This is a genomic window from Pedobacter sp. Leaf194, from assembly GCF_001423945.1.
Lineage (GTDB): Bacteria > Bacteroidota > Bacteroidia > Sphingobacteriales > Sphingobacteriaceae > Pedobacter.
This window is the reverse complement of the sequence record NZ_LMPU01000009.1, coordinates 692,058-807,400: the sequence shown is the minus strand read 5'-3', so window position 1 is coordinate 807,400 and position 115,343 is coordinate 692,058. Positions and strand designations below refer to the sequence as shown.

The window sequence follows — 115,343 nt, the reverse complement described above, 5'->3', positions numbered from 1 at the left end:
AGGACGCCCCTCGCATCAGAGCTGGCATTTTTTATAGTCATAATGGCTGTTTATCTGGCATGACCTGTCTGGCAGAGAAAAACCAAAGAGTTGAAGCTGTTTTAGAAGGTAGAGTAATTTATAATATAGAAGATGAATGTTTACCCTATCTAAAACAAGGCGATGCGAACTTTGGTAAGACGAATTTTTTGTAGAAATGAACGTACAAAACATTGAACATGTCGGCCAGGTCCGCACAGCTGTTGTGGAGTCGAATAGCTTAGGTGAGCTTCCTTTTCTATACTGTAGACGAAAGAAGGAAAGGGATGCGCATATTACAAACGCCTTCCCGGAAAGGTTCTCAAAGCATAGCGGTAGGCGGAGATTATGCCTGTACCCATTTCGCCAATGCTGTAAAACTTTGGGCATCGGCCAAATGTATACGGTGCGGATGAGAAGTATGGGTGTTCTCAATTGACACAGTTCGCAGAACCTAATGGTGCATGCCCTTTAATATACTGCCTACTAGGTTAGGGCGTTTAGTAAAATTAGGAGTGCTTTAATTACTCTTTCAAGAAGTAAATTTCTTGAATAATTACTAATTTTGTTCGAATTTTAAATGTAAAAGGTGTTTTAAGCTAATAATATTAGTATGCAAAAATGTTTTAGATTATCGACGCTAATTACAATAGTTCTTTGTTTCCGCGTGTTAAATCCTATTTATGAATAAAAAGCTACCCTTACTATTTACTTTATTATTTTTCATTTCCCACGCCTTGATTGCACAGGTTGTTTCAGGAACGGTTACTGATGCTCAGACAAAATCTGTGCTTCCCGGAGTGACTGTTAACATTGAGGGAACATCTGCCGCCACAGTTACTGACCGGGATGGCCATTACCGGATTTCCAGTCCCGGACCTACCGCAACGATTGTGTTTTCTGCAGTAGGCATGCTTGAATTTAAACAGGTTATAGGTAATCTGGCAATACTCGATGTTACGCTGAAAGCGGATGCAAAACAGCTTTCAGAGGTGATTATCAACGCGATTGGTGTGGAAACTATGCGTGATAAATTTGGTTCATCCATCTCAATCGTAAAGGGCAGCGCGCTCGCCAGTTCAGGAGAAACGACATTACTAACAGGGATGAGCAGTAAAGTTTCCGGCGTCTTAATCACCAGAAATGGCGGCGACCCGGGGTCCGGTGGCTATATTCAGATTAGAGGCCAGAATACCATCAACGGAAATGCCCAGCCACTTTTTATCCTAGATGGAATGCCAGTGAGCAATTCCAGCGATAACGGCGGTACTGCTGCAGGAAACGGTATCATTCAGCAATCCCGGATTAATGATCTGAACCCCGAAGATATTGAAAGCATGGAAGTACTCAAAGGCGCATCGGCTGCTGCACTTTGGGGAACTAGGGCTGCAAACGGTGTTGTTATCATCACCACTAAAAAGGGAAAAAATTCAGACGGCAAAGTTGATATTGCTTTCAAGTCAACGCTATCGCTGGATAGGGTAAATAAACTTCCCGGCCTTCAAAATACCTACGGACAGGGGTCTTTAGGCTTTTATAATCAGGGAGACAAACTCAGTTTTGGGGATCTTATATCAGGCAGGACGGGCGGGATTGACGCTTTCATTACCGAACCCACGGCTAAAGGATATCAAGGCTATACCTTGCTTGGAGATGGGAGTCTTAGGTATGCTGTTCAGGCTGGTAATGCAGCCAACCCTCACGGGGGTAAAAATGACCGTCACGTATTTGATAGATATGGCGATATTTTCAAGACCGGCCACTTTATTGATAATTCACTAACGCTTAGCAGCGGCGATGCTAAATCCAACATATTTTTTAGTTATGCCAATTTGAGCCAGGACGGAATTATAAGGTCTTTCAGTGAGTATGATCGGAATTCTGCTCGCATAAATGCTGCCAGCAAGTTAAATTCATGGATGAAAGCATCAGTAAACGTCGGTTATACAAAGGTTAAATCGCTCCGCGTCCAGGAGGGTGATAACGTTGACGGTTTATTACTGGGCGCTACCAGAACGCCTGCAGATTTTAATAATGCCTTATATCAGGGGACTTACACAAATGTTTCCAATGAAGTCTTGCAGAAAGCGCACATTTCTTACCGTAATCCCTTAGGGAAGGATTTATCGACGATTTATTCAAACCCGGTTTGGAATATAAATAACAATAGGAATAGCAGTAACGTCGACCGTTTGACAGGAGTCGTTGAACTTGACATTATGCCTGCTTCCTGGCTTAATATAACCGGCCGCTCAGGAATCGATAATTATGTGGATGATAGAACCGAAAGATTTGCCAGGAATGCTGCATTGTTTTTAAACGGCTATCTATCTAAGAATCAAATTTCAGAAAAGCAGTTTAATACTGACTTATTTGCTTCAGCGAAGAAAACTTTTGGCGATGACCTGGCCGGAACTTTACTTGTTGGCGTAAATTACAACAGCAGGCGACGAACAACACAGTCTGATGCGATTTCTAACTTAATCGTTCCTACCGCCCCTGACATCCTTACCAATGCCCTTAACTCAAACTTGTCGGCGAGTAATTACAATGCGCTAATCCGCACTTATGCCTATTACGCGCAAGCAGATCTCGAGGCTTATAATATGCTGTATCTGACGCTATCGGGTAGATCTGAGAGTGCTTCCAGTTTCGGCAAAAATGCCGAGAGTAGTTTCTTCTTTCCCTCTGCGGCACTGGCCTGGCAGCTCACTAAAATTAAAGGCCTTGATGACCTCCCTTTTTTGAATTTTGCCAAGCTTCGGCTGACCTGGGGTCAGGTCGGAATTCAACCTCAACCTTATCTGAATTTTACCTCCTTTAATCCGGCGGTATATGGAGATACTTTCACACGGGGCCTGTCTTCTGTAAGTTCACTTTATGGGGGAGGTTATGTCAGAAGCTTAACTGAAGGCAATGATAATTTGCGTCCGGAGCGAAAGACCGAACGTGAGATTGGGTTGGATTTGCGTCTTTTTAACAGTAGATTAAGCATTTCAGCAACAGCCTACACAAACCGCACAAAGGACGTAATCTTGCCTTTGAATGTTCCAAGTGAGACGGGTTTCACCATTCGGAACACAAACGCTGCTGAGCTTTCAAATAAAGGTTTGGAGCTTGATGTCAATGGCGACGCAATCCGGGTGGGTGGATTCAAGTGGAATCTTTACGCAACCTTTGCCTTAAATAGAAATATTGTCAAATCGCTTGCAGGTGCAACTGTATACACTTTGCCGGACAGTTACATGCAGAATGCCTCCCTGCTACCGGGCCAACCATTTGGCGTATTTTATTCAACAGATTTTCTCAAAGATAATAACGGCAAATATGTTCTTGATGGAAACGGCTTTCCGCAAGCTGGGATCAGCAATGAAATTATTGGCAATCCTAATCCTAAATGGCAGGGTGGCATAGGCAGTACCTTTTCTTATAGAAAGCTCTCCTTATTTCTCTTGTTTGACCGTGTTGCCGGCAACGATTTCTTCAACGGAACAAGAGGCTCACTTTACAGTATTGGTACCCATGCCGACCAGGGCGGAACTGTTATCGCGCCGCTGGGTGGACTTAAGGATGTAAACGGTAACCTGATAGCTGCAGGCACGTCTTTTCAGGGACAGATCCGCGATTTTGGCGCTGGGCCAGTCGCAATAAACCAAGCGTGGTGGCAAGGTAGAGGCTCTGCATCGAATTCAGCGTCTTATAAACAGTTTGTTGAGGACGCGAGTACCTCGAGGCTTCGTGAGGTAACCTTAAGGTATTCGATTGATGCTAAATCAATTAAATTCATTTCTGCGCTTTCCAGTATTGACCTGAGCATTTCTGGAAGAAACCTCATTTTGTGGACCGATTACACTGGCACAGACCCAGAAGTTAACATCTCAGGCGCAGGATTAGCCCGTGGGCAAGACTGGTTTACCAATCCAAATACAAAATCTGTTTTGTTTTCTATCCAGGTAAAATATTAATACAGCTGTAAATATTATGAAAAACATAAAAGCAATATTCGTCCTCATTTTTCTCAGCTCACTGCTCCTTTCAGGGTGCAAGAAGTTATTTGACCAGCCTGAGATAAACAATAACCCAAATGCGGTTACAAATATCGACTTGCCAACCCTTTTTGGCGGAACGTTGTTGGGCATTTCATTATTACATGAGGATACCGATGTGCGCATAGCATGTATGTGGTCAGGACAGCTTAACGGACTTAACAGGGCACATTTAGGTTATGCACAGTATATTGTATCGTCACAGAATTTTTCCTGGAACAACATCTACTCCGTAGCAGGGCAGGCCAGGCTGATTCAGGATAAGGCCGATTCTGTCGGTAACAAGTGGGGCAAGGGACTGGGCCAGATTCTGGAAGTACTTGCCGTCCAAAAGGTAACTGATTTGTACGGTGATGTGCCCTATAGTCAGGCCTTTGACGGGAAAAAGTATCCTACGCCGATTTTTGATACGCAGCAGAGCGTTTATAAAGCGCTTCTATCGCTTTTGGATGATGCCGTTAAAAATCTTTCTGCACCGAGCGGCTCCGCTTTTCCGACAAAGGATTTTATCTACAAAGGTGATGTCGGTAAATGGAAGGCAGCGGCAAATACCTTGAAAGCCAGGTTAAATCTTCATCTAGGCAATTTCCCTGCCGCAGTGGAAAGCGCTAAACTGGGGATAGGCACAGCTGGTGATGCACTTGTCCCACATGGAAACAGTATTGGTGTGGATATGAATCAGAACTATGATTTCTTCGCTGTATCAAGACCTGGAGATACCGGGTTTGATGGGGCTTATCTTCCGAGATTAATGAATAGCAGAATCAGTTCTGCAAATTCCAAAACAGATGAAACAGCCCTGTTCAGCTATTTTTTCAAAACCGGTATTACCGCTACCGGGAGCCTCGATCCCAACACGGTCGATGGTGCTTTCGTCTCTAATGCCTCACATCCTATACTGACTTTTTTTGAAAATCAGTTAATCCTTGCTGAAGCACAAGCAAGACTGGGGTTTCTAGACGAGTCTCTGGTTGCTTTGAATAGCGTCCGCCTCAAATTATCAAGCGGTTCATTTAATGGCAGGAACTTGCCTTCCGCAGGAAGAAAATATGAGCCTTATACGCTGGCTGATTTCAATACATCCGGATTGGCCAATCCGACTAAGGCCGGAAATCTTCAGACCGCTTTGCTTTATGAGATTATCACTCAGCGGTATATCGTATTATTAATGCAGTATGAAGTATTTAACGACTATCGCAGACTTTCATCTGTGTCGCCCATAGTAGAATTACCCATTCCCTTAAATACCGGCTCGAAAAAACCTGAGCGCTTTATCTATCCCCAAACCGAAATTAACACCAACCCGAATGTTCCAAAGCCCCTACCAGATCAGTTCACTAAAGTTGCTATTTACAATTAAATGGGACTGATTCGCAAACAACGATTACCGGCACTGGCCGATAGCGCTTTGCTGAGGTATTTCAACTTTATTGCGCTCTATTTCGCTGAAGGATTACCGATGGGGACGCTATTCATCGGCATTCCCGCATGGATGGCCATGAATGACAAGACTATTGTTGAGATTGGTAGTTTCGATGTAGCATGCGCACTGCCCTGGACCTTTAAATTTTTTGTTGCGCCATTAATGGACCGTTATACCTATTTGCCAATGGGTCGTAAGAGGCCTTGGGTTATTATATGCCAGACAGGGCTGTTTCTGAGTATGGCTGGATTTGCATTTATCCCAGATCCACTGAGCAATGTACATTTGCTCGTTATCGGTGGCTTCATCGTGTCTGTTTTCGGTGCGTCACAGGATGCCGCCACAGATGGTTTGGCAGTAGACACTGTCCCGGCTGAAGAACAGGCCAAAACAAATGCCTACATGAATGGCTCCCGGATGATCGGGAGCTCTTTCGCGCTGACAGTTGGCACCTGGCTGCTGACAGCCTATAACTTTAGAATTTCTGTGCTTGCCATTGCGTTTCTTATTGGCGTTGTAGTGCTTGTCCCTCTACTGCTTCGCGAAAGACGCATGGAAAGGCTCTTTCCATGGAGCTCAGGTGAGCCGGATAACAGTAATGAGAAACTTCAGATCAACAGCTGGCGGGCCATGGTAAAATCACTTTATCTCGCTTTTAGCCTGAAAAATTCATTTTTACTCGGACTTTTGCTGTTTACCTCTCAGGGCGCTTATAATTATTTCGAAAAATTGCTGCCAATTTTTGCAGTTAAGGTGAGTGGCTGGACAAATGTTTACTATGCCCATGTTTTCTCGATAGCAGACCTTACCGGCGGCATACTCGGGATATTGGCGGGAGGATGGCTGATTGACAGGTTTGGGAAAAAGAAAATGATATATTCCTATTTCTTTTTTATTTGTCTGGAAACGTTGCTACTGGTTTTTTTGAATAATTTCTGGACCAGGGTTCCTTTTCTCTACAGCTTCATCGTCATCTATAGGTGGGTAAACGCTTTCGCAAAAATCGGGGTATTTGCGATTGCAATGCAATGCTGCTCAAAAAAGGTCTCTGCCAGTCAGTTCACATTTTATATGACAATAGGTGCACTGGGGTCTATGGTTGGCGCCGCACTCATTGCCCCGGTAAAGTCTTATTTCAGCTGGGAAGCTTCCTTTGCAATATTTGCTTTGCTGATGCTGGCAAGTGCATTTCTTTTACGAATTTTAGACTTCAATAAGCTCGAACGTCAAATCTCAGAAATGGCAGGGGCTGAAGTGGAATGATCCAATTGGATAAGGCTTGAAAATTAATTGCTTATATTCAAATTTTTGCCGGGCCTATTCATGGGATTACTAAAGAAACTTCAGGTTAGCAAATACTGTAATACTATTAACCCTTAAGGGTTATGGTGAATTCATCGCTTAATAAGGTTCAGAAGAAAGGCAGTTTTCTATTTGAATTTGGGTAGGTTGCTTCAGGATAGTAATGACCCCTGCTGGGTCGATTTGTATCAAGTCCATCTTCTCGAACCCTTTTAGCCATCGTAGCATGGGCAGCGCATTCCACTTTAGCCGATAACGTCTCGCGTTTTCAATAATGGAATCAAAGTGGTTTAAGGGTGGGTCGTACTTATCATGGTATTGATGTAATACGTAATCCCTTACGAATATTAATTTAGCCCCTGCCTGATGAAATTTCATTGCGAAATCGGTATCCTCAGCGCCGTATCCTTTAAAGGTATCGTCGAAGCCGCCAATGCTTTTGAAACCCTGTTTTTGTATTGCAAATATTAAAGACCAGAATTGAAGATGGTCAGTTGGCTGGAGAGCCGGAATGTTTTCCCGGGAGGGATGCGGGACGGCAAGATGCTTTATTTCTTCATAATTTCCCGAATCCGGCACTATTGGCAAGTATAAAGGGTAGGCCGAAATTATCCTTTTTGCCTCCAGGACCTTCAGCATGTTTTCAAACAGGCTTGGGGAAATGATGCAGTCTACATCTATGAAAATAATATTCTGAGTTTTGGCGGCATAAAATCCGAGATTCCGGCCTGCAGCCAGCGGTAATCCGACACCGTTTTCGAGGATTTGAATATGAACATTTAATCCCTCAGGAGCTACCCAATCATCCTGCGGTTCCATAAAGACAATCTGAACATCGAATGGAAGAACTGTAGAGGCTCTTACAGAAATTAGGAGATTGTTCAGCTGCTTCATTCTTCCTTTAACAATCGTAACTATACTAAAATCAGGCATACCATTTTCGCATTTTTTTTGCTATCAATTCGGGAGCATTAAAATTAAATAAGTTACTGCTTTCAGGGGTAAAGGTTTTTGCCCTTTCAATAATATTTCGCCATTGGTCACTGCTAAATGCTTCATTTGCTAACAAAACTACGTTGTTTCTAGCCAATACTGCTGCATGTATAGCCTGCTCATCATAAGGCCTGGGTTCAGGAAGCAGAATTAATCGCTTGCCAAGTGACAAGAGTTCTGCTATGGTATTTTGACCTGCTGCACAGATTACGATTTTTCCGTGAACGAAACCGGCTATGTCTTTAACCTGCCCATAAAGCCTGCAGTTTTTGCCCAGGTTATATGCCCGCTTATCACCAATAATGGTATATGTTAAGTTTTTATCCCTGGTAATGTTTTGCAACACTGATTCATCGTAATTTTCGTAACCTAAAACTATTGTAACATTATTATTGTCAGTCAGCGTGCTATGCTCAGCGTGCGAAACAGCATACTTTGAAATGTAACCGCTATAAAAGGTTTTAGCACCAAACCGGTAGTCCGACTGCTCCATTCCAACAGGGAAGTGCGCTATGATTCGGTCCGAGAGTTGATGGGCAAAAACCTGAGTCGGATCGCTCATGCAGTTTCCATGCAGGTGCACCAGAACCACAGGAACTCCCATACCCCGAACCATTATTGCCAGCTCGGGCGATCCATCGCAATAAAAAGCTTTGGGTTGGTATCGAGCGAGTGCTTCGGCTAGTGACTTTGCCCTTAGTGCAGGTTCGAGGGCATATGGTGTAACTTCGAAAGGCTTCGAGAATGTATGTTCGGGAATGGTAAAGTCTGCCGGATACTTTTTTGGCAGTTCAACTACCTTTGCACCAAAATGATGTTGTATATATTTTGTAATTTCACTGTTTGTCGTCACTGCGACTACTTCAAAAAATGCCGATAATTCGGCATATAGAATGCTAAACGTTGCGCGGTGACCCTTCCCATGGGCATGGACATAATAGAATAGTACAGGTTTCATTCCTCAATAAGTTTGTTGGTGATGTGTTTGTAAAGCTCGACATAAGAGCGTGTGGTTATTTTCACATCAAACTGGGCTGCGAAGTTTCGGCACGCCTGGGGTTTTGATTTTTCTGCGGCTATTAAGGGATTCCTAAGCTCGCGCCAATCCTGCGAATCAACGGCGATGCAGACTTCTTCATGACGGAGCTCCGGAGGTATTGCGGTCTGGAACCCGACAACTGCTAAGCCACTAGCAAGCATTTCCACAGTACTTAAGCCAAAAGGCTCTTCCCAGCTGGCGGTCGCCAGGTATACCGATGCACCTGCTATCAGCCCGCGCAATTGCTGCTGAGTTGCATGCGAAATGTATTCGATATGACCATTTAATTGTGGACGAATGCAGTCATTAAAATATCGTTCATCAAAGATAGACCCGACGATTTTAAGGGGGCGTTTCAGATCATTGGCTAGGGCGATTGCGGCCTGCAAGTTTTTTTCTCTTGTGATACGGCCACTCCATAATAGGTATCCATTCGCATTCCGTTTATGTAACTTCCATTTTTGCAAGGGTACACCATTTAAAATGACTTTTACATCCTTCCCCAGGGTTACCTTCCATTGCTCCGCCATCCGTTCAGAGATGCCAATGGGAATCACAGGTGCGTGGTTGAGAAAAAACTTATACATTAAGGCAAATTTTTCGCTCACCGGGAGATGAAATGTTAATACGCCAGGTATTTTAAGTAGTGCTCCAACTGCATAAATCTCAGGTATAAAAGAATTATAATGTATCACATCATAACTACTGACATCCATCACCCCTAATTGGAAGCTCTGGTATTGTTGCTGCCCGAGCCATTCAGGGCAGGGTCTATATGATTCATCTTTCATGCTTAGGGGACTTTCGCGAAATTCTATTATCTGAAAAAGATTAATTTCATCCGCGTCTTTTGCTATCACATCCACTGTATGGCCCATGCGCACCAATTCGTTTCCATGCTCAACGATAAATGCTTCGGTACCTCCGTTATAGGGCTCACGAAGAGATATAAACGGTCCGGCAACAAGGAGAATTTTCATAGCAGTTCCTCAAAATATTTTATATAGCCCAGCGCCATTTTGTTCAATGAAAATGTTTCTGCCCGGTGCCTTACTTTTTTGCTTTCCAGAGGAATAGCATCTTTAATTGCCAGAGCCAGCGAGTGAACAGTATTTTGTTTGGCAACAGTTCCGCTATCGGCATTAATTAACTCAGAAAAAGCGCCCCTGTTGAACCCGGCTATTGGAACGCCGGAAGACATTGCCTCGATATTTGTCAGACCAAATGGCTCCTCCCACCTGACTCCAGATACTACCGCGGCGGCGCCCTTCATGTTTTTTTGTAAACCTGCCTGGTCAAGGTGCCCCAGGTATGTCGCGTGCTCACCAATTCGCGGGTTAATCTGCTCGTGAAAATATTTTTTATCATCCTGAGGGCCGGCAAATTTTAGGGGTATCTCCAGCTCGCGGGCAGCATCCATTACAATGTCTAAACCCTTATCATGAACTATTCTTCCAAACCAAAATAAATAGTCTCTGCTTATTCTGGCTAGAGGCCATTTTAACAAATCCACGCCATTATGTATCACTGAAGAATTATCGCCCGTATACGGTAACCAGATGGACTGAAAAGATTTTGAGGGCAGAATGAAATGCATATTCGCACCATCAGAGCAAATTTTTACTGCGGCCTTCAATTTACTTATTGGCGGCGTATGTATCGTCGTTACTACCGGAATAGTAGCGGACTTTGCCCATAAAACAGGCAGTTCATGAGTTGAATTGTTGTGCACAATGTCAAAGTCGCTTTGTTCAATAGTTTTAAGAATCGACAGGTATTCATCATGCTCATAAATGTCGTAGTACCTGTCCTCGCGATGTTCATTGCCATAAAATCCCTTAACGTTTAGTTCCGGATCACTGTCCGAGTGGGCAAATAAATTGATCTGATGCCCGAGCTTCAGGTATTCTTCACACAGGGAATGGGTGAACGCTTCAAGCCCGCCCCGGAAGGGCTCAGCTATCGGGAGTCTTGTTTTGGCTATAACTGCAATTTTCATTCCCCGGACTCAATATCGTTGCCGTCTTCTTGGACAGTTAGTTTACTTACGCACTTTAATTTGCTTTCTTTATTTGTACCATCTTTCATTAGTGTTTCTTGATAAATCTTAGTGTAGGATGAGGTCATAAGTTCAATAGTCATATCCGATGCAAATGCTCTGCAAAGTTCAGGCGCTACAGTATCACTCTTCTCAACGAGCTCAATTAAATCCTGCCAGCGGGTTGACTCAGTTGTCATAACGCTTGGATGTTTCCAATTCGGAGGAACAGCAGTACTGAAGCCAATGACTGGTATGCCTGTCGCCAACATTTCCAGCGCTGCTAAGCCAAATGGTTCCGGCCAGGTCGCAGTTGCAAGATAAGCCCGCGCTCCTCTTGCAAGCTCGCTTAGTTCAAGCTGGGTAAGGTGACCGATATATTGAACCTCGCTATTGAGTTGGGGCCTTACCTCCATTTCAAAATATTTTTTATCAACAATTCTGCCCGCAATTTTCAGCGGCAATCGCAGGTGCTGGGCGAGCGCAATTGCAGCAGCGACATTTTTTTCGGTGTTTATTCGTGCCGACCACAACAAATAGCTGCGGTCTTGCGCATTGGTTATTGGCCAGCGATTCATGTCAATGCCATTGTAAACCAGCGCAACATCTTTATCAAGTGCTTGGTCCCACTGCTGCTTGACTCTGTCCGATATGGCTATGAATATCAAATTGCTAGATTGTGATATTTTTCTGTACGCAGCTATCCGTTTTTCGTCAGCCGGAGAGTGTAAGGTAAGAAATGACGGTATTTTAAACTTCATTCCGGATTCCAGCAGATGCGGATAGAACATGTTATAGTGTATTATATCATACCTTGTTAAATCAAGATTTTCGAATTGCCGTTGTTCAATAAGCTCTTGTTTTGCATGTACACTTTCTTTATCTATTTCATCAAAGGGGTTTACCAGTGTGAATTTAGCGTGAGCTCCCGCTTTTGCAGCAAGAACCTCGACAATGTGACCATTTTCAATAAGCTGATTTGCAAAGGAAACTATAAAAGCTTCGATGCCGCTGTCATATGGCTCTTTGAGTGAGATGCCAGGGCCGCACACAAGTAAAATTTTCATCATAAATCTTCCGTAACCAAGATACCCGAATGCGTTTTTACTGATAGGCAATAAATAAAATGATTAACCCTTTTATAGCTGGCCATCTGACCTGCCTTAATCTCAGAGGGAAAAAGATATTTACTGGTTTTTAACATCGGTACTTTATTATACGTTTTATTTCCGAGATAGTTTTTCTAAGTTCAGATTTCTTGCGATTTCTGCTTTAGTGAATAATGACTATCAAAGTGCAAATCATCAGTTCTTATGCGGCTTTTAATCGGGCATTATCGTCGACATAGTTAAGGTTTTCCATTGGGTGGTTTGAGAGGGAGACTTCTGAAGTACAGAATCCGGTGGTAAAGTATGAATTTTTGATTCGCTAACAGCAGTTTGTTTCTATTGGGAATCTGAGGGTTGCACAAAAGAAATTTCTTAATCAAGCTTTGTCATTTTAGTCGACAATTTGTTTTTTCTAGTTAACCGATGTTTTTTCTTTGCTCAACCTGTCAACCCAGATTGCTCTGGCCTTATAGTCTTTACAGAATTTTTAGTTGGGTTGATTTCTTTAACCCGCTTGATTTCTTACCCGGCGTTTTTTGAAATGCATACGCGCAAACGGACCCGGGTTACCCATTTTTAATACTTGCATGCTTCAAAAAAACCGTTAAATTATAGCCTCTTTCACCTTCATTTACTAATCATCTTCATTTCTGTCAACCAAGCCAAACATTGCTCCATCCATTTATCTTTGGGCGAGGGGTTATTCATTCCAAATCCATGCCCTCCAGTTGCATAAATATGCATTTCAGCTTTTACACCATTCCTCTTCAGTGCCTGATAATAATTTATTGAATTGGCAACGGGCACAACTTTATCATCCGTGCAGTGAATCAGGAAAGTGGGTGGTGTGGTTTTGTTAACCCAAAGCTCATTGGAGAACGCCATGGATTTTTCACGACTTGCCTGATCTCCAATTAATGCTTTTTTTGATCCTTTATGTAAAATGCTGTCCTGAAAGGTAACTACCGGATAAATTAGAAGCGAAAAGTCAGGACGCAAGTTCGTTTTTGCTGGATTGTCAATCACGACATCCGTATAATGCGTTGATGCGGTTGAAGCTACATGCCCCCCTGCGGAAAAGCCCATGATCCCAACTTTTGCGGTATCAATATTCCATGCTGTTGCATTTTCCCTAACCATTTTTATCGCTTGTTCTGCATCCTGAAGTGGTCCAATAGAACGGTCTTTCATAATCATATCATTCGGAAGGCGGTATTTTAGAACAAAAGCTGCCACTCCATTTTTATTAAATTCTTTGGCAACTTCAGTTCCTTCATTATTCATCACTAAATAAGAATATCCTCCACCCGGACAAATAACCACGGCCGCACCGCTGGCAATATTTTTATCAGGCAGGAAAACGGTAAGCGTAGGTTCAGTTACATTTTTAGTTGTTATCCTTCCGTTTTTGGAGGTATCTGTTTTTTCAACTAAATCAGAAGAAATCGAATTTGGAACTTTCTTGTAAAGCTTTACTACAGTTTGTGCGGAAAGACCATGACTCATAATTATCATTAGCATGAATGCAGGAAATAATTTTCTCATATACTTGGTTTTCACAAAAATAAAAATTATTTTGTAAATATGTAGTACATATTAATTATGCTTATACTTTACACTCAAGTATTTTTGGACTACATTATTTATTCTTGTACTACATAAAATCGACTATATTTGAAGGTTTCTAATATTTATTTTTATGGCGATAATAGGTGATCTAAGTTTGGATCTCGACAAAATTTCATCAGATACAATGGCTGATGTGGTAGAAATGCGGTTAAGAGATTATTTTAAAAAGAAATCATTTAAGCCTGGTGATGCGCTACCAAAGGAACAAGAACTTGCTGATGCATTGGGCGTCAGCAGGAACGTGTTAAGGGAAGCATTGAGCCGCCTGCGAATGCTAGGTATGGTGGAAACGAAGAAAAAACGGGGAATGATTTTATCCAGCCCGGATGTTTTAGGTGGTTTTGAGCGTGTTCTGGATCCATTAATTATCAGTGCTGATGCACTTCAAGATCTCTTTGAACTTCGTTTAATTTTAGAAATGGGCCTTGCCGATGTTTTATACCTAAACCTTAATGATCAAAGCATTCACGAACTTGAGATGATTGCAAATAATGAAAAGAAAAAAAATAAAGAAATTTTCAGAATTGCTAATGAAATAGCCTTTCACGGCAAACTTTATGAAATGGCAGGAAACGATACCGTAAAGCGTTTTCAACACATGCTTTTACCAGTATTCGGTTTTGTACTTCAACTCGAAAACGAATTCGTTTCTGGCAAAGTAACCCACCTGGATTTGGTCGAAATATTAAAGTCAGGAACTAAAGATGATTTTAGAAATGGAATGTATGATCACTTGAAACCGCATTTTGACCGTTTAGAGGCCATAAAAAAATAAATTTGTTTTTTATGTACTACATAACTATTTATTATTACATTTGTTTTATGCAATACAAATAAGATTGCACTAACCAAATTACCATTAAGCTATGTATACCTCTAACGAAAGTCTTAAGAAGATTCGCCGAGTGCTTTGCTTTCTTTTGCTTATCTTATTTTGCAAATCTATTAGCGCATCTGCGTCCAATTATTCTGAATCTGACAGTCTTAATTTTATATTTAAAGCTGGAGAGGATGGTTACTCCTGTTTTCGGATTCCGGCCTTAATTTACACCAGAAGTGGTAGTTTACTTGCGTTTGCTGAAGCTAGGCGAGTAAATTGTGGCGATTCAGGTGATATTGATTTGGTGGTAAAGCGATCATCAGACAAGGGTAAAACCTGGAGCAAAATGAACCTGGTTTGGAGCGATTCAACAAATACCTGCGGCAATCCCGTGCCCCTGCAAGATCAAAGTACCGGTAAAATCTGGCTAATCTCTACCTGGAATCTGGGTACAGATCATGAGAAGCAGATTGTAGATGGTTCTGCGAAAGATGGCCGTCATGTTTATACACTTTCCTCTTCTGATGATGGCAAAAGCTGGTCGAAACCAACAGAAATTACAGCTCAGGTAAAAAAGCCTGGATGGACCTGGTATGCGACCGGTCCCTGCCATGGCGTGCAAATTGTAAAAGGAAAGTATGCTGGTAGGCTGGTAGTTCCAATTAACCATATTGAGTCTGCAACCAATCAGAATTTTGCGCATATCATGTATTCTGACGATCACGGCAAGAGCTGGAAATTGGGGAACAATACACTACAGGATAAAATGAATGAGACAACTGTTGCAGAGATTTCAGGCGGACGTCTAATGCTAAATATGAGAAATGGGGACCGTGCGATTAAAACAAGACATACTGCTACAAGTATCGACGGTGGAGATACCTGGAGCAATGTAGACGTGGATACCACATTGATAGAGCCCATCTGCCAGGGTAGTTTGTTAAGCTATTTTTTCGGTAAAGATAAACCAACACTTTTCTTTAGCAATCCTGCCAGTAACAAAAACAGGATAAACATCACCTTGAGGATGAGTGTAAATGACGGGAAAACCTGGAATCACAGTCTGGTCTTACATCGGGGGCCTTCAGCCTATTCAGACCTTTCCATTATTGATAAAAATACGATTGGTTGCTTTTTCGAAGCTGGTTATGCAAAACCTTACGAGGGAATTGTGTTCAAAGCCATTAAATATTCCGATTTAAAAAACAATTAAAAACTTTAGCAGCCTGTTAAACATATCACTAATCAATATGTAGTACATAAATACAATAAAAACTATGAGAAAAATTTTATTTTTGTTCCTTACCGCTGCAATTAACCTCTGTGGCTTTCAGGGAATGGCGCAAACAAACGACCTTCAGGTATCGGGGGTCGTTTCGGATGCATTGAAAAAAGAAACCCTGCCGGGTGTTAGTGTCAAATTGAAGGGTACGACCATTGGTGCGGTAACGGATGTTGATGGAAAATATACGCTAAGAGTTCCCGCAAACTCAATCCTCATTTTTAGTTATGTTGGTTATATCGAGCAAGAACTAAAGGTTACGGAATCTGGTACAAAAAACGTACAGCTTAACTCAGATGCACAATCACTGACGGATGTTGTAATTGTTGGCTATGTACAACAATCGAGGGAAAAAACGACAGCGGCGGTTTCTAAATTAGATGCGAAGCAACTCATCAATACGGCTAACGCAAGTCCAATAGCAGCCATTCAAGGCAAGATTGCTGGCGTATCCATCCCGCTTTCAAATGGACAGCCCGGTTCTGCAGGAACAAACATTATTATCCGCGGTGGCTCGAAACTCAATGTTTATGGAACCGGAACTGGAAATTCTGGTGGTGATCCGGTGCAGAGCTCAGATGCTTCCAGTCCCCTTGTTATTGTTGACGGGGTTTTTAGAACCATGAAAGATATAAATCCTGATGACATTGAATCTTTACAAGTAATGAAAGATGCCGCTTCGACTGCAATCTATGGCGCCCGTGGGGCAAATGGTGTGATTGTAATTAAAACCAAAAGTGGCAAATTTGGCTCAAAAGCAAATATTACGTTTAATTACAGAACAAACTGGGAAACGCCTGCTCGCTTGTATGACTATCTGAGCGCGAAGGATTACCTGACCTTGGCGAGAACAACTGCAAAGAATACCAGTGATTTGATAGATAAAAATACCCTTTTGAATAATGGAGGCTTTTCTGCCGGTACCAAGGTATACACTGCAAAAGGCCAGTATGGAATCGCAACAAACCTGACTGCTTTATATGATAATATTGTTGCCGTTGAAGGTCAGGATTATGTTAACAATCTTTTATCTAAAGGATGGCAGGTAATGGACGACCCGATTAATCCTGGTACAAAGCTTTTATTTGCCGATAATAATTATCAGGATCAGCTATGGAATACAGGCATGACTAACAATTATAATTTCGCAATTGACGGCGGAAGCCAGGTTGCAACATATAACGTATCCTTAAACTACATTAACCAGGCCGGCACTTTCGTGGGAACGAACTATAAACGTTACAGTGCATTAGGTAACTTTGGTTTTAAGGCAAGCGATAATTTACAGATTAACGCAATGTTAAATTATCAAAATATATTGCCGAATTATGTAGAGGCATATACCAATGATTTGGTTCGTGCAACACGAATTACACCTTTAATCAGAATTTTTAAAGATGATGGGTCACCAACTACCGGTGAGAATCTGACAACAAGGAACCGTTTCCACACTTTAGCGTACGATAATACAAAAGCTTCAACTGAAAGAATAGTTTCAAGATTAGACGCCGATTGGACAATTATCAAAGGTCTTCATTTCAGACCTGCTGTTTCTTATCTGGTCAGTGATGATAAGTCCATTTTCTCGAGAAAGGCTTTTCCGGATCCAATTCAGTTTGCGACAACACGGTTAAAAACCGAAAGCGTAAACATGACCCGCCAGCTAATGATCGATCAAATCATTCAGTATGACTATACTTTGAAAGAAGATCATCATTTTACTGCATTAGCCGGTTTCAACTACACCAGAAATGATGGTAACTCAATTGATATTGGTTCGCAAAGAGGAACGAATGACTACATTACGACCATTAATGAGCCGTCTGTGACAACAGTTAACGGTATTACAGTTACTAATGTTACCAACTTTGGAACGCGCCTAAATCAGACAAAATCAGCTAGTTTTTTTGGTCAGTTAAGTTATGATTATCAAAGCAAGTATCTATTTAGTGGCGTATTGAGGAATGATGGTTTCTCAAACTTTGCACCTGAAAACAAATTTGCATTATTTCCATCAGCATCCGTTGGCTGGAATATTCATAGGGAAAAATTCTGGAATCCAAATGTTGTCAGTACATTAAAACTGCGTGGAAGCTGGGGCCAGGCCGGCTCGAGTGATCTTGATTTGACCGACACTTATGGCAGTTATACAGCAGCAGTTTATGCGCAGAATTCAGGTATTCAACGTGCTAATCTATCAAATCCTAATCTGCGTTGGGAAACCACTCAAACGACTGATGTGGCGGTTGAAGCTGGGTTTTTTAAAAACAGAGTCAATTTAACCGTAGACCTTTATGATAAATTAACAAAAGATCGAATCGATTCCAAGCCGCTTCCAGCAGAAGCTCCTTTCTCGAGTATAACATTTAACAACGGGACCATTCAAAACAAAGGAATTGAGATTGAACTACAGGCAAAAGTTTTAAGTATTGGCGCCTTTAGCTGGAATGCAAATTTCTCATTTGCTTACAATGCTCAAAAGGTAATCAGCTTACCAAATAATGGCCGGGTCAATAACAGACAGGGTGGTGGGGTAGTCGTGGACCCAAACACCGGAAAAGAAATTGAGGTTGGAGGTTATGCAGAGGGTGAGAGACCTTTTGGATATTATGCATGGAAAGTTGAAAAAGTATTTTCTACAGATGCTGAAGCTGCTGCATGGGGTAAAGTAGATCAAATTGCAACAGCCTCGGGTCTGACCGTAGGTAAAAAAGCAGGCGATTATAAGTTTGCAGATTTAAATAATGATAACATTATCGATAACCGCGATATGGTCTTTGTAGGTTACAAAACACCTAACAAAACAGGTGGCATGCAAAATACATTTACATATAAAAGCTTTTCGTTGAGGGTAAACATGGATTTTGCTTTAGGGCATGTAATTTCTGATGGCGCACTCGCCCGGTCTTTAGGCCAGGGTAGGGCCTATAATGAAGGAGCGCCGGTAGAGGCTTTAGGTGCTGATATTTGGCAAAAACCGGGAGATGTAGATAAAAAGTATGCGCGTTTTTCTTTTGGCGATGCTGATTTTGGCCAGAAAAATTATATCCGTCAGGGTGCTGCGACAGTGGGTACAGGTAGCGCATATGCTTCTGATGTAACTTCAATGATTACCAAAGGCGATTTTCTCGCCCTGCGTGAAATTTATTTGAGTTACGATTTGCCTAAAAACTTAATGTCGAAAATTGGTGCTACAGGTTTAAGTGTTTTTGCCAGCGCTACGAACGTCGGTTATCTAACCAGGTACAAAGGTTTAAATCCTGAATCATATACCGGCTTTGATCCGGGGGGGTATCCTCGACCAAGGCAATTTACTTTAGGTGCATCACTAAGATTTTAATTAAACAGTTATGAAAACGACAAAAAAATATACGCTGTTATCCATTATCCTTTTAATGGCTACCGGCTTCTCATCTTGCAAGAAATTACTGGAAGTTAATCCCCAATCTCAAATAACAGAACAGGTCTATTTCAAAAGCGAGGGTGATTTTCAGCCTTATGTGACCGGAAATTACACCTCAATTCGAGCCTTTGCAAATTCAATCACCTATGGTACGGAAAGAAGTGAAGAATTAATTAACGGAACAAATAGTCGGCTTACGACGGTTTGGTCTCAGATTCTGAGCCCTACAGTAGGTGCATTGAATTACAATGGTCAATACAGGGCGATTGGTAATTGCAATTTATTACTTAACAAAATTGATCAATTTTCTTTTTCAAGTGAGGCGCTAAAAAACCGTTTAAAGGCTGAAACACTTTGCCAAAGAGCGTATACATATTTCTATCTGGTGCGGATAATTGGTGATACTCCTTTAATGCTTGAAGCCATTACAGATGATACTGTTCCACTTTTACCAAGAGCGAAAGCAACTGAGGTGATGAAACAGGTTTTTGCGGATTTAGACCTTGCGATCAGCTTGTTTCCGGAAAAAACATATCTATCGAAATATAGATTTTCTTTTGGTGCGGCGCAAGCTTTAAAGGCTGAGGCAAAACTATGGAGTGCAAAAGTTTTGGCTGGGGGAGCAACAGATTTTAATGATGCACTAACTGCAGCTGCTGCCGTAGAAGCTTCTGGTGTATCCTTATTGCCAAATTTTAAAGATGTAACTACCACAAGGGCAAATGCTGAGGTAATCATGTCAGCGTATTACAATCGTGATGAAAATGGCGCAAACTATGGTTTAAATGCTTTACCGTTTTTGACTGCCATTTCAAATGCATCGAACCTGGATAGCATCGCATACGCGCTTACCTCTGTAAATGGCCAAGGCGGTTATCAGATCAGCAAAGAAAGTCGTTCGCTTTTTAGTGGCTTGGTTAATGATAAGCGGGTGCCATCAACTTTTATAATTGAAAGACAAGGTACAACTCAAAAAAGTGCCTGGATTACGAAATTACCGGGTACTAAGTATGCAGACGACCGGATTTCGGATAACGATGTAATTATGTTTCGACTTGCAGACATATTTATGATTGAGGCAGAGGCTTACGCCGGATTAAATAATTCAGCTCAAGCCATTACTTACCTAAACAAAGTTAGAAACAGGGCTGGAATTGGTAATTATGCAGGTGGGACAGATAAAACAGCATTAGAGCGGGCAATTTTCGATGAGCGTGGTCGTGAGTTCTTTTTCGAAAATAAGCGCTGGTACGATATTGTTCGTTTCCACTTCGGCGGCACTATAAATGCCTACACCTATGTTCCAAATTTAAGGGGTAAAACGGTTCCGCTTTTCTGGCCGCTTTCTACAACTGTTTTGGCTGCCAATGCAAATTTGGTTCAAACTCCTGGCTATTAATTTAAAGTTTATGCAAAGCGAAGATTTATTTAATTTCCAAAAACTAACCCCAGATCAGTTAAGCTTTTTCGAGGAAAATGGCTATCTGATAATTAAAGGTGTTTTAAAGCATGAGGGCTTAAAACAAATCCAGACCGAGTGCATGGAGGCATGGAGGAAGGAAAAGGAATCTTTTGATCCAAATAAAAGCTGGCTTCAAAATGCTTTACTGGTGAATATCCACCATCAGGCCCCTACAGTTAGAAAATATTATTTTGAAGGACCTTTAGTCGAAATTGCCTCAGCAATCATTGGGCCGAATGTAAAAGGCGCCACCTCTCAACTCACCTTTAAAATGAAAGGCAATACCAAACCATTTGGTTGGCATCAGGATAATGGTTATGGCGAGCTCGAACCCTATAATGCTTTAACGACTCTTACTGCCTTAGATGATACCGATCGGGGTAATGGTTGTTTGTGGTTAATTCCGGGAAGCCACAAAGCCGGACAAATCCGCGTGGAACAAAATGTGGACCAAAAGCAGAGCCAATCTGAAATCATTGTGAATGCAGATGATAAGCTAGCCATTCCGATGGAAATTAAAGCGGGCGATGGCTTAATATTTAACTGTTGGATGCTTCATAAATCAGATGGAAACATGTCGGAAAATCGAGATAGACGCATTTTATTTCTTCGTTATGCGGATGCAGACGCTGTTGAAGTTTATAATGATAGAAAGCCACGACTGGGAAAGCTGGTTAAAGGCAAAACGAAATTTGCAGAGGTTGAGGCTTTTGAGGCAGATCTTTAATCCAAGACTAATGAACAAATTGACTGCTGAAACCTTAAAGGGAAATTGGGCGACATTATTGTTGCCGATTAAGCCAGACGAATCGATAGATTTTGCTTTACTGGAAGATGAAATAGACAGCTTGATTGATGCAGGCGTTGATGGAATATATTCAAATGGAACGGCAGGTGAGTTTCATAATCAAACAGAGGCAGAATTTGATCAGATCAGTTTGCTTTTGGCAGAAAAATGCAACCAAACTTCTACACCTTTTCAAATTGGATGCAGTCACCCCGCTCCAATTATCTCTTTAGAAAGGTTGACAAGAATTGCCCATTTAAATCCTGACGCAGTACAATTGATTTTACCGGACTGGGTGATAACCAATGATGAGGAACAGATCAGTTTTTTAAAAAAAATGGAAAGTTATGCTCAGGGAATCCCTTTGGTGCTTTACAACCCACCCCATGCAAAATTAGAATTGAAGCCTAGGGATTACTTTAAGCTTAAAAATGAAGTTCCATCCCTAATTGGAATTAAAGTTTTAAGTAAAGATGAGCAGTGGGTAATGGAGATGAAAGCGTTTGCCAGTCACCTTGCCATTTTTGTCCCAGGTCACTTTCTTGCAAAAGGTGTTGAGTCCGGTGTAGCTTCCGGTGCATATTCCAATGTAGCCTGTATAAATCCGGTTGCTGCTCAAAAATGTTGGGAACTGACGCAGGGTAATCTCGAGGAAGCCCTGAGGATCGAAAATAACATCCTGAAATTTTTTGACCGCTGTATCGCTCCTTATCAAAAACGTGGGTATTCAAATCCGGCTTTAGATAAATTTCTAGCCGCGGTTGGGGGCTACATTAAAATCCCGACTAAATTAAGATGGCCATACAAATGGATTTCTGAGGATGAAGTTTTATCCGCCAGAAAAACGGCAAAACAATTAATACCCGAATTTTTTTAACTCAAAAAAAACACAGAAAATATGAAAATTAATGGCATAGTTGCTGCAACTTTCGCGGCTTATCACGCAGATGGATCGTTAAATTTGACTATAATCCCTCGATTGGTTGATAAGCTTATTGCCGACGGAGTTGCCGGGGTTTACATTTGCGGCACCAATGGTGAGGGACCAAATATGACTGTGGAAGAGCGGATGGCTATAGCTGAGGCTTACGTTAAAGCAGTAAAAAAAAGAATTTTAGTGCTTGTGCATGTTGGCCATACTTCCATTAAAGAATGCCAGAAATTAGCGGCGCATGCAGCTAGAATTGGCGCCGATGCATTTTCATCGGTAGCCGCTTTTTATTTTAAACCCACATCAGTGGAAAATCTTGTTGATTGTATGGCACAAATTGCTTCGGCAGCGCCAGAATTACCATTTTATTATTACCACATGCCAGCTTTAACTGGTGTAGGGATGGATATGGTAGATTTTTTAGCCAAAGGCGGGAAACGCATTCCAAACCTGGCTGGAATAAAGTATACGGCGAGTACACTTCACGAGCTTCAAGCTTGCCTGAATTATGAGAACGGAAGATTTGAAGTACTCTCTGGTTACGATGAAATGCTATTGAGTGCACTTGCTGTTGGCGCGGTTGGTGCAATCGGGAGCACATATACCTTTGCGGCACCCGTTTATCTGGAGATTATAAAATTGTTTAGAAATAGAGAAATTGATGCGGCTGCGGATTTACAGTCGAGGGTAGTCGATTTTATCAGGTGTATCATCAAACATCCATCTATTGCTGCACAAAGGGCAATTATGAAGATGCTTGGTTATGATCTTGGTGAAGCCCGTTTACCACTGGTGTCTTTGTCTTCAGATAAATTTATTGAACTTGAACGTGATTTAAAAACGGTTGGCTTTTTTGAGCTGCTTAAGCAATATAAGTAAAGCTCCTTCGAGTTCACAATGGCGCTTAAAATGTACCTATGAAATATTTTATTTACCTATTTTCTTTAACTCTTATGTTGAGCACTACTCCAGGGCACACTCAAATCAAGCCTAGACCGGCTCGTTTTAAATGGGATCAACTGCCCGCCTTGCCCGATCAATTTGGTTTCGCCGGTTCTTTTAGCGGTGTATCCGGTGGTGCATTAATCGTAGCTGGCGGTGCAAATTTCCCGGATGGTGGCGCACCGTGGACCGGATCAAAAAAGGTTTGGAGCGATAAAATTTTTGTTTTGGATCAGCCTAATGGCCGATGGAAGATTGTTGGCAGGCTGCCAAGTGCTTTAGGCTATGGGGTATCTATCAGTTCCAACAACCGATTAATTTGTATTGGAGGGAGTAATGAAAAGGGTCACTCTGCTGCGGTATTTTCTATTAATTACGATGGAGTATCAATAAGGTTAGAAAAGTTGCCAGATTTGCCAAAGCCGCTGGCAAATGCTACCGGAGCGATATCAGGCAAAATTATTTACCTGGCCGGTGGTTTATTTACTCCCGATGCAGAACAGACAGCGAATGTATTTTGGTCTTATGATGTATCTGGAAAAGGTGGTAAATGGAATAAGCTGGAAGCCTGGCCCGGCGCATCCAGAATGTTATCCGTTTCAGGCGTTGCAGGACAATCATTTTACCTCTTTAGCGGTACTGACCTTGTCAAAAATACTTCTGGCCAGTTGGAAAGGAAATACTTAAATGATGCGTTTTGCTTTACACCTGGAAAAGGCTGGAAAAAATTAGCTGATTTGCCGCACGCAGTTGTGGCAGGGCCAAGTCCAGCTTACACTTCAGAAGATAATACCTTATTGGTTTTTGGAGGTGATGATGGGAAACTAGCCCCAACTTCCTCGTCCTTAAAGGCCAAACATCCCGGTTTTTCTGATGAGATTTTGTCCTATAATCCTAATCATGATCAATGGATACAATGCGGTAAAATGCTGAAAAAAATCAATCCTGATGCGGACATTAATCCTAACGCCAGCATTTGGCCTGCGGTAACCAATTCTATGGTCATCTGGAAGGGTAATTTGGTTTTTCCTGGAGGCGAAGTAAGACCGGCAGTACGGACGCCAAGGGTAATTATAGCTTATCCTATCAAATATTAAACGACAAAATTTGTATCATGGTAAATGTAAAATCAGCAAAATCATATTATTCCTGGACTCTGGTTGCAATACTTTGGGTAGTTGCATTTTTAAACTATTTTGATCGGATAATGATCACTTCAATGAGAGATCCTATCGTAAAGGAGTTTGCATTATCTGATGCTCAGTTTGGTTTGTTAACATCCGTCTTTCTCTGGTCTTACGGTATTCTAAGCCCCTTTGGGGGATTTTTCGCTGATAAATACAGCCGTAGAAAAGTGATCATTTTCAGTGTGTCAATTTGGTCGGCCGTTACGCTTTGGACAGGCTTCACTTCATCTTTTAATGAAATGTTGGTTGCCCGCGTTTTTATGGGCTTAAGCGAAGCTTGCTATATTCCCGCGGCACTGGCGCTCATAACAGACTATCATAAAGGAAAAACCAGGTCGCTGGCTACGGGTTTACACATGAGCGGCCTTTACGCGGGCTTGGCCTTAGGGGGTTTGGGCGGCTATATTGCCGAATTGTGGGGCTGGAGATCAGGTTTCCATGTATTTGGCGTTTTTGGTATTCTATACTCGTTTCTACTCTTATATTATCTGAAGGATTTAAAGACAGCTGTGGTCGAAAAGTCAGTGAAAGAGCTACCGCCATTAAGTTTATCAGGGTCAGTGAAAGTTTTATTTAAAGAAAGATCGTTTCTTATCCTGATGTTTTATTTTAGTGTTTTAGGTACCGCGAACTGGTTAGTCTATGGCTGGTTACCAACTTTTTTGAAAGAACATTTTAATTTGAAACTCGGGGAAGCGGGGATTTCTGCAACAGGCTACATTCAAATCGGATCTTTCATCGGGGTAATTTTAGGGGGTTTTTTAGCCGATAAGTGGTTCCTTAAAAACAAAAAAAGCCGAGTTTATATGATTATCATAGGTTTTACGTTGGGTGCTCCGTTTTTGTTTCTCATGTCATCAACCAGCATCTTTGCAATAGCGATTATTGCTATGTTTATTTTCGGCATCGCCAGAGGGTTTAACGATGCCAACTTAATGCCTATACTGCGCCAAATTGCCGATAGCAGATACATTGCGACAGGTTATGGTTTTCTTAATTTTTTAAGCACCATAATCGGAGGTTTGATGGTTTACGTAGGTGGCGCTTTAAAGGATGCAAATATTGATTTATCGGTTATTTACCAGGTGTCAGCAGTTTTAATGTTAATTGCTACATGGTCGTTATTCGCTATTAAAATTAAAAGAGACACTTAGTTATGGGTATCATCCTTGGGCACAACGGCTATCAATATAAAGTAAATGAGCATTGGTTGCAAAATAACCGGGCTAATTATCCGGTAAATGACTGTCACGAAATGGTACAGGCTAGAAGCGGTCTGCTTTATCTGCTAACTAATGAAACCAAAAATAATATACTCATTTATAATCGAGATGGCGAAATTAAAGGCAGCTGGGGAAATGAGTTTCCGGGTGGACATGGGTTGAGTATTCACAACGAGAATGGGACGGAATTTTTGTACATTACAGATACCCTTAGGCATAAGGTTTTTAAAACCTCCCTGACAGGCAGAGTTATTTTTGAAATTGATTTTCCCAAGGAAATTGGTTTATACCAATCTGCTGATGAATTTAAGCCAACAGAAACATTAATTGCTACAAATGGGGATATTTATGTTACAGATGGATACGGACATCAGTTCGTAGTTCAATATAACGCGAAAGGCGAATATTTAAGGCATTGGGGCGGAAAAGGCCCAGGAAAAGAGCATTTTGATTGCGTGCATGGCATTGCTCTTGATAACCGCAAGAAGGGGCTATCTTCATTATTGATCACATCAAGAAATGAGAATTGCATTAAGCGGTTCAGTTTAGAAGGAGAGTATATCAATAAAATTAGTTTGCCTGGATCTTTTGTTTGCAGGCCCGTAGTATATCATAACAATATTTACGCGGCGGTTTTTCGTTCTGGAGACAATCAGAATTATGGCTCAGGATTTATTACCATCCTTGATGAGTATGACAAGGTTATTTCGTCTCCAGGGGCCAGTGAGCCGATTTACCACAATCATAGACTGTTGCCTCAAAAGCAACTTTCGAAAATCTTTATTCATCCGCATGATGTTTGCATCGACCAGGATGAAAATATTTACGTTCCGCAATGGAACTCTAATAGAACACATCCGATGATGCTATCCAGAATTAGCTGATTATAACTTTCGCCAAAGGAAAATTAGGATAATTCTGCCTGATGGAAAACTAGCCTGTGTTTTTAGGTCATGGTCCACAACGCAGATTTGTCCGTTTAAAGGGACTCATCCTTAGTATCTGGCTTTGTGCTTCTCACATGATATGATTCGAAATAAAACTGACTGACATAAATGCTCCTCGCTTAGTTAACGCTCGGTCTGAATAAACGGTCGTTGCCGAGATGCTCGGCAGCTGATTTATGCTCGACGACCTATGAGCCTCGGTACTGTCTGTGTCGCATTCGTTCTAAAGAATGTAAAAATGTCTGCACGCGGGTTCTTGTGTTGGCTGGACAATAACCTTAATTCAATACCCCCCCCACGGACATACCATTATCTGGATTGCGATGAACAGGAATAAGACAGTGCTCCAGGAGCAGCGTTTTGTCTGTTTGAACTGTCGAAATAAACATACTGTTCACCTTTCAAACTCATTTCGCTCATTAACGAATCAAAAGCGCTGGTTTTTGAACGAAAATCTGCATTGAGTTTTTTAAGCTTTACAGGGCCAGAAAATAAAACAAGCGTTCGCCTTCATATTCACTTTACGTATTTCTTTTTTTATGTAGATTACAGGTCGATAAAATCTATTTATCACAATTTAAATATGAGCTCAGAACTGATGCAAAATGATTATGTTGACACTCGTCTTGTATCAGCGCTGCTTAATAGCCAACAAGGTCCCGCCTGCATTATAAAAATTCAAGATGAACTGATTGGTATCCGTTACGCAAACGATGATTTCCTGAAACTTATTGGCATCGATTCAATCGGCCCTGGGGGGCTGTTGCCTGCAGACATTTATGACCCTGGTGTTCTGTCAGTGCTGATTGCAGATCTATTGCAGGCAGTCCAAACAAAAACACATAGAGAATCTTCAGTTATCTTGTGTTTGCAGGGACTATCATCGCAAACGATGCGCTTCGGGGCTAAATATAGTTACCTCTTTGGCAGCGAGGGTGTCTTTTACGTGCTACAATTGCTAATCCGCCCCAAAGCGCCCTCTGGCCTTGTAAATGACCACATACCATTCGCGGACGCTACCAGGAATGCATTTGCTGTAAAGCATTTATTCGAGAACGGAAAGCTTTTCAAGGCAATGGTGCATGATGGCTCGGACATTATAGCCATACTAGATGAAACGGCTAATTACCTTTATGTAAGCCCTTCATCCAAGTCCATTCTGGATTTAGAGCCAAATAGCTTCGTCGGAAGGAATGCTTTCGAATTCATCCATCCCCAGGACATTGAAAAAGCCAATCTAGAGTTTGCTGATGCCGCCGGGCAAAAGAAAGTATCGTTAACCCCGTTTCGTTTCCGGCATAATAACGGAACCTGGCGGTGGATTCAGACCATTATTACCGATCTACGGGGAACGCCTTCCATAGGCGGATTCGTCGCCAACTCCCGAGATGTCAGCGATATTTTACAGGCACAAAAAGCTTTAGAGGTTACTAACGAACGATACCGCTACGTCAGCAGGGCAACATCTGATGCAATATGGGATTACGACGTCGCCTCAAGTACACTGTTGTGGGGAGAGGGTTTCAAAAAAATGTTCGGCTATTCGGATGATACATTGCAGTCAGATATCATGAGCTGGCACAGCAGGATACACCCAGCTGATGCTCAGCGGGTGGAAGCCAAGCTGGAATCATTTCTGGCATCAGAGGAAACGAATTGGAGAGATGATTATAGATTTTTAAAAGCCGACGGAAATTATGCCCATGTCGTTGACAAGGGCTTTGTGATTCGTGATAACCAGGGCAGGCCGCAAAGGATGATTGGCGCCATGCAGGACATCACCCTGAGAAAAAAAGAGGAGGCACGTTTGAGGGTGCTGGAATCGGTTGTGACGAATACCATTGATGCTGTTATTATCGCCCAGATTCTGCCTCCAGGCGAGCAAAATATTGGAATTGTTTTTGTAAACAAAGCTTTTGAGCGCATGACGGGATACCGGTCCGGAGAAGTGGAAGGCCGAAATCCCTGGTTTCTTCAGGGCTCCGGTTCTGACCACTTGGAACTCGAAAAGTTGCTTGCGTGCATTGAAAGCAGTCAACCCTATCAGGGCACCAACATCAATTATAAAAAAAACGGTGACGAAATCTGGGTAAGTTATTCGGTTGCCCCGGTCGCGGACCCACAGGGGATTCACACCCACTGGGTGGCCATTCTTCGTGATGTGACTGAAAACAAGAACCGTGAAATCAAACAGCAACTACTATCCGATATCAACACCATATTCAATAAAGAGCAAGGTTTGCGTGACACCGTTGTGGCCATGTTGTCGAAAGTCTGTGAGTTCGGGAAGTTTGCATGTGCGGCCCTTTTTACCAACGATGATTTGAGTGATTCGCTCGAACTTTCTGCATGCCGTTTCCACAATGACGCCGAAGCGGGTAGCGGGCTTCACCGCGATGATGTTTTTATTAATAAACATTATGCGCAACAGATCAAAAACAACGGGAAACCCGGTCACTGGAAATTAGGCAATACCGGTGAAGAACTATTCAAGAAAGATATCAGGGGACTTTGTGGAATACCCCTTTACCGCCATGAAACGCTTATCGGCGTACTCTTACTGGGGACAACAAAAACCGCACCTTTAGACCTATCCGGCCTGCCTGAGGATTTAGGAAGTCATTTGGCTACAGAGCTTCATCGAAAAAAACTCGAACAAGATTTAGAACATATCTTCAAGCTGGCCCCCGATATTATAGCCATTACAGATTTTTCGGGTAACTTCAAGAAGCTAAACCCCGCTGCATCAGAGCTGCTTGGATATAGCATGGAAACCTTGCTTTCAAAGCCTTTCAGCGATTTTTTGCATCCAAACGAGAAACAGTTAAACATCAGCGAGCTTGAAAGCCTTCGACAAAGCGGTAAAAACTATTACATTGAGGAGCAGTATCTTACCCTCGACGGTAGGAGCAAGTGGCTAGCCTGGACATCTCACCCGATTCAGCGCGAAGGACTTATCTATTCTGTCGCCAAGGATATCACCGATAAAAAAGAGCTCGAGCAGCTTTTGCTGAATTCAAACAGCCTTGCCCGGATTGGAAGCTGGGAGCAGACTTTCCCAGAAAAAAAAGTGAGTTGGTCAATCATAACACGTGAGATTATGGATGCGGATTCGGGGTATCTTCCGACTGAAGATATGCCTCTTGGGGCATTCTATCCGCAGGAGACAATGGAGATGATGCAGAAACGCATCCTCGCTGCGAGAAATCAAGGTGTTCCCTGGGACGAAGTACTTCAGATAAAAACCAATTCCGGTCAACTCAAGTGGGTGAGAAGTATTGGAAGCAGCGAAATGGTCGAGGGTAAATGTTTGAGAATTTTTGGTAGCTTACAGGATATTGACCAGCAAATGCACGCGGAGTTTTCTGCAAGAGCAGCCAGAGCCGAGCTTGAAGAGTCGGAAAAAAGATACAGTGAACTCTTCCATTTGAGCCCGCTGCCAATGTGGGTATACGACTTTGAAACCCTCGATTTTGTTGATGTTAACCAAACCGCGATTGCCAGCTATGGTTACAGCAAAAAGGAATTTTTATCCATGAACATCAGAGCGATAAGACCTCCTGAGGAAATCCGCAAACTTGAAAAAGCAATGATTAAGACCCGCAAAAACGAAGCTTCCATATTCAGGGGAACCTTTAACCATACCAAAAAGAATGGCGAAATTATTCAGGTAGACATTAAAAGTAACACCATAATATACAAGGGAAGGAAGGCAAAAGTTATTATCGCAACCGACATTACGGAACGGCTCAGACAGTTCCAGGCAATAGAGTTGAGAAATAAGAGGCTTAGGGAAGTTGCCTGGATACAGTCACATAAAGTTAGGGCCCCGCTTGCCAAACTGATGGGGCTGGTGCAGCTCTTGTCAAGCAGAATGCCGCAAGCTCCTGCAACTGAAAAAATCCTTGATTATCTCAACACCTCGGCGCAAGAGCTTGATGCGGTCATCAGAGAAGTTGTAGTTAAATCCGAAGAGTTAGCTGAACCCGATTTATGAACAGAAAAATACTTATCATAGACGATGACCCAATTGTTCTGTTCCTTCATGAGACAATCTTGGACGACAGTGCAAAAGGTGCAGCTGTCCTAACCTTTGAAAGCGGAACCCTGGCGCAGGAATATATTATAAAACACAAAAGTGAAGAGCTGTTGTTGTTGCTTGATATTAATATGCCGGTGGTGAACGGCTGGCAACTTTTAGACTTTCTCTCTACTGTTAGCTTCCAATCAGAGATAGCCGTATTAATGGTTACTTCCTCCGTAAATGATTCAGATAAAGAAAAGGCGCTAAGCTATCCAATGGTTAATGGATTTCTGATCAAACCATTGACTCCGGAAGCATTACTTGCTTTGCTCGACAGTGACCGCCTAAGAAAATTTCTTGAATAATGATTTTCGCTTATCAATCTAAAACTGCGAACACCTGATCAGTATGGCGTTGATTAGGGGTTGGTAAATCATTAAGTACAATAAATGACCTTATCGTGGAGTAGAAGTAATTGGTTTGGGTAAGGTTGAAGCCAGGGCAAACTGACCGATATTTTAAGTAGCGTTCGTTCTACTTTATTTCCTCAGGATATTTTTTGCTTGTCTATTTGTTACCTAAACATGAGATTTGTAAACGCACCATTTGGATTACGTATGTTATCTAAACCGCAAATGTTTTCACCCATTCCCGATAAGTCGTTTGCAAGAATCTCCGATAATAATAATGGCTTGCAGAAGTGATTCAGAAGCCTGTTCCTGAATTTTTCTAATCGGGCGTCTGTCTTCTTACTTTTTTTGCTTTTGGCACTGGTGTTTTGGTTTGCTTCAATTTGCGCTTAGCTGGAGTTGATTTTACTGGTGTAGGCAGCTTCTGTTTTTTGTTTTTTACTGACGCTTTTTTCTTCCTTGCATTTTTAATGCGGTATTCAAGTAGATATAGCCTGGTCTGCCACTTGTCTATGGTCTGATCGTAACTTTTTGGTAGTCCGGTTGGTTCAAGCATGCCGAGGACCTGGGCGAGTTCGCGACTGCTGTCGGCCTTGGTTTGGTTGGTTTTCAGCCAATCCTGTTGTTTGGCTTCGGTCGCTTTTTGAAATTCAGATGTTGCTGTTTTTATGAGCTGTGCTTCCTGATCTTTTGTTTTGGTCTTTCGGTAAAGGATCATCTGCCTGTTCCATGCATGGGTGTTGGTGGGGTCGATGGCAACCGCTTTCTGATAAAGTTTAATGGCGTTTGGGGTATCGCCAGCGCGTTCGAGCATGATTGCTTCCTCGAAATGTTTTTTGGACTTTATCTTTTTTGCTTCGGACATTGATTTCTTTGGAACAATCCGGGCTGGGGATTGTTTGCCGGAATTGCCGGTCTATAATGACCCGGGAGTGACCGGCGGAGTTCTGCGGTATCCTAACTTTGATTGTAAATATTTGATAAATGAAGAAAATTGGATTTTTATCTTTCGGGCATTGGGCCGATCATCCTTCCTATCTTGCCAGAACGGCTAAAGATACTTTGTTACAGTCCATCGATCTGGCTGTTGCTGCAGAGGAGATTGGTTTGAATGGTGCCTACTTCAGGGTTCATCATTTTGCCAAGCAACTCGCTTCGCCGTTTCCACTGCTTGCAGCAATTGGGGCTAAGACCTCTAGCATCGAGATTGGAACCGGAATCATTGATATGCGATATGAAAACCCTTTGTATATGGTAGAAGATGCAGGGTCTGCTGACCTTATTTCCGGTGGCAGGTTGCAACTCGGTATCAGCCGCGGTTCTCCCGAGCAGGTGATTGAAGGGTGGAGACATTTTGGCTTTGCACCTGGTGAGGGAGAAAGTGATGCGGATATGGGAAGGCTTCACGCGATGGAGTTTTTGAAAAGGCTTGAGGGCAAGGGTTTTGCACAGCCCAATCCAAATCCAATGTTTCCAAATCCTCCGGGACTGCTTCGATTGGAACCTTATTCCGAAGGTCTCCGGGAGCGGATCTGGTGGGGGGCAGCCTCCAATGCTACGGCAATATGGGCCGCAGAGCAGGGCATGTATTTGCAGAGCTCAACTTTGAAGTTTGATGAAAACGGTAAGCCCTTCCATATCCAACAGGCCGAGCAAATCAGAATGTATAAGGATGCCTGGAAAAAATCGGGGCATTCGCGCGAGCCAAGGGTATCTGTCAGCCGTTCCATTTTTGCGCTGATGAACGATCAGGACAGGATGTATTTTGGAGGGCAGGGTAAAGGCTCGGACAGCTTTGGCTATATCGAACCTACCCAAAGAGCGGTATTTGGCAGGGGCTATGCGGCAGAACCTGATCAGCTGATTAAACAGTTGGCAGAAGACCAGGCTATACAGGAGGCGGATACAGTGCTGTTGACCATTCCAAATACCTTGGGGGTGGATTACAATATGCATGTGCTCTCGTCAATCCTCGAGCATGTAGCCCCGGGACTGGGATGGAGGTAGATGAATTCGGTTTTTTGAACTGGATAAAATATTTGATTCGTCCCAGCGCTGATGTAGCGCTATAGATATTTATGATTTATAATATCTGATTTCGTGTGGGTTGATAAATTAGTCCCATTGCACCGCACCATGTTGGTTTCATTATTTTACATTTTGAGATTTCGACTCGTCACTTTATTATCCGTTTACTGGCTGAGCACATCATGTTAGTTATCAACAGAAAGTGTAATGCAAGCTGAATTGACAAATTGAATTGCTCCCGGATTTTTGAGCCGGGAGCAATTAATACAGTCTTTTAGCCTGCCTGATTTATAAAAGTCCTGAGGTAATCAGCTGCTGAAGACCATTCTATTAGCTTGAAGGTTTGGTTATCCAGGGATGGGTGTTGAGTGGTAAACATCGAATACATGTACTGCGCCTGTTGCCATTTGGCATACAGTTCCATTTCTCCGGAGGGATTATCTTCCCGCTGTTTCCATATGAACTTCGCAAACTGGTCAAGCTCACTGATTTTATGAACAGTGAAATGTTCGTTTGTTATGGATTCGATAATTTGCGCTAAGCTGTTTGGGCTAACCTGAAAGCTTGCGATATGCAGATTCCGCGGCGTTTTTTCTTGAAGAGCGGTTTCTGCAGTGAAAGCTGCCGTGTTCTCCATCGTCGTGAAATCCAGCTTCCAATCAGCCTGTTCTCCCCAATAACCTATTGTCTTATTTTTTAAATCAAGAATAGGGGTATTGTATTTAAGAATATCGGCAAATGCACCATTAAAAACTGATGTTGCCGCTATGGTCTTTCCATCAATGTAAGCTTTAAACTTTCTCCGTAGATCGAAATTTCTATTTTCGCCAGGAACCAAGGGGTTATAATCCGTACAGAAATCAGATGGGATAAACCTTTTTACCCCACTCATAATGGCAGCATCCAGTAAGGCGCTTTGATGCTCAACGATTACTTCACCCAGGCCGGCCAGTGCGGATATAATGCAATCAGCGCCCCTGCAGGCCTCCGCAAGACTTTTGAGGTCACTGTATTGGGCGCTAACCGGCGCAATACCATTTCGGGTGAGAAAAGCAATCTTTTCAGGATCACTTTCAGGACGAACCAGTGCTTTTACAGCTGCGCCGCGTTCAGCCAGGGCCAGGCATATCATCGATCCCAAATGGCCTGTTGCCCCGGCAACCAAAATTGTTTTTTTCATTTCTTTTTAAGATAGCTTTATTTTTTTAAAAATTCGTTTACCGCCTCGATAACTGCCTTCGGATGCTCTTCAAACAAATAGTGTCCGCTTTCGGTCATTTCAGCCATAGCGAGGTTTTTACATACATAAGGCAAAGCCATTTTCATATAATTATAGCTTACATAACTTCCAATACCAAGTACTGGCATTAGCAAGGGCTCGTATGATTTAGCATCTTCGATATCAGTAGTAAAGCTTTGATACCAAGCATTGGAAGCCCTGATGCTTTCTTTGTCATTGTAGGCGGCGGCATAGATTTCTCGCTCAGTCTCGCTCATCAGGGATTCATCAATCATCACGTAATGGAAGAGCCAGTCAATCAGGAACCTGAAGCGACCTTCAAGAATCAGTTCAGGGAGGCCCTTTACCTGATTAAAACCCATCCACCAAGCATAGGGAAGGTTTGCATCCATTTTTTCTCCAAAAGTGCCGGCAGCAGGTAATAAAGACATATGCATCATGCCTTCACTGGGATGCATTCCATCTGCTATGATTAGTTTTTTTACGTACCGGGGAAAGTTAAACGCCAGACTCATTGCAACCATGCCACCAATGTCATGTCCGATTAGGTTAACCTGCTCAAGATTGAGCGTTTTTATGAGTTCTATGATGTCTGTTGCCATATTCTTCTTGTCGAAGCCAGATTCAGGTTTTTCTGAAGTCCCCATGCCCCTGATATCAACGATGAATACCGTGTGTGTTTTGGAAAGTTCCAGTGCCACATTGCGGTAGGAATACCAGGTTTGTGGCCAGCCGGGAAGGCATAGGAGGGGATCTCCTAAACCTCCCCTTACATAGTGAAGTCTGACTCCATTTACTTTTTCATAGTGGTTCGTAAAACCTGGAAAGTCTTCAATTAACTTTTCGTCGGAAAAGCAATGGTTAATAGCTGTTGAATTTTCTAGCATCTGGTCATGTTTTTTTTATGATCAAAGTTAACAGGAGCAGAGGCTGGTAAAACTACCAGTTGGTAGTAAATCTAGCTATCTTAATTTTGCCCGGATCCTGCTTAAGGCGTTGGGGGTAATTCCTAGAATAGAAGCGAGGTCTTTAACAGGGATTTTCATTAACAACTCGGGCACTTCTAAAAATCCGGCATAACGTTCTTCGGCAGACATCGTTTGGAAATTTAAAAGTTGGTCTACCATCCTTGCCGCTGTGGCTTCCCACACTTTACGCCCGAATTCTTCCCAGCCGGGAATGTGCGCATATAGAAAGTCCATGTCTTTTTTGTCGATAATCAGCAGTTGTGTTTCTTCTATCGCCTGAATGTTAAACCGGGTTGGCTTTTGCGGATTTAAACTGGAAATTTCAGTAAAGAATTCATTTTGAAAACATACCCAGGTTGTATTTTCCTTATTATTTAATTCATAATAGAACCGCAGACCACCGCTTATAATGAAAAAGTATTGGTTGGCAATCTGGCCGGTTTTCAGTACGAGCCTGCCTTTGCGTATTGATTTGAACCTGCACCGGGAGCGTATAAGATCGAGCTCATGCTGTTCTATGGAAACAATTCTTTTTATGAAAGAGACGAATTCATGGGTCTGCATTTATTTCAAAAGGTTTACAGCAATGAATGGTTTGCTAAGGAAAGTGTACATGTTCAGGAATATGATGGCAAAAATATGAAACAAAATGTTTAACAGGAGAAATACTTTTAAGTCATAGTTGCATCATCCTTATTTTTTTTGGGTAAATTGCAAGATGCTTATCTTAAGATGATCCCTGGGAGAGCGAAATTATGCTTTAACGCTGGTAGATAACAATGCGTATGTTTAATTTGAACTGCTGTTAAATATTTACCTTATCTCTCTAATATTTCGTTTTGGAGTAGATTCCAATGCGGTATTTTTCAGTTGATTTTCAGCGCTCGGTAATGAAGCAGATTTCAGCTCAACAAATCTCTATTTCATCTTACGGCCCGGGCTTTAAGCATCCGCAGTCCTTTAGCAGGGTTATTCAGGACTAAAACAGGAAGCGCTCCGTTAAAATTCGGAGCTTCGTTTAATTAGGATAATCCTGACGCAACTTCCTAATTATCTTTATTTCATAGTTGATAATAATCGAATACATAAGATTATAGTTTATCAGACTGATATTGTTGCTAACGTTTTCAAAAAAAAGAATCGCTCCATTCGATATATGATGATTGTCATTTCAAACAAAAGCAACGTTAATGACTTGCATAACAATCATTTTGCGGGTAATTGTTTGTCCAAAAAATCAATAGATGCCGCAGATGCCAGGCGTATAATTTCAAGTTTTCCTTTACTCATCTTCGCTTGCTCTGCGACTGCCGACCATTTCCCAACTACTCTGGAAATCTGGGCTGCGATTTCGCTTGCATGTTTTGCGCCTATACCGTCCGGGGGTAACTAAAGGGATTTCCTGTAACGCTTCTTGATATACATTTAGCATAACGGCTCATAAACGCCAACAGCCGGCCGATGCTGTCCAGCTGATAAGAAGCTTCAGGTGTCTTTCCATCATACTTGCCGAATCGAATCGCTGGGATTTATGAACTGAATTTTCAGGCTTTTTGAGTAAAAACCAGTAAAATACTTGAGCGATATTTACCTTTCTTTCAAATTCGTCAACATTGTACTTGATGCCGGATAATCTGAGAAGATTTCATGTTATTGGCTCATTGGGTTAAAGTAGGTTCTTCTGCCGAAGTTCCCTATTCTGTTTTTTAAAGGCGCTGTAAGCCTTATAATAAAGATGACTGCTATCGCCCTCTCTGCTAAAGCTTTCGAAAAATTTCATCGCTCTTAGAAGGGTTAGCTTATATCTGGGTAGTTCTGGTCCGGGGACTTTGAGCATGTCTGCAACTTCGTTACCCAGTAGATGCCGCATTAAACCAAGGATATCATTGCTACTCACTTTGCGTCTGTTTACTTTTAAAATGTGCTCTATAAGTGATTTTGTAAGTTCCTGCCCATGGGTAGAACTCCGAAACTGGCGCTTTTTAATTGCCAGATCGAGTTGTATAGCCATCTTCCCGTTTTCGGGCAACAAGTCTTCGTCCAATCCACTCAAATAGCCCACCACCTTCCAGAGGTGCAGAAATGCTATCTGTTGTGGGTTACTTATCTGGACACCCAGTTTACGCAGACCTCGAACTACGATTAAGGAAAAGGAAAGGTTTGTGCCGGCCATATCTTCCTGGTTAATTGGGATGCCGAGCTTTTCATCCCAGGTTCCACTTTGGAGCGTATAAAAGCGGACAGCCGCATGGACCAGGCGTATACGCAGAATATCGCTAAAAGCGCTCCCCCCTTTAAAGAAAGCCTCAGGCGCCATCACATCCCAAACAAAAACCGCAGTATCATATAGGCGTTTTGTGGTTTGATTTCTTATCTTTTCTGATAGATACAAAACCATCGCTCCATCGGCAGCGGTGTAACAGTAGGGGAGCGATAATAAACCGAGTAAGGTCATAATATCCTGCGCGTGCTGAGCAAAAAAGGCCTGACCTGCGCTGATTAATTTTTTATCGGCCCATACCGGTAAATCTCCAGCACCGGCGAGAAAACCACAGCCTGGGAACATGGCATCTAAATCGGCTGCATTTGCCTTTCCTTCGAGCCAATGCCTTAACTGGTGTTTTCTCTCCTGGTCGGCGAAGACATATTTTATGAATGCATCAGCCGCGGGGTCGCCAGTTTGCCGTTTTAAATTTAAAAAATCGTCGTTATAGATTCCCACTGCCATTATTTAATCAATTCAGACTTCTGTTTGTGCCGATAATTTCATCATCGTCTGCCAAGAGAAAAGAAACTGAGTCGATGAGGTCAAAGCTTTCAATCCTCCGCAATTTTAGAAGCCTCTCGGGGCCTTGAACAATTCTGCAGAAGTTGCTTTTTGAATCGCCGCTCAGTTTAACGTTGTATAAGTATTTATTTTTCTAAAATTTACTTGATAGAATTTTAGTTAAATTAATACAAAATTGTATCAAAATAGTTTTACCGGTGGGAACAGATACTTTTGGTAGCTGTGTTCTATAATTTTTAGTAGAGGAAAGTTTGGTGCGATATTACTCTTGGAAAAGGGGATACATCGAAAACGTAAATATTGCTTTGCTTTTTGAAGTAATCCAATGCAGACAACAACGAGTTAAGATATCTGCCGTTTTGGATTAAATTGCATTTGCAAAACCAGAGGACTAAAGAACTCACGTCCTAAATATTCAAAATTTTTGTTGCTGCGCTCGTAGGCGAGCGCTGAGATTTACGAACTGAGTTTTTCTAACACATTAAACTCACCTTGAGTTCACTCAGATAGAATAGTAAGAAAGTTAAAAGGGATTTACTCAAGCCATTAGCAACAACAACGGAAAGATTTACCCTAATTCTATTACAACCACCAGCATTACTTACCCTAATTCTGTGACAAAACAGCAATTAATTTACCCTAATTTTGTGACAAAATTTAGTTTAAAATTAAATTTTGTCAATGATTATGTAGGATGAACTCAAAATGATATTCCCTAAACCCTATTTTATTAACGTGCCATCATCAAAAAGAGGTCAAAGCGCGGAGTATTTAAATTACTTTTATTTTAGATATTTGCCGCGATTTGACAACTTTTGAAACATACGGGTCAAGTAGTATCCAGCAATGAGGTGTGAGTATTACCGAAATATGTTTGCCAGTGGTTGCGGCACAAAAAAAAGGGAATAGATTTATTTACATTTTTTTGATCGCTAGGTTTGGATTGGATATAAATATTGTTGAAGAAAAGGCGCAGTTTTACTTTCCTTCACCTTGGTTAGCCCTTTTGCCGGTCCTGAATAGAGGATCTTACCCCCAAGATCACCCGCTTCAGGACCGATATCAATGATCCAGTCGCTTTGGGCAATAACCTGCATATCGTGTTCAACTACAATGACTGTATTTCCCGCATCGACAAGACGGTTGAGCTGGATGAGCAACTTTTCAACATCACAGGGGTGTAAGCCTGTGGTGGGTTCGTCTAAAATATATAAGGCGGAACCATTTTGACTTTTTTGGAGTTCAGTCGCCAGTTTCACCCGTTGCGCCTCACCACCGGATAAAGCGGTCGCGGACTGCCCGAGCTTGAGATAACCTAAACCAACTTCCCGCAGTAGCTCAAGCGAACGGTAAACAGCGGGATCCTGAGCAAAAAAAGTATAGCCTTCATCGACAGTCATCTCCAGTACCTGGGCAATATTTTTCTCCTGATAAATCACCTGTAGTGTCTCAGGATTGTATCTTGTGCCCCCACAGGTTGGGCATGGGGTATAGACGCTGGGTAGAAAAAGGAGTTCGACCATGATGTAGCCTTCTCCCAGGCAGTGCGGGCAACGGCCTTTAGCGACATTGAATGAAAATCTTCCGGCATCATACTTTCTCTTTTTTGCAAGTGTTGTACTGGCAAAACGTTTTCTGACCAAGTCAAATAAACCGGTGTACGTTGCAAGATTGGATCTGGGGGTTCTTCCAATTGGTTTCTGATCGACCACGATTAGTCTGGAAATCCTTTCCAGTCCTGAAGTAATTTTTCCCTGAACAGGTGCGGTTTTTTCGTTTGGTTGCAGGTCTTCTGCGGGCTCAGAGTCTCCTTGAATCTGCTGGCCCAGGCCAGTGGCCACCAGGTCAACCAAAATCTGACTGACCAAGCTGCTCTTTCCCGATCCTGAAATGCCGGTGACGCAGGTCATTACCCCAAGGGGAAAGTCTATGTCAAGGTTTTTGATGTTATGGCGTGTCGCCCCACTAAGACTAAGCATGGACAGCGGTTCGCGGGGGTTAGCCAAGGGGCGAGGTGCTTTGTCAAAAAGAAAGTTACCTGTCATGGACTTGCTGACTTTCTTTAGCCCTTCAGGCGGACCGCTGTAGATAATCTCTCCGCCCTGCAAACCCGCGCCCGGTCCAACATCAATGATCCAGTCTGCATTTCTGATCACTTCAATTTCATGCTCGACGACGAAAATGCTATTGCCTGCCTTTTTCAGTTTGTAGAGTATCTTTAGCAATGCCTGCGTATCGGCCGGATGCAACCCCGCCGAGGGCTCATCGAGTACATATACAACCCCAAAAAGGTTGGAATGCACCTGGGTGGCGAGCCGGAGTCGCTGCAGTTCCCCCGGGGATAGCGTTGGCGTACTGCGATCGAGGGTAAGGTACCCTAATCCAAGTTCAAGCATCACAGAAAGGCGTGAACTGATGTCTGCGGAAATACGTTGGGTGACAATTTGCTTTTCGTCCTTTGCTTCTTGGCTGGCGTAATAACTAAAGATTTGTAAAAGGACAGAAAGCGGCAAACGGGAAAGTTCAGCGATATCTTTACCTTCGAACTTAACCGAAAGGGATTCTTTGTTGAGCCGCTTACCCTCACAAACCGGACATGCGGCACTGATCATATACTGCCTGACCCTGTTTCTCATCAGCTCGGACTGGCTGGAAGAAAAGGTTTTAAGGATGTACGGCTTGGCACCTATAAAGGTGCCCATATAATCCGGCGTTCTTTTATCGCGGACTGCCTTGGCGGTTTCTTTTGGTGTGAAGCCGGGATATACCGGGACTGTGGGCGTTTCCTGGGTAAAGAGTATCCAGTCACGATCTTTTTTAGCTAACGCTTTCCATGGCACATCTACATTGTAACCCATTGATACCAGGATATCCCGCTGATTCTGGCCCTGCCATGCTTTGGGCCAGGAAGCAATTGCACCTTCACGGATGGTAAGGTTGTCATCAGGAACCATAGTTCGCTCGTTTATCTCAAAGACACTTCCAAGTCCGTGACACTCCGGGCATGCCCCTTGCGGGGTGTTGGGTGAGAACCCTTCCGCATATATAATGGATTGACCTTTTGGATAGTCTCCTGCCCGGGAATAAAGCATGCGCAAAAGATTGGATAAGGTGGTGACGCTTCCTACAGAGGAGCGCGTGCTGGATCCGCCGCGCTGTTGTTGAAGCGCTACCGCGGGTGGCAGACCTTCAATAGAATCTACCTCAGGCACACTCATCTGGTTAAAAAGCCGGCGGGCATACGGGGAAACCGATTCTAGGTAACGTCTTTGGGCTTCAGCATATAGCGTTCCAAACGCCAGTGAGGATTTTCCTGATCCGGATACGCCAGTAAAAACCACCAGTTTATCCCGGGGGATTTCCAGACTGACATTTTTTAGGTTGTGCTCTCTTGCGCCGCGGACCAGGATCATCTCTTTACTGCTTTTTTCTCTCATTGGGCTTCGCTTTGATCTAACTAAGGTAATTCAGTTTTTTATCGTACTCACTTTGCGCAACGATGCAGCTCCCCATCATCAAGATTAGCTAAGAGCAAGCGTAGAATTTTAAAGCGCATGCGCACGATGAATTAAACTACGGCAAAGCTGAAAAGTTTGGTTTGGGAAAATCAATTCGCAGTGAAAACCAAAATGGACTCAACGCCCGCCGTCCAGCCATAGTTAAATTTTATCCAACCAGAAAATCCAGACGATATTTCCATTAAAGCTCTTTTGGGACCGAAATTGTGATACGTATGAATAACGATGGCTACAATTCCAACATGCTTTTTTCTTACTGCTAAAAAACATTCAAGGTTTCTCTTTCAAAATTATTCAATTACCATATGCAGGCTATGGTTAAATCCTATTGTAGCGCTTCCTGTTTGCCGTATAAGAGCATACTGCTAGCCTGTTGCAAATAAGATTTTAGCGAAGGTATCAACTAAGATCAATGAGTACCTAATAAAAATTGAACCTTCTCCCTATAATAAAGGCTAGCTAAACACCCCGCGTGCTTTATCTAATATTTATTTTGCGAACCCAATTTGAGCCGCACAAGCAAATTAATTGAGCTTTCCAGACAATTTTATTTTCCTTGCAGGCTGGATATTTGTGTTATGAAAAACATCAATCAAATTCAGTTGGGCGTAAATGGTCCCTTTGTATCCAGTCTTGGGCTGGGTTGTATGCGCATGTCCTCCATATGGGGAGGAGTTACTCCAGATGAATCAGAAAGTATGGCTACGATTAACCAAGCTTTGGATCTTGGCATAAACTTTTTAAACACCGGTGATTTTTATGGCGCCGGCCACAACGAAATGCTCATCGGAAAAGCGATAAAAGGGAGACGGAACGATGCTTTTATTAGTGTCAAGTTTGGGGCGATTTTCCATAACGGTCAATGGTTGGGCCTTGATCTTAAGCCAAATTCAATCAAAAACTTTGTAAATTACTCCCTTACCCGCCTTGGTATTGATACCATAGATCTCTATCAGCCTAGCCGGATGGATGATAGCGTACCGGTGGAAGATATTATCGGAACCGTGGCTGAGCTGGTGAAGGAGGGTAAGGTCCGTTACATCGGCGTATCAGAAATTACCGCTGAGCAGCTGCGTAAGGCCAATGATGTTCATCCGATAAGTGCACTTGAAATCGGGTATTCTCTAGCGGACAGGCAAATAGAAAATGAATTGCTGCCAGCAGCCAGAGATTTGGGTGTTGCTGTAGTTGCTTTTGCAAACACAGCGGAAGGTTTACTAAGCGGAGAACTAAGCGCACCGCTTAGTGATCAGGATTACCGTCAGCATTTCTCCAGATTTCAGGAAGCAAACCTGCTGCATAATCTCCAAAAAGTCGAAGTGCTGAAAGATTTGGCATCCGCAAAAGGATTCACACCTACACAGCTTGCGATCGCCTGGGTAAAACAGCAGAGCAAACAAATCATGCCTTTGGTAAGCATGAGCAAAAGATCGCGCCTGGCTGAAAATCTTGCAGCAATGGAAATTGAATTCAGCGAGGAAGAAATGAATACTTTAAATACTACTTTTGCAACAGGCGCCATCAAAGGAGGCACCTATTTAGCGCGATAAATGGAAAGTCCAGCAGAAATTCTTCCAGGTGTAATCTTTTACTCGTATCTCTCTACCCAGCGGAGGCAGAAAGCATGTTTTTGGAACCACCATACCTTGATACTTCAGGTTTCCGGTGAATTCACACTGGAAACCTCTGAGCAAAGTATTTCGATGGGGGCGGGAGAAATGCTGCTGATTGGCAAAAACCAGTTGGGTACCCTCACCAAGACGCCCGGCGAGAAGGGAAGTTATGAGACCATTGTAATCTCACTCCAGGAAGACTTAATGCGTAAAATCGCGTTGGAAGAGAAAATTACTACTGTCGGCAAATATATCGGAAGGCCAAACCTACTGATTCCTGCTAACGAATTTTTGCAGGGCTATTTTCAATCTATCGTTCCTTATGCAAGAAGTTCAGGAGCCAGTATGACTGATGAGATGGGTATATTAAAAGTAAAAGAAGGCATTAAATTATTACTCCTGGCGCTTCCTTCATTGCGAAATTTTCTGTTTGATTACGCCGAACCATATAAAATTGATCTGGAAAAGTTCATGCTGAACAACTTTCATTTTAATGTGCCTATAGAAAAATTCGCTCAGCTAACTGGCCGGAGCCTGGCGGGATTCAAGCGGGATTTTCAAAAAGCTTTTGATCTTCCACCTCGCCAATGGCTGCTATCCAAACGCTTAGATGCAGCAAAATTTTTAATTGAAAATAAACATCAAAGACCCTCAGCTATCTATTTGGAGTTGGGCTTCGAAAGCCTTTCGCATTTCTCTCATTCCTTTAAAAAGAAGTTTGGATTAATTCCAAGCCACTTAAATAAGCGTATTGTCCCATCAGGGTAGACGATTGAAGGAAAGAGTCAATCGTTTCCTTAATAGCTTTTGATTGTTATAGAATTTAATTTTCTAGTAGAATCCCTGATCGCGCCACACTCCTTCAGGTTAAACAAAGACATGGTTCGAAAAAAACCTCATCCAGAGGTAAGAGATTTTTAAACTTGGATAGATAGCATAAACGCTGTTTTAATATTGGTCATAATCTCTGGCGTTAAAAATTCAAAGAGTCATCTAAGGGCTTATACAGTTTGAAGCGGTAAGGGAGCCACTTTTCGGTATATAGACAGGAATGCTATAAAAAGTACTTAACTCTTGGTATGCGGTTTGTTACCATTCTCCATTCACTCGGACCAGTCTAAAGAGAATAAACAATGAAAGCAGTTCAAATCACTGGCCAGGAAGGTCAACAGGTATTACAGTTGATAGATTATCCTGACCCATCTCCATCCGATCACCAGGTCAAGATAGCCGTTAAAGCCGCCGGGGTGAATAGAGCAGACCTAGCGCAGCGAAAAGGGAAATATCCGCCTCCAGCGGGAGTGCCGGAAGATGTTCCGGGACTTGAGGTATCAGGCATCGTGATGGAATGCGGAAGGCAGGTCACCAGGTGGAAAAAAGGAGATCAGGTATGTGCACTCCTCGCTGGCGGGGGATACGCCGAGCAGGTAGTGGTAGAGGAAGGCCAATGTCTTCCAATCCCAAAACGGCTATCCTTTGCCGAGGCGGCCAGCTTGCCTGAGGCTATATTTACCGTCTGGTCAAATGTTTTTCAAAGGGGAGCATTAAAAAAGGGCGAACACATTTTAATTCACGGTGGTAGTAGTGGGATTGGCATTACCGCTATTCAGCTGGCAAAAGCATTTGGCGCAAAGGTTTTCGTAACGGTTGGTTCTGCAGAAAAAGCAAAATCATGTATCGAGCTGGGCGCCGATGTTGCGGTCAACTATAAAACCGAAAATTTTGAAGACTTGCTCTCCCATCAAGGTGTAGATGTCGTGCTGGATATGATTGGCGGGAGTTATTTACAACGCAATATCTCAATCATGCGTCCCGAGGGCCGCATTGTTTATATAAATGCGATGGAGGGCAATGTTGCTGAAATAAACATTGCCCAGGTTATGCAGAAGCGGTTAACCATAACAGGCAGTACGCTCAGAGCTAGAGAATATGCTTTCAAAAAACAGCTTGCTTCAGATATTCGGGATCAGGTGTGGCCATTGCTGGAAAGTGGTAGCTTTAAGTCCCAGGTTTTTAAAACTTTCTCATTTGATCAGGCTATGCTGGCGCATGAGTTAATGGAATCCAGTGAACATATCGGGAAAATTGTTTTAGTGCGTTAGTGTGTCAGGATGCATTAAACAATAATGGTCAGTTTTTATTATCAGAAATTCAAAACAGCCTTGTTGATAAAAGCTGTTTTGAATTACAAATAAGACGCTTGGCAAAGGACTCATTTATAAAGCCAGCCATGAAGTACTTTTGAATTAGTATTCAATTACGATTTTACCGATGGTTTTACCACTTTCCAATAATGCATGTGCCTGTTTTAGGTTTTCGGTGCTAAAACCGGTGAGGTGCTCGTTGATTGTGGAATTGATTGTTCCATTTTCGAACAACGCTGCAGCCTCAGTTAAGATGTGGTGCTGACGGATAATATCTTGTGTTTGAAACATGGACCTGGTAAACATCAGCTCCCAGTGAAAACTTACGCTTTTGCCTTTTAATTGCCTCAGGTTCACGTTTTCCACTGGATCACTAATCGAGCCGATATGACCTTGCGGTTTGATTAGTGTAACCATCGCATCCCAGTACTGGTTGACATCCACAAAATCAACAATGAAGTCAACCTGATTAAATCCCGCCTGTTGCACCTCCTGCACGAGGTTTTGATGGTTTACTACAAAATCTGCACCTTGCCGCCTGCACCATTCTACGCTTTCCGGCCGGGATGCGGTAGCGAGCACCGTTAATCCGGCAACCTTTTTTGCAATTTGAATTGCGATAGATCCCACTCCACCTGCGCCGCCGATAATGAGCAGTGATTTTCCTTTGTCGCGCTCATTAATCCGGATTCGGTCAAACAAAATCTCCCAGGCGGTCAGTAGCGTCAGAGGCATAGCGGCAGCTTGTGCGGGAGTAAGGTTCTCGGGTTTCCTCCCAACGATGCGTTCATCTACCAACTGGTATTCTGCATTACTGCCGCTTCTATTAAGGTCTCCTGCGTAATAAACCACATCTCCTTTTTGAAATAAGCTTACCTCAGGGCCTGTCTCTTCAACCTCACCCACAGCATCCCAGCCAATTACTTTTGGCTGCTCCAGCACCTTGTCTTTCGCGCTATTTTGGCGAACTTTATAATCTACCGGGTTTACGCTGATTGCGGTAATTCTTACCAAAAGATCTCTCCCCTTCGCCGTTGGCTTCTCAGTCTGGAAAGTGATAAAGCTTTCTTCTTCGATAACTGGTAAAGATTTCTTAAATCCTATTGCTTTCATTCAATATATTTTTGTTTTTATACTAATGATGTTTGTAAAGCAGCCCTTCCCTTAAATTTTTAAGTTCAGAAATATCCTACTAAGTTAACGCTCCTAAGAAAGAATTTTCATAACAAGACCGTCATTTTAAACTAGGAGTTAGCTACCTGGCAGGGTTTTGCGCTTGTAGATTTCTAATTATTGGGCCTTTCCATTAGTTCCGAAAAGATAATGGAAACATTGACATTTCACAGATGAGCAGAAAGCACGACGAGTAGCCCAACTCTGCGATAAAATCAATTCATCAACGACTGGGAAAAAACAGCAAAGGCACCACCTGAGCAATGCCTTTACAAATTAACATACGTCAATCCTTAATCCAGCAACTCAATCATTGTCCTCGCCGTAGGTCCAGCCGATAGCGGGTTTTGCCCGGTTACCAGCAAACCATCTACTTCCACATGGGAAAGAAAAGGTACCAGTGCGGTTTTCATCTCCGCACCAAGCTTTCCCAGTGTCTCTTCCAGCAGATAGGGCACATTGCCTGCTCTGCCCACGAGCTTTTCTTCCATATCGCTAAAGGCTGCGATACGTTTGCCTTTTAGAAATCCCGGCCGTTGGCCTTCCACACTGATCAGCGCCGCAGGTCCATGGCACACCATTGCAACGGGTTTACCCGCATCGAGAAAATCCAGAATCAATAATCCACTGTCATTATTTCTGGCCAGGTCCCATATCGGCCCATGGCCGCCCGGATAAAATACCCCATCGAAATCTGTTGCCGAAAGTTGGTTTAGCGGCGCGGTATGCGAAAAGGCTTGCTTGGCGACCTCATCATCCAAAAAACGCCGGTTCGATCCTGTAATATGCTCAGTTAGCTCGCTCATCGGATCAACCGGCGGGCGACCACCCTTTGGACTGGTCAGGGAAACTGAATAGCCAGCATCAATAAATTCATAATAGGGGTCAGTGAACTCACCCAGCCATACGCCCGTCTTGCTATCTGTATTTTCCATCTCACTGTGAGAGGAAAGCACCATAAGTATCTTTTTCATTTTCCTTTATTTAACATCCTCCAGACTGATATCATTACCTAGCTCATTGAGCTGCTGATCGGCATCTCAGTGGCTGTAACTAGATGAGCACTGAGGATTGGTAGTTTCTTTTTTACGTCTTTAAGCTTCAGCAGGTCTTTATATATTGGATCTGTCGTCATCCTTTTTTAAACTTAACAACAAACCAGCTCCCCAATAGTTCGGGAAAAATAATCCGTAGTACAGGAAGAAACATCAGGAACGGCAACATCGAATATTCTCCTTTGTAGTTTACCACTGTTCTACTAAAATATTATCGACTATTTATCCGGTGTTTTATAGTCATACCGAAAAATGATGCCGAGGCCTTTGCAGCCAAGTGCCAAAGGCCTAAATCATTTACATCCCAACAAATTAATCCAGAGAATTTTGTTGTCTGCTCATGGAACTATAGAGTCATCAAAGCCGCCATACCGAAATGGCCGTTTTCCGAATACCAAGAAAAGTACCCGCCCATCAGAACTAAGTAAATTAATTTCTGGAGAATGGATGGAACACATGCCAGCGATAAGGGAAGAAACTTAGGCCTGCAAAAACCGGAGGGTCCTCATCACCATAAAAGGAAAGCCCTTAGACAGGTGAGAAATCAAAAGACCTATCCGAATTAAAAGCAATGGTAAAGAGGCTACGAAATGCTTATAATCTATTGTCCTGTGACTTCTTCTTGTACTGAAGCCACCGGTTGGAAATCATGATTCAGTCAGCTAAGTATTAATGTTTTGCTAAAGAAGATAATTAATGGACTGTTTTCTCAAAAAGTAGAAAATGCTGCAGCGGCAAAAATGTGCCGTTTTTGATTAGTTTAAAACCGTTGGCCGCTAGTTCTTTTTTCGCTTGTTTTACACTCATCTTATGTTCAGCTTTGATGGCCACTGCCGGATCCTCCTCCTTATACTCTAGTAGCAGCAGCCTGCCACCTGGTTTAAGTGCCTTGCTCAATGCAGCCAAATAGGCTACAGGGTGTGATAACTCGTGGTAAACATCCACCATAAATGCCAAGTCGATGGAAGCAGGTGGTAAGTTAGGAGATATTTCTGAGCCCTTCATTACTTCAACATTCGTCAATTTATCCTCAAGAGCTTTTTTCTTAAGATAGGCAATGGCGTCATCTTGAATCTCAACAGCATAGACTTTGCCTTTTGGGATTCGACGGGCTACTCGGAACGTGTAAAACCCTGAGCCTGCACCGATATCGGCCACTACACTATTGCTTTTTATCGGCAGTGAAGCTACGGCCAAAATGGTGTTTTCTTCCTGCGTTCTGCTGTTGCGCTCCAGCCAATCTACGCCCTCAAAGCTCATGACGTGGGCGATTTCTCTACCCAGATAAACCTTGCCAGTACCATTGTTGGATGGCTTTTTAAAAGTGTAGGATGATTCATCCTGGGCAAATGCACTTTGGCACGAGATGAAAAAGCAAAAGAGAAGTATAAGCTGAGATATTTTCATACGTGATTTTTAGGAGAAACGAAAAGCAAGCAGCAAAAGTTTCGATTCTCAGTAAAACGTATATTCTTTCAGTAAATTTAATAAAATACCAACATGATTCAGTAAAACAAATACAAAATCAATAAAAATGTTATGAAAAAGTTTCTATGGAGTAAACAAATCTACTCTTTGTAAAACGAATAAAACCAATTAGCTATTGAGTAAAACTGATTACACACAAGTAAAACAGATATATTTAAGATTTGCATAGCAATACGATAGCCGCATTTTAAACTAAATCTCTATGATCAAATCTTTCTCATAGCCATTATACTTCTCATTCAAATAGCCATGTGGATTACAGATAATTTCAGTGTTACCAATAGTATATCTGGTAGGCGTATGGATATGGCCATGAATCCAATACAAAGGCTGATGCTCCAAAATCACATCTTCCAGGTTTGAAGCATAGGCAGCTGACAAGGCATGACCTCTATAAAGCTCGGGTATCGACTTCACACCAGGTGCATGGTGGGTAATTACCACGTTCTTAAAGCCGTTTGATTCTTTGAGACTTTTTTGTAGCCAGATTTTGATTTTTGGTGAATCCGGTAAGTATCTATTGATCTTAATTTTGAATATGCTGGATCAACGCGTATCTGTGCATAATCGTTCATTCTAGTCTGGCAAATAATGCCAGATTCCACAGGATTTCCATATTAGGAAAAATCAGTCCATAAAGTTGCACCGTGAAATCTTATCCCCTCGAATTCAACCATATTATTCTCAAGAACATTTATATTTGAGTTTTTGGATGCCTCAATTATCTTGTTAAGTGTCTTCGGATATGATCCTTTATAATATTCATGGTTTCCCAATATGTATATACTGGTTTAGAGGGAATATTTTTCTTAACCCATTCTATCCCTTTTGTCCCCAGGTTTGTATCACCAGCCAGGATAACGATCAGTATTGCTAAAGTCCAAATCTGAAAACCCAAATTCTTGATGCAAATCACTAATTTTCTTTATTCTCATTTCTTTAGGGGATATGTAGCATATTGGCAAGGTTTACTATCCTATAAATACCCGTATTTTCTTCTAATTTGGTCAACGTATTTATAATGATTCCTTTCCTTTCACTATTCAGTAATTATTGTAAATGCAGGAGACATTTCTTCTTGTTCCGCCCGGGATATTCCCAATTTAGTAGCTATCGTTCGCCAATCCTTTACAGCTATTGAAACCTCTTTAATGATTTGTTGCATTTGATTTTCTTTTAGCTGAAACAATTCGCCAACACTTAAAGCCAAATCAAAATCCAACGCATTATTGTCCATATCAATATTAAGAGCCAATCCATTTTTATCTATTGAGGGGTTGATATCATATGCAGGCGATAACCTCCATCCATTTTCTGTCAATAAAAAGCCATGATTCCTTAAATGATCATCCGTGTTGGAGATCGCTATGTTAAATACTATCCTTCTCCACAATTGATGCAGGTCTTTTTCTATGTTCGATCCAAAAAGCTGTATAAAATCTGCTATCTCAAGATAACTAGGGGTAGCATCTCTAATGCTATCCTCACTATTTTTTGTCATAGTCATAGCCGAAGCAAAATGAATACGCTCACCCATATGCCGATCAAACCGCCTCGATAAGAATGTACGATAGGGTCCTTTTACCTTCTCAAGTGTACAAACTGGCATATTTATTCCAGCCTTGGTCGCCAGTTCATAAGCTAAGTATTCCCATGCAGCCTTATCAATTATATCAGCTTTTGAGGGAAACTTTGCAATACACAAATGACCATCCAAATCAACAACATTTGCTTTTGGCCTTGCTCCACCCAGCGATGATCCTGGCGCAAAAAGCATTGGAATCCAATCACTACCATTTTTCCCTTCCTCATCTTCTTCATAAGCTTTGACACTTGCCTGTAGCTCCCGAAGATGAGTAATTGGTGGAGTAGGATTATTCTTGTTATCATCAAGAAAAGATCCGTTGGGATCTAGCTTGAACCTTAATGCTCCCATCCTGGAAGCATCATGAACGCCCAGCAAAAAATCAATTTCATATAGTTTCGGTGTCGCGTCCCCTTTGGCAAAAGCAGTTTGCGCGGCACGACGCAACATAAGTTTTCGTCCCCAGGTATCCGGCATCGAATCCATAAATATACCAAAATTGTCTTTTTTGTCAGGGTATTGGGTTCCTGAATATAAACCGATTTCAGGATCAAGCAAAAACAACTGATCAGACTTTAGCCAACCCCGGTCATATTCAAATCCAAATATCCTATGTCCTTTGCTCTGCTGAGCAGAAATCAAACCTATGCAACGTGGGGCATCCATGCCTTTCCAGTGAGCATATACCCATATATCTGTCTTTGTTGCTGCCATTAGTTTAACAAATCTAAGTCTTGAAGTTTTCTCCCAAGTTCATCATCTACCGCCAGCTTAAGGAAATCTTCATGCAGATTCAGTGCCTTAAGTACATTGAAATATGCCCCCATAGAGACTCCGGGATCCCCCCGTTCAATTTTACGAAGAGTTGCTCTTTCAATAGCAGCGCGTTCTGCAAGTTGAATTGCAGTTAATTTTCTGCGCTTCCTGGCAAGTTTGATGTTTTCGCCTAGCTGATCCCAAATCATTTTATATTTTGGAAATACAACAACCTTCTTCGATCTCATAATGAGTATAATTATACCCAAATATAATAATAATGGATATAATGACACTCATTAATATAATCATATCGTACGACTTTCTAACAAAAGCTACGATTGATAAAACTAAATGGATAATATTATACCCAATAATCACCAAAATGAGTATAATATTACGCATCATTAGCAATTTCATTTTTACTTAAAGAGCCTCATAATTTTCATATTACCAGTATCCTCTTCTTCCTTACTCCGATCCAGAAGTTTCTCCTGTAATGCAGACATCTCAATACTAACTTTCGTATCGATCACCTTCGCATAAGTAGGAGCACAGATGGACGTTCTTGAATGTTCCATAATAGCAAAATAGGGTATTTTAAGCTTTTCTGTAAATTTTAGCATTACTTCCTTTTCATCATGATCAGATTTTAGTATTGGATTTATATGGTAGCATTATTATTAGAATCTGTTTACTATACATATCATAGTTGGTAAAGTTGGATTAGTCTTTCAGCTGGCAAATGTAGTTGAAGGAACATCTATTCCAAATCATGTGGATAATATGGAAGAAGTGTGGACGGAACACCAAATGCATACTACAGTGAATTTTGCTACAAATTCCCCAATTGCTGCCTTTTTTCGCGGAGGATTATACCGACAGATCGAATACCATTTATTTCCGAAAATCTGTCATGTTCGTTATGGTTTGATTTCCGTTGTAGTAAAAAAACAGTTAAAGCGTTTGATATTTCCTATCATGAAAATGATACGTTTACATCAGTATTCGCTTCTCATTATAGCATGCTCAACAAGACGGGTATTCGAAAGAGCCTATTTAACGGTGATTTTTTCGGTGACAGGTTTTCCAGTTGCCATATCTGTGCCTTCAATTAAAGCGTACCGAACATTTGGGAGCCAGAATGAACCACCTACAATTCTTACAAAGAGCCTGTTAATTCGTATGTTTTTGCTATTGGCCGTCACCATTACGATATACTTTTGATCTGCCTTGGTCAGATATAGTGGTAATGCTTTATGCGAAACAAATCTTAATTCGAATTTATCCTTTGTAATTTCTCTGGTAATCAATCCATAAGCAAGTTTTTTCTGAATATAGCCTAATGCTTTTTTTGCTCCATCTTCCCCATAACGCACCCAATAAATTGAAACAGGGTTATCGCTCTTGATGCTTCCATCATTTGCAAGATTTAGTGCATAAATGAGAGTATTGGTTAGGATCGCGTTGTAAATAGAATAGCATGTTTGCTACATTTTTGGGTGTTGGGAATGCGATAGGGGATGGATCGCTAATTTGCGCATAAACTTTATCAACCACCAAAATAGAAATAACAAAGACCAAGACGGTTAAGAAAAACTTTTTAAACGGCATTGTTGATAATCTCATTTGAAAAATTTTTTAGGTTGATTTATGATTTGTCTTTTGTGTTTGGTTTTAAATACCCATAATTTCATTAAAGGATAATTAAAGCCATAGGAGACCAAACTGTCAATCAACAATCTGCCGATACGATAATCTAAATTGAAACTCCGGTGTAGCAAATATGTTCCGGATGATTTTAGTGTAATGCTCCCCAACACAACTCCAAAAAAACGTAAGAACTGGGTTTTTGCCGTTGTGGTATAAACGGATTCATTTTTGAATGCCCAATACCGGTTAATGCTAAAGTTGACTAAACCGCCTAATGTTCCAGAAATCAAGATTGAAATTGTAAAGTGAATACCTATTTTTTCGGTCAGCAGAATCATCATTCCATAATCAGTAACGCCTCCAGAAAAGGCTGAAAGTTGGGCTCTAAGAAAAACCTTAAGTGATTTTTTTTTAATCATTTAGCTTGTCCTTCCCATCGCGTTCATTTCCAAAACGCAACAATTTAATGGTGTCGAGGATATTAACTACCAACAATGTACAGGTTAGTAAAATTGCAGCGTAAAAAATCGATCCTGCTGATAAAACCTCAATAAGCAAAATAAGTGATATTATTATTCGAAGTTCCGTAGGGCCAAGCACTCCTGAATCGATTCGGTAAATATCAATAATTTTGTAACGGAGCAAAGAAATTAGCATCGACCATCCATAAAAAACGACAAACAGGAATGCCAATACTTTTGCTGGTTGTGCTGCATAAAAATAATAGCCTAACCCAATCAAAACAATACTTGCCCAATCCATCGTAATATCGAGCGCAAAACCATACCATTTTCTTGGAATTTGGCGATAATAAGCCAGCCTTCCATCTAAAGAATCGCCAAACCAGTTAATAAAAAGTCCGATGATACCTATAAGAAGCAGGTATTGATTACTGTGTTTAGCGAGCAAAAATGAAATAAAAACCAGTATTGATCCAAGCAATCCAATCCCCGTTAAAATATTTGACGTTACAAGCTGTGGCGTACGTTTTAACAAAAAATGAATAAAACGCTGCTCGCCATTTTTGAGGATATTGGTTCTTTTTCGATCAGAAAAAATTTTGTCACGCTGGCTTTGGATATCGCTCATTAAACGTCTTTTAGTTATTTAATATGAAACATCCCAGAATAACGGCTGCTTCAGGACGGAAAAACCTTGCGCCAACTCTTTTTTGAAAAGCTTTGAAATTTGAAACCTGGGTTTTGAGTTTTCCGGTCTTAGCGAAGTAGCTAAATATTAAGATAAATACCATGTTGTTATTTTACAATTCCAGCAAAACGCTGATAAAAAACTGTTGGACTGTTTTCGTTTTTCGGCGCATATTTTCCAGCAATAATTGGAATATAGATCACTCTTCTGCGGCTTTCCTCTCCTCTGATGGAGGATTCAGCAACTCTATGCCAAAGCCTGCCATCATGTATAGTTAAATCACCTGCTTCAGGCAAAATCGACACTTCATCTTTATCAGCTTTATTATCTAAAAAGTATTTTTTGCGGAAGAGCATTTGATAAACACTTTGTTTATGAGTTCCGGGAATAATTTTTAATCCACCGTTCGCTTCTTTTTGGGTACTTAAATGAATGCCTACATTCAGCATTGGATTTAGTTTGCCACCATAAAAAATATCACGCAAACCATCGGTGTGCCAACCCATCTTGCTAAAACTGCTATCCGGGCCATTGATATAATGATTGAATACCATTCCATCTTTCTCTTCCGTACCTAAACGTGATCCAGCTCCAGCTAATGGTAGCAAAGCGGAAATCCTCGGGTCTAAAAGTAAACCGCTCAAAGTCATGTGGTGCTGATTGATAAAGGCAAAACGCTGAACAATTTTTTCTCCATCTAAATCTTTACCATATTTAATTGGTACGCCATTTACTTTTTTGATATCATTGGAAACCCAGTTTCGCTCTACTTGTTTTGAAGCACGGATGATAGCGGATACGGTTGATTTTTCAATAAAATTTTTGAAATGAATAAAACCATGAGTATTAAAAAACTCGATTTGTTCGCTGGTTAATTTTTCAGATAAGTTGAAGGTTGGATACGATGAAGCCATGGTTCAAAAGTTTAGGTAAAGAAATATGAGTTGGTTGGATGAAGAAATTATGCACAACAACAGCACATTCGCATTCGCGAGTGGTTCTGTGCTGAAGTGAAATAAAACGAGATTGTTTTATTATACATAATCTATAGATTTAGTAGTATTTAATACAAACGTAACATTTTTTTAATATTCCAAAGAAATATGTAGCATTATTTTTTAAATATTTTTTAGGTTTTATAAATTCCAGCTGCCATTTTTTCAATGAATGCCTTTGGTAAGATCCTATTGGCATACACACTGATCCAATTAGTTACTCCTGGTATTATCTCTGATTTTTTTGAAAATAAGCCTTTAAGTGCAATTTTTGCGACCTCTTCTGGCTTCATGTTAAACTTTTCGGCCATTTTACTAAAGGCGTCGAGTCCGGCTCTTTTCGCAAAACCTGTATCAATAGGGCCGGGGCTTAAACAACTTACAGCTATTGGACTATTTTTCAGTTCGTAACGAATCGCTCTGGTAAATGACAGCACAAATGATTTGGTAGCGGAATAAATTGCCAGTGTGGGAACGGCTTGATATGCAGCCGTGCTGGAGACATTTAAAATGTAAGCTTTATTTGATTTGGAAAGTCGGGGAATTAACATATAGTTTAACGCTACTAAAACATCCATATTTAAATGGCACATGTTGATTTGATCTGTAAGAGAAAGCTCATCGAATTTCCCCCATAAACCATAGCCAGCATTATTAACTAATATAGAAACGGGAAAGTCATTCTTTTCTACCCATCCACTTACTTTTCCTGCTGAGGTGTTTTCCGAGAGATCAATAGGATAAAAAGCTACGGTCACACCATAATTGGTTCGTAGTTCCTCGCTTAATTTGGCAAGATCGTTTTCTGATCGGGCAACCAATAAAAGATGAAAACCTTTTTTAGCAAGTTCAATTGCAATAGCTCTGCCCAATCCTTTGCTTGCACCGGTTACCAAGGCAAATGTTCCTTGCAATGTATTCATATTTTGCGCTTAGTAGACGTCAGGGTGGACTCGAATCGCCGTAAAAGGTTTTGCAAACCTGTGCCTAAAGCACTCCGCCGCATGACTATATTATCAAATATCAGAATAGCATATAGAGCTATTTTCTGTTTAGTAATAAGCAAATATATAACATTAATGTCTATAGATTTCATAGTTCTTTATGCTATATTGTTAATCATCAGAAATATTCAAACTCCATTTCTTAAGGGCAACTTTTCTAGCCTTTCTTTTACTTCGAACTTTACGTTTTTTTACTGTTTCTTTTGGAACTTTTATTTCACTAGCTTTTCGCAATCTTTCTAGTCTTCCAAGTTCATCGTATTCTGTCATATTTTTGTCTAGTTCTGCAATTGCCTTCAAATCGGAAAGAAATTTAGAACTTATTTGTACCTTGATTGACCCTTCTTAAGAAAAGTGCCTTTGGGGTCTCCTAAGGCACTTTCTTTTGTTATCAAAATTTATATTATTATGATAATCACTCTCAAACCTTGTTTTAAGGCTGATTTTGGTGTTCGATGTACCATTGGGGATTCGACTTTTCTTAGGCTCATTTATTTTGAAATATCTAATATTTAGATATTTCTGTTTTTGTGAAAGTTCGACAATTATTCTAATAATAATAATTGATGTATTCCTAAAAGAACTTTTTTGAAAAAACTTGAGATTCCTTCTCGATTATATTTATCTGATTCTCTATAGTAACAACACAGATTGTATATATTAAATTATGTATTCTATCTAGTTCTTAAAAGTCTGTAATTGGTTCTTCAATTTTTAATATGCGTGCTATTTCGATTAACAATGTTTCTTATTCTTTAATCTCCATTATCTATACTGGATTAGATTAGCAGATTTGATGATCTGTAACTGTAAAAAATTGTTATTGCTGTAAGTGTGGGGATTTCGCTAAAAGTGTGCACCAGTTTTCATTCCAAAATGTGCACCACGCTTTTTACCATCCGGTCTTGATGGAATCGTAAAGACTGAGCCAAATATATCCAATCTTCCCAGATTCCTCCCCTTCATTTTTCCAATCTATCTTTCCTGTATTTGATCTGTCAATCCTCCACGGAAGATGGTTTTGCAAGAAAAACGGCCTTCCTGGATACGATTTATAGCAAATCAGCCCAATTTTAAAAACACATCAGGATAAGAAATATAATTTTTGATTTTAAGGCCATTAGAGCATCTACATTTGGGTTTCTCTAGACGAAACAACCAATGAATCCAATCCTGCTTTTCAGAAGCTTAAAACCGCTTAAAATGCACCAAGTGGCCACTTTTCAAGCGGAATCTAGTGACCAATATATGCCGAAAAAGATGGCCACGAGGATGAAAACCAGTGGCCACTTTGAGCGGAACCCCCAACCTGTCTAGGAAAGTGAATAAATCATTTAAATTTATTAGACGAAAGTTAGGTAATCAGTTATGTGAAACATTTCAAGTGACTTAGAGATAGACTTACAATTCTTATATTATGAAGAGCAGAATTTTTCATTCCGCTCTTCAGCATATTACAACTATCTCAAGCCCAGAATAAGTTCCGAAGCAAATTCTGCAATCATCAATGTAGGCGCATTGGTATTACAGGTTGGTATTTGTGGCATAATTGATGCATCAGCCACCATTAATCCAGTAACCCCCTTAACCCTAAGGCGGGGATCGACAACTGCGTCATCTCCAATTCCCATCTTGCAGGTACCAACAGGATGAAAATAAGTCGAGCAAGCATTTTTTACAAACTCGATTATTTCCGCACGCTGTAATTTTTCAGGGGGGGATACCCATTTTTTTATAATCTTCCTCATTGACTCTTGTTCGGCCAGATCCATACATAGCTGTACTGCCTTGATAGCTGCTTCCAAATCGTCTGCATCCATTAAAAAATTTGGCTGGATCTCTATTTTACTATCAATGGATGAATCACGCAATTTTAGATATCCTTTACTCTTTACATCAATCAAAGTCGCAAAAATGCCAAATGATCGGTCTGGTACAGGATGATTCTTTTCAATTTCACTCGTTGAAATTGCAACCTGGATAGGTAGTAGCATTATATCAGATTTCAATTTTGAAGATGAACTTTTCCAGTAAATATTCAAAGCACCAAGATTATTACTCATCTGACCGATCTGCTCAATCGATTGATAAGTTATGGAAAAAAGAGGATGATCCTGAAGATTCTTTCCAACTGCTGGAAGGTTAATTATTGGCTTAATACCAATCGATTCTAAATCTATCGCATCACCTATTCCTGAAAGCATTAGTAATCTTGGGCTTTCAAACGCCCCAGCAGTTAAAATGACTTCCCGATTTGCTCTTACTGTAACTACCTTTCCCTCTTTAATGAAGTTTAGACCTACACAAGTTTCCTCTACAATGTTTAATTTCGTAACTTTGGCGTCGGTTAATACCATAAGATTCTTAGCATACATAACGGGTTTCAGGTATCCGGTATAAGGACTTACACGCCGTCCATTTTTAACCGTAAGGCTTGTCGCACCCACTCCTAATGGAGCTGTACTATTGGTATCGGAAAGATATGGTATACCGTAAGCTGAACATGATTCTAAAAGTGCCGAATCGATGAAATGAAATTCTTTTGCGCGTTCAATATGAATAGGCCCCCCTTTGCCATGAAAATTTGAGCTTCCTCCTTCCCAGTCTTCAATTTTCCTAAATAAGGGTAGTACTGAATTATACTCCCAACCTTTGTTCCCCTGTCCAGCCCAGTTATCATAATCATCGCTGTTTCCGCGCGCCCATATCATAGCGTTGATTGTACCTGACCCACCTAGTAATTTTCCTCTTGGGGCGTAGACCATCCGGTTGTTTAAAATGGGGCTAGGCTCGTAAGCATATAAATAATCATTAACCGAGCCTATATTCTCCAGCCATCTTAATGGATTATCAATTACCGGGTCTTCATCTCGTTTTTTTCCAGCTTCTAACAAAAGGACAGTGGCATTTCCATCCTCAGATAAGCGTCGGGCAAGAACGCATCCAGCGGAGCCTCCACCTACAATAATGTAATCATAACTAGGCAGACTGTTTTGGCCCGCCGCACTTTCCCTGGAATGCGCTTTTTTACTTTCTTCCATAATGTTTTTTGTATTAGAATTTCTCTCTTCCTGAGGAACCATAACGACAAAGAGATTTCGGTTCGGTTCAACTCCTAAATATTCTACCTATAAATCCAAAATGCCGCCAAATTATAAGGGTTTGATATTGAGTGTTATAGCTAATCTGATTTTAATTGAAAAAAGTTATATTTCATTTTTTTTTACCTTATCGTTGAAATGTCGTCATCGTGAAATAGCCAAGAATTGTCATTCAGAGGATTAAAGGCCACTAATGTTTTATGTTATAAGAAGGGTTTTATCCCTATTATTTAACTTAATCCGTAATCCTCAGCTTTTGCTCCGAAATTATATCCAGGGCTTGAACAGCAGTCATATTTTTGGGGCTCAAAATTAGATGCTGTTACGTGATCGCACTCTAAAACATCAGAAATGTTTTCTCGCTATATCACAACCAAACTACAATTTGACGAAATCGCAAGATGAATTTTTTTTAATTTTTTTTTAACTATTTGATTAATAGTTAGTTGTTTTCTGGCCCGTTAATGGGATAAGTGATAAGGAAGGTTTATAGGTTAACATATCGCTAGATTCTTAATATAGTGAGCTAGCATAGGATGAAAGATTGTAAAGTAAAAGCAGGTTCATCTATTTTTCTATTTGCTATCGGAAATGGACGGGAATACATAAAGGAGTGCTGTAGCTATTTATTTTAAAACCATCCCAACATAATGATTCAAAGAATACGGGATTTGCTTTGAAATCTGATGCTTCAAATTTTATTTTGGCCTATGATGTTTCAAAAAACAATTTAATCATGCGAGGAATTTTTTCATACTTATTTATTATCTTATTGACTGCTTCTATGCATGTCTGCGGGCAATCTATTATGCCGGAAGCTGGTTCCCTCCATACTATTGGGGAATCATCGAATCTGGAAAGGAAAGGTAGAACCGTTCGTTATGATCTTTACGTAAGGGATACAATTGTAAACTTTACTGGAAAAAGGAAAAAAGCAATAGCCATAAACGGAAGTATACCTGCTCCGGCCTTGTATTTTAATGAGGGTGATACAGCCGAAATCTATGTTCACAATGAAATGAAGGTAGAGACCTCTATTCACTGGCATGGCCTTTTACTGCCTAATCAGTATGACGGAGTTCCTTATTTAACTACACAGCCAATTGCTGCGGGAACAACTCATAAATTTCATTTCCCTCTGATTCAAAATGGTACATATTGGTACCACAGTCATACCAGACTGCAGGAGCAAAGTGGAATGCACGGTGCTTTAATAATCCGCAAGAGTGTTCCGGATCAGGAGAGAGAATATACCATATTGCTTAGTGATTGGACGGATATGAAACCAACAGAAGTTCAGAGACGATTACATAATCAGAGCGACTGGTTTGCAATCAAAAAAGGTAGTACCCAAAGTTATGCAGAGGCTGCAAGAGTTGGCCATTTTGGTACAAAATTAAAAAATGAATGGAAACGTATGGCAGCCATGGATGTAAGCGATGTCTACTACGAAAAATTTATGATAAATGGCAAGCCTTTACAAAATGTACAGAATTTGAAGGGAGGAGATAAGGTACGCTTAAGGGTAATAAATGGAAGTGCGTCAACCTATTTTTGGCTGACATATTCAGGTGGTAAAATTACCGTAGTTGCAAATGACGGGAAGGATGTCGAACATGTTGAAGTTGACAGGCTCATAGTTGGCGTCTCTGAAACTTACGATGTGATTTTGACCATACCCAAAAATATGAAATATGAATTTCTGGCTACCTCTGAAGATCGTACATCTACTACTTCAGTCTGGTTGGGAGAAGGCATGGAAATGCCAGCCAAGAAATTGCCAGGACTCAATTATTTCAGCGGCATGTCAATGATGAACAAGATGATGAGCAGAAAAGGGAATATGAAAGAAATGAAAATGACCAATCAGATTATGGACATGAACAAAATAATGTATCCTGAAACTGCCATGAATAAGAAAATGCCGATGGATATGTCGGAGGATAAACTGCACATGGGACATTCTATGCTTGAAATGATGCCGAAAAATGATTCATCTTCGTTAGTTACCCTTAACTATTCAATGTTGAAAGCCAACACAGACACAGAACTTCCCAAATGGCCAACGAGAATATTGAATTTTGAGCTTACTGGAAATATGAACCGTTATGTCTGGACAATAAATAATAAAACCGTTTCAGAAACTGATAAAATTCTCATCAAGCGCGGAGAAAACATAAGGATCATAATGGTTAATAATACAATGATGAGGCATCCGATGCACCTTCACGGCCATTTTTTCAGGGTCCTTAACGGTCAAGGTAAATATTCCCCGCTCAAGACGGTACTCGATATTATGCCAATGGAAACAGATACGATTGAGTTTGCAGCTTCCGAGAGTGGTGATTGGTTTTTTCACTGCCACATTCTCTATCATATGATGAGTGGGATGGGAAGGGTGTTCAGTTATGAAAATTCTCCTCCGAACCGAGAAGTTCTCGACCCAGTTCAATCCTATAAAAAAATAAAATCGGATGACAGGACTATTTATCCACTAGCAAAAATTGGTGTAGAGAGCAGTGGCAGTGACGGTTATGTGATCTTTGCCAACACTCGTTATAGATTTTCAACAGAGTGGCGGATAGGTTTTAATAAAAAGGATGGATGGGAAACGGAGAGCCATCTTGGCCGATATGTTGGGAAAATGCAATGGTTATTTCCATATATTGGTTGGGATTTCAGAAAAAGGACCATAGACCCTACAGAAAGAAATATTTTTGGGCAATCAGTTGATGAAGGTCAAAATATTTTTGGCCAGGAAAATTCAAAAAATTTCAGACAAGTGTTTCATTTAGGGCTCCAATATACTCTTCCCCTGCTCATTGTTGCCGATGCCTCAGTTGATCATACAGGGAACGTTAGATTTCAGCTTTTGAGAGAAGATATTCCTTTTTCAAAAAGACTTAGAATGAGCTTCATGGTAAATACCGACAAAGAATATATGGCTGGTTTTAGATATATAATCACTAAATCATTTTCTCTATCGACCCATTATGACAGCGACATGGGTTATGGAGGGGGTATCACAATTACATATTAACGCAACGATGGAACACAAATATACAGTTTCAGGCATGAACACTGATCAGGATCGTACTAAAGTAAAGCGGGCCTTGTCAAAAATTACAAGAACCTCTGTTAGAATAATTGACCACACTTCTGAGCTAAGTATAATAATGAGCAGGCATATTCCAACTTCGGAGTTGGAAAAGGCAATTTCGGCTGCAGGTCATTATAAAATTGAGATGTCTAAGACCATTCAAAATGTCTCTCAGCAACATCATCATCATCCTAAAAGAGCCAGCTTACTGAATAATAATGACATCTATAATTGTCCTATGAATTGTGAAGAATCTAAATCATATGATAAAAGCGGAAGCTGCCCAGTCTGTGGAATGGACTTGGTTTTGCAGCCCCGCGCAGCAAGCCAATCTCCATATACCTGCCCAATGCATCCAGAAGTCGCTAACAACGGTCCGGGTTCCTGTCCTATATGCGGCATGGATTTAGTTCCTGTTAATGCTGGGAGAGAAGAAGATGGGGTCTATGATACCCTTTTATTAAAATTTAAGATTGCGATAATATTTACCATTCCAATTTTTCTGATTGATATGTCGGAAATGATTCCAAATAATCCTCTGCATAATATTATGGACATCAAATATTGGAATTGGGTTCAACTATTTCTGTCTATTCCTGTGGTCTTTTATTCAACATGGATGTTTTTCGAACGCGCATGGAGATCTTTTGTTACCTGGAATCTGAACATGTTTAGCCTGATTGGTATCGGTGCGGGCATCTCCTACCTTTTCAGTCTGGTTGCATTATTTTTCCCAAACATTTTTCCAATTCACTTTAGAACTGATCATGGTACAGTGTACGTTTACTTTGAAGCCGCCACGGTGATATTGACCCTGATCTTATTGGGACAGCTTTTAGAAGCTAAAGCTCATGGGAAAACTAATCGAGCAATAAAGGAGCTTATAAAACTAACGCCAAGGAATGCTACAAAGGTCCACAATGATCGAGAGGAAACCATTCCCGTTGAACATATTGCCCATGGTGATATTCTAAGAGTAAAACCAGGTGAGAAGATTCCTGTTGATGGAATTATTACTGAAGGTATGGGAATAATTGACGAGTCGATGATATCTGGAGAACCAATCCCCATAGAAAAAATCACTGGAGATCGAGTAAATGCAGGGACTGTAAACGGCAATAAGACCTTTACAATGCTTGCAGAAAAAGTAGGATCGGAGACTCTTTTGTCTCAGATAATTGAGATGGTAAATTCTGCCAGCCGATCAAAGGCCCCAATCCAAAAACTTGCAGATAAAATTTCCGGATATTTTGTCCCACTTGTTATTATCATCGCCTTACTAACTTTTATTAGCTGGGCTTATTTTGGCCCTGAGCCAAGATATATCTATGCTATGGGCACTGCAATCGCTGTGCTTATTATTGCCTGTCCCTGCGCACTAGGTTTGGCTACGCCTATGTCGGTAATGGTCGGAGTGGGAAGCGCGGCTCAACTTGGTATCTTGGTGAAAGATGCAGGATCCATTGAGCGCATGACGGAGGTTGATATTATTATAGTAGATAAAACAGGTACCCTCACAGAAGGAAAACCATCTTTGGAGAGAATAGTTCCATTAACAAATAAATTTTCTATAGCCGATATTTCAAGGAAAATTGTTTCATTAAATTCGAGCAGCGAGCACCCTTTAGCCCAGGCAGTAATGCGATTCGGGAGGGAAAATAATATTCTTCCTGAGCCGATTTCTTCCTTTGAATCGCTAACAGGAATGGGAATAATGGGGGCCATGAAAAATCAAATGATTAGTCTTGGTAATGAGAGTCTTATGTTCCATGTTCACTCAATGGTAACGCAAGAAACAAAAGAATTGGTTAAATATGAGCAGTTGAGTGGGAAAACAGTTTCTTATTTAGCTGTCGATGGATTTGTTGCTGGATATATTGTGATCTCTGATAAGATCAAGCCAACAAGTCAGCAAGCGATCATCGCATTAAGAAAACAGGGACTTAAGGTCATGATGTTTACCGGTGATAATGAATATACAGCTCATTATGTAAGTTCTCTTTTAGGAATTGACGGTTATAAATCACAATTGAAGCCACAAGATAAGTTCCTTGAAATTCAAAAACTTCAAGAGCTAGGTCATAAAGTAGCAATGGCTGGTGATGGCATTAATGATGCACCTGCCCTTGCTCACGCAGACGTAGGCATAGCTATGGGTACAGGAACTGATGTAGCTATTGAAAGTTCATCTATAACACTCATAAAAGGAGATTTAGCTAAAATCGCCGAATTAAGGATATTAAGCAAAAAAGTTATGGGAAATATTAGACTGAACTTAGTCTTTGCTCTTGGATATAACATTCTAGGTATTCCTGTCGCAGCTGGACTTTTATATCCATATTTTGGTATTTTAATGTCTCCAATGATTGCTGCCCTAGCGATGAGCCTGAGCTCCATATCGGTTATTCTAAATTCACTGCGGTTGAGAGCAAAGCGTATCTGACAAAAATTAAACTTTACCGCCCCTAAAACCTATATGATGTTGAATGTAGGTTATTACAATTCAAGTAAAAAAATTTTTGAGTCGCGATCCGGGTATTTATATTCTGGGGGAAGTGGATAATCCCTACCGATTTCCTGGAACCCGTTTCGTATATAAAATTTATGGGAAGCTTGGGCAATTGCCGGAGTGTCTAAAAAAATAAATTTTAGATTTTTCTCAAGAGCGTAAGACTTAAGCGTATCGAAAAGGTTTTGTGCAATTCCCATCCTTGATCCTCTAAATGCCTTTTCTACAAACATCTTTCTCAATACACCATTTTGTGAATCAATCTTTTGAAGTCCAATAGTACCGCAGATCTGATTTCGAATTTTAGCAATCCAAAACCCTCCGGAACGATAATATTCGCTTGTGTTCATAAGATCAGGTTGTTCTTCGGGAAGAAATCCCAGCCCAAATTCATCGTTTTGTATTCCCAGAACAAAATCCCTAACCTGAATTTCATCTTGCTTATCTAACTTTTTAATATTAAAATCTTGCATACAGCCTGCTTCAATAAATGACATAATCAGTAATATATGGAATGTTTTTCTAGATTATTTTTAAAATCTGAAGCTAAACGGAAGACCTATAATTCCCGTTTATATAACTTAAATTTTGGTTTTTAACTTTAGCTATAAATCTTATAAAGAAAATCCTCCAAAGATAAAGGATTTCGTTTTAAAAGGCCAGCTAGTGTAGCATCACAATTTTCCAATTCACCATTTTTTATTGCCTCAGACCAATCGGCACTAAAACCTGCTGCCTGAAGGGGAATGCCTGATTGCTCCATAACACGAATGTAAGATTGTCTGTCAAAATTAAGAAACGGTACTGCTTCTCCATGAATTTCAGACAGAATCCTCGAAATATCTTCACCAGACCAATTTCTATTGTTAGAGAAAGTTATTTCCTGATTGTTAAACTCATTCGAAAGCGCCAGGGCAGCAAGCCCTTCTCCCATTTCTTCTCTGGATACAAAGGCCCCTCTACCTTTACCAGTAGGAATTGAAATGCCATTAGCCAGTACATTAGGTCCCAGAAAAAATGCTAAGGAATCTGCATAAAGATTATTATTAACAATAGTATATCCAATGCCGGAATCCATTATGATTTTTTTTGTAGCGTTTTCAACAAGAGTAACCTCTGGTATGATAAATTTGCTATTTGTTTTTTGCTGTATGCTAGTATAGATTATTTTTTTTACCCCACATTCGATTGCGGCCTTAACTGCGTTGGTCTGTTGCACCAGCCGATCTGTGAATGCTGGTGCTGATATCAATACCAGTGTTTGCACACCCTGTAATCCCCTAACAAGCGATTCATAATCGAGATAATTTCCTTTACGAATGTTAATGCCAAGTTCAATTAGCTCAATTGATCGTTCCAAGCGATGAGACATGCCCCAAATTTTCGAATTGGGACTTAATTTAATTAATGATTTAAGAGTAGAACTTCCTAGCCCACCCGTAGCACCTGTTACAAGTATCATTTATATAGATTGATGTTTTTTATGAAGAAAATGTTTTTAATAAAACCTGCAAGATATTTTGGTTCAGGCTAGCAATCAATTATGATTTATAGACAATATTTCACAAAATTTAGCTGTAATTATGGTGTATTAACATTATTTACAACCGTTTTTTGCACTTTCTTTCTCAAAATAATCGAGAAGCAATTGTTGCTTTTTTATGAATAAGAATTTTAAGGTGTTACAATTCTTTACGACAATGAAAAATTTGTTCCGATCCTATGATAAAGAAAGCATGAGAATTTTTCTTTTACGTATTTCTTGCTTTTATAGTATTTCTAATACGACTAAGTGTTTCCGGAGTCATGCCAAGATAGCCTGCAATCATATTTTGCGGAATTCGGTTTGCCAACTTTGGATGATTGTTTAAGAAATCCTGATATTTTTCTTCTGCAGAAAAGCTAATTGATGAATGAATTCTGTTCTGAGATGCCATAAAAGATTTCTGAATCAGCATATTCATTAGCTCACCAAATTTTGGTATTTGGGCACATAGCAATTCAAAATTTTCCCTTGAGAAAAGAATAATTTCAGAATCCTCAACACAATCGATATAGTATTTCGACGGTTCCTTCAATACATAGCTTTCCCTGTCACCAGTCCAATAATTTTCGATAGCAAAATAAACGATATGTTCCTGACCTTTTTCATCCATACGGAAATTTCGAAGGCATCCAAGTGCAACGAAGGCGACGAAATTGCATATTTCCCCTTCTTGTAAAATATACTGACCCTTACGCAACTTTCTCTTTCTCGAAGCTTGTTGCACCAGAATATAGTCCTCTTTTGAAATGGCGAACTTTCCTTGTAAATAATCGTAAAGATGATCTAACACGGAACAAAGCTAGCCAAATATTACAATAGTTCAGCTAGCATGCACATCAACTGGTGTCCTGTCTTAAAAACGATTTATTTCTTTTTCCAAGATCCTAATATGCTATAAGCTTCTGGCGTCCTCTCCACCTTTAGCTCCTTTAATGTTTTTTCATATTCCAGTGCATACGGTTTTTTCATCTGAACATTGATAAAATGTTCTATATTATCATTCCAAGTCTCATTAACAAGAAATTCACCAGGTTTGCCAAGCTGCTGATAGACTTTAGCCTCTACAAAATTTCTTTCATGACTAATTGTATCAAATAGATCAAGTAACACTTTCTTGAATTCATCCGCTTTTTCAGCACTTACTTTAAATTTGATGTTCAGTACGAGAGGATTCTGTGATGTCTGCTTATGTTGCTGGGCGTTTGCCGTAAAAGCAAATAATACGGTTACAAGTGAAATAAGAATAATTTTTTTTAGATTTCCTTTACTCATATTATAATTTATTTTAAGATTAATTGTTTAAGCAAAACTACCGGGATTTCATTTTTTAAAAATTGATAAATGATAAGAAATCAATTGATGAAAATCAATTTGGACAGTGGGACTTCTAACTATTGAAACTTATTTTCAATAATTTTTTGCCACTTTTCGATATGTCGTGGACACTGTTCTAAAACATTTAGCGTAATGCACAGTAAATGAATGGATTGTGATTTTTTTTTCTAGGCTTCAGTTTTGCCCTCTTATCCCGTAACTTTTAGGCTAAATAACAATGAAAGCGATTATACTGGAAATTTAGATAGTTGCGATAATCAAAGCCAATGTTTCACTGCTGTAAAAAATATAAGTGATGAACGGAATCAAACACGAAATAGGAGAAGGAAAAAAGGAAGCCTTCAATTTCTATAAAGACGGAAATAAGGTTGCCGGAATGGATATATCAACTGAGAAGGATATATTAGTCGTACACCAGACTAACGTTGATCAGGACAAGCAAGGTGAAGGTTATGCTGCAGAACTAATACATCGTATAATAGAACATGCGAAAAAAAATGAGCTCAGTATAAAGCCTGTATGTCCCTTTGTAAGTGAACAGCTAAAAAATCATCCCCCCTCAGATATTAACATCTGTGGCACTGAATAATGGCGGTTTCTCAAATTATGGAGAAGTGGTTATTGAAAGAATGTTTAAATGTGATCTTTATGCCCTCGTTCTCATCAAAGATCTGAAGTGTCATAAGCTCAACCAAAGTTTGGGATTAAAAAAGTGTATCGTCTAACTTTCAAAACCCTGAAACTAATAACTGTAGGGCAGAACTTTGTAATTTTTCGGTTTAATTGATATTTCATCAAATCGGATAATTTTCGTTTAATAACGCTACCTCTAGTTTCATGTATTTTTGTTATATGTCTGATAATAAGTAAATTGAGCATTGGCACTGGTTTGGCGATTACTTAAATATCATATTTCAACTTACCCAACAAAATATTATAAACTATCAAACAGAACTTTAGTATGGAAACTCCAAAAAAAAGGATAAATCGCAAGGTCCTTGTGATAACTCTTATTGTAATCTTCGTTGCTATTTCTCTGCAGTTTGCAGGCCCGGAAATAATAAATCCACCCGTGACCTCAGCCATTGATGTACCGGATAGTGTTTCGGCGATTTTAAAAAAGGGATGTTATGACTGCCATTCCAATGAATCTAAGCCGGCTTGGTTTGACAAGTTAGCTCCGGTATCCTGGATTGTATCATCTGACATTAAGGAAGCCAGATCCCGTTTTAACTTTTCCCAATGGACCGATCTAGCTCCGGCAGACCAACAGGTGAAATTTTGGGAAATGATAAATATGGCCCAAAACGGTAAGATGCCACTACCAAGTTACCTAACATTTCACCCGGAAGCAAAACTCACATCAAAAGAAATACAGGTTTTAAAGGATTACGGTCAAAAGTTCATCATATCAAAACCAGGAGATACCGCCGGGGTAGCAGATGCGGAAAGGGAACTACAGGGCTTTAGAATATCAAACCAGACCCCGCAAAGAACCCAAGTATCTCTGAATGGTATAAAGTATTCAGATGATTATAAAACCTGGAAAGTCATGGTTGCTACCACCAGATTTGAAACGCGTACGATGCGTGTCGTCTATGGAAATGATATTGCCATAAAAGCTATTGAAAATGGTGATATCAATCCCTGGCCACAAGGTTCAATCATAGTCAAGGTCGTTTGGAACATGATAGAGGACGAAAATGGTGAAATAAGACCAGGTACCTTTAACAACACTCAATGGATGGTCAAAGACGATAAGAAATTTCCTGAAACAAAAGGTTGGGGATTTGCCCGGTTTAACGGCACCAAATTATTGGCATATGGCAAAACAGCAAAATTCGGAACCGCTTGTTTCAACTGCCACAAGCTGGTTAAGGGTACAGGCTACGTTTTCGATTTGCCAGTCAGCAGAAATAATGAAATCGCATCTAGGGATTAACAGATAAGTAATAAATTTAAGAAAAAGACATTATGAAATTCACGAACATATGGCTTATTGTATTCTGCTTCCTGTTTGGATGTAGTCAGCCAAAGGATAAACGCAACATCTTCAATGCAGAAGATCAGAAACCTATAACTTCATTAATAAGTAAGAAACAAAATACAGTTTCCATTTTGTTTGGAAACAGTCCGGCAGTTCGGTCTACAACTAAGGGAATTGATCTACAGGGAGGAGAAATTTTTACCTTGGTTACCTGGCACCAGCAGGGCAACAAATACTGGTATCCTGGGTTAATTAATGGCTCGGTAAAAAGTATTGAAGTTCTCGATATCAAGGATGTTAACGGTGAACTAACAACAAATTATCATCTTAAAGAGGGAGAAGCGCCCGTAAGTTATGATAATAAGCAATACTCTATTAAAGAAAGAATCAGCTACATCCGTAATCTAAAACCTGCTGTTTACCCATAATTAATTTCCATTGTGCCTGAGTTCACTTTCTCTTAAATAGATCACGATTTTAAGAGAAAGTGAATGCTTTTTTGAGATAAAATTAACTGTAATAAAATGGGAGTGGGACTGTTTTTCCCAGTTGGAGAAACATCAAGCGTTTTTCGATTCCCATGATTTCAAAAGCTTCTTTGAGCACTGTCTCCCCTTCAGTATAGTGGGACCAACCCTCATAATGAAGAGGTATTACTATCGATTTCTCAAATGCAATCGAAGTATCAATAGCGTCATTTGAGTTCATTGTAACATTGAAAGGTCCTCGTGGCTGGGCTGCCCCTGCGAAAATGAAAACTATTAGCGGAGCGGATTTTTTAGCCACAGTTTCTATCCCATCATAAAATACTGTATCTCCTGTTAGGTAAAACAATGGTTGGCTATTACCTTTTACGCTCACCAAGAATCCTATTACCTCACCAGTTAATTTTTCACTACCGGCTGGCCCGTGTCTGGCCGGTGTTGCAGTTATTATAATTTCCGCTCCTGTGGGAGCTAATATTTTATGACTTTCCCAGGGAAGTAAGCCCTTGGTATTATTTTTTATCCTTTTTGAACCCGATAAAGTCGTAATAGTAAGGGGTACCTTCTCAAGAAATGCTCTGCCCAGGTCATCTAAATTATCGTGATGCTGATCATGACTCAACAGCACTAAATCAATTTTCCCAGGCTCAATCGCTGGTCCTTCAAATTTGGTTTCAGCAACCTTTGGACTTATCTGAAAAGATTTTCCTTTTGGATCCAATGTTGGATCACTCATAATCCTCATCCCTTCTAGTTCAAGGATGACTGTGGGACCACCTAGATAGGTGGCATTAACCTGTTTTCTCATAATAATTTGCTTATTCATTATAATTTATCTTCAATTTATTCTGTTAACTAAGTGATGTTATTGCGGACTTTACTTTTACTGAAGACACTTGGCTATAAACAGAACAATCATTTTAATTTTTTGAGAAAATCCTGCCTCAAATTATGAGGTGGGCAGGTTGCTGCAATGCCATAACTGGATGTCCGGACCTTTAAGCTTTGTACAGGCTGTTCAACAGATATACAATTCCTATGCTTTGATGTGAGTCAAATATACACCTCTTAAATATTCCCTATCAGCCTCAGCCGCAAATACACCAAGTTGGCAACTGGGCAAACTGATAATTTGGATTATCTCATTTTTTACTACTGGCACATAACGTTTATTTATGAAATCAACCTTTAAAGCAAGAATTCTATTACTCCTGCTACTCCAGGAGTTCAACCATTTCTTCCGCAACTTTTTTGACATCTTGATTTGATTTTATATAACTAAAAAACGAAATACTTGGTTTAAATCTAGATTTCTAATGGAAATTTTTCAATAAGTGACCATAAAAATTTTATGGATACGCTCGTAATGTTCAACCCAGATGCCAATTATTATTAATCTCGTAATCAGGGTTTTGACGTGATTTTAATATTATTTGTCGTTTGCAATCTCGCTTTTCCGCTAATGGTTAACGAAATATCAACAGCCAATTCTCTTTATCCGCTTAGCTATATTCACTAATGCCCAAAGTATTTCAACTTTCGACGGTTATTACTTATTGTCTAAACGGCTGACCAGTATTGCTATTTCAATTTTTGGCACCCATTACCGCGAAATATCATTTTTGGATAATGTCAAAATGTATTTTAAATATTTGATAGTAAGTAACTTACAAAATGGCATAAAGTTTTCTTAACAGGGATAAGCGCTCAATATCAATCCTGAATGCTTAGTTAAACAATCTTTGGACTTATGGTCCTGAAAAAAAATTAAACAATTTTATTATGAAACTAAAATCAATTATCGCCTTGTTCCTGGTCCTAGCGCTAGGCACGGCAAAAGCACAAATTCCTGACATCAATATGGTGAGGTACGGTTCTGTTAAGATAGAGAACGTAAATGTTTTCTATCGAGAAACGGGATCTCCCGATAAGCCTACACTTTTATTGTTGCATGGTTTTCCAACATCCTCCCATATGTTTCGCAACCTAATGCTGGCTCTGCAAGATAAATACCATCTTATTGCGCCTGATTATCCTGGATACGGTAGCAGTTCAGCACCCTCAGTAAAAGATTTTGATTATACATTCGACCATCTTGCAACAATCGTGGACAAATTTGCCCAGGCAAAAGGCTTAAAAAAATACAGTCTTTATGTAATGGATTATGGTGCGCCAGTGGGTTTTAGACTTGCTACAATGCACCCCGAGAAAGTTCAGGCGCTTATTATCCAAAACGGAAATGCATATGACGAGGGGCTTGAAGATTTCTGGAAACCGCTACGAGCATTATGGAAAGATCCGAAAAAACAGGAAAATATTGATCCGTTGATGAAAATACTAACGATCGATGCAACAAAATGGCAATATACTAATGGAGTAGGCGATACTACCAAAATCAGCCCAGAGAACTGGATAATCGATCAGGCTGGAATGGATCGTCCGGGAAATAAAGATATACAGATGGCTCTCTTTTATTCTTATGGCAGCAATCCTCCACTATATCCTCAATGGCAAGCTTATTTTAGGAAATACCAACCTCCTACAATTGTTCTTTGGGGAAAAAATGACTACATTTTTCCTCCATCAGGGGCGACCCCTTATAAACGTGATCTTAAAAATATTGAAGTTCACTTGTTACCTACCGGACACTTCGCACTTGAGGAATACGGTTTCGAAATGGCCAAGCACATCGATGTGTTTTTGGCAAAAAACAATATTAAATAAAACTCATCCAAATGGAAAGCAGATATCCTATTCCGCCCTTTACGATCGCTACGGCGATACAAAAGGTGCAGCTCGCTGAAGACGCCTGGAATAGTTGTGATCCAGTCAGGGTCTCACTGGCTTACACAGTAGATACCGAGTGGAGAAATCGTTCACAGTTTATAAATGGCAGAGATGAAGTGATTGCCTTTTTAACCAAAAAATGGGAAGAAGAGCTGAACTATAAACTTAAAAAAGAGCTGTGGGCATTTACCGAAAACCGCATTGCCGTACGTTTTGAATATGAATGTCAGCGGAAAAACGGAGAATGGTTTAGGGCCTATGGTAACGAAAACTGGGAATTTGATGACAACGGTTTAATGAAAAGACGCTTTGCATGTATTAACGATTTAACTATTAAAGAAGAGGACAGAAGGCTTTAAAAAATGCAGCGTTATAGTTCGTCGGGAATTGTGAACTGCACTTATCAATGGATCTTCCGGATTTTTCCCGGAAGATACCGTCGATAAAGCTATTTAAGTTCAAAATAAAAAAATACAAATGAAAGAAATTTTCAAGTTTATTATTGATTCGCGTCACGCATTTATTAAGTTGCTCGATGGGATGAATATTGAGGAATTAAACCACATACCTCAAGGATACAGCAATAACATGATTTGGAACTTTGGACATATTGTCGTATCGACTCAGGCGCTATGTTATTTGCGCACCCAGGTCTCACAAAGTCCCGAAGCCATTAAATACTATCAGAAGTATAAATCAGGTACCCATCCAGGATCAGATGTGTCGGAAAATGAGTTTACTGAACTCAAGGAAATAGCCTTGCAAAGCATTATAAATATCAAGAATGATTATGAAGCAGGAATTTTTGATTCTATGCCTCCTTTTACAACAGATACCTATTCATCTGAAATACAAAACATAAACGAACTATTGATTACTACAGCAGGCCATGACAATCTTCATTTTGGATATGCATGGGCGATTAAGAAAAGAGTTTTGGTTTAAAAGGGGAAACTAGAAGTGAACTGTAAAAAAATCAAATCCATTGATTGGGCATCTTTACGCTTAAAAAAACTTGAGCCCTTTGAGACAACCTCCAGAGCTGACAATTTTTTACCGCTGATAACACAAACCATCTTTGAGATATCTTCGTGCAGGTGAAACCCATATAAGTAGGTTTCTCGCATAGTAGGTACTAGTGTTGCATGAATTATTAAATATATATCTCTGTTACAAATTCAATAACCCTTTGTAAAGCATAAAAAAATAAATAACCACAATGGTAATTCTGACAACAAAGAAAACGATCTCCATACTGGACCAAGGCCGCTAATTTACAGGCAAATACGATATACACTTGAATTTAAAATTAGATAATGCAAACTCTATCACGTGAAAAATCTTTTCTAGAATTTCTACCAGTTAGTCTCTTTGGAGGTATAATGGGATTATGCGGACTAACATTTTCCTGGCGGCTTGCTGAAAAAGCATGGCATATCAACACATTTTGCAGTGAAGTAATAGGCATGCTAGCACTTAGCTGCTTTATAGCGCTAAGTATTGCATACATTTTAAAAATTATGAAATACCCATCCTTAGTTTTTTCAGAGCTAAAGCATCCAGTTCAGGCTTGTTTCTTTGCAACAATGATTGTATCCCTATTACTTATTCCAGGGGTACTTTTTCTCTACCTTCCCGTAATTTCAAAAATTTTGTGGCTTGTTGGAGCAATATTGATTTTTTTCTTCGCAATTTTTATACTTCGTAAATGGCTGGATAATCAACAAACTTTACAGAGTGCAGTTCCAGTGTGGATTCTTCCGGTAGTAGGCACATTAGACGTACCGATAGTCGGACTTCACCTAGGGATTCCTGAAGCTAAAGAAATCTGTACCATGTTTTTTGGGATAGGGCTGATATTTAGTATTATTTTAATGGTAATTGTACTTTCGAGGCTTTTATTTCAAGCGCAATTGTCCAAAGACATTCAGCCGACGCTACTGATTTTGACTGCTCCGTTTGCGCTAGCCTATACATGCTACATTCAAATTCAAGGGAAGGGAGATTTAGCTTCAGCAACGATGTTTTACTTTAACCTTTTTTTATTTCTTATACTAAGTGGCAAAATTTTATTGCTCCCGAAAACCTGCCCTTTTAAAGTTTCCTGGTGGTCTGTGAGTTTTCCTTTAACTGCAGTTACAGTTACATGCTTTAATTACGCATCGACCAGCGTTTTTTTTCTGCACCGTTTAATCTCGATCATTTTACTGGCAATAACCACACTGATCATAATTTATCTTTTTATCCAGACAGTTTACAGAATTATCACGGGCACCTTTATCGCAAACCCTTCTAAAAACTAAGAATATGCCTCAAGGCTTTGAAATCAATAGAAAGAATTTCATATATCAGCTCAGCGCGGTTGCCGGAACTTTTCTTATTTCATTTAATACAACCGAAATGGATTTCAATGAAAACATAATCACCCGCGAAAGCAAATTTTCTGTGGAAGAAACGCTGAACCGTATCGCTTATCTTCTGCAAAGCAAAGGAATAACTATTTATGCCAGAATAGATCAGCAAAAAGAAATGGCGAAAGCGGGAAAAGCGATAGATGCAATGGAATTCATTATGTTCGGAAAACCTGAAGTGGGATTCAAAGCAATATCGTCAAGTCCCCTTGCAGCATTAGACCTTCCCCTTAAAATTCTCGTTTGGGAGAAGCCAGACGGGAAGGTTTTCATTGCCTACAACCACCCGGCTTATTTCATCGAGCGATACCATCTTGACCCAACAGTCGCCTCCCTATTTGCTTTGGACGACCTTATCAACAATTCGCTGGGCATATAATTCTAACAAATTTAACATTCTATTAATAGAGGTATATATTTGGTCACGGGCCTATTGCTAATGGTAATACTACCAATAGGTATAATCATTCATTTAAAATTCCGCCAAATTCAGATTCCGGGTAAAATTGAAACTTCGTATTCCATTGGTAGTTATCTACTAAAGGTAGAGGTTATAACCTTTTTTTATATTATCCCCGCTCATAAGCTATTCTTTTAATTGGGTGAACAGTCCCCTTAGGAATAGCTCACGAGATTTAATCCCTACTCGATTCAATCCTCATAATCGGTATTAACTAAACCACAAATGCTTTCAAAAGGAAATGAATGCTTTACGCCTAAAGAGCAAAAGCTATCATATTTCAATAGTGAATCACAAAAAAATGATATTAAAGACCCAAAAAAAGTATTGTTAAGCCGTAATCTATTGAAAATCAATACATTAACAGATGGCATATTTTATGAAATAAGTTGTGCGGAGGCAGTCTGGAACTTTCCAGCGAATGATATGTCAGCAACATCAAACATAAGAGTAAAATCAAAACTTACTGAAAAAATTATCGAGATGCACAAAAAAGGCTATGAGTACGATTTCAAGGTAGAAGATGGTCCCCATATCATTTGTCTACAGGATAATGTCCCGTTTCAAAATGAGAGAGTTCAGATCTGCGTAATTGCCCAGTGCTTTGATTCGATTGCCAAACAATTCAAATACATTCATACTATAGAAACAACTTGCGGGAGAAAGGGACTTTTGCTTGATGATAGATTATTCACAAGCCCTCAATCAAACAGCTATTTCATTCCAAAATTTTAGCGTAAAGAATGTTTTATGAACAGGAGTATACGATTGTCCATTTAATAAACTTAAAAAAATGAAGACACAGAAAACACGCAAGATGGAGGCAGTTTCGCTATTTGAAGATGATAACTTAACCTCACAAGGATTTTTTATGACTCAGCTGGTCAAGTGGATCTACATACCAGACATCGAAATGGGCCAAAATATTTCAGCTCCGCTGCTAAGAGCCCGGAACGATCAGTTAAAGGGATTACCACCAATCCTGGTTCAAATCGGAAAGCCAGATGTGCTAGGCGACGAAGTAGAGGGATTTGGCAGAAAGCTTGACCCTGACCGCATTAAAGTCATTTTTGCCATGTACAAGATAGTTAACCATGATTTTGAATTACTAAACCCTTTGGCGAAAATTTATCAGACCATTTCTTTCTCCATTCACCAAACTGTAAAATTTAGAAAATACTTAATGTAATAAACTATATAACAACCAATATTATGAAACATTATGCAATTCAACTTCCCAGGAAATATTTTTTCCTAATACTGACCTTGGCAGTAATTACCTTTAGTTCTTCAGTGCAAGGACAGGTTAACTGGGCTATGGATGAACATATTAGCCCAAAAGTCAAAGACTTTTTGAAAATTTTAAACAACGGATCTCCAGGTCTCGAAACGCTCTCTCCTAAGGCCGCTCAACAAGTATTGGTTGATGCCCAAAAAGCATTTAAGACAGATATGTCAGGAGTTACCATAAGTGAAAAAGTGATAACAAGTGACGGTTTTTCAATTAAACTTAATATTGTCAGGCCTGCCGGTGCAAAAGGCGTACTCCCTGTTTTTATTTTTATCCACGGCGGTGGCTGGATTTTGGGCGATTTTCCAACCCATATGAGGATGGTTCGCGACCTTTCTGTTCTATCCGGTTTTCAGGGTGTCTTTGTAAATTATACTAGAACACCAGAGGCAGTTTTTCCACAACAGATCAATGAAGTATATGCAGCGATAAAATGGGTGGCAGCAAATGGAGCGCAGATAAAGGCTGATGGCAAAAATATGGCCGTCGTGGGAAATAGTGTAGGTGGCAATATGACGGCAGTTACTTCTATAATGGCAAAAGAAAAAAATGGCCCAAAAATCAAATTGCAGATTATGATGTGGCCGATTGTTGATTGTGATTTTGAAACGGCTTCATATAAGCTCTATGGTCAGGACAGATTTCTTACCGTTCCAACCATGAAGTGGATGTACGATATGTATATTACGGACCCAAAGAAAAGACTAGATATCCATGCATCTCCTCTTCGAGCTACAAAAGAGCAGTTAAAGGGACTTCCACCAGCACTTATTCAAATTGCCGAGAATGATGTTCTCAGGGATGAAGGTGAAGCTTACGGACGTGCTCTTGAGCAGGCCGGTGTAAGCGTAACCACGGTCAGATATAACGGAGTAATCCACGATTTTGGTCTACTAAACGGACTTGCATACATTCCTCAGACCAGGTCGCTTTTCATTCAGGCTGCTGCAGAAATGAAGAAACGGCTAAAGTAGATATTATCTATTTAACCATCTGGTCATTTTTATTAGATAAAACGGCCGGAATACTCTCAATAATGGCTCTGCGCGGGAACAAACTGGAAAAATGAGGATAGTTTGACCGGATGGATATTCCTCGCCATGGCCGATGAGTATGTGTCCTGCGATGAGCGGGACACATTTCATGACTATAAATAAGATGCTTACAGGGATTTCGCTTGGATTTATGGATTTGTTCTTTTTAACCTTAAACGCAAAATGTACAATGGTCAAATTTCATTACGATACACTCACAACTGCTCTTCACGAACTCATAGGCAGAGGCTTTAATCTCGATTTTAATCTCGAGCAAAACAGCTTTTTTAACAGTGAAAATGGATTTAATATAGACGATTTTCAGATAGTAGATATTTACAGGTATGAAGGCGAGACCGATCCCGCAGATGAGATCTCCTTGTATGCAATTGAGTCCAATCAGGGTAAGAAGGGTTTCTTCCTTGCCATTTACGGTGCACTAACTGATGAATACTCCACTAAAGTTTTGCATATGCTTAAAGGCAGAAAATATTAAAAGGCAAATAGCAGAAGTTTGAAATTATTGAAAAAAGGTTAAAATGCTGCTGTTAAATATAAAAAGCGATGCGGCCAAGAAACGTTTTAACTGATTTATAATCAGAGGCTGTAAATAAAACTAAAATAACTAAATTGAGCTTTTAGGTCAAGTTGATTTGAGCTTCTGAGTCTAATTCAGGGCTGTAAGGTTCATTAATTTTGTACCAAGAAAAAATAATAAAATGAAAACAATTGATAAAATCTACATCGACGGCAAATTTGTTACTCCGCTAGGTCAGCAAACCCTCGAATTATTTAATCCTGAAGACGGGTCTAAGGCTTCCGTAGTTACCCTTGCCAATGCACAGGATGTTGAACTTGCGGTTGCCGCTGCAAAAAAAGCATTCAAAACTTTTTCAAAAACTACCATAAAGGAACGCGGGGAAATGTTGGAGAGACTTGCCCAGGCTATTTTGGACCGTAAGGATGAACTTAATGCTGTTGCCGTAAGTGAATACGGTTCGCCTATCAGTGCAACAAAAGGCAGAACACACTATGCAGCCCAGATTTTTCTTGATACAAAAGAGGCTATGGACGGGTTTGAGTTCTCAAAGACGCTTGAGCACGCAACCATTGTTCAGCAGCCATTAGGTGTTATCGCCGCAATTACGCCATGGAATGCAGATTATACACATATTTGCGGAAAACTAGCTCCAGCAATTGCGACAGGATGTACTATTGTTATTAAACCCAGCGAAATTAGTGCAGAGCAAACTCACCTTCTAACTGAATGCTTTCATGCAGCCGGTATTCCCGATGGTGTAATAAATATCTTAAATGGTACTGGTGATGTAGTGGGTGCTGCATTAACCTCACATCCTGATGTTGAGGTAGTAACTTTTACCGGCTCAACTAATGTCGGCAAAATAATATACCGCGCTGCAGCGGATACCATGAAACGAGTAGTTCTCGAACTTGGTGGAAAATCTCCGAATGTTATTCTTGAAGATGCCGATCTTGAGGCTGCCATCCCAAGAGCATTGCACATCGCTTTTAGTAATAGTGGCCAGGCTTGCCATGCAGGTACGCGCCTGATTATTCCTGCTTCCAGAGCATCTGAAATTAAAGCCTTGCTAATCAAGGCAGCTGCTGACTTCAAAATTGGCGATCTTCAGTCTGCGGATAGCCTCATTGGACCTATGGTAAACGAAAAACAGTTTGACACGGTTCAAAAATATATTCAGGCTGGAATAGATGAAGGCGCGGAGCTTTTGGTCGGTGGTCTTGGAAATCCTGATGGCCACAAAGGATATTATGCAAAGCCTACTATTTTCACCGGAGTCATGCCGGGAATGAAAATCGAACGTGAAGAGATTTTCGGTCCCGTACTCTCGGTCATTGAATATGATAGCGTAGAAGATGCAATTGCAATTGCAAACGATACCATATATGGACTTTCTGGGTATGTTAGCGGTCAGGATCCAGAAACCTTGGCTTATGTGGCCGGAGAAATCCTTTCAGGTAGGGTTCTTGTCAATACCGTTGTAAACAGAGAAAGTAAATCTCCTTTCGGAGGCTTTAAACAATCTGGTATAGGAAGAACTTCATGGGTTTACGGAATTGAAGAATATGTAGAACCTAAAGTGATTACCAAATTTTAAATTTATACCCGCAGTGGCAGTGAGCCGCTGCGGTTTTTTTTGTTTTTTTAATAACTTAGATAAGATGTTCGCATCCAGGCAAATCAATACTTCGACATATCATCATGGACCAGTTTCCGGAGAACAGTATACTCAGGAACTTTTGTTTAGTTACCAGGTCTCCGGAAAGTTAATGGTCGATGACGATGGACAAGTTCAGGAATTTCCGGCAGGAAGCTTTCGGCTGGTCAGAAAAAATAGATTACTAAAGTATAGTAAGCAACCCTCGAAAAACAGTCCGTACGTTTCTTTGAGTATAGCCTTCAGAACCGAGATGTTAAGATCCTTTGCCGACGCCCACGGTTATCACCCGAGGTATCAGATTCATAGCCCTTCGGTAATTAAATTAAAAAAACTTCCCCTATATCAAGCGCACGTGACTGCACTTCAGGCATTTAACGAAGTTGATGAGTTGGCGAACACTGAATTGATCCAAATGAAGATAAAGGAAACCTTACTCATTTTGCTTAAAGAACAACCGGAACTTCAGGAGATTATTTTTGACTTTTCTCAGCCCGTTAAGACTGATATTTCTCGTTTTATGCAGGAGAATTTTCGGCACAATCTTCGGCTAGAGCGTTTTGCCTATTTAAGCGGAAGAAGTTTGGCTGCCTACAAAAGAGATTTTGAAAAAGCTTTTCAGACGTCTCCCGGGCGGTGGCTACTAGACCGCAGACTCGAGGAAGCACATAAGATTTTAAAAACTACGAATAAAAAGTCTACAGAAATTTACCTCAATATCGGTTTCGAAGACTTATCACATTTTTCCAGAGCTTTTAAAAATAAATTTGGCATCGCCCCATCCAAGCTTTTTACGGCAGGTAGGGTTTGACTGTAGAGAAATCTTTAACCCTTATTGATGGTTTTGCTTTTGAATATTTAAAAAAATCGCAAATTTAATCACCATCTGGCAATCATATTATAATCAAGCTGTCTAAAATTTAATATTGTAACTTGTTTAATAAATCAGAAATCATGAACTATCCCGAAATTGCTTTCACCAAAGAGGTGAAAATTTTACAGGAAAAATATGGCAGCAGAGCAGGTTATGCCCGAATGACTGAAGTTAGAACGACCCCAGGTCTTTCAGAGGATGAAATTGATTTTATTTCACAGCAGGATTATTTTTATTTGTCTACAATCAGTGAAAGTGGTTATCCTTATATACAGTTTAGGGGAGGGCCAAAAGGATTTCTAAAAGTAATCGACTCCTCAACACTAGGCTTTATAGATTTCGAGGGAAACAAGCAGTATATATCGGCCGGAAATATTACAACCAATAATAAAGCATCCTTGTTTTTTTTAGATCAAGCCGCAAGGGCAAGACTAAAAATGTTCACTGAAGTGGAACTGGTCAATTTATCTGACCGGCCGGATTTATTAGAAAAGCTTAGTCTTGTGGATTATAAATATAAAGCCGTGCGTATTATGCTTTTTAAGATTAAGGGCTACGACTGGAACTGTCCCCAGCATATAACGCCAAGATATACCCAGCAAGAGATTCAAGCAGCTTTTCAAGATCAGATTGATGAGTCAAAAAGACTAAAGGTTGAAAATGAAGAGCTGAGAAGGCAGATTAAAGCATTTAAGGGTGGTAGCTAGGCTGATCCAGAATATCTTTTAGTTCAATAAATTTTAATATAGCCTGGCTATACAGTCAGGCTAATGATTATTACGGTCTGCCCCCTGGCGGACTTAGCAAAATGTCTCCAATTGTTTCTGACAGTTTTAAGAATCGATCCATTGTATCTATAGATTCAACAGGTCTATTTCCCGACATAGAAGGGGTACCAACCTCCCTAATCAACTTTGCAAAGCCACTTGGAGAGGCGATCGTTAAGGCCCGATTTATTTCATTTTCTCCCGCTGACACCACATGTGGTGTATTAGCAGGAATAAAAACACTCATTCCCATCGAAGCTTTGACCGCGGAGTTGGGCGTAAAAACAGTAAATTCTCCTTCCAAAACATATATTTTTTCAGAATACTTACTATGGAGGTGCACAGGGGTTTCAACTCTGGAAGCTAGAGTTCCCTCAATTAAATCATATCTTCCTTCGGTATCTTGCTCATCTGCCAAGATCTTTAATTCAGTGCCGAAAAGCCAAAAGTTTTGTTCCATATCATAATATTTAAATTGTTTATTTATCGAAAATTCTGATCCAGAAAAGTGGATTTTTAATTTCTTTATTTACATCTTTTGCATCTAAAACGGTCTTTTAAGTTTCAGCTTCTATATTGGTTTAGTATTACCGTATGAAAAACTTGTTCACAAAAGATATTTTGCCGAAACGCCTCTGGGGTCATTTCGGTATACTTTTTAAAAAATTTCGAAAAGTATGAATTATCATTAAAATTTAATCTGTAGGCAATTTCTGAAATAGACAAATCATAATTGATCATTAACCGTTTAGCTTCCATTACTATCCTTTCCCGAATGACCTCTCCAGTTGATTTGCCAAGGACTTCGTTGCAAAGTGAATTGAGATGGTTTGTAGTCATATTTAACATTCTAGCGTATTCTTTAGGTAGTTTTAGGTCTAAAAGATTGGTTTCTATAAGGTTAAGGAACTTTTTAATCTGTATATTTTTATAGCATTCAGATACATTTTTTTCAGTTTCAGCAGTAAGTCTTCCAATATGGATAAAAAGCTGGATCATCAAAACCTTAATCATATCAATATCAAGCCTTTTCCCCCCTGAGGCTTCTAGGATCATTCTTTCGAAAAGAATAATAATTTCCTCCTGCATAGCCTCCGGAATCTGAATAACCGGGTTATTGAGGGCCCCTTTGAAATAAGGAAATTGATCAAGATAATTAACCTTAAGCAAGAACGAATTGAAGAATTGAACAGAAAAATTAACAACATAGCCCTCTACATTTTCATCGCAAAAGTACGTTTGGAGTTGCCCAGGAATCATAAGATATATTCGATGTGGTTTAACATCGAAGCTGCTACAATCTATTCCTACCTGCCCGTTTCCTTGTGTGAAAAAAACCATATGATAGAAGGAATGTACATGGGGATGATTGAGATTCCAGTTGGAGCGAATATAGCTTGAAAAATGACTCACATATATATCATCCTTCCTACATGGTGAAAGTGAGCAGCTCTCAAAAACGGGAAATTCTCTATACATAACGTAAATGTTTAAATTATCTTTTCCAGGCCCCAAACCATCCTGGGCACTGGAAATACCAATTCTATAAATATGCCAGAATGTATTCTTCTTTAAATCAGTTGTTTACAGAATTTTCGCTTTTCAAGTCGTTTTTTGTATTTCGCCTAATTTCACAGAATAATTGAAATAGCAAGACACCTGAATGTTCCGTACGATTTTCAATCAAATAGGAAAAAAAGGCAAGTGATCGGGAATAAAATCCATTTCTTGGTGCTGTGAAATCCCAAACTTTGTGTAAGCCAATTCCCAAAAGCGTGGTTTTGGATCGCCGAAAGACGATAATGGCTGAGTACAAATCATATGCATAATTAAAAGAATATGGAAAAACTAAACATGACGAGGAGAAACTTCCTCGCCGCAACGGGAATTTTAACTGCGGGAATCATTGCATTTCCCCGAGAACTGTTTGCACACAATACAAGTCCGGTTATCACCATTAAAAACGCAGCAGGGAAATCTCCGGTATCCATAACTAAGCTTAAAGGTGGTATCAGTATGATTGAAGGATCTGGGGGCAACATCGGGGTATTTGCGGGTAGTAATGGAAAATTAATGGTTGACGCAGGAATAGAAGTTTCTAAGGATAAAATCAGAAAGGCAATGGCTGAATTAAGTTCGAAACCTTTAAAATATCTTATCAACACGCATTGGCACTTTGACCATGAAAGCGGAAATTCATGGGTTCATCAGGATGGGGCTACAATCATTGCTCAGGAGAAATCCAAAGCAAACCTAATGAAGACCATTAGAGTAGAAGACTGGGACTACACATTTAAGCCACTGCCACAGGGTGGTATCCCGACGATACTCTTCAAAGATGAGCATCACCTTAAATTTAATAATGAGGATATTTTAATGAATTATTACGGCCCAGCACACACTGATTGCGACATTTCGGTTTATTTTCCGCATGCCGATGTGATTCATGTGGCCGATACTTTCTGGAATGGGTATTATCCTTTTATCGATTACTCAAGTGGGGGTACGATAAAAGGAACTATAGCTGCTGCGGTATCCAATGTTAAAAAAATCGGTTCTAAAACAATAGTAATTCCAGGACATGGGCCTGTTGGGGATAGGGAACAGCTTATCCAGTTTTCGGACATGCTGCAAGAGGTTTATCATAAGGTAGCCACCCTGAAAGCTCAGGGTAAATCCTTGAAAGAAGTTGTCGCAAGTAAGCCTACAAGTCGGTATGATCCGAAGTTTGGCAATTTCGTGATCAAAGGCGACACCTTTGCCTATCTGGTTTACAAGGGTGCTTGATCACATCGGACGGCGGATGCTAAATTTTTATTGTCTTTTTTATAGGGTTCATTTTTTAAAAAGGTGATTTATACCACTAAAGCCGTGCATTACACCATATCAGTTCTTTTTTGGATTATAGTTTTGTGGTAAAAAGGACGTTATGAAATATAGTTTCATCGATAAAGGCAATGGGTCGGAATTATCATTTTTTTTAAAGGAAACAATTATTTCGAAACCGTTTACCACGAAAAAGCAAAAGTCAGAAAATTTTACAATTGCCCTTAATGCTGGCCCTGAGCAAAATGTTATCATTGATGGTAAACAATACAGCTTTTCACCAGCAAGTTTTTTGCCTTTCTTCGGCAATCAGTCGTTCGAATTTCAGCACGCCACTGAAATTATGGTTTGGCAGTTCAATAGCGAGTTCTGTACTGGGCTAACTCTCGGGGAACTGGGTAATGGCAGATTTTCATCAGAAATTGAAAATAAACCATTGACAATTGACTCAGTAAATCAAAAGAAAATCAATTCTATAACCACAATGTTTATAGATGAATTTTTAGGAGAAACTGCACCTGACATAGAAATGCTCGATATTCTTCTTCGACAACTCATCGTGATCGTTGTTAGACTGGCCAAAAGCCAGTATTCAGATCGATACCAGTGTTTTGAAGAAAGACTTGAACTTATCAAAAAATATAACGTTATGGTCGAAAAATATTATAAACAAGAACATCAGGTTCAGTTTTATGCAGATAAGCTTAACAGATCACCAAAGACCCTTTCAAATCTATTTCTGATGTACAGTTACCGATCCCCCATACTTGTTATCCATGAGCGGATAATTAAAGAGGCGAAAAAGCTTTTTTATTATACCAGTATGTCTGCCAAAGAAATAGCCTATGAGCTAGGTTTCCAAGAACAGGCACATTTTAGCCGATTTTTTAAAAATTACACCAGCGATACGCCAACGAACTTCAAAAGAAAGTATTTGCGGTCATGACGTACCCTCGATATCGGTCTAATAAAGTATATAGTTATTATGTACTTATTCATTGAATTGCAAGAATAGTTTCGTGTTAATACAATCAAGTCCGTATAGTCCCAAATCAATATTTATGAACCCTCCTTAACATGGAAGACATCTATAGTAACCATTTGCCAAAAACAGAGAAGATCAGCAAAGGGGTTGTCGAACTGTGCAGTTTTTCTTCTTTCGACGAGCTCGCCTTGAAATTAGCCTCCTGCTCTAAAAACCTTTACATAATATATTTTGTTGAACCGAAACCATTTCTAAAGTCCTCAACCCATGGCGCGGTCCCAGTGATTACCAGACTTCTCGATCCGGAAATTAAAAAATCTAAAATATTCAAGGGGCATATATTAAAATTTCATGAGTATATTTTTATCGATAGTATGGAAATCCATTTTTATTCCTATCCCTTTTACACTGAATTCAATTTTCACACTAATAAAGTATATCTCGAAGAAATAGAATCCATCCGAATAGAAAGTCTTTTCAGCCAGTTATTTTCAGAGCTTGCATCCAAAAGTTATCTGTTTGAGGAAATGACATGTGCAATCGTCGAAGAAATTATTCTTACCCTTAAGCGCAAATTTATTTCTCAGTGGTGAATGGCCTTCGTATCTGTCTAAGGTGTCAACCAGGATTCAGCTGGTTAAATTGGTATTTCAATATTTAGACGTTGAAACATTTCATTTCGAAGGTATTTATAACAAAATCGATTATTAACTAGTTGATTTATAGTTTTTTGTTATTGGATGTTAACTTGCTATGTTAATGGTATGATAAAAATAGAAAATGAAGAATTTCGTCAATTTAACAGGCACTATACCTGATCTTACAGAGGGGGTCGCAATGGGCAGATATGCAGACAGGCTCAAAGTCGCAGATAAGAATAGTGAACAAGACATCAGGAAAGCCTGGCCAAACAATAGTTCTCCTGCGCTGGATGTAAAGGGTAATCCGCACAGTTGCCAATGGGTAAAGTTTATTCAATAGTTTGATTTAAATGTTTTGTTTTAGGTTTATTTGGTTTGCTCTGAAGGATGAATCAGGATTGAGTCCCTTTTGAGCAGTTGGTTGCAGGTCTCTTATCTTTAAGAGGCCTGTTTTTTATAACCGATTGGTTATGCCAATGTAGATTAATTTCGTTATTTTAGTTAAGCCAAACAATTTCCGGATGTTTTTACCTCAAAATGTAACCCGGACAGCAACTATTTTAACTACGCCATGATAATGAAACGATATATTTTTCTTTTGATTGTAGTCTTCCCCATGCAGCTAATCGCCCAGGCAAGAAGTAATTCTTTTTCAGAGCTTTGGCTATTATCACAGCTCAGTCTTAATTACTACACTGTTGTTCAGGAGGGGCTAATTGAACAGGACAGCAGCCTTGTAAGAGTTTGCCAATTGAACGGTGTTAGTAGATGGAATGTACTGACCCAGGGGATTATAAGCGGATCAGACCCTTCGAATCAAAATTGGATAGACTTGCGTAAACCTGAAATTGGAATTAAAATGCTTAAAACCCTGTCTGGAGAAGAGCACATCAAGATGGCTTTACTTTTAGGAACCTATTACGCTTTTGAACCATTAAGCTCAAGAGCTAAAAAGGATTATGGCTTATCCTATCTTGCTATGGCCGAGCGGGAAAGTTCAGAACTGGGTAACTGGTTTTACCTAAGTAATGCAAGGTGCTTAATGGGAAAATCGTATTTTAAAACAGGTAATGTTAAGGAGGGAATAACCATACTCAATTCACTGATTGCTAGCTGCGAAGAGAAAAATGATCTTCGGATGCAGGCTAAAGGATACGATTATCTTGGAACGTATTTACCTCTTTCAGCACAAACCATAGGTATAAAATTAAATAGTTTTATAAAGTCTTCAAAACTATATAATCGCATGCATAATATTAGAGGTGAGATAAATGCGCTTCAGAACTTGGGCTATTTATTTTTCGTCGTAAAAGACTGGGCAAAAGCAGAGACCAGTAGCTTGCGTGCCTTGGAACTTCAACAGTCTATTGGGTTTAAGCATACTCACTATACAACTGATTTTCTCGCCTTTATTGCTGACTTTAAAGGAAATCGAACCGAAAATCTCAAATATGGCTTGAGCTCCATAAAATCATCCCAGGCCACCAAGGATTCATTGGGATTAGGATATTTCTATAAACGTATAGGGGATTCCAGGTTTACATATAATGATCCTAAAACAAGACTTGCCTGGTATAAGCAATCGCTCGTACAGCTTTTGAGAAACGGTGAGCGCTCCTCGCTATACCCGGTCATCCACTCAATATCTTACGAAACAATTGAAGCAGGCAAATCCTCACAGGCCATTATCGAAACAAAAGATTATATACAAAAGTTTCCACCGAGAACCCTGCCTGACAGTATGTTAGCCTATCAGGCTCTAGGTGAAGGATACTATGCCGTTAAAAATTATAAAATGGCAGAGAAACTGCTTCTTGAAGTTGAAAGAATGGGCAAAAGGATAAACCCGCTAGCCAGCGAGCGATTCCGGACCTTCAATGCATTTAAATTGGGGCATTTTTACCTCCTGACTAAAAATTATAAGAAGGCAAAATACTATCTGGAGTTGTTTAAAGCCTCCTCATCGGAAATGCCGTTAAACACTTCCGCCGACGCTGAAATGTACATGTATAAGGTCGATTCTGCTTTGGGTAATACCCAGCTGGCGGTAAAGCATCTTAAAGATTTTCTTGAAGTAAACAGTAAGGTACTTGACCAGTCGCAAACAAGAATTGTGGAGAATTTGCGTATGCAGTATCAGACTGCCCAAAAGGAAATGGACATCAAGCTTTTAAAGCAGGAAACAGTAATGCAGAAAAAGCAATCTTCCCTAATCCGATTGGTTGCAATAACAGTTTTGACCATGGCCTTTCTTATCATTGTTTTACTGCTTAACCAGTACAGAATCAAAAAACGTCAGAAGGAAGAAATTGACGAAAAAAACAAAGTGCTTCAGCATACCATCAGTGAAAAAGACGATCTTCTTGTATCAAAACAATGGCTGTTAAAAGAGGTTCATCACCGGGTGAAAAATAATCTCCATACCGTTATATCACTTCTTGAGTCGCAGGCTCACTACCTTAAAGGCGATGCACTCAAGGCTATTCAAAATAGTGAACATAGGATTTATGCGATGTCCTTAATCCATCAAAAGCTTTATCAGGAGGATGATGTTAAAACTATTGACATAAAGGTATATCTTACAGAATTTATAAGCTATTTAAAGGATAGCTTTGGAACTTATAGCTTTATAAAATTTCTTATTGAAATTGAACCCATAAGATTTGGCGTCTCGCGGGCGATACCTATTGGTCTAATCGTGAATGAGGCCGTAACAAATGCGATCAAATATGCCTTTCCAGACATGGAAAAAGGAATTATTCTGATTCGGCTCGTAGAAAATGAGGAAGGTATTGAACTTACCATAAAGGATAATGGAATAGGACTAAATCCTATGAATTTAGCTTCTGATTCACAGTCCCTAGGTTTAAGATTAATGCGCGGACTGGCCGGAGATCTGGGAGGAGTTATAAAGATTTCTGGAAAGGATGGTGCGGAGATTAAAGTCAGCTTTGAGAGAGATCAAATTGATGTTGGCCATATTTAAATCATGTGAGCGATTCAGGTGGGAGGGTTGAACAGCTTCAGTTTTTGCTCAATGGGAATTGATATTCCGAAATTAAATTCACTACCAAAGAGCTAAGCAGGTTCCATGCATTTATTCATTTCAAATGCCTTAAGTGCAGGAAAGGAATGATTTTTAGCGGAAGCGCATGCGCCCTAAGATTGCAGACAACCAATGAGAACTGACACTAATATTGCAACATTGCTTAACTCTAGGACTGCATTATATTCAGTGATTGCAACAAATAATTCCCTAGTGAGCCGATTAATTAATGGAGGCGGCCAAGAAAGATTCCACGTTACTTGTAAAAATAGCAATTGACGCCCGCAATATTTTTTTTACAGCAAATAAATTTTCTTCTTATGCTAAGGGTAATCAAATTAAAACAAACAATGCATAAATTTATAATAATAAAATTTTAAGGATGATTTTTCAAGGACCTTCCCACGAACAGCTCATGCTGGAGACGATTGATAGCAGAAATAAAAAAAACCTTTTTGATATTAAAGGAACAGACATGACTATAATCTGGAATACAGGTGAATCCATGACTGTCGATATCGACCGGATGGGATTCCGCCTTTCCAGAAATCAAATTATATTCCTCACTGATTACCATAAAATAGATTGTGTAGAAGTAGAGTCGGCACGTCTCATCCGTTTTAATCAACCTTTTTTCTGTCCAGTTAACTATGATAATGAAGTCGGATCTAAGGGACTTTTGTTCTTCGGGGCGATGGAACTTCCAATTGTTGCCATTCTTCCCGAAGACATCAAAAAATTTGAAACCCTTTGGGAAATTTTTTGGACCGAGATGCAGGACCGGGACAGCCTACAGATGGATATGCTTCAGGCTTTACTTAAAAGAATGTTAATCCTTTCTGCCAGAAACCTCAAGAAATCAAGCAGGTTCCAATCCCTTCAAAAAAGTCAATTTGATATTATCAGGGAGTTTAGTTTTCTGGTGGAAGGTAATTTTGCAAAACATCATGATGTAGCCTTTTATGCCGATAAACTTAATAAATCTCCTAAGACGCTCTCCAATCTTTTCGCTTTAGCCTCAGCCAGACCTCCATTGGAAATCATACATGACCGCATTATGCTCCATGCCAGACGTCAGTTAAACTTTACCCGCCTCTCTGTAAAAGAAATTTCCTACTCGCTGGGCTTTGAGGATGTCCAATCTTTCAGTCGCTTTTTTAAAAATCGTGAAGGGATAGCACCGATACAATTTAGAGAAAGGTCGGAATTGCACATGACAGGCTGATTCTAATTTCTTACCCTACATGCAACAGCTTTTTATTCACCCGCACCTCATTCTTTTGTAAATTAACAATTCGGGAAAAAACGCCAACTATTCGGGAAAACCTGCCTAGTCTGTAACGCTTAGATATTGCAAATTTGTATTGTTAAACAACATTTACGAATTAAAATTTAAGAATATGGCAAGGTTAAAAGCATTAAATCCAGAAGAAACTACCGGGAAGTCAAAAGAACTTTTTGATACTATTAAAGGAAAAATGGGCATGGTGCCAAACGTTATGAAAACAATGGGCAATTCACCAGCAGTTTTGAGTGCCTATCTGGGTTTCAGTACGGCACTAGCCGGGTCAACTCTCGGTAACAAGCTTTCCGAGGCATTATCCCTTAGTGTTGCAAATCACAACGGTTGCGATTACTGTAATTCAGCGCATACATTTATTGGCGGCAAGATGGGTATTGGTCCTGAAGCCATCGAGGCTGCCAGACACGGAAAATCGGACGATCCGAAAACTGCTGCAGCGTTAAGTTTTGCTCAGGCGATACTGGATTCCAAAGGGAAAGTTTCAAATGCGGAGATTGAGGAGGTAAGATCTGCCGGTTTTAGCGAAGGAGAGATCGCAGAAATCGTTGCGTCCGTGGCATTGAGTGTATTCACAAATTATTTTAACAATGTTGCCGATACCGATATTGATTTCCCGAAACTCGCGCCCATCGCCCGTAATTAATATTACACATTTCACCCCGAGCTATGATCAAAAAGCATAATGGGAAAAAATGCTGCAAACATTTCTGGGCAGATCGGAAGATCTGCCCTTTAGATCATCTTCATAAACACTCGACTTTAAATTGAGTGAGCGGGAGCCATATATAGAAGTGACTTAACCCACATCATATGAATATTGACATTCTAGCTTTTGGTGCGCACCCCGACGATGTAGAATGCGCAGCATCAGGCGTACTAATATCTGAAATTTTAAAGGGCCGTACTGCTGTCATCGTTGATTTAAGCAGAGGTGAAATGGGAACATTTGGCAATAGTGATGACAGGAAAAGAGAGGCTAAGGATGCTGCAGCCCTTATGGGCGTTTTATCCAGAAGAAATCTGGATCTTGGTGATGGACGTATTGAAAATACATTCGAAAACAAGCTCAAAGTGGTAAACCTCATTCGGGAATTTCGGCCCAAAATTATCCTGGCTAATGCAGTAAGAGACAGGCATCCAGACCATAAAAATGCAGCCGAGCTGGTAAGAGATGCTGCATTCCTTTCAGGATTGAAGAAACTTTCTGATGGGGTCGCTCAGGAATCGCAAATGGAACCTTGGCGTCCATCGGCCTTGTACCATTACATTCAGGATTACTATATAATCCCCGACATTGTCATTGACATTTCTGCCGTGTTCCAAAATAAAATGGATACAATTAGGCTATATCGCTCACAGTTTCTTGATGCCAGCGATCACAGTTCCAGTGGTATAGTTGCACTTTTAGGGCAGATTGAAGCCACTAACAAGATTTTTGGGCGGGCGATAAATGTTCCTTACGCAGAAGGATTCACCATAGAACGATATCTGGGTGCAAGAAGTATTTTTAATATTCTTTGACAAATAATTCGAACCGTAAAGTGTGGCCTATAACGAAATTTTTTATTCGAACCAAAATTGATTCCCTTCTTTTTAGTTGTAAAAATTTAAGATTGCATGGTCGAATAATATAGCAGATTACATTTTTTCAGAGTAAACTGATTTTATGAAAAGTCTGATATTATAGCATTCTGCGCTCTGGCTTGAGTTGATGTGCTCATTCCTATCCGCCATTCAAAGCTCGGCAAAAGACCGGAAATATTACAAAATATTAAATAGGTAAATGATTTGCTGAGCGGTTCGTCTCACAATATTATGAAAATGCATTTTCCTGCAATTGTAGCCATGCGCGGAGAGGAGGAATATGCGACTGGTCTGTGTAAATTAATTGCAGGCAACCCTAAAAAATTCAAGCAGGAGTATCGATGAGAAATTGAAAGGTAAATTTTAACACGTAAGTGTATGAATATTAGGTAATGCTCGAAAAAGCAGTCACTTATGCGTACAGAGGGGAAGATTGTTGGGATTAACCTGCATAATTTCGGACTCGGGAAGAATCGTTAATACATCGGGAAAATATGTCTATTTGACACTCCTAAATCCATTGCAACTTTGTATCGTCAATTAAAAAAAATTAAATTTTTAAGTTATGGCAACGAAATTAAGTATAACCAATTCTCCGACAGGCTATCAATCACTTATAACAAATGGTAAACATGCAATTCTGGGAGTTGAGCCTCTGGCAAGCAATGGTACAGATTTAGGTTTTTCACCACCTGAACTATTACTGAGTGGCATTGCAATGTGTAAGGTGGCAGCAGTAAGATTTATTGCACGAAAAAATGGTTGGGAAATCGGGAATGTAGATGCCCAGCTGACCCAGGAAACGAACCGGGGCAAGGAAGGAAAGCTATCTACCTAAATATCTACGGCTATCAAAATTGAAGGATCAATAAGCGAAGAGCAAAAAAGAGAACTGCTGTCCCAGGCGAATAGATGTTATGCTGTTAGGATGATTGAGGGGGACTGGGAAATTGAACATGCAGTTGAACTGAAAGAACAAGTAGCAGCATAAGGTAAAATGTATCTATATACATTGCTGTGTAAAATATTCCTCACCAAATTTTTAAAAAAATGATATCATCAATAATTGAAAACATTGCAGGGCTAGATGTCCTTGGCAAAAAAGTGACAAGGCTCGGGATTGTGATTGTCCTTATATGGATAGGAGGGTTAAAATTCTTTACTTATGAGGCAGACGGGATAGTACCTTTCGTAGCAAACAGCCCATTAATGTCTTTTTTTTACAATAGCCCAAATGATTATAAGAAAAATACCAACAAAGAAGGGGAGCTCATCCCAAAAATTCATAAATGGCATCAGTCAAACAATACTTATGGTTTCGCTGATGGATTGGGTGCGTTACTTATAATCATTGGAATTATGGTTGCAGTCCACCACTGGTTTCCGATGTTGAGCATGGTTGGAAGTTTGCTTGTAGTTATCCTCGCCATAGGCACCCTGAGCTTTCTGCTGACCACCCCGGAGAGCTGGGTTCCCAAACTAGGAGACAGCGAATATGGCTTTCCATATCTTTCCGGAAGAGGACGACTTGTGCTGAAGGACGTTATTATGCTGGGGGGAGCTATTGTCACCATGAGCGATTCGGCAAAGCTATTTCTGCAGCGAAAACGATTAAAGGAAATAAGTAAATAATCAAAGGCATAAAAATGAAAAATTTAGCATTATCAATCAAATTCATTGCAACAGATGAGAACCGTGAAGAATTTAAAAATATTCTCATAGACCTATTCAATGTAATTGCATCCGAAGAAAAGTTTATTGACGCATCTATCGCAGAGGAAATGGAAAATCCAAATTCAATAATCGTTTATGAAACCTGGAATACAACTGTCTCTGAGTTTATGGAGCAACAGATGACCCGAGCGTATCGTATTCCTTTTGAAAAAGCACTTGTTTCTTTGGATGTAAAAAGAGAACCTAAGGTATTTTTTACTATTCAGGAGTGGAAGTCTTAAAAAGCAATTTCTAATATCACACTAATCTACAATTGAAAGATTATTTTAAATAAATGTGGGTGTCCATGTTTGGATTTTGAGTAAGCTTATTCAATCCCCAAACATTTTTTTTTTCATCGAGTATCTAATTTTTATGTAAAAGTCATTTCTCTTCTCCCACTGTCAGGTGTTATATAATCACTATTTACTGACTTTTCTACTAAAATATCGAAGTAATAAAAAGTAAAAGTTCCTTTCTAACAGGAAACTACTTGAATACTGGATACTAAATCGCGAATTAGTTTAGAGAAGATACCCACATTCCTGTTCACAAAAGGTTTATTTCGGAAACCATGTATAGTTAAACTCTCTAAGTTTTATATTATGATCTTGAGGAATTTCTGCCTGGGATTTTCTAAAGCACTCTTTTGCTCAACCACTCTTACCAAATCTACAGATTTACCAAGAAGATAATTTCCCTTATGAGCAACCAGCAAAAGCAGATGTTTCCTGCATTTTAAAATGAATTGAATTAAGAGATTTTATTCTCCTAATACTAAGGATTAATTAAGAAAAGCGTGCCCTTTTTCGCTTAGCTATAGGTTTTGTTCATAATTCGTAAGTGACCATTTTAAAATAAGTTGTAAGCTCAAACACTTAACCGTATTTCGAGACTGGTAGTGATACTTACGAAATAGCGAGAGCCCTTTATTGTTTGATGTGCACTAATTTACTGATACCTAGTTTTTTATATCCTGGCAGTGCCATTGCTTATAGTTAGAAAAAACCTTAAAAGATGAAAATAACATATTTCGGACATTCCTGTTTCTCAGTTCTTGCCAGGGGGCGGGAACTGCTCTTTGACCCTTATGTAACGCAAAATCCTTTGGCAAAGGACATTGACGTAGACGCAATAAGGGCAGATTACATTTTTGCTTCACATGCCCATTTTGATCATATTACTGACCTGTTGCTTATTGCAGGTAAGACTGGTGCGAAGGCCCTTGGGGGATGGGAACTTTACAATTGGTATAATGCAAACGGTCTCAAAAACACCCATCCGATAAATCCTGGGGGCAAATACGATTTCGACTTCGGAACGGTGAAATCATTTGCGGCGGTGCATTCAAGTAGTTTTGCAGACGGAAGCTACGGGGGTGTTCCATGTGGATATGCATTCAAGACACCTGAAGGGAATTTTTATTATTCAGGAGATACCGCACTAACCCTTGACATGCAACTCGTTTCCAAATGGGGCAAAATGGATTTTGCAGTCATGCCGATCGGAGATGGATTGACAATGGGAGTTGAAGATGCCATTGCCGCCTGCCAAATGATTGGAGTGACGAAGATGGTTGGGGTTCATTACGATACTTTTGGATTTATTAAAATAAACCATCAAATGGCAATAGAAGACTTTAGAGATGCAGGGATTGAACTCATACTTATGGAAATCGGCGAGTCAAGGGATATTTGACAAAGCGTGTTTTCACAGTTAATGTTCGCTAGAACCTTTATTTTCTCAATATGCCATCAAGGAAAAGATATGGTCTTTACTCTACATTTTCAGAAGTTCTTTAAATCTTATAAATCGGATTAACCCACAAGAAATTATCTGCCCAGAGATCAGGCTGAAAAATAGACCGAACAATTGATCTTAAAATTTTACTTAATCTCTTAAATTATGAAAAATTATATCACAAACTTCTTATCCCTAACCATTATTTTTATTTTAATCGCTTCGCGTTCCTTTGCCCAGACGCCAAGAGAAGGTGGAGTTCGTTATTCTGTAGGCGCAGATGTCGGACTGCCAATTGGAACTTTTTCAGACACTTACAAATGGAGTCTGGGCGGCTCCGTTCAGGCGGATATTCCAATTGCGGGAAATCAACTTTATGTTACCATAAATGCTGGCTACAATAATGTTTTTGCTGATAAATCTCTGTCTGCTTTTGTTGACGATGTGCATTTGATCCCAGTGAAAGCAGGATTGAAATACTTCGCTGTTTCAAATTTTTATGTACAAGGGGAGGCAGGGGTATCATTTCTTCTCGACAGAGACAATGAAAAATCGGCTTCATTTGTCTATGCACCGCAAGTGGGATATTTAATACCCTTAGGGGGCAAGAGTTATCTGGATACCGGAGTCAGATTTGAGGGTAACAGTAAATTCTCTGAAAATGGTTCAAGCAACAATGTTCTAGCACTAAGAGTAGCTTATGCATTTCCAATTGGACAATAATATCTTTTGTCTGTCTCTATTTGGGCTGTCCACACTTGGGCAGCCTTTTTTGTACGCTAAAATAAAATAGGATCTTACCAGAGACAATCACTGAAAGTTATGCTAACCTGGATCACTTAATTATGGTGAATCAGCTTGCTAACATGTCTAACGATATTTAGAGTAGAAAATGGATTCTATACGAAATATCGTTATCGTATAAATTATTTTTTTTTATAAAACGCAGTTTATCAATGTTTTATTACTTGGTTTGGGTTTTGTTAATGTGTGAATTGCCGCTTTCGACTAAAGAGGCTTAAACAGATAAACCAAATCATGAAAAAATCTTCATTTTATTTATCGGTGTTGATTCATTTTGGAATTATACAACCAATTTTTGCCCAGTCAACACTTTACAGAGATAGTGTAACTGTTAAGGTAAAGCCAGCTTATGACAGTGTAGGCAAGCTCCATCGAAAAATTTTCGGAGAAAATTACAGAAAAGAATATGCTGCTGAAACACGCTTGCCTGTGCTTAAGATTGGAGAAATATCAGGAGGTCTTAAAGTAATTCAGCGAGGAGGCGGAAACCAGACCCGGTCACTCAGGTTAAAAGATGCCCAGGGAAATGAATGGACATTGAGGAGTGTTGAAAAGTATCCTGAAGTACTACTGCCGCCAAACTTAAGAGAAACTTTTTTAAAAAAAATAATAAAGGACAATATGTCCGCACAGCACCCATTTTCGGCGCTCATTGTGCCCCACCTGGCTGAAGCAATACTTGCACCCCATAGCCTGCCAGTTATCGGCTGGGTAGCCAAAGATCAAGGGCTTGGTGAATTTGAGAATGAATTTGCGGGAACTGTTTGCTTGCTAGAAAAAAGAGAGCCGCTTGGTTCAAGTGATAATACAGCTAAAATGATGCGAAAGCTCCGCGAGGATAACCACATCAGCTATGACAGCGAACTTTATTTAAAGCTTAAGTGTCTCGACATTCTGATAGGAGACTGGGACCGGCATGATGACCAATGGAGATGGAGGCTTGTCCAATCAGGAAAAACAATGACTTATGTGCCAATCCCTCGGGACAGAGATCAGGTGTTTTTCCGTTCAGACGGGAAAATACAGAGGTATGCCCAAAGATCATGGTTCCTTCCCATGATGCAGGGCTACGAAAGAAACATAAAAAACATTAATTGGTATTTATGGGAAGGCAGAGAAATAAATGCAAAGTGGTTTTCCGCAATTTCTCAAGAAAGCTGGAATGCGACTGTTGATGACTTTTGCGCAGCTATGACAGATCAAGTTTTAGAATCTGCTTTAAAACAGCTGCCAGAACCGGGATACACGGCCAGACATGGGCAACTTCTCGACCAACTTCGGAAACGCCGCACTGCTATGCCGGAATTGATGAGAGAATATTACCATTTTTTTAATAGGATTGTCGATGTCGAACTAAGTGATAAATCCGAACGGATCTCGATAGATGGTTTGCCTGATGGAAGGCTATCCGTTACTGTGCACCATATCGGACAGACCAAAAGTCCTACTTTTTTACGAGTGTTTGATCCTGATATTACCAGGGAAATCAGGGTTTTCATGCACGAGGGAAAAGACCTTTTATCAATAAACAATTCTACCTCCTCCATTAAAATAAGAGTTGTAGGAGGGCAAGAAGAAAAGAAATATAGCATTGATACGCTAAAAAGCCAGGTGAAGCTTTACATACCTAAAAATGGCTACGTTTCGCAGGTTAACTCAAAAAATAATCTGAGCGTTTACCGCTCCGATGACTCTTCCAATTTAGCCTATAGAGCCAAGGATGTATACAGAAGACATCTATTATTTCCTGCCTTCGAATATAATGATGATGACGGTATCGCAGTCGGTATTGGACTTAAAATAATCAACCCCGGATTTCGGAAAACCCCATATGGAAATTCGCAGTCCTTTTCATTTTTAAATTCTTTTCGTTCATCCGCACTCAAACTTTATTATTCAGGGGAATGGATAAAAGTCATTTCAGGCGCCGATCTAACTGTTCATGCATCTATTTTCGCTCCTAGCAATACGCAGAACTTTTTCGGACTAGGGAATCAAACTAATTTTGATGAATCAAAGGATAATATAGTTTTTTACCGGGTTCGATTTAACTTGTACGAGCTAAACACCGCCTTGCGATGGAGATCAAAAAAATCCAGTTTCAGCGTAGGTCCTTCCTTCCAGTATTATAACTTTAGACCTGGACCAAATGAAGGTAGGTTTATTAGCATCCCCGAAAATCTACATTCATCGGACAGCGCGAATGTCGCTCAGGAAAAAATATATGCAGGCGTAACATTAAAGTACAGTCTTGATTCCAGAGACAATGATATACTGCCTTCTCGTGGAATTTTACTGGACTTAAAGCTGACCGCCAATGCGGGCTTTAACCAAAATTCAAACGATTATGGACAACTAAATGCAAGTGTTGCCTACCATCTGAAACTAGATGCTGCTGCAACAGTTGTTATTGCCGAACGGGTTGGAGGAGGACTGACTGCTGGAAAACCTGCATTCTTTCAGGCCCAGTGCCTTGGAGGACAGCGAAATCTGGTGGGGTATAGACAATATCGGTTTGCAGGAGAGCAAAGCCTGTTTAATAACTTGGAGCTCCGTTGGAAATTGGGCTCCCTAGTTAATTATGTCCTTCCAGGGCAGATAGGTGTCCTCGGCTTATACGATGTGGGAAGAGTGTGGAAGCGAGGCGAACAGTCATCTGTTTTTCATCATGGTGTTGGTGGCGGTTTATATTTCGCGCCTGCCTCCCTTTCTTTGGTTAAAATCGCAGCCAGCTATTCAAAAGAAGGATGGTATCCCTATTTTACCTTTGTGCTGAAATATTGATAAAGCGCAATTATGGGCAAATACTGAATGTCACGGAATGCTTAGTTGAGTTGCCTAATAGTCAATATCGCATTTAGGGGAAACTACTTTTTATAAAAAACGCTCCCTAGTTTTTACTTGCTAAGTAAATAAATTTGGTTTATTTTAGATTAAGATAAACAGATGCTTTTTTGTTATCATGATCGATGTCTAAGAGATCATGTACGAGACCTGGTTATACTAGATTTGCGCGTCCACTTGATGTTTACTGCTTACCGCTTCGGTCATCAGAGATATTTATCCCGTAGCCGACTTTTACTATTACCGCTTTATGAGCAGGGAACATGTGCTGAGAAATATAAATTGCAAACTCACAACCTAAAATACCCAATATGAGCGGGAAGCATAAGATTAGCAGTCATCAAAGCAACATGCTTAATCGAGGTGCCCATATTGCAGTGTACTTTTTGTTGTTATTCAGCTTTTCTACACGTGCGCAGTATTACGGTGCGCCCGATCCGATACCTTTAAGATACAAGACAGCGCTGCTACTAAAGCTCAAAAAAACAAGTAACGAATCCAGTCAAATATCGGTATTATTAGACCTGAGCAATCTATTCTATAATAAACCATTCCAGAGGGTTGATGAACTCGGTTTAGCCAAACAATATGCGCTTCGTGCCTCCCAGCTCAGTAAAAAAAAAGGAAATGTTGGCGGTTTTGGAAAGGCTCAGATACGCCTTGCAGAAATATTGGGTGAGGAAGGGAGGTTCAGCGAAGCTGAAGCAATGCTAACAACTGTTTCTGGCTCCCTTAAAATCGACATGCTTCTCGCACTTAGCTATAAAAGTTTTTATGCAGCAGATGATATTACAGATATCCACTACAAGGATCTCTTCCGATTTGCAGAGGCTGCCAGGGATTCTGCTATAAAAGCAAAAGATAAAATGCGTGAATTGTTGGCAAGGAATATTATTGCCTATTCGCATATCTATGATAATAAGCCAAAAATCGAAGAAGAATTCTTAAATATCATCAAAGAATTAAAAGCAGGCCAGTACCTGCCAGTCCACCATGTGTACATGACCCTTAATGTTTACTATCGATATCATGGACTATATGACAAAGAGATACCACTATTGCGTGAGGCATTTGTAAGCATAAAAAAAAGCGGTGATTCGGCAGGCCTGGGTGATTACTACGGAGCGGTTGCGGGTGTTTACCGTGTAACGAGCCGCCGAGAAAAATCCGTTGAATACGCAAAGCTCACAATCTCGCAGTTCAAAATTTATAATGGACGTTTCGGGGACAGAATGCAGAATATTATTCCGGATTTGTCGAGCCTGCTTAGATCAATGAAAAAACCCCGCGAGGCACTTGCCTTCATGCTGGAAAAATCCAAAGAATTTCCTGCAATGAACCAAGCGGAAAGGGCGAGGTATGATAAGGAGATCGGGTTTTGCTACTGGGATCTTGGCAATATCAAATTGGCAGAAAGTTTTTTGCTTAGAGCATATGACATACTGGTTAAAAATAAGCAGGCATTTTGGTATGACCATAAAGATATGGCCCAATTTTACATCGACACTAAAAGATTTGCAAAAGCCAATCCATATCTGGAACGCATTTTTAAAGTGAAACAGCAACTTCCCGTCAAAGCAGAATCTCACCTTCAGTACATCGCTTTTTTGACTGATTCGGCTGCAGGAAATTATAAGTCGGCAATGAGTCATCTAAGCCGACACAATGATCTTGATAACGATTATATATCAGTAAAAAGGCATAAGGATATTCAGGATTTGAACATAAAATATGAAACCAAGCAAAAAGAAGATAAAATCAAGATTTTAAATCAAAATTCCGCAATCGAAAAGGCAGAGCTTCAGCGGTCCAAGCTCATAAGAAACGTAACTTTTACTGGTACTGGATTGTTGTTTGTTATTGCAGGTTTACTTTTCCGACAAAGCGCTCATCGTAAAAAAACTAATAAGTTGATTTCCAATAAAAATTTCCAACTGGAACATTTAGTTAAAGAGAAAGAATGGCTTTTAAAAGAAGTTCACCATCGGGTAAAAAACAACCTCCATACCGTAATATGCCTTCTTGAATCCCAGGCTATTTATCTTAAGGACGACGCACTTAATGCTATCGAAAAAAGCCAGCACCGAATTTACGCAATGTCGCTCATTCACCAGAAACTTTACCAGTCGGAGGACATAAAAACAGTCGATATGTCCAAATTTCTTCCTGAATTTATTTCCTATCTCAGAGATAGTCTAATAACGGGTAACAGAATTCGATTTGAGCTGGATATAGAGCCAATAAACCTTGGCGTATCTTATGCTGTTCCATTATCTTTGATTATAAATGAAGCAGTTACTAATTCCATTAAATATGCCTTTCCGGATAATATCGCAGGTATAATCAATATTTCCATACATACCTCAGATAATACGATTGAGCTGCGTGTAGAGGACAATGGGGTAGGTATAGCACCTGAAAAGATCAACGCCAGCTCAAATTCGCTGGGACTGAAACTTTTGGCGGGATTAAGTGAGGACATTCAAGGGAACTTTACAATAATCAATGATGGAGGAACCAAGATTCGTGTTCTTTTTACAATTGAATCAGTAACAGATACTGGCCTGTCAGATTTTTAGTGCAATAAATTAACGAAGGTTTCGATAAGTTTCATTGGATGGAGAAGAAAAAATTTTGGATCTACTTCTGCAAAAACAATCTAAAAGTTACTGGGAAGATAGTTCAGAATTCATATTGGTCAGTTTCCTGTTAGATCACTAAATTTACAGCTTAGCGAGAGGACGCCGTGAGGCTCCGTTTTTTCTGTTTACCTTGACGGAGCACCTCAATATTCTCAAAAGCTCATTATTATCGTGGGAACAAATTGCATTTACACAAGTCAAAGAATCTTTGTGGTGATGAGCCGGATGAATTTATAGCTGAAGAAAATTGGTTGCCAAAAAAATGATTTGGAGACTAATGACTTAGGACGATTTTATTTAGCCAATCAGTATTGGGAAAAGATGGTTCCTAACTAATTTTCAGGTACAGAAAAGGACTAAATTGAACATAGGCCGAAAAGATAAAAAATGCATTCAAGGTCTACCTGGTCAACAAGAACTACATTCGCATGTTTTGGATGCAGGAATATTAATCTGTTTAAAGAAAAAGATTCTATTCTACTAATTTGATTCTTAGCAAAAACTAATAACCTCAGATAATCAGGCGGCCGACGTAAGCCTTATAGTCTCGCTGGTCAATTATCGAAGATTTTTATATGCCATCGAATACAAGCAGGTAGGATTACGGTTCCGACACTCTGTTGGGCCATAATATTTTTATCAATCGCGGGAATTTACTCGAAGTACCTCCTACCTAAACGACACTCCATGAAAGCATACTTTTTAAGTCTTTGACCCAGAAGCCCTATTTTTCTAAAGAGATAATTCGATATTTATATAGAACAAACATCTGGATGTCCGGTTGAACAATACTTGTTAAATTCACTATATGTAACCAACTATCTATTATTTCGCGAAATATCAACTCCATTCATTGTTAGTGTGATTGTTAATTAATTGAATTTCAGGTTTTTGTATGTTGGCTTATATTTGGTCTATAAGTTATAAAAACATGTTAACCAACATTAAAGCTTAATTTTATGAAAACACAGAAAACGGCCTTTTGGTCAAAACAATTGGTTGTATTTGCAACCTTCTTAATCGCTATAGGTATCTCTTTTAATGGAATAGCGCAGGAGACTTTTGTCAAAAATGTGGTCATTGTTCACGGCGCTTTGGCTGATGGATCAGGCTGGCAAGGCGTATTTAGGATACTTACCAAAAAAGGGTACAATGTGACAGTTGTCCAAAATCCTTGTACCTCTTTGAAGGATGATGTTACCGCAACCAACTTTGCCATCGATAAGCAGGACGGACCGGTGATTTTGGTTGGTCATTCCTGGGGTGGCACGGTGATCACCCAGGCAGGGGTAAACCCGAAAGTTGTAGGACTGGTTTATGTTAACGCATTTCAACCTGAAGTTGGCGAGACAAGTGTAAAACTTGCAACAAGTTTGCCTTCAAAACCTGAAAACGGTTTACTCCCACCTGATGAAAAAGGAAATGTATATTATGACAAAGCTAAATTTCACGCTGGGTTTTGTGGTGACGTAAGCAAAGAACTAGCCGATTTTATGTTCGCCTCTCAGGGCTTTATACCTGGCGAGGCCTTTGGAACCCCTGTTACCGAAGCAGCATGGAAATCTAAACCAACGTACGGAATATCATCAAGTGATGATAAAAGTATAAATCCAGAAATTACATTGAATATGTACAAAAGATCAAATAGTATAATCACTAAATTAAAAGGAAGTCATGTTGTCTTCATAACACATCCAGAAGAAGTTTCTGCAGTAATCGTAACCGCATCCAAAAAGACTGCTAAATAAACTTCGTTATCTTTTTAAATCCCCTTTCAGTACCTGAATGGGGATTTTTTTATACATTGATTATAGGATTTCTCATGATGAGGTGTTCTCGGAATACATTTTAAGGTTTACTACGTAAATGTTTACAGGATGATTTATTAGGGATTCAACTTGAGAGAAAAGGCGCCTTTTTTGTTGTTTTTATATTATTCTCTTTTAATATATGAAATATAAAGTTGTCCTTGTTCAAGGCCTAATTTTATGTAAATTTGGGTTTTCACAGAGGAAGTATTCATCCAATAAACTATTGTATTCAGAAGTCCGCAATACGTTGACTCATAAGACTTCGCTTGATGCCACATTGCGCATTTGTAATTAAAATTCTAAGACATAGATCTATTTCTTTTTTAAATTATTAAACAACCTATTGAGCTAAAGGGGATATTAAAATAAGCAAGAACTTTTTATCCAAAAAAAGCTGATTTTGCAACCAGCTTTGTATTTATTACAAATAATACATTAAAGATTTTCTCAACATATTGAGCTTAATTTGAAAATAATTTTTTTTTGCTTGTTCAGGGCAAAACCAATACAGGCTTATGCCCATCCATAACAAGTTTCTCCGAAATGTCCTTGTGCGTTAGATTGTAAAAAAAACCTTTATTCCCCGGCATTGCAATTATAAGCTGTGAATAATATGAATCAGCAAATTTACTCAGTCCTATTGGTTGATCGTATGTTCCTTGTTCATAAACATAATACCTGAAGCTTCTCAGGATAGAATTTAACAGCGTATAGTTATGGCTTTCGGGAACGATATCTTCAGGATGATAGCCTGGCTTTTCACGCTCAAAGGGTGTTGGATTTTTATTGTTCTGAAGGTGTTTTAGCCTGTTCAGATAATATATTTCTGTTGAGGAGTGCTCGTCAAAACTTACTACTGCGTGGGTAATTGGCTGATAATTGCTTCCAGATGGTATAATCATTATGGGAACCGTTAGGTTTTTGCATATGTTAATGATCTGATGACCAATGATGCTTTCGGTACCCAGCTGAGAACTATTGCTTCCTATCAAAATCAGGTCCGCAGTTTCGCTTGACGCCAGCTTACAGATAGAACTAATACTAAAACATTGTCTTAGCCTGGTATCTATCTGGATATCGGGATGCAATTTTTTTTCAAGACGGGCCTTTAAATTTAATAATTGGGTATTCAAGTCTGATAGTGTTCTTCGCATTTCCCTCCTTGCATCCCAGACATCAACTTGGTTTGACCAATAATCTGATAGAGGAGAGGCAATACAATTAGCAATGAGGATAACTTTATTGAATCCCCTATCGTTTGCCAAATCGGCTGCGTAGTCCACCGCATGGGTTGAGGGAACCGAAAAGTCTACAGGAATTAAAAGAGTTTTCATAGTGTTGGGGTTGATAAGTTTTTCATCCCCAATCCAATCAGGGACATCAATCAGTTATTCTGCAACTGATGTGCCTTACTTAATTTGCTGATAATTTGGTGGTTATGATTTCTTTTTCTTAAAAGAAGAAATGTTATCTCGCATTTTTGTTGTATAATAACGAAATTTCAACAAGGGTAAAGTAAGTGAGATTTTTCCTCCAAAACATTCTTAATACTCACCCGCCTGCAAGACCGCAAGCAGAATTATCTGTAATTCAATTCATATTTTCACCGTAGTCTCATAATTTTTAGAAAAGGCTGCCTCCTAACGAAATAACAATAATTTACTATTTAATGCTAGTGCTATATCAATAAAATATCTTAAGATTGATTAGTAAAGCACTGTTATTCAGATGCTTATGTGAGTGGCATGGTAATTGGAATGGTGTGTTCGGTATTGTAGGTGATTAGCTCATCGATTAGTCTTACCAACCAAACTAAAACTAAAGTTATGCGACCAAACTCAAATATCGGGACAATGCAAAACACCACTAGTTACCCTGCACGATCCTTAAGATCAGATAGCCTACCCGGCCTGTATGGAAATTCATCAGAAGATGAGCAAATAAACCAATTGTTTTTGCTCAGCGAGAAAATTTCCCTTGCAAATAGCGTTACTGAACTTGTAAAATATGCGGAACAACCCCTTCTGCGACTCCTAAAACTGGAAAGCTTTGCTATCATTCTTTGGGATGATAATAGAAAGTGCTCGACCTTCTATTCAGAAGAAAATAATTTTGTGTCAAATGGATTTGAAGGAGCTTGCAGCCAATCCAAGATTTTTTCAGATTTATTCTTAGACAGAATTGTTCGTCTTGCAGAATTTCAGCTCTTTGAACCGGGAGAAGTAGCAAAAGGTGTTGATGCGAGAGCAATGAAGAACCCGTGGTATTCTAAGGCTGCGGAAAGAGTTTTCGGGATGCCTCTGATTAGAGGTAAAGAAGTTCTTGGCTTTATACTGATGGAAACTCAATCAACTGAAACAATCTGTTCTGCCCATTCTGGTCTGACCAGTTTAATATCTTCCCAATTGTCCATGTCGATATCAAGGATATATGCGACGAATGATATTAACCGAAGGGTAAGAGAAAGGCAACTGTTCTACTCTCTAGTATCTTCTATTGGTACAGTAAAAAATACGACTGAGCTCTTAGAAATCTTAAATGAAAACTTGAAGCCTATGCTCGGGTTTAGTCACACGCTTATCGGAACTATAAATGATGACGGAGTAACCTGCAGTGCGTTTTTGTTAGATCCTAATTCTCCGTCTAAAGACCATCCGGGATATTCAAGTGCAAAAAGCCAAAAGTACCCTATAAAGGATGGCTTTTTGGACAAGTGTATCAGCCAGGCAGATCCGGTACTTTTTGATCTTCACGATCATGAATTTAATAATGAAACCCCCTTTTATATTAAAGTAAACTTTGAAAAGGGGATAAGCCACGTGGCCATGTCCCGATTCTGTAAGCACAATAATGTATTTGGTTTTTGGATAGTTTTCTTTCCCGAAGGATTCCGGCCTTCCCCTGCCTCTCTCCGAATCATAGAAGGAGTTGCAAGCTTGATCTCTATTGCTGTCTCAAATTTAAAAGCAACTGAAGAAATTAGACTACGGGAGAAAGAAAAAAGTATGCTTCTTGAATTTAGTTTCAATCTTGCCTGTTACACCAAAAGAGTAGCCCTTGAAAAAGTGATCAAGCTCCAGCTTACCGAGCTGTTTGGGATTAGCAACTTTGCTTTGCATGCCTTAAGTGACAATGGGAAAAGCCATCGAGCAGTTTTAACTGATCCAGTGGCAGATTTTTCTAAATATGAACTTCTGGAAAGCCTGAATACTGCAGTTATAGAAACAGAGGATAGTGTATTCAGAAATGCAATACTAAGCGGGGAAAATGATGTGATCTCAATTGGAAGACCTAAAAATCCAGAATCCGCATCTTTATCCGAACTATTTAAAGCTCCTCTTTCGCTTTTCGCAATCCCGTTACGTATTGAAAGCGAAGTAATCGGAATATTGTCATTTACCGAGGGAAAACAAAAACTTGATTTCTTAGATGGCACGTTATTCAGAGGTATATGTTCGCAGATTGCTGTAACTTTAGCTAACCTCGAGGCTAAGGAAAAAATTAAAATCCAGCTAAGGGAAGTTAGCAGGTCAAATGTGCAATTGGAAGATGAGAAAACATACCTGCAAGAGGAAATCGAAACGTTTAAGAACTCTTTCGAGGTTGTTGGAGCCAGTCAAGAAATGTCGCAAGTATTTAAGTTGGTTTCTCTTGTTGCGCCCTCGATAAGTACAGTCCTTTTATTAGGTGAGACCGGAACGGGCAAGGAGTTAATTGCTAGGGCAATCCACAATTCTTCCCCAAGAAGAGACCAGTTAATGGTGAAAGTAAACTGTGCTGCGCTTCCTGTCAATTTAATTGAAAGTGAGCTTTTCGGCCATGAAAGGGGTAGTTTCACAGGTGCAACAGAACGGAGGATTGGAAAATTTGAACTCGCAAACAACGGAACATTATTCCTTGATGAAATTGGTGAAATGCCACTAGACTTGCAGGTTAAACTTTTACGTGCCTTGCAGGAAAGAGAAATTGAGCGCATTGGAGGAAAGGGAACCATAAAAGTCAATGTCAGGGTCATAGCCGCCACCAATAGAGATTTGGAAAAGGAAATGGAGGCTGGAAAATTCAGAAGTGATCTTTTTTATCGTCTTAACATTTTTCCAATAAATCTGCCTGCGCTCCGCGAGCGAAAGTCGGATATCCCCGAGCTGGCAAACTTTTTCATGTCCCGCTTTGCTAAGCGATGCGGAAAAAAAATAAATGAGATCAGCAAAAGAGCAATGCAGGATCTGATGGATTATTCATGGCCGGGAAACATTCGCGAACTTGAACATCAGCTAGAGCGCACCGTTTTGCTCACAAATGACAATGTAATCAGAGAATTTCATCTTCCAACAAAAAAACAGCTCAAAAATTTCGAGACTGTTACCAACGGTTTTGATATGAGTACTCTGGAGGAAAATGAGCGAAAACACATTCTTTCTATACTTACACACTGCAACGGAAGGATCGCGGGCGATAACGGAGCTGCATCTGTTTTGGGTATTCCCTCCAGCACACTAAGTTCTCGCATGAAAAAGCTTGGTATAAAACGTCAGCACCAAGGGTAATCAGCAATTAACGTTAACTCTCACTTACCTAAGTATGATTTTTTTTTCAAGAAATATTCCCAAAAAGCTTCTTATAGGCTTTCAGGTATTAATAAGCGATTGCAAGTATTCTCGGCTACTTTTAAATAATTACAATGTAAGGTCGAACCTAAGCAGGCTGCTTTTTTTGGTAATATTTCTATTTTTTTGTGGTAATTCCTTTGCAAGTAAAACTTTATGGGTGAGAAATTCACTCCTATACTCCAAGGGTATAACATTTTCGAGATTGCCCTCTACGCTGTTTTTATCAAACTGGATGATTTATGGCATGTTGGTGCTTACGCTTGCCTTTGCGGGACTTATATATCGACATAGGATTAAATCTGCGGCAACGATAAGACTTATTAAACAAAACCAAAGGGCTGCAAATTTTAACAAGTTATTGAAGGAAGAGAAAAAAGGTCTACTAGCTGAAAATGAAATCCTGGTTACAGAAAATGAATGGCTACTGAATGAAGTTCATCACAGGGTAAAAAATAATCTTCAGATCATTGTCAGTCTCCTGGACTCCCAGGCCTCCTTTTTGAAAGGCGATGCGTTAAGTGCAATAAAGGAAAGCCATCACAGGGTTTTCGCACTTGCACTTATTCACAAGCAAATTTATGTTGAGGGCAGTACACAACACACCGATTTTTCCAAATTTCTTACCGAGCTCGGCCAGTATCTAATTGAAAGTTATCCCGAATGCAACCAGATTTCGTTAAATTATGATTTAGAAAAAATTAGGGTTGCCCACACCAAAGCGATTTCTTTGGCTATTATTGCAAATGAGATTTTGACAAACTCACTTCAGCATGCTTTTCTTCCCGGGGATACGGGATCGATCAATATATCACTGCATGAGATAAAAGGGCGGGTTGCTTTATCCATATCTGATAATGGCACCGGCACAAATATAAATTTAAACCAGGCAAAAAGCGATTCGCTGGGTATCAATCTTGTACAGGGTCTTGCCAAAGATATTGATTCGGAGATAAATATACGCTCAGACATGGGAACAGAGTTTATAATATTTTTTGATTCATCCTGCCCCAATGAGTCAAAAAAAATAATTAGAGGTATGCCGGTGCTCATGCATTGAGGGATTATACGGATTTTGATAGGACCTTAATTTGATGAAGAAGTATTTGATACCATTTACTAAGCCAACTGCAGTATCGTATATTCGAAGGGTAAACTTCTTTCAGCATGTGTTTTTATTAGACAGAAAGAAATTTTATATTCAGCTATATTTATATTGAAAGTAACCGGAAATTTTGCGATTTTTTTTAAAAAACATAGCCAAATACTTAATACTAATTTTGCAATGGAAAAAGTGCCACTAATCAATAGAAGATCCCAAGCAATAAGGCTGAGATTTACCGTCCCTTTGCCTTGGCTGAATATATTCTTTTTAATCCAAATCGTTTAACATTTTTAAGGATTTAAAGTTATCATGAAAACGAAAATACTAATCGTCGAGGATCAATTTGTAGAAGCCAATAACTTGCAGCTAATTCTCGAACGCGCAGGATATGTGGTTACTGGGATTGCCAGAGCAGTGTCAGCTGCTCTTAAAGCGATTGAACGAACTCGTCCAGATCTTGTAATGCTGGATATTCATCTACAGGGAACACTAACAGGCATCGATCTCGCGGGTGAACTTGCTGAAATGAACATCGGGTTTGTTTATTTATCGGCAAATTCCAATAAAACGATTCTTGATGCCGCAAAACAGACCCGTCCTTACGGTTTTCTGGTAAAACCCTTTCGTGCAAAGGATGTGCTGGTCATGCTGGATGTTGCCTGGTATCTTCATCAGCACAATGAAAAATTTTTATCAGGCAAATATACGGCTGTACACCTTAATGATGAAGGACAGGCAGAACTGGGCAATATTATTAGCCGATGCGCCATAATGGATGAGGTGTTAAAAAACATCAAAATTGTAAGCTCAACAGAAACTTCTGTTCTTATATTGGGTGAAAGTGGGACAGGAAAAGAACTTGCAGCAAAGGCCATCCATAAATTATCCAAGAGAGCAAAAAAGCCTTTTGTAGTGGTGAACTGTGGTGCTCTGCCGGCAAATCTCATCGAAAGCGAACTTTTCGGACACGAAAAAGGTGCCTTTACAGGTGCTATGAATTCCAGGGTAGGAAAGTTTGAGCTTGCAGACGGAGGCACGATTTTTTTAGACGAAATAGGAGAATTGCCATTGGACCTCCAAGTAAAGTTTCTGCGCGTACTCCAGGAGCGGGAAATAGAGCGGATAGGGGGGCAGACTAGAAAAGTAGACGTCAGGATTATCGCTGCGACAAACCGCGATCTTGAAGAAGAGGTTGCCTCTGATAGATTCAGACTAGATCTATTCTATAGATTGAATGTTTTTCCTATACTATTGCCAACCTTACGGGAGCGTAAAAACGATATCCCTCTGCTTGCAGAATACTTTCTAAAGCGCTACTCAGACATGAATGGAAAAATCGTCACGGGTTTTTCTGAAGATGTACTAAATAAAATTCTTGCCTATGACTGGCCAGGCAATGTTCGTCAGCTCGAAAATCTGATGGAGCGAAGTGTCCTTCTCGCAGAAGGACCTCTGATCACTACTATATCACTTCCCAAAAACAAAAATCTGGAAGCCGAGCATTTCGACGAGCAAAGAATTCGGACAATTGAGGAGAACGAGCGAGATCATATCATTTCGGTTCTAAAAATGTGCAACTGGCGCGTGTCGGGAAACGACGGGGCTGCAGAAATTTTAAAGGTTAATGTAAATACGTTGAATTCAAAAATTAAAAAACTCGGAATCAAGAAGCAGTTATAGCCTATCTAAGCTACAGTTCCAAATATAAGATTAGGTTTCGCATAGTGAACGATGTACCCGCAGATGTCGATTGTTTCCTGGCGCAATCTTGCTGCAGGTTGGGCTGTATATTCTTCGGAGATCGACTGCAGTGGATCTCAGTAATTCAATAAAATAATTCAATTGTAGAAGAACATTCCAATTTCGTTGTGTGAATGTTTCATTGTCTATATTCCTCAGCTACCAAAGTTGTAAGTGTTCTGATCCTCATAGTAGTTAGCTAGAAATTACTCCATCCAATGCATTGCAATTTCTGGATGTGATTCTCCTTTAGGTCGAATTGTAATTATATGCCTTAGGAAAAACCCTAGCGGAATCATAAATGTTACCGGTCTTAAACTTTCTTAGTATCCTTGATATTTTATCCCTTATCGTTTCGCCTCTTTATCAAATTTCATACTCCGCTAATAATTTTAGAGTTCTAAGATCCACCTTATAACGAAATTTAACAATTGAAATGATGCAAATTAAGCAGCTTGACAAGGCAACGGGCTACTAATGGGTAAATGAATTCTATTGTAAAAACCTATTATCATTGCGGTTATAAACTGGAAGCGCTACCAACACACAAATTATTTTTATTGTTATATCAATAATAAGCCATCATCTCGCGAAATGCTGTGGTTGAATTCGTACAAAAGGTTATTCAACTTCTTCATTATCAGTTGACTATGGAGCGGAATGATTTTGGAGCATAAAGGCTAAATAGCTGTCTAATATTTATAGCATTTCCAAATGAAATTATTGCATATTATTTCTACTTCCAGGGAGAAAGCGTGGTTTGATATAAAGTTAGGCAACGTAATAGTAAAAAAACTTAGATGGGCCTATAAAGAGATGGAAGTTAGTGGCCATAGTCTTCGACAATCGGACAGCATAATCATCACACCTGAACAAATAGACAGGATTTTATGAAACACCAGTTAAGTTTTCGCTTCCTCAAAATCATTTCCAAATTCGTCTTCTCGGGATTTCTCCTTAGTACTCTAGCTATCTTATGTTATGGTCAGGATGTAACCCACAATATATCCACAGCAGAGGCGAAGGCTTTCGAGGATAGAATTGGTAAAAAAGTCAGTGACTCAGTTAAGATAGATGCATTGCTCCGCCTTGCATTATATAATATTCTTAAACCCGGAGAACTAAAAGCCGATATGGATAGTGCTGTAAATTTTATAAACGACGCTGAAAAAAGATTGCCGAATACCAGAACACCCGCAACGCTTGGTCACCTATATTTGGTTAAGTCCCATCTCTATAGGGAGGCAGGTCGCAGGGCGGAAGGAAAGAACTTTGCACAGAATGCGGTAGATCAACTGCGAAGGTCCAAGGACAGGTATCATTTTTCCCTTGCCTTAATCGAGCTCTCACAGTATGTCGATTTGGAGGGCGGATCAGGTGCGAAAACTAAAATAGAGCTGTTGGAGAAATCAGTAGCTGCTCTCAAAGGGACCCCATTCTTAGAACTTAAGGCATTTGTTCTCAAAGATTTGGCCGACCTTACCCTTAACATAAATCAACAAGACAAAGCACTAAAGAATATTCAGCAATCACTTGAGGTCTACAAATCAATAGGTTATAAAAAGCTTCAAGGTGTTTATACCTTGTACGGATCGATATATTATACCTTAGGTAACTACCATAAAGCAGTTAGTTATTTACTTCTTGCCCAACGAACCGCTGAGAATCTCGGCGATCAATCTATGCAGATCTGCCAAATTTACAATATTACAGGTGTTATATACTGCGCACTTTCCGAGCGAAAAAATGGAATACCATATTTTTTCAAAGCGCTCAATATTGCTAAGATTAACCATGATGAGGGGGCCATAGTACTTATTCTATCCAATATTGTCGACAGTTATAATAAAATCGGTGATTATCAAAGCGCTATTGCGGTTGTCAAATCCATTGAGAAAGAGAATCCAGTTTCTATAATTAATAAGCAACCACATCTTTTGCCGTTGTATTATCTTCGTACATATAATAGTCTAAGACAATTCGATAAAGCAAAAAAGTATTACACCATTTTGCATAAGATGGACGGTTTCGGTTCAGCAGATATGAACGATATCTATAACATTTATCATGAGCTGGTGAGATACTCTACTTTCACAGCCGATTTTTCTCAGGCAGAAAAACAGATGCGAAAATTTAAACAGATTGTCGATGAGTTTAAAGACCCCTTCAGGTACAAGGAATTCTATTTCAGTGCCTTTCGGCTTGATTCAGTGAAGGGAAACTATAGGGGAGCTATGGAAAATCTTTTAAAGTTCAGGCGCGTAAATGATTCATTATTCAACGAATCTAAAAGTAAACAGATCAAGCAGTTTGAGGTTCAATATGAAACACAGGCTAAAGAGAGCGAGATTAAGACAAAGAACACGAGTATAAGACTATTGAACCAAAAAAATTTATTGACTCAAACACTTCTTAAACAGGCTAAATTGGTTAGAAATGTTACAATAGCTGGTATCATTTTTTTAGCCCTCATTGTTATGTTATTGATTCGCCAGTACAAGCACAAACAAAAGATCAATGCAATAACCCAACAGAATAATCTTGTAATAACTCAAAAAAATAAACTTTTGGAAAATCTCGTAAAAGAGAAGGAGTGGTTGTTGAAAGAAGTCCATCATCGTGTTAAAAACAATCTTCATACCGTAATTTGTTTGCTTGAATCACAGGCAGCTTATCTCAAGGGAGATGCGCTAGCGGCAATCCAGAGCAGCGAACATAGAATTTATGCCATGTCTCTAATTCATCAAAAATTATATCAGACCGATGATATAAAGACCGTTGATATGTCTAATTATCTTCCTGAACTAATCCGTTATTTAGAAGAAAGTTTTGGTATGCAAAGCAGGGTGCGTTTTAGTTTTGACATCCAGCAGATTAATTTAGGGGTTTCCCAAGCAATTCCAATCTCGCTAATTGTAAATGAAGCGGTAACAAATTCTTTTAAATATGCATTCAATGATAACAGAAGTGGCTTAATAAATATTGGGATGGCCATGGAAAATGAAAAAATACAGTTGATCATTTCTGACAACGGTACCGGCATCGATCTCTTGCTGGCAAAACAAACTTCAAAATCACTAGGACTTAGTCTGATGAAAGGATTAACGGAAGATATCGAGGGAGAGTTAGAATTTGAAAACGATAACGGAACGAAGATCACCATAACCTTTACATCGGATCCGTTGCTTTTGATTGATGAACGATAAAGGCGAACAGTCGCGGAAGTCAGTGGCACCAAAAATGATTTGCGATAGATAATGGTTAAGCCCAAACTCCATTATGCCGCTAAGAAGGTGGGTCTTTGTGTTGATAGAGAAAGCTGTAATTGAGAGTATGACAGTGTTGAGTAAATTCACTAGTAATAAATTGTCATACATGTGATTGCTTATTTTAGTGATTTCTCGCGAGCTTTGATCTCATTTTTATAATTTATTATAGCCAGCGCCATTCCAGTCATCTGTTGTCTACTAAAATATGACTTTAGGTTATTTAATTATGTGTGAGAAAAACCTCAAGCCAAATTTTTCCATGCGAATTGGTGGTGCTGTCCTCCCTTTCGATTTTTCTGAAGTTTGAAATGCAGGTAGGTAAGCTAGGCTGATAAAGGCTTGCCATCACAGCACATAAAAATAACTGAAAATTGAAATAAAAAGAATTGTCTAATAATTGCGGAAATGTCGTTATAAGGAAATTTGAAATGATATGCATTATACTGTTTATCAATGTTTTATGTGTGGTATTAGTTTTGGAATGTTGAATATGTCAAAAAAAATTGGCAGGCGAAAGCTATTAAATCCTTGGTTACCCTATCCCAGAGAGAAATGAGAAATTAATATACTATTGCGATCCGATAAGCATAACCGAAACCCAACAACGTTTGACATCTGCGCACTTT

General features: G+C 39.9%; 88 protein-coding genes. 55 read left to right on the top strand and 33 right to left on the bottom strand.

Annotated features, from left to right (window positions below):
* Positions 1 to 701: 701 nt before the first annotated feature.
* The 3 genes from ASG14_RS13885 to ASG14_RS13875 are packed head-to-tail and all read left to right on the top strand — an operon-like array spanning position 702 to position 6,750.
* On the top strand, positions 702 to 3,983 hold the full coding sequence (locus tag ASG14_RS13885; protein ID WP_082491583.1) for a SusC/RagA family TonB-linked outer membrane protein: 3,282 nt from the start codon (positions 702 to 704) through the stop codon (positions 3,981 to 3,983).
* A 16-nt stretch (positions 3,984 to 3,999) separates the two neighbouring features.
* Complete coding sequence (locus ASG14_RS13880) at positions 4,000 to 5,424, top strand: SusD/RagB family nutrient-binding outer membrane lipoprotein (protein WP_056871634.1); 1,425 nt, start codon at positions 4,000 to 4,002, stop codon at positions 5,422 to 5,424.
* Positions 5,425 to 6,750 (top strand): MFS transporter, encoded by a 1,326-nt coding sequence (locus ASG14_RS13875; RefSeq protein WP_056871633.1) that lies wholly within the window; start codon positions 5,425 to 5,427, stop codon positions 6,748 to 6,750.
* A 138-nt stretch (positions 6,751 to 6,888) separates the two neighbouring features.
* On the opposite strand, the gene ASG14_RS13870 is transcribed toward ASG14_RS13875, so the two are convergent.
* The 6 genes from ASG14_RS13870 to ASG14_RS13845 form a co-directional block, all read right to left on the bottom strand.
* Positions 6,889 to 7,722: a glycosyltransferase family 2 protein gene (locus tag ASG14_RS13870; protein ID WP_056871632.1), complete on the bottom strand. Its 834-nt coding sequence runs from the start codon at positions 7,720 to 7,722 to the stop codon at positions 6,889 to 6,891.
* Positions 7,715 to 8,740: a glycosyltransferase gene (locus tag ASG14_RS13865; protein WP_056871631.1), complete on the bottom strand. Its 1,026-nt coding sequence runs from the start codon at positions 8,738 to 8,740 to the stop codon at positions 7,715 to 7,717. Before ASG14_RS13865 ends, ASG14_RS13870 begins: the two co-directional genes overlap by 8 nt.
* Entirely contained in the window at positions 8,737 to 9,801 is a 1,065-nt protein-coding gene (locus ASG14_RS13860) for a glycosyltransferase (protein ID WP_056871630.1), read from the bottom strand. The genes ASG14_RS13865 and ASG14_RS13860 overlap by 4 nt, the downstream gene beginning before the upstream one ends.
* Positions 9,798 to 10,820 carry a glycosyltransferase gene (locus ASG14_RS13855; protein ID WP_056871629.1) on the bottom strand — a complete coding sequence of 341 codons (1,023 nt, stop codon included), beginning with the start codon at positions 10,818 to 10,820 and terminating at the stop codon, positions 9,798 to 9,800. Before ASG14_RS13855 ends, ASG14_RS13860 begins: the two co-directional genes overlap by 4 nt.
* Positions 10,817 to 11,929 (bottom strand): glycosyltransferase, encoded by a 1,113-nt coding sequence (locus ASG14_RS13850; protein WP_157274932.1) that lies wholly within the window; start codon positions 11,927 to 11,929, stop codon positions 10,817 to 10,819. Before ASG14_RS13850 ends, ASG14_RS13855 begins: the two co-directional genes overlap by 4 nt.
* A 666-nt stretch (positions 11,930 to 12,595) precedes the next feature.
* Positions 12,596 to 13,513 carry an alpha/beta hydrolase gene (locus tag ASG14_RS13845; RefSeq protein WP_056871627.1) on the bottom strand — a complete coding sequence of 306 codons (918 nt, stop codon included), beginning with the start codon at positions 13,511 to 13,513 and terminating at the stop codon, positions 12,596 to 12,598.
* Positions 13,514 to 13,667: 154 nt separating this feature from the next.
* On the opposite strand from ASG14_RS13845, the gene ASG14_RS13840 reads away from it, so the two are divergent.
* From ASG14_RS13840 to ASG14_RS13785, 12 genes are all read left to right on the top strand, one after another.
* Positions 13,668 to 14,372, top strand: a complete 705-nt coding sequence (locus ASG14_RS13840; protein ID WP_056871626.1) for a FadR/GntR family transcriptional regulator — start codon at positions 13,668 to 13,670, stop codon at positions 14,370 to 14,372.
* 91 nt (positions 14,373 to 14,463) lie between these two features.
* On the top strand, positions 14,464 to 15,630 hold the full coding sequence (locus ASG14_RS13835; RefSeq protein WP_056871625.1) for an exo-alpha-sialidase: 1,167 nt from the start codon (positions 14,464 to 14,466) through the stop codon (positions 15,628 to 15,630).
* A 64-nt stretch (positions 15,631 to 15,694) separates the two neighbouring features.
* Positions 15,695 to 19,039, top strand: a complete 3,345-nt coding sequence (locus ASG14_RS13830) for a SusC/RagA family TonB-linked outer membrane protein (RefSeq protein ID WP_056871624.1) — start codon at positions 15,695 to 15,697, stop codon at positions 19,037 to 19,039.
* A gap of 10 nt (positions 19,040 to 19,049) precedes the next feature.
* Positions 19,050 to 20,501 (top strand): RagB/SusD family nutrient uptake outer membrane protein, encoded by a 1,452-nt coding sequence (locus ASG14_RS13825; RefSeq protein WP_056871623.1) that lies wholly within the window; start codon positions 19,050 to 19,052, stop codon positions 20,499 to 20,501.
* A gap of 10 nt (positions 20,502 to 20,511) precedes the next feature.
* Positions 20,512 to 21,291, top strand: a complete 780-nt coding sequence (locus tag ASG14_RS13820; protein WP_162238746.1) for a phytanoyl-CoA dioxygenase family protein — start codon at positions 20,512 to 20,514, stop codon at positions 21,289 to 21,291.
* Positions 21,292 to 21,301: 10 nt separating this feature from the next.
* Positions 21,302 to 22,228, top strand: coding sequence for a dihydrodipicolinate synthase family protein (locus ASG14_RS13815; RefSeq protein WP_056871621.1), 927 nt, complete (start codon positions 21,302 to 21,304; stop codon positions 22,226 to 22,228).
* 21 nt (positions 22,229 to 22,249) lie between these two features.
* Positions 22,250 to 23,161: a dihydrodipicolinate synthase family protein gene (locus tag ASG14_RS13810; protein WP_056871620.1), complete on the top strand. Its 912-nt coding sequence runs from the start codon at positions 22,250 to 22,252 to the stop codon at positions 23,159 to 23,161.
* Between the two features lie 38 nt (positions 23,162 to 23,199).
* Positions 23,200 to 24,321, top strand: a complete 1,122-nt coding sequence (locus tag ASG14_RS13805; RefSeq protein ID WP_200940344.1) for a galactose oxidase — start codon at positions 23,200 to 23,202, stop codon at positions 24,319 to 24,321.
* 17 nt (positions 24,322 to 24,338) lie between these two features.
* Entirely contained in the window at positions 24,339 to 25,565 is a 1,227-nt protein-coding gene (locus ASG14_RS13800; protein WP_056871618.1) for an MFS transporter, read from the top strand.
* A gap of 2 nt (positions 25,566 to 25,567) precedes the next feature.
* Complete coding sequence (locus tag ASG14_RS13795; protein WP_056871617.1) at positions 25,568 to 26,518, top strand: 6-bladed beta-propeller; 951 nt, start codon at positions 25,568 to 25,570, stop codon at positions 26,516 to 26,518.
* A gap of 646 nt (positions 26,519 to 27,164) precedes the next feature.
* Positions 27,165 to 30,578 (top strand): PAS domain S-box protein, encoded by a 3,414-nt coding sequence (locus tag ASG14_RS13790; RefSeq protein WP_157274931.1) that lies wholly within the window; start codon positions 27,165 to 27,167, stop codon positions 30,576 to 30,578.
* Positions 30,575 to 30,970: a response regulator gene (locus ASG14_RS13785; RefSeq protein WP_056871615.1), complete on the top strand. Its 396-nt coding sequence runs from the start codon at positions 30,575 to 30,577 to the stop codon at positions 30,968 to 30,970. The genes ASG14_RS13790 and ASG14_RS13785 overlap by 4 nt, the downstream gene beginning before the upstream one ends.
* A gap of 364 nt (positions 30,971 to 31,334) precedes the next feature.
* Here the strand turns inward: ASG14_RS13785 and ASG14_RS13780 are convergent, their stop codons facing one another.
* Positions 31,335 to 31,880, bottom strand: coding sequence for a M48 family metallopeptidase (locus ASG14_RS13780; protein ID WP_056871614.1), 546 nt, complete (start codon positions 31,878 to 31,880; stop codon positions 31,335 to 31,337).
* 119 nt (positions 31,881 to 31,999) lie between these two features.
* Between ASG14_RS13780 and ASG14_RS13775 the strand changes: the two genes are divergently transcribed.
* Positions 32,000 to 33,022, top strand: a complete 1,023-nt coding sequence (locus ASG14_RS13775) for an LLM class flavin-dependent oxidoreductase (protein ID WP_056871613.1) — start codon at positions 32,000 to 32,002, stop codon at positions 33,020 to 33,022.
* 295 nt (positions 33,023 to 33,317) lie between these two features.
* Here the strand turns inward: ASG14_RS13775 and ASG14_RS13770 are convergent, their stop codons facing one another.
* From ASG14_RS13770 to uvrA, 5 genes are all read right to left on the bottom strand, one after another.
* Positions 33,318 to 34,223 carry an NmrA family NAD(P)-binding protein gene (locus ASG14_RS13770; RefSeq protein WP_056871612.1) on the bottom strand — a complete coding sequence of 302 codons (906 nt, stop codon included), beginning with the start codon at positions 34,221 to 34,223 and terminating at the stop codon, positions 33,318 to 33,320.
* 17 nt (positions 34,224 to 34,240) lie between these two features.
* Complete coding sequence (locus ASG14_RS13765) at positions 34,241 to 35,170, bottom strand: alpha/beta fold hydrolase (protein ID WP_056871611.1); 930 nt, start codon at positions 35,168 to 35,170, stop codon at positions 34,241 to 34,243.
* A 75-nt stretch (positions 35,171 to 35,245) separates the two neighbouring features.
* Positions 35,246 to 35,815, bottom strand: a complete 570-nt coding sequence (locus tag ASG14_RS13760; RefSeq protein WP_056871610.1) for a Crp/Fnr family transcriptional regulator — start codon at positions 35,813 to 35,815, stop codon at positions 35,246 to 35,248.
* A gap of 1,102 nt (positions 35,816 to 36,917) precedes the next feature.
* Positions 36,918 to 37,979, bottom strand: coding sequence for an oxygenase MpaB family protein (locus tag ASG14_RS13750; RefSeq protein WP_056871608.1), 1,062 nt, complete (start codon positions 37,977 to 37,979; stop codon positions 36,918 to 36,920).
* A gap of 992 nt (positions 37,980 to 38,971) precedes the next feature.
* The gene (uvrA, locus tag ASG14_RS13745) at positions 38,972 to 41,476 is read right to left on the bottom strand and encodes an excinuclease ABC subunit UvrA (protein WP_056871607.1); all 2,505 of its coding nucleotides are present in this window, start codon (positions 41,474 to 41,476) and stop codon (positions 38,972 to 38,974) included.
* Positions 41,477 to 42,135: 659 nt separating this feature from the next.
* Between uvrA and ASG14_RS13740 the strand changes: the two genes are divergently transcribed.
* The 3 genes from ASG14_RS13740 (at position 42,136) to ASG14_RS13730 (ending at position 45,272) form a co-directional block, all read left to right on the top strand.
* A complete protein-coding gene (locus ASG14_RS13740) occupies positions 42,136 to 43,107 on the top strand; it encodes an aldo/keto reductase (RefSeq protein WP_056871606.1) in 972 nt (323 codons plus the stop codon).
* A 96-nt stretch (positions 43,108 to 43,203) separates the two neighbouring features.
* On the top strand, positions 43,204 to 43,938 hold the full coding sequence (locus ASG14_RS13735; RefSeq protein ID WP_235528584.1) for an AraC family transcriptional regulator: 735 nt from the start codon (positions 43,204 to 43,206) through the stop codon (positions 43,936 to 43,938).
* Positions 43,939 to 44,303: 365 nt separating this feature from the next.
* A complete protein-coding gene (locus ASG14_RS13730; RefSeq protein ID WP_056871604.1) occupies positions 44,304 to 45,272 on the top strand; it encodes an NAD(P)H-quinone oxidoreductase in 969 nt (322 codons plus the stop codon).
* Positions 45,273 to 45,416: 144 nt separating this feature from the next.
* On the opposite strand, the gene ASG14_RS13725 is transcribed toward ASG14_RS13730, so the two are convergent.
* The 13 genes from ASG14_RS13725 to ASG14_RS13665 form a co-directional block, all read right to left on the bottom strand.
* Positions 45,417 to 46,427 (bottom strand): zinc-binding alcohol dehydrogenase family protein, encoded by a 1,011-nt coding sequence (locus ASG14_RS13725; RefSeq protein WP_056871603.1) that lies wholly within the window; start codon positions 46,425 to 46,427, stop codon positions 45,417 to 45,419.
* A gap of 353 nt (positions 46,428 to 46,780) precedes the next feature.
* Positions 46,781 to 47,461, bottom strand: coding sequence for a type 1 glutamine amidotransferase domain-containing protein (locus ASG14_RS13720; protein ID WP_082491579.1), 681 nt, complete (start codon positions 47,459 to 47,461; stop codon positions 46,781 to 46,783).
* 774 nt (positions 47,462 to 48,235) lie between these two features.
* Positions 48,236 to 48,949, bottom strand: coding sequence for a class I SAM-dependent methyltransferase (locus ASG14_RS13710; protein WP_056871601.1), 714 nt, complete (start codon positions 48,947 to 48,949; stop codon positions 48,236 to 48,238).
* A 273-nt stretch (positions 48,950 to 49,222) separates the two neighbouring features.
* Positions 49,223 to 49,474: a hypothetical protein gene (locus ASG14_RS20430; RefSeq protein ID WP_200940343.1), complete on the bottom strand. Its 252-nt coding sequence runs from the start codon at positions 49,472 to 49,474 to the stop codon at positions 49,223 to 49,225.
* A gap of 595 nt (positions 49,475 to 50,069) precedes the next feature.
* Positions 50,070 to 51,329 (bottom strand): type II toxin-antitoxin system HipA family toxin, encoded by a 1,260-nt coding sequence (locus tag ASG14_RS13700; RefSeq protein WP_056871600.1) that lies wholly within the window; start codon positions 51,327 to 51,329, stop codon positions 50,070 to 50,072.
* On the bottom strand, positions 51,329 to 51,619 hold the full coding sequence (locus ASG14_RS13695; RefSeq protein ID WP_056871599.1) for a helix-turn-helix domain-containing protein: 291 nt from the start codon (positions 51,617 to 51,619) through the stop codon (positions 51,329 to 51,331). Before ASG14_RS13695 ends, ASG14_RS13700 begins: the two co-directional genes overlap by 1 nt.
* An 807-nt stretch (positions 51,620 to 52,426) precedes the next feature.
* A complete protein-coding gene (locus ASG14_RS20540) occupies positions 52,427 to 52,783 on the bottom strand; it encodes a DUF4833 domain-containing protein (protein ID WP_235528593.1) in 357 nt (118 codons plus the stop codon).
* Between the two features lie 213 nt (positions 52,784 to 52,996).
* Positions 52,997 to 53,443, bottom strand: coding sequence for a GtrA family protein (locus ASG14_RS13685; RefSeq protein ID WP_056871597.1), 447 nt, complete (start codon positions 53,441 to 53,443; stop codon positions 52,997 to 52,999).
* A complete protein-coding gene (locus ASG14_RS13680; protein ID WP_056871596.1) occupies positions 53,436 to 54,113 on the bottom strand; it encodes a CDP-alcohol phosphatidyltransferase family protein in 678 nt (225 codons plus the stop codon). Before ASG14_RS13680 ends, ASG14_RS13685 begins: the two co-directional genes overlap by 8 nt.
* 167 nt (positions 54,114 to 54,280) lie before the next feature.
* Positions 54,281 to 55,087 carry a phytanoyl-CoA dioxygenase family protein gene (locus ASG14_RS13675; RefSeq protein ID WP_056871595.1) on the bottom strand — a complete coding sequence of 269 codons (807 nt, stop codon included), beginning with the start codon at positions 55,085 to 55,087 and terminating at the stop codon, positions 54,281 to 54,283.
* Between the two features lie 215 nt (positions 55,088 to 55,302).
* Complete coding sequence (locus ASG14_RS13670; RefSeq protein ID WP_056871594.1) at positions 55,303 to 56,091, bottom strand: SDR family oxidoreductase; 789 nt, start codon at positions 56,089 to 56,091, stop codon at positions 55,303 to 55,305.
* A gap of 192 nt (positions 56,092 to 56,283) precedes the next feature.
* Positions 56,284 to 56,442 (bottom strand): hypothetical protein, encoded by a 159-nt coding sequence (locus tag ASG14_RS20280; protein WP_157274930.1) that lies wholly within the window; start codon positions 56,440 to 56,442, stop codon positions 56,284 to 56,286.
* A 1,190-nt stretch (positions 56,443 to 57,632) separates the two neighbouring features.
* Positions 57,633 to 59,213 (bottom strand): GMC family oxidoreductase, encoded by a 1,581-nt coding sequence (locus tag ASG14_RS13665; RefSeq protein ID WP_162238745.1) that lies wholly within the window; start codon positions 59,211 to 59,213, stop codon positions 57,633 to 57,635.
* Positions 59,214 to 59,949: 736 nt separating this feature from the next.
* Here ASG14_RS13665 and ASG14_RS13660 point away from each other — a divergent pair.
* Together ASG14_RS13660 and ASG14_RS13655 are read left to right on the top strand one after the other, a co-directional pair.
* Positions 59,950 to 62,313, top strand: coding sequence for a multicopper oxidase domain-containing protein (locus ASG14_RS13660; protein ID WP_235528583.1), 2,364 nt, complete (start codon positions 59,950 to 59,952; stop codon positions 62,311 to 62,313).
* A 7-nt stretch (positions 62,314 to 62,320) separates the two neighbouring features.
* Positions 62,321 to 64,816: a copper-translocating P-type ATPase gene (locus ASG14_RS13655; RefSeq protein ID WP_056871788.1), complete on the top strand. Its 2,496-nt coding sequence runs from the start codon at positions 62,321 to 62,323 to the stop codon at positions 64,814 to 64,816.
* Positions 64,817 to 64,869: 53 nt separating this feature from the next.
* Here ASG14_RS13655 and ASG14_RS13650 read toward each other — a convergent pair whose 3' ends face one another.
* The 4 genes from ASG14_RS13650 to ASG14_RS13635 all read right to left on the bottom strand — a co-directional run bounded on the left by ASG14_RS13650 (position 64,870) and on the right by ASG14_RS13635 (position 67,700).
* The gene (locus ASG14_RS13650; protein ID WP_082491573.1) at positions 64,870 to 65,379 is read right to left on the bottom strand and encodes a GNAT family N-acetyltransferase; all 510 of its coding nucleotides are present in this window, start codon (positions 65,377 to 65,379) and stop codon (positions 64,870 to 64,872) included.
* A gap of 104 nt (positions 65,380 to 65,483) precedes the next feature.
* Positions 65,484 to 66,344, bottom strand: coding sequence for an NmrA family NAD(P)-binding protein (locus ASG14_RS13645; RefSeq protein ID WP_056871591.1), 861 nt, complete (start codon positions 66,342 to 66,344; stop codon positions 65,484 to 65,486).
* Between the two features lie 289 nt (positions 66,345 to 66,633).
* Positions 66,634 to 67,218, bottom strand: coding sequence for a Crp/Fnr family transcriptional regulator (locus ASG14_RS13640; protein ID WP_056871590.1), 585 nt, complete (start codon positions 67,216 to 67,218; stop codon positions 66,634 to 66,636).
* A 74-nt stretch (positions 67,219 to 67,292) separates the two neighbouring features.
* Positions 67,293 to 67,700: a putative quinol monooxygenase gene (locus tag ASG14_RS13635; protein ID WP_056871589.1), complete on the bottom strand. Its 408-nt coding sequence runs from the start codon at positions 67,698 to 67,700 to the stop codon at positions 67,293 to 67,295.
* Between the two features lie 358 nt (positions 67,701 to 68,058).
* On the opposite strand from ASG14_RS13635, the gene ASG14_RS13630 reads away from it, so the two are divergent.
* The 3 genes from ASG14_RS13630 to ASG14_RS13620 all read left to right on the top strand — a co-directional run bounded on the left by ASG14_RS13630 (position 68,059) and on the right by ASG14_RS13620 (position 70,178).
* Positions 68,059 to 68,352, top strand: a complete 294-nt coding sequence (locus tag ASG14_RS13630) for a GNAT family N-acetyltransferase (RefSeq protein ID WP_056871588.1) — start codon at positions 68,059 to 68,061, stop codon at positions 68,350 to 68,352.
* Positions 68,353 to 68,724: 372 nt separating this feature from the next.
* A complete protein-coding gene (locus ASG14_RS13625) occupies positions 68,725 to 69,705 on the top strand; it encodes a heme-binding domain-containing protein (protein ID WP_056871587.1) in 981 nt (326 codons plus the stop codon).
* Between the two features lie 32 nt (positions 69,706 to 69,737).
* On the top strand, positions 69,738 to 70,178 hold the full coding sequence (locus tag ASG14_RS13620) for a hypothetical protein (protein WP_056871586.1): 441 nt from the start codon (positions 69,738 to 69,740) through the stop codon (positions 70,176 to 70,178).
* Positions 70,179 to 70,260: 82 nt separating this feature from the next.
* Here ASG14_RS13620 and ASG14_RS13615 read toward each other — a convergent pair whose 3' ends face one another.
* Positions 70,261 to 71,043, bottom strand: a complete 783-nt coding sequence (locus ASG14_RS13615; protein WP_162238744.1) for an MBL fold metallo-hydrolase — start codon at positions 71,041 to 71,043, stop codon at positions 70,261 to 70,263.
* 974 nt (positions 71,044 to 72,017) lie between these two features.
* Between ASG14_RS13615 and ASG14_RS13605 the strand changes: the two genes are divergently transcribed.
* The 12 genes from ASG14_RS13605 (at position 72,018) to ASG14_RS13545 (ending at position 81,997) form a co-directional block, all read left to right on the top strand.
* Positions 72,018 to 72,959 carry an alpha/beta fold hydrolase gene (locus tag ASG14_RS13605; protein WP_082491571.1) on the top strand — a complete coding sequence of 314 codons (942 nt, stop codon included), beginning with the start codon at positions 72,018 to 72,020 and terminating at the stop codon, positions 72,957 to 72,959.
* Positions 72,960 to 72,970: 11 nt separating this feature from the next.
* Positions 72,971 to 73,381 (top strand): nuclear transport factor 2 family protein, encoded by a 411-nt coding sequence (locus ASG14_RS13600; protein WP_056871583.1) that lies wholly within the window; start codon positions 72,971 to 72,973, stop codon positions 73,379 to 73,381.
* Positions 73,382 to 73,499: 118 nt separating this feature from the next.
* Positions 73,500 to 73,967 carry a DinB family protein gene (locus tag ASG14_RS13595; RefSeq protein WP_056871582.1) on the top strand — a complete coding sequence of 156 codons (468 nt, stop codon included), beginning with the start codon at positions 73,500 to 73,502 and terminating at the stop codon, positions 73,965 to 73,967.
* A 371-nt stretch (positions 73,968 to 74,338) separates the two neighbouring features.
* Entirely contained in the window at positions 74,339 to 75,325 is a 987-nt protein-coding gene (locus ASG14_RS13585; protein ID WP_082491569.1) for an SLAC1 anion channel family protein, read from the top strand.
* 4 nt (positions 75,326 to 75,329) lie between these two features.
* A complete protein-coding gene (locus ASG14_RS13580) occupies positions 75,330 to 75,812 on the top strand; it encodes a DUF302 domain-containing protein (protein ID WP_056871579.1) in 483 nt (160 codons plus the stop codon).
* Positions 75,813 to 76,118: 306 nt separating this feature from the next.
* Positions 76,119 to 76,628, top strand: coding sequence for a hypothetical protein (locus ASG14_RS13575; protein ID WP_056871578.1), 510 nt, complete (start codon positions 76,119 to 76,121; stop codon positions 76,626 to 76,628).
* 58 nt (positions 76,629 to 76,686) lie between these two features.
* Positions 76,687 to 77,082: an alpha/beta hydrolase fold domain-containing protein gene (locus ASG14_RS13570; RefSeq protein ID WP_056871577.1), complete on the top strand. Its 396-nt coding sequence runs from the start codon at positions 76,687 to 76,689 to the stop codon at positions 77,080 to 77,082.
* 77 nt (positions 77,083 to 77,159) lie between these two features.
* Positions 77,160 to 78,158 (top strand): alpha/beta hydrolase, encoded by a 999-nt coding sequence (locus tag ASG14_RS13565; RefSeq protein ID WP_235528582.1) that lies wholly within the window; start codon positions 77,160 to 77,162, stop codon positions 78,156 to 78,158.
* A gap of 169 nt (positions 78,159 to 78,327) precedes the next feature.
* A complete protein-coding gene (locus ASG14_RS13560; RefSeq protein ID WP_157274929.1) occupies positions 78,328 to 78,714 on the top strand; it encodes a hypothetical protein in 387 nt (128 codons plus the stop codon).
* A 223-nt stretch (positions 78,715 to 78,937) separates the two neighbouring features.
* A complete protein-coding gene (locus tag ASG14_RS13555; protein WP_056871575.1) occupies positions 78,938 to 80,356 on the top strand; it encodes an aldehyde dehydrogenase family protein in 1,419 nt (472 codons plus the stop codon).
* A gap of 64 nt (positions 80,357 to 80,420) precedes the next feature.
* On the top strand, positions 80,421 to 81,227 hold the full coding sequence (locus tag ASG14_RS13550; protein WP_056871574.1) for an AraC family transcriptional regulator: 807 nt from the start codon (positions 80,421 to 80,423) through the stop codon (positions 81,225 to 81,227).
* A gap of 143 nt (positions 81,228 to 81,370) precedes the next feature.
* Positions 81,371 to 81,997 (top strand): pyridoxamine 5'-phosphate oxidase family protein, encoded by a 627-nt coding sequence (locus ASG14_RS13545; protein WP_056871573.1) that lies wholly within the window; start codon positions 81,371 to 81,373, stop codon positions 81,995 to 81,997.
* Positions 81,998 to 82,067: 70 nt separating this feature from the next.
* Here ASG14_RS13545 and ASG14_RS13540 read toward each other — a convergent pair whose 3' ends face one another.
* Entirely contained in the window at positions 82,068 to 82,517 is a 450-nt protein-coding gene (locus ASG14_RS13540) for a cupin domain-containing protein (RefSeq protein ID WP_056871572.1), read from the bottom strand.
* 104 nt (positions 82,518 to 82,621) lie between these two features.
* Positions 82,622 to 83,536 (bottom strand): helix-turn-helix domain-containing protein, encoded by a 915-nt coding sequence (locus ASG14_RS13535; RefSeq protein ID WP_082491565.1) that lies wholly within the window; start codon positions 83,534 to 83,536, stop codon positions 82,622 to 82,624.
* Between the two features lie 360 nt (positions 83,537 to 83,896).
* On the opposite strand from ASG14_RS13535, the gene ASG14_RS13530 reads away from it, so the two are divergent.
* The 15 genes from ASG14_RS13530 (at position 83,897) to ASG14_RS13455 (ending at position 103,933) form a co-directional block, all read left to right on the top strand.
* A complete protein-coding gene (locus tag ASG14_RS13530; RefSeq protein WP_056871570.1) occupies positions 83,897 to 84,844 on the top strand; it encodes an MBL fold metallo-hydrolase in 948 nt (315 codons plus the stop codon).
* 142 nt (positions 84,845 to 84,986) lie between these two features.
* Complete coding sequence (locus ASG14_RS13525) at positions 84,987 to 85,829, top strand: helix-turn-helix domain-containing protein (RefSeq protein WP_056871569.1); 843 nt, start codon at positions 84,987 to 84,989, stop codon at positions 85,827 to 85,829.
* An 819-nt stretch (positions 85,830 to 86,648) separates the two neighbouring features.
* Complete coding sequence (locus ASG14_RS13515; protein WP_056871567.1) at positions 86,649 to 86,849, top strand: hypothetical protein; 201 nt, start codon at positions 86,649 to 86,651, stop codon at positions 86,847 to 86,849.
* Positions 86,850 to 87,086: 237 nt separating this feature from the next.
* Positions 87,087 to 89,495: a histidine kinase dimerization/phosphoacceptor domain -containing protein gene (locus ASG14_RS13510; protein ID WP_162238743.1), complete on the top strand. Its 2,409-nt coding sequence runs from the start codon at positions 87,087 to 87,089 to the stop codon at positions 89,493 to 89,495.
* Between the two features lie 442 nt (positions 89,496 to 89,937).
* Positions 89,938 to 90,780 carry a helix-turn-helix domain-containing protein gene (locus ASG14_RS13505; protein ID WP_056871565.1) on the top strand — a complete coding sequence of 281 codons (843 nt, stop codon included), beginning with the start codon at positions 89,938 to 89,940 and terminating at the stop codon, positions 90,778 to 90,780.
* 175 nt (positions 90,781 to 90,955) lie between these two features.
* On the top strand, positions 90,956 to 91,501 hold the full coding sequence (locus tag ASG14_RS13500; protein ID WP_056871785.1) for a carboxymuconolactone decarboxylase family protein: 546 nt from the start codon (positions 90,956 to 90,958) through the stop codon (positions 91,499 to 91,501).
* Positions 91,502 to 91,668: 167 nt separating this feature from the next.
* On the top strand, positions 91,669 to 92,379 hold the full coding sequence (gene bshB1 / locus ASG14_RS13495; RefSeq protein WP_056871564.1) for a bacillithiol biosynthesis deacetylase BshB1: 711 nt from the start codon (positions 91,669 to 91,671) through the stop codon (positions 92,377 to 92,379).
* 628 nt (positions 92,380 to 93,007) lie between these two features.
* Positions 93,008 to 93,280 (top strand): OsmC family protein, encoded by a 273-nt coding sequence (locus ASG14_RS20425; protein ID WP_200940342.1) that lies wholly within the window; start codon positions 93,008 to 93,010, stop codon positions 93,278 to 93,280.
* A 212-nt stretch (positions 93,281 to 93,492) separates the two neighbouring features.
* Positions 93,493 to 94,074, top strand: coding sequence for a DUF417 family protein (locus ASG14_RS13485; protein WP_056871563.1), 582 nt, complete (start codon positions 93,493 to 93,495; stop codon positions 94,072 to 94,074).
* 14 nt (positions 94,075 to 94,088) lie between these two features.
* On the top strand, positions 94,089 to 94,397 hold the full coding sequence (locus ASG14_RS13480; protein ID WP_056871562.1) for a putative quinol monooxygenase: 309 nt from the start codon (positions 94,089 to 94,091) through the stop codon (positions 94,395 to 94,397).
* Between the two features lie 775 nt (positions 94,398 to 95,172).
* Complete coding sequence (locus ASG14_RS13475; protein WP_056871561.1) at positions 95,173 to 95,853, top strand: metal-dependent hydrolase; 681 nt, start codon at positions 95,173 to 95,175, stop codon at positions 95,851 to 95,853.
* A gap of 207 nt (positions 95,854 to 96,060) precedes the next feature.
* Complete coding sequence (locus ASG14_RS13470) at positions 96,061 to 96,618, top strand: hypothetical protein (RefSeq protein WP_056871560.1); 558 nt, start codon at positions 96,061 to 96,063, stop codon at positions 96,616 to 96,618.
* Positions 96,619 to 96,933: 315 nt separating this feature from the next.
* Positions 96,934 to 99,483 carry a BamA/TamA family outer membrane protein gene (locus ASG14_RS13465; protein ID WP_082491561.1) on the top strand — a complete coding sequence of 850 codons (2,550 nt, stop codon included), beginning with the start codon at positions 96,934 to 96,936 and terminating at the stop codon, positions 99,481 to 99,483.
* A 371-nt stretch (positions 99,484 to 99,854) separates the two neighbouring features.
* Positions 99,855 to 102,122, top strand: coding sequence for a sensor histidine kinase (locus tag ASG14_RS13460; RefSeq protein ID WP_056871559.1), 2,268 nt, complete (start codon positions 99,855 to 99,857; stop codon positions 102,120 to 102,122).
* A gap of 1,022 nt (positions 102,123 to 103,144) precedes the next feature.
* Positions 103,145 to 103,933: an alpha/beta hydrolase gene (locus tag ASG14_RS13455; RefSeq protein WP_056871558.1), complete on the top strand. Its 789-nt coding sequence runs from the start codon at positions 103,145 to 103,147 to the stop codon at positions 103,931 to 103,933.
* Between the two features lie 554 nt (positions 103,934 to 104,487).
* Here the strand turns inward: ASG14_RS13455 and ASG14_RS13450 are convergent.
* Positions 104,488 to 105,330 carry a universal stress protein gene (locus tag ASG14_RS13450; protein WP_056871557.1) on the bottom strand — a complete coding sequence of 281 codons (843 nt, stop codon included), beginning with the start codon at positions 105,328 to 105,330 and terminating at the stop codon, positions 104,488 to 104,490.
* Between the two features lie 519 nt (positions 105,331 to 105,849).
* Here ASG14_RS13450 and ASG14_RS20420 point away from each other — a divergent pair.
* From ASG14_RS20420 to ASG14_RS13425, 4 genes are all read left to right on the top strand, one after another.
* Complete coding sequence (locus ASG14_RS20420) at positions 105,850 to 108,543, top strand: sigma 54-interacting transcriptional regulator (protein ID WP_200940341.1); 2,694 nt, start codon at positions 105,850 to 105,852, stop codon at positions 108,541 to 108,543.
* Between the two features lie 220 nt (positions 108,544 to 108,763).
* Positions 108,764 to 109,663, top strand: a complete 900-nt coding sequence (locus ASG14_RS13440; protein ID WP_162238742.1) for a sensor histidine kinase — start codon at positions 108,764 to 108,766, stop codon at positions 109,661 to 109,663.
* Positions 109,664 to 110,017: 354 nt separating this feature from the next.
* Positions 110,018 to 111,388 carry a sigma-54 dependent transcriptional regulator gene (locus ASG14_RS13435; protein WP_056871555.1) on the top strand — a complete coding sequence of 457 codons (1,371 nt, stop codon included), beginning with the start codon at positions 110,018 to 110,020 and terminating at the stop codon, positions 111,386 to 111,388.
* A 950-nt stretch (positions 111,389 to 112,338) separates the two neighbouring features.
* Entirely contained in the window at positions 112,339 to 114,654 is a 2,316-nt protein-coding gene (locus ASG14_RS13425) for a sensor histidine kinase (RefSeq protein WP_056871553.1), read from the top strand.
* Positions 114,655 to 115,343 lie beyond the last annotated feature (689 nt).

Bases quoted from the DNA above. Each gene is read 5' to 3' on its own strand.
- ASG14_RS13885 (WP_082491583.1), top strand. From the start codon at position 702: ATGAATAAAAAGCTACCCTTACTATTTACTTTATTATTTTTCATTTCC.
- ASG14_RS13880 (WP_056871634.1), top strand. From the start codon at position 4,000: ATGAAAAACATAAAAGCAATATTCGTCCTCATTTTTCTCAGCTCACTG.
- ASG14_RS13875 (WP_056871633.1), top strand. From the start codon at position 5,425: ATGGGACTGATTCGCAAACAACGATTACCGGCACTGGCCGATAGCGCT.
- ASG14_RS13870 (WP_056871632.1), bottom strand. From the start codon at position 7,722: ATGCCTGATTTTAGTATAGTTACGATTGTTAAAGGAAGAATGAAGCAG.
- ASG14_RS13865 (WP_056871631.1), bottom strand. From the start codon at position 8,740: ATGAAACCTGTACTATTCTATTATGTCCATGCCCATGGGAAGGGTCAC.
- ASG14_RS13860 (WP_056871630.1), bottom strand. From the start codon at position 9,801: ATGAAAATTCTCCTTGTTGCCGGACCGTTTATATCTCTTCGTGAGCCC.
- ASG14_RS13855 (WP_056871629.1), bottom strand. From the start codon at position 10,820: ATGAAAATTGCAGTTATAGCCAAAACAAGACTCCCGATAGCTGAGCCC.
- ASG14_RS13850 (WP_157274932.1), bottom strand. From the start codon at position 11,929: ATGATGAAAATTTTACTTGTGTGCGGCCCTGGCATCTCACTCAAAGAG.
- ASG14_RS13845 (WP_056871627.1), bottom strand. From the start codon at position 13,513: ATGAGAAAATTATTTCCTGCATTCATGCTAATGATAATTATGAGTCAT.
- ASG14_RS13840 (WP_056871626.1), top strand. From the start codon at position 13,668: ATGGCGATAATAGGTGATCTAAGTTTGGATCTCGACAAAATTTCATCA.
- ASG14_RS13835 (WP_056871625.1), top strand. From the start codon at position 14,464: ATGTATACCTCTAACGAAAGTCTTAAGAAGATTCGCCGAGTGCTTTGC.
- ASG14_RS13830 (WP_056871624.1), top strand. From the start codon at position 15,695: ATGAGAAAAATTTTATTTTTGTTCCTTACCGCTGCAATTAACCTCTGT.
- ASG14_RS13825 (WP_056871623.1), top strand. From the start codon at position 19,050: ATGAAAACGACAAAAAAATATACGCTGTTATCCATTATCCTTTTAATG.
- ASG14_RS13820 (WP_162238746.1), top strand. From the start codon at position 20,512: ATGCAAAGCGAAGATTTATTTAATTTCCAAAAACTAACCCCAGATCAG.
- ASG14_RS13815 (WP_056871621.1), top strand. From the start codon at position 21,302: ATGAACAAATTGACTGCTGAAACCTTAAAGGGAAATTGGGCGACATTA.
- ASG14_RS13810 (WP_056871620.1), top strand. From the start codon at position 22,250: ATGAAAATTAATGGCATAGTTGCTGCAACTTTCGCGGCTTATCACGCA.
- ASG14_RS13805 (WP_200940344.1), top strand. From the start codon at position 23,200: ATGAAATATTTTATTTACCTATTTTCTTTAACTCTTATGTTGAGCACT.
- ASG14_RS13800 (WP_056871618.1), top strand. From the start codon at position 24,339: ATGGTAAATGTAAAATCAGCAAAATCATATTATTCCTGGACTCTGGTT.
- ASG14_RS13795 (WP_056871617.1), top strand. From the start codon at position 25,568: ATGGGTATCATCCTTGGGCACAACGGCTATCAATATAAAGTAAATGAG.
- ASG14_RS13790 (WP_157274931.1), top strand. From the start codon at position 27,165: ATGAGCTCAGAACTGATGCAAAATGATTATGTTGACACTCGTCTTGTA.
- ASG14_RS13785 (WP_056871615.1), top strand. From the start codon at position 30,575: ATGAACAGAAAAATACTTATCATAGACGATGACCCAATTGTTCTGTTC.
- ASG14_RS13780 (WP_056871614.1), bottom strand. From the start codon at position 31,880: ATGTCCGAAGCAAAAAAGATAAAGTCCAAAAAACATTTCGAGGAAGCA.
- ASG14_RS13775 (WP_056871613.1), top strand. From the start codon at position 32,000: ATGAAGAAAATTGGATTTTTATCTTTCGGGCATTGGGCCGATCATCCT.
- ASG14_RS13770 (WP_056871612.1), bottom strand. From the start codon at position 34,223: ATGAAAAAAACAATTTTGGTTGCCGGGGCAACAGGCCATTTGGGATCG.
- ASG14_RS13765 (WP_056871611.1), bottom strand. From the start codon at position 35,170: ATGCTAGAAAATTCAACAGCTATTAACCATTGCTTTTCCGACGAAAAG.
- ASG14_RS13760 (WP_056871610.1), bottom strand. From the start codon at position 35,815: ATGCAGACCCATGAATTCGTCTCTTTCATAAAAAGAATTGTTTCCATA.
- ASG14_RS13750 (WP_056871608.1), bottom strand. From the start codon at position 37,979: ATGGCAGTGGGAATCTATAACGACGATTTTTTAAATTTAAAACGGCAA.
- uvrA (WP_056871607.1), bottom strand. From the start codon at position 41,476: ATGAGAGAAAAAAGCAGTAAAGAGATGATCCTGGTCCGCGGCGCAAGA.
- ASG14_RS13740 (WP_056871606.1), top strand. From the start codon at position 42,136: ATGAAAAACATCAATCAAATTCAGTTGGGCGTAAATGGTCCCTTTGTA.
- ASG14_RS13730 (WP_056871604.1), top strand. From the start codon at position 44,304: ATGAAAGCAGTTCAAATCACTGGCCAGGAAGGTCAACAGGTATTACAG.
- ASG14_RS13725 (WP_056871603.1), bottom strand. From the start codon at position 46,427: ATGAAAGCAATAGGATTTAAGAAATCTTTACCAGTTATCGAAGAAGAA.
- ASG14_RS13720 (WP_082491579.1), bottom strand. From the start codon at position 47,461: ATGAAAAAGATACTTATGGTGCTTTCCTCTCACAGTGAGATGGAAAAT.
- ASG14_RS13710 (WP_056871601.1), bottom strand. From the start codon at position 48,949: ATGAAAATATCTCAGCTTATACTTCTCTTTTGCTTTTTCATCTCGTGC.
- ASG14_RS13700 (WP_056871600.1), bottom strand. From the start codon at position 51,329: ATGGCAGCAACAAAGACAGATATATGGGTATATGCTCACTGGAAAGGC.
- ASG14_RS13695 (WP_056871599.1), bottom strand. From the start codon at position 51,619: ATGAGATCGAAGAAGGTTGTTGTATTTCCAAAATATAAAATGATTTGG.
- ASG14_RS13685 (WP_056871597.1), bottom strand. From the start codon at position 53,443: ATGATTAAAAAAAAATCACTTAAGGTTTTTCTTAGAGCCCAACTTTCA.
- ASG14_RS13680 (WP_056871596.1), bottom strand. From the start codon at position 54,113: ATGAGCGATATCCAAAGCCAGCGTGACAAAATTTTTTCTGATCGAAAA.
- ASG14_RS13675 (WP_056871595.1), bottom strand. From the start codon at position 55,087: ATGGCTTCATCGTATCCAACCTTCAACTTATCTGAAAAATTAACCAGC.
- ASG14_RS13670 (WP_056871594.1), bottom strand. From the start codon at position 56,091: ATGAATACATTGCAAGGAACATTTGCCTTGGTAACCGGTGCAAGCAAA.
- ASG14_RS20280 (WP_157274930.1), bottom strand. From the start codon at position 56,442: ATGACAGAATACGATGAACTTGGAAGACTAGAAAGATTGCGAAAAGCT.
- ASG14_RS13665 (WP_162238745.1), bottom strand. From the start codon at position 59,213: ATGGAAGAAAGTAAAAAAGCGCATTCCAGGGAAAGTGCGGCGGGCCAA.
- ASG14_RS13655 (WP_056871788.1), top strand. From the start codon at position 62,321: ATGGAACACAAATATACAGTTTCAGGCATGAACACTGATCAGGATCGT.
- ASG14_RS13650 (WP_082491573.1), bottom strand. From the start codon at position 65,379: ATGTCATTTATTGAAGCAGGCTGTATGCAAGATTTTAATATTAAAAAG.
- ASG14_RS13645 (WP_056871591.1), bottom strand. From the start codon at position 66,344: ATGATACTTGTAACAGGTGCTACGGGTGGGCTAGGAAGTTCTACTCTT.
- ASG14_RS13635 (WP_056871589.1), bottom strand. From the start codon at position 67,700: ATGAGTAAAGGAAATCTAAAAAAAATTATTCTTATTTCACTTGTAACC.
- ASG14_RS13630 (WP_056871588.1), top strand. From the start codon at position 68,059: ATGAACGGAATCAAACACGAAATAGGAGAAGGAAAAAAGGAAGCCTTC.
- ASG14_RS13625 (WP_056871587.1), top strand. From the start codon at position 68,725: ATGGAAACTCCAAAAAAAAGGATAAATCGCAAGGTCCTTGTGATAACT.
- ASG14_RS13620 (WP_056871586.1), top strand. From the start codon at position 69,738: ATGAAATTCACGAACATATGGCTTATTGTATTCTGCTTCCTGTTTGGA.
- ASG14_RS13615 (WP_162238744.1), bottom strand. From the start codon at position 71,043: ATGAGAAAACAGGTTAATGCCACCTATCTAGGTGGTCCCACAGTCATC.
- ASG14_RS13605 (WP_082491571.1), top strand. From the start codon at position 72,018: ATGAAACTAAAATCAATTATCGCCTTGTTCCTGGTCCTAGCGCTAGGC.
- ASG14_RS13600 (WP_056871583.1), top strand. From the start codon at position 72,971: ATGGAAAGCAGATATCCTATTCCGCCCTTTACGATCGCTACGGCGATA.
- ASG14_RS13595 (WP_056871582.1), top strand. From the start codon at position 73,500: ATGAAAGAAATTTTCAAGTTTATTATTGATTCGCGTCACGCATTTATT.
- ASG14_RS13585 (WP_082491569.1), top strand. From the start codon at position 74,339: ATGCAAACTCTATCACGTGAAAAATCTTTTCTAGAATTTCTACCAGTT.
- ASG14_RS13580 (WP_056871579.1), top strand. From the start codon at position 75,330: ATGCCTCAAGGCTTTGAAATCAATAGAAAGAATTTCATATATCAGCTC.
- ASG14_RS13575 (WP_056871578.1), top strand. From the start codon at position 76,119: ATGCTTTCAAAAGGAAATGAATGCTTTACGCCTAAAGAGCAAAAGCTA.
- ASG14_RS13570 (WP_056871577.1), top strand. From the start codon at position 76,687: ATGAAGACACAGAAAACACGCAAGATGGAGGCAGTTTCGCTATTTGAA.
- ASG14_RS13560 (WP_157274929.1), top strand. From the start codon at position 78,328: ATGACTATAAATAAGATGCTTACAGGGATTTCGCTTGGATTTATGGAT.
- ASG14_RS13555 (WP_056871575.1), top strand. From the start codon at position 78,938: ATGAAAACAATTGATAAAATCTACATCGACGGCAAATTTGTTACTCCG.
- ASG14_RS13550 (WP_056871574.1), top strand. From the start codon at position 80,421: ATGTTCGCATCCAGGCAAATCAATACTTCGACATATCATCATGGACCA.
- ASG14_RS13545 (WP_056871573.1), top strand. From the start codon at position 81,371: ATGAACTATCCCGAAATTGCTTTCACCAAAGAGGTGAAAATTTTACAG.
- ASG14_RS13540 (WP_056871572.1), bottom strand. From the start codon at position 82,517: ATGGAACAAAACTTTTGGCTTTTCGGCACTGAATTAAAGATCTTGGCA.
- ASG14_RS13535 (WP_082491565.1), bottom strand. From the start codon at position 83,536: ATGTATAGAGAATTTCCCGTTTTTGAGAGCTGCTCACTTTCACCATGT.
- ASG14_RS13530 (WP_056871570.1), top strand. From the start codon at position 83,897: ATGGAAAAACTAAACATGACGAGGAGAAACTTCCTCGCCGCAACGGGA.
- ASG14_RS13525 (WP_056871569.1), top strand. From the start codon at position 84,987: ATGAAATATAGTTTCATCGATAAAGGCAATGGGTCGGAATTATCATTT.
- ASG14_RS13515 (WP_056871567.1), top strand. From the start codon at position 86,649: ATGAAGAATTTCGTCAATTTAACAGGCACTATACCTGATCTTACAGAG.
- ASG14_RS13510 (WP_162238743.1), top strand. From the start codon at position 87,087: ATGAAACGATATATTTTTCTTTTGATTGTAGTCTTCCCCATGCAGCTA.
- ASG14_RS13505 (WP_056871565.1), top strand. From the start codon at position 89,938: ATGATTTTTCAAGGACCTTCCCACGAACAGCTCATGCTGGAGACGATT.
- ASG14_RS13500 (WP_056871785.1), top strand. From the start codon at position 90,956: ATGGCAAGGTTAAAAGCATTAAATCCAGAAGAAACTACCGGGAAGTCA.
- bshB1 (WP_056871564.1), top strand. From the start codon at position 91,669: ATGAATATTGACATTCTAGCTTTTGGTGCGCACCCCGACGATGTAGAA.
- ASG14_RS20425 (WP_200940342.1), top strand. From the start codon at position 93,008: ATGGCAACGAAATTAAGTATAACCAATTCTCCGACAGGCTATCAATCA.
- ASG14_RS13485 (WP_056871563.1), top strand. From the start codon at position 93,493: ATGATATCATCAATAATTGAAAACATTGCAGGGCTAGATGTCCTTGGC.
- ASG14_RS13480 (WP_056871562.1), top strand. From the start codon at position 94,089: ATGAAAAATTTAGCATTATCAATCAAATTCATTGCAACAGATGAGAAC.
- ASG14_RS13475 (WP_056871561.1), top strand. From the start codon at position 95,173: ATGAAAATAACATATTTCGGACATTCCTGTTTCTCAGTTCTTGCCAGG.
- ASG14_RS13470 (WP_056871560.1), top strand. From the start codon at position 96,061: ATGAAAAATTATATCACAAACTTCTTATCCCTAACCATTATTTTTATT.
- ASG14_RS13465 (WP_082491561.1), top strand. From the start codon at position 96,934: ATGAAAAAATCTTCATTTTATTTATCGGTGTTGATTCATTTTGGAATT.
- ASG14_RS13460 (WP_056871559.1), top strand. From the start codon at position 99,855: ATGAGCGGGAAGCATAAGATTAGCAGTCATCAAAGCAACATGCTTAAT.
- ASG14_RS13455 (WP_056871558.1), top strand. From the start codon at position 103,145: ATGAAAACACAGAAAACGGCCTTTTGGTCAAAACAATTGGTTGTATTT.
- ASG14_RS13450 (WP_056871557.1), bottom strand. From the start codon at position 105,330: ATGAAAACTCTTTTAATTCCTGTAGACTTTTCGGTTCCCTCAACCCAT.
- ASG14_RS20420 (WP_200940341.1), top strand. From the start codon at position 105,850: ATGCAAAACACCACTAGTTACCCTGCACGATCCTTAAGATCAGATAGC.
- ASG14_RS13435 (WP_056871555.1), top strand. From the start codon at position 110,018: ATGAAAACGAAAATACTAATCGTCGAGGATCAATTTGTAGAAGCCAAT.
- ASG14_RS13425 (WP_056871553.1), top strand. From the start codon at position 112,339: ATGAAACACCAGTTAAGTTTTCGCTTCCTCAAAATCATTTCCAAATTC.